The organism is Acetobacter pasteurianus subsp. pasteurianus LMG 1262 = NBRC 106471, assembly GCF_000285275.1.
Lineage (GTDB): Bacteria > Pseudomonadota > Alphaproteobacteria > Acetobacterales > Acetobacteraceae > Acetobacter > Acetobacter pasteurianus.
The window spans coordinates 1-115,343 of record NZ_CADO01000016.1 but is presented as its reverse complement, the minus strand read 5'-3'; the positions used below and the strand labels follow the sequence as shown (position 1 = coordinate 115,343).

General features: G+C 54.0%; 102 protein-coding genes, 2 tRNA genes and 1 other RNA gene (1 of these 105 running past the window's edge). 46 read left to right on the top strand and 59 right to left on the bottom strand.

Annotated features, from left to right (window positions below; all coding sequences use genetic code 11):
* From gltB to APA10_RS05150, 3 genes are all read left to right on the top strand, one after another.
* Positions 1 to 527: the final stretch of a glutamate synthase large subunit gene (gene gltB, locus APA10_RS05160; RefSeq protein ID WP_003628601.1), read on the top strand. It extends 4,030 nt beyond the left edge of the window; only the last 527 of its 4,557 coding nucleotides appear in the window; its start codon lies off the left edge, out of view; it ends in the stop codon at positions 525 to 527.
* A 61-nt stretch (positions 528 to 588) separates the two neighbouring features.
* Positions 589 to 2,526 (top strand): M3 family oligoendopeptidase, encoded by a 1,938-nt coding sequence (locus APA10_RS05155; protein WP_003628600.1) that lies wholly within the window; start codon positions 589 to 591, stop codon positions 2,524 to 2,526.
* A 2-nt stretch (positions 2,527 to 2,528) separates the two neighbouring features.
* On the top strand, positions 2,529 to 3,896 hold the full coding sequence (locus APA10_RS05150; protein ID WP_003623213.1) for an ABC1 kinase family protein: 1,368 nt from the start codon (positions 2,529 to 2,531) through the stop codon (positions 3,894 to 3,896).
* A 54-nt stretch (positions 3,897 to 3,950) separates the two neighbouring features.
* Here APA10_RS05150 and APA10_RS05145 read toward each other — a convergent pair whose 3' ends face one another.
* Entirely contained in the window at positions 3,951 to 4,556 is a 606-nt protein-coding gene (locus APA10_RS05145) for a hypothetical protein (RefSeq protein ID WP_014457176.1), read from the bottom strand.
* 221 nt (positions 4,557 to 4,777) lie between these two features.
* Between APA10_RS05145 and ispH the strand changes: the two genes are divergently transcribed.
* Genes ispH through APA10_RS05125 form a run of 4 tightly spaced genes read left to right on the top strand, consistent with a single transcriptional unit; the run spans position 4,778 to position 8,789 of the window.
* On the top strand, positions 4,778 to 5,779 hold the full coding sequence (ispH, locus tag APA10_RS05140; protein WP_026019375.1) for a 4-hydroxy-3-methylbut-2-enyl diphosphate reductase: 1,002 nt from the start codon (positions 4,778 to 4,780) through the stop codon (positions 5,777 to 5,779).
* Between the two features lie 9 nt (positions 5,780 to 5,788).
* Positions 5,789 to 6,763 carry a homoserine kinase gene (locus tag APA10_RS05135; protein ID WP_003623208.1) on the top strand — a complete coding sequence of 325 codons (975 nt, stop codon included), beginning with the start codon at positions 5,789 to 5,791 and terminating at the stop codon, positions 6,761 to 6,763.
* Positions 6,747 to 7,241, top strand: coding sequence for a ribonuclease HI (gene rnhA / locus APA10_RS05130; RefSeq protein WP_003628598.1), 495 nt, complete (start codon positions 6,747 to 6,749; stop codon positions 7,239 to 7,241). Before APA10_RS05135 ends, rnhA begins: the two co-directional genes overlap by 17 nt.
* 30 nt (positions 7,242 to 7,271) lie before the next feature.
* Positions 7,272 to 8,789 carry a hypothetical protein gene (locus APA10_RS05125; RefSeq protein ID WP_003628597.1) on the top strand — a complete coding sequence of 506 codons (1,518 nt, stop codon included), beginning with the start codon at positions 7,272 to 7,274 and terminating at the stop codon, positions 8,787 to 8,789.
* Between the two features lie 11 nt (positions 8,790 to 8,800).
* Here the strand turns inward: APA10_RS05125 and APA10_RS14255 are convergent, their stop codons facing one another.
* From APA10_RS14255 to APA10_RS05110, 3 genes are read right to left on the bottom strand one after another with little or no spacing between them, the layout of a single operon-like run.
* On the bottom strand, positions 8,801 to 9,820 hold the full coding sequence (locus APA10_RS14255; RefSeq protein WP_003628596.1) for an OmpA family protein: 1,020 nt from the start codon (positions 9,818 to 9,820) through the stop codon (positions 8,801 to 8,803).
* Positions 9,817 to 10,632: an NAD kinase gene (locus tag APA10_RS05115; protein ID WP_014457173.1), complete on the bottom strand. Its 816-nt coding sequence runs from the start codon at positions 10,630 to 10,632 to the stop codon at positions 9,817 to 9,819. Before APA10_RS05115 ends, APA10_RS14255 begins: the two co-directional genes overlap by 4 nt.
* 49 nt (positions 10,633 to 10,681) lie before the next feature.
* Entirely contained in the window at positions 10,682 to 11,911 is a 1,230-nt protein-coding gene (locus tag APA10_RS05110; RefSeq protein WP_003628595.1) for a glycosyltransferase family 4 protein, read from the bottom strand.
* An 88-nt stretch (positions 11,912 to 11,999) separates the two neighbouring features.
* Here APA10_RS05110 and APA10_RS05105 point away from each other — a divergent pair, with 88 nt between their 5' ends.
* From APA10_RS05105 to infC, 4 genes are all read left to right on the top strand, one after another.
* Positions 12,000 to 12,863 carry a tetratricopeptide repeat protein gene (locus APA10_RS05105; RefSeq protein WP_035365535.1) on the top strand — a complete coding sequence of 288 codons (864 nt, stop codon included), beginning with the start codon at positions 12,000 to 12,002 and terminating at the stop codon, positions 12,861 to 12,863.
* Positions 12,860 to 13,816, top strand: coding sequence for a glycosyltransferase family 9 protein (locus APA10_RS05100; protein ID WP_174714344.1), 957 nt, complete (start codon positions 12,860 to 12,862; stop codon positions 13,814 to 13,816). Before APA10_RS05105 ends, APA10_RS05100 begins: the two co-directional genes overlap by 4 nt.
* Before the next feature lie 45 nt (positions 13,817 to 13,861).
* Positions 13,862 to 15,793 carry a threonine--tRNA ligase gene (thrS, locus tag APA10_RS05095; protein WP_035365532.1) on the top strand — a complete coding sequence of 644 codons (1,932 nt, stop codon included), beginning with the start codon at positions 13,862 to 13,864 and terminating at the stop codon, positions 15,791 to 15,793.
* A 156-nt stretch (positions 15,794 to 15,949) separates the two neighbouring features.
* On the top strand, positions 15,950 to 16,486 hold the full coding sequence (gene infC / locus APA10_RS05090; protein WP_035351884.1) for a translation initiation factor IF-3: 537 nt from the start codon (positions 15,950 to 15,952) through the stop codon (positions 16,484 to 16,486).
* A gap of 69 nt (positions 16,487 to 16,555) precedes the next feature.
* Here infC and APA10_RS05085 read toward each other — a convergent pair whose 3' ends face one another.
* The 5 genes from APA10_RS05085 to APA10_RS05065 all read right to left on the bottom strand — a co-directional run bounded on the left by APA10_RS05085 (position 16,556) and on the right by APA10_RS05065 (position 22,383).
* The gene (locus APA10_RS05085; RefSeq protein WP_003628590.1) at positions 16,556 to 17,371 is read right to left on the bottom strand and encodes an SIMPL domain-containing protein; all 816 of its coding nucleotides are present in this window, start codon (positions 17,369 to 17,371) and stop codon (positions 16,556 to 16,558) included.
* A gap of 76 nt (positions 17,372 to 17,447) precedes the next feature.
* On the bottom strand, positions 17,448 to 18,380 hold the full coding sequence (locus tag APA10_RS05080; protein ID WP_003628578.1) for a sensor histidine kinase: 933 nt from the start codon (positions 18,378 to 18,380) through the stop codon (positions 17,448 to 17,450).
* A 55-nt stretch (positions 18,381 to 18,435) separates the two neighbouring features.
* Positions 18,436 to 19,113, bottom strand: a complete 678-nt coding sequence (locus APA10_RS05075; RefSeq protein WP_003628576.1) for a response regulator transcription factor — start codon at positions 19,111 to 19,113, stop codon at positions 18,436 to 18,438.
* 75 nt (positions 19,114 to 19,188) lie between these two features.
* Complete coding sequence (locus APA10_RS05070) at positions 19,189 to 20,310, bottom strand: AI-2E family transporter (RefSeq protein ID WP_003628574.1); 1,122 nt, start codon at positions 20,308 to 20,310, stop codon at positions 19,189 to 19,191.
* Positions 20,311 to 20,493: 183 nt separating this feature from the next.
* A complete protein-coding gene (locus tag APA10_RS05065) occupies positions 20,494 to 22,383 on the bottom strand; it encodes an ABC-F family ATP-binding cassette domain-containing protein (protein ID WP_003628572.1) in 1,890 nt (629 codons plus the stop codon).
* 135 nt (positions 22,384 to 22,518) lie between these two features.
* Here APA10_RS05065 and ndk point away from each other — a divergent pair, with 135 nt between their 5' ends.
* Positions 22,519 to 22,941 (top strand): nucleoside-diphosphate kinase, encoded by a 423-nt coding sequence (gene ndk / locus APA10_RS05060; RefSeq protein ID WP_035362113.1) that lies wholly within the window; start codon positions 22,519 to 22,521, stop codon positions 22,939 to 22,941.
* A 262-nt stretch (positions 22,942 to 23,203) separates the two neighbouring features.
* Entirely contained in the window at positions 23,204 to 24,763 is a 1,560-nt protein-coding gene (gene hpnR / locus APA10_RS05055) for a hopanoid C-3 methylase HpnR (protein ID WP_014457164.1), read from the top strand.
* Between the two features lie 21 nt (positions 24,764 to 24,784).
* Here hpnR and APA10_RS05050 read toward each other — a convergent pair whose 3' ends face one another.
* A complete protein-coding gene (locus APA10_RS05050) occupies positions 24,785 to 25,447 on the bottom strand; it encodes a hypothetical protein (RefSeq protein WP_003628571.1) in 663 nt (220 codons plus the stop codon).
* 132 nt (positions 25,448 to 25,579) lie between these two features.
* Between APA10_RS05050 and APA10_RS05045 the strand changes: the two genes are divergently transcribed.
* Positions 25,580 to 25,792, top strand: coding sequence for a heavy-metal-associated domain-containing protein (locus APA10_RS05045; protein WP_003623174.1), 213 nt, complete (start codon positions 25,580 to 25,582; stop codon positions 25,790 to 25,792).
* 173 nt (positions 25,793 to 25,965) lie between these two features.
* Complete coding sequence (locus APA10_RS05040; RefSeq protein WP_003623170.1) at positions 25,966 to 26,265, top strand: hypothetical protein; 300 nt, start codon at positions 25,966 to 25,968, stop codon at positions 26,263 to 26,265.
* A gap of 15 nt (positions 26,266 to 26,280) precedes the next feature.
* On the opposite strand, the gene APA10_RS05035 is transcribed toward APA10_RS05040, so the two are convergent.
* Positions 26,281 to 26,844 (bottom strand): HNH endonuclease, encoded by a 564-nt coding sequence (locus APA10_RS05035; RefSeq protein ID WP_035365531.1) that lies wholly within the window; start codon positions 26,842 to 26,844, stop codon positions 26,281 to 26,283.
* Positions 26,845 to 27,036: 192 nt separating this feature from the next.
* On the opposite strand from APA10_RS05035, the gene gluQRS reads away from it, so the two are divergent.
* Genes gluQRS through APA10_RS05020 form a run of 3 tightly spaced genes read left to right on the top strand, consistent with a single transcriptional unit; the run spans position 27,037 to position 30,524 of the window.
* Entirely contained in the window at positions 27,037 to 27,948 is a 912-nt protein-coding gene (gluQRS, locus tag APA10_RS05030) for a tRNA glutamyl-Q(34) synthetase GluQRS (RefSeq protein ID WP_003628567.1), read from the top strand.
* A gap of 8 nt (positions 27,949 to 27,956) precedes the next feature.
* Entirely contained in the window at positions 27,957 to 29,315 is a 1,359-nt protein-coding gene (locus APA10_RS05025) for a pyridoxal phosphate-dependent aminotransferase (RefSeq protein WP_003628566.1), read from the top strand.
* Positions 29,316 to 29,318: 3 nt separating this feature from the next.
* Complete coding sequence (locus APA10_RS05020; protein ID WP_003628565.1) at positions 29,319 to 30,524, top strand: pyridoxal phosphate-dependent aminotransferase; 1,206 nt, start codon at positions 29,319 to 29,321, stop codon at positions 30,522 to 30,524.
* A 48-nt stretch (positions 30,525 to 30,572) separates the two neighbouring features.
* Here APA10_RS05020 and APA10_RS05015 read toward each other — a convergent pair whose 3' ends face one another.
* Positions 30,573 to 31,607, bottom strand: a complete 1,035-nt coding sequence (locus APA10_RS05015) for an ABC transporter substrate-binding protein (protein ID WP_035365529.1) — start codon at positions 31,605 to 31,607, stop codon at positions 30,573 to 30,575.
* Between the two features lie 121 nt (positions 31,608 to 31,728).
* On the opposite strand from APA10_RS05015, the gene APA10_RS05010 reads away from it, so the two are divergent.
* Positions 31,729 to 31,804 (top strand) — tRNA-Asn (locus tag APA10_RS05010).
* A gap of 111 nt (positions 31,805 to 31,915) precedes the next feature.
* Here the strand turns inward: APA10_RS05010 and APA10_RS05005 are convergent.
* Both APA10_RS05005 and panC read right to left on the bottom strand, forming a co-directional pair.
* The gene (locus APA10_RS05005; RefSeq protein ID WP_003628562.1) at positions 31,916 to 32,272 is read right to left on the bottom strand and encodes a RidA family protein; all 357 of its coding nucleotides are present in this window, start codon (positions 32,270 to 32,272) and stop codon (positions 31,916 to 31,918) included.
* Between the two features lie 49 nt (positions 32,273 to 32,321).
* The gene (gene panC / locus APA10_RS05000) at positions 32,322 to 33,161 is read right to left on the bottom strand and encodes a pantoate--beta-alanine ligase (protein WP_035365527.1); all 840 of its coding nucleotides are present in this window, start codon (positions 33,159 to 33,161) and stop codon (positions 32,322 to 32,324) included.
* Positions 33,162 to 33,350: 189 nt separating this feature from the next.
* Here panC and dnaE point away from each other — a divergent pair, with 189 nt between their 5' ends.
* The 9 genes from dnaE (at position 33,351) to parC (ending at position 45,965) form a co-directional block, all read left to right on the top strand.
* On the top strand, positions 33,351 to 36,770 hold the full coding sequence (dnaE, locus tag APA10_RS04995; RefSeq protein WP_003628560.1) for a DNA polymerase III subunit alpha: 3,420 nt from the start codon (positions 33,351 to 33,353) through the stop codon (positions 36,768 to 36,770).
* A 2-nt stretch (positions 36,771 to 36,772) separates the two neighbouring features.
* A complete protein-coding gene (locus tag APA10_RS04990) occupies positions 36,773 to 38,152 on the top strand; it encodes an anthranilate synthase component I family protein (protein WP_003628559.1) in 1,380 nt (459 codons plus the stop codon).
* Positions 38,153 to 38,154: 2 nt separating this feature from the next.
* Positions 38,155 to 38,955, top strand: a complete 801-nt coding sequence (locus tag APA10_RS04985; RefSeq protein WP_003628558.1) for an aminotransferase class IV — start codon at positions 38,155 to 38,157, stop codon at positions 38,953 to 38,955.
* A 53-nt stretch (positions 38,956 to 39,008) separates the two neighbouring features.
* The gene (locus tag APA10_RS04980) at positions 39,009 to 39,425 is read left to right on the top strand and encodes a hypothetical protein (RefSeq protein WP_014457153.1); all 417 of its coding nucleotides are present in this window, start codon (positions 39,009 to 39,011) and stop codon (positions 39,423 to 39,425) included.
* 309 nt (positions 39,426 to 39,734) lie between these two features.
* The gene (locus APA10_RS04970) at positions 39,735 to 40,862 is read left to right on the top strand and encodes an aromatic ring-hydroxylating oxygenase subunit alpha (RefSeq protein WP_003628555.1); all 1,128 of its coding nucleotides are present in this window, start codon (positions 39,735 to 39,737) and stop codon (positions 40,860 to 40,862) included.
* A gap of 167 nt (positions 40,863 to 41,029) precedes the next feature.
* Positions 41,030 to 41,836 carry a 30S ribosomal protein S2 gene (rpsB, locus tag APA10_RS04965; RefSeq protein ID WP_014457152.1) on the top strand — a complete coding sequence of 269 codons (807 nt, stop codon included), beginning with the start codon at positions 41,030 to 41,032 and terminating at the stop codon, positions 41,834 to 41,836.
* 134 nt (positions 41,837 to 41,970) lie between these two features.
* Entirely contained in the window at positions 41,971 to 42,876 is a 906-nt protein-coding gene (gene tsf / locus APA10_RS04960) for a translation elongation factor Ts (protein WP_003623141.1), read from the top strand.
* Between the two features lie 15 nt (positions 42,877 to 42,891).
* A complete protein-coding gene (gene recO / locus APA10_RS04955) occupies positions 42,892 to 43,683 on the top strand; it encodes a DNA repair protein RecO (RefSeq protein ID WP_003628551.1) in 792 nt (263 codons plus the stop codon).
* A 77-nt stretch (positions 43,684 to 43,760) separates the two neighbouring features.
* Entirely contained in the window at positions 43,761 to 45,965 is a 2,205-nt protein-coding gene (parC, locus tag APA10_RS04950; RefSeq protein ID WP_035367349.1) for a DNA topoisomerase IV subunit A, read from the top strand.
* Positions 45,966 to 45,975: 10 nt separating this feature from the next.
* Here parC and APA10_RS04945 read toward each other — a convergent pair whose 3' ends face one another.
* The 3 genes from APA10_RS04945 to APA10_RS04935 form a co-directional block, all read right to left on the bottom strand.
* Positions 45,976 to 46,749, bottom strand: a complete 774-nt coding sequence (locus APA10_RS04945) for an arginyltransferase (protein ID WP_035365521.1) — start codon at positions 46,747 to 46,749, stop codon at positions 45,976 to 45,978.
* 74 nt (positions 46,750 to 46,823) lie between these two features.
* Entirely contained in the window at positions 46,824 to 47,828 is a 1,005-nt protein-coding gene (gene hemB / locus APA10_RS04940; protein ID WP_003628543.1) for a porphobilinogen synthase, read from the bottom strand.
* 117 nt (positions 47,829 to 47,945) lie between these two features.
* A complete protein-coding gene (locus APA10_RS04935) occupies positions 47,946 to 49,427 on the bottom strand; it encodes an amino acid permease (RefSeq protein WP_003628542.1) in 1,482 nt (493 codons plus the stop codon).
* 181 nt (positions 49,428 to 49,608) lie between these two features.
* Between APA10_RS04935 and glyA the strand changes: the two genes are divergently transcribed.
* A complete protein-coding gene (gene glyA / locus APA10_RS04930; protein ID WP_003623132.1) occupies positions 49,609 to 50,901 on the top strand; it encodes a serine hydroxymethyltransferase in 1,293 nt (430 codons plus the stop codon).
* A gap of 39 nt (positions 50,902 to 50,940) precedes the next feature.
* On the opposite strand, the gene APA10_RS04925 is transcribed toward glyA, so the two are convergent.
* Entirely contained in the window at positions 50,941 to 51,999 is a 1,059-nt protein-coding gene (locus tag APA10_RS04925; RefSeq protein ID WP_231111058.1) for a M14 family metallopeptidase, read from the bottom strand.
* A 164-nt stretch (positions 52,000 to 52,163) separates the two neighbouring features.
* On the opposite strand from APA10_RS04925, the gene APA10_RS04920 reads away from it, so the two are divergent.
* Together APA10_RS04920 and APA10_RS04915 are read left to right on the top strand one after the other, a co-directional pair.
* Positions 52,164 to 53,372 carry a glycosyltransferase family 4 protein gene (locus APA10_RS04920; RefSeq protein WP_035365519.1) on the top strand — a complete coding sequence of 403 codons (1,209 nt, stop codon included), beginning with the start codon at positions 52,164 to 52,166 and terminating at the stop codon, positions 53,370 to 53,372.
* A 15-nt stretch (positions 53,373 to 53,387) separates the two neighbouring features.
* On the top strand, positions 53,388 to 54,497 hold the full coding sequence (locus tag APA10_RS04915; protein ID WP_003628538.1) for a glycosyltransferase family 4 protein: 1,110 nt from the start codon (positions 53,388 to 53,390) through the stop codon (positions 54,495 to 54,497).
* Here the strand turns inward: APA10_RS04915 and APA10_RS04910 are convergent.
* Positions 54,448 to 55,650, bottom strand: a complete 1,203-nt coding sequence (locus APA10_RS04910; protein ID WP_003628537.1) for a DEAD/DEAH box helicase — start codon at positions 55,648 to 55,650, stop codon at positions 54,448 to 54,450. The genes APA10_RS04915 and APA10_RS04910 overlap by 50 nt on opposite strands.
* 129 nt (positions 55,651 to 55,779) lie before the next feature.
* On the opposite strand from APA10_RS04910, the gene APA10_RS04905 reads away from it, so the two are divergent.
* On the top strand, positions 55,780 to 56,811 hold the full coding sequence (locus APA10_RS04905; protein WP_003628536.1) for a mitochondrial fission ELM1 family protein: 1,032 nt from the start codon (positions 55,780 to 55,782) through the stop codon (positions 56,809 to 56,811).
* A gap of 23 nt (positions 56,812 to 56,834) precedes the next feature.
* Here APA10_RS04905 and APA10_RS04900 read toward each other — a convergent pair whose 3' ends face one another.
* A complete protein-coding gene (locus APA10_RS04900; RefSeq protein WP_003623125.1) occupies positions 56,835 to 57,029 on the bottom strand; it encodes a hypothetical protein in 195 nt (64 codons plus the stop codon).
* Between the two features lie 37 nt (positions 57,030 to 57,066).
* The gene (gene serB, locus APA10_RS04895; protein ID WP_035365517.1) at positions 57,067 to 57,957 is read right to left on the bottom strand and encodes a phosphoserine phosphatase SerB; all 891 of its coding nucleotides are present in this window, start codon (positions 57,955 to 57,957) and stop codon (positions 57,067 to 57,069) included.
* A 30-nt stretch (positions 57,958 to 57,987) separates the two neighbouring features.
* Here serB and miaA point away from each other — a divergent pair, with 30 nt between their 5' ends.
* The 4 genes from miaA to ilvC all read left to right on the top strand — a co-directional run bounded on the left by miaA (position 57,988) and on the right by ilvC (position 62,531).
* The gene (gene miaA / locus APA10_RS04890) at positions 57,988 to 59,001 is read left to right on the top strand and encodes a tRNA (adenosine(37)-N6)-dimethylallyltransferase MiaA (protein WP_035365516.1); all 1,014 of its coding nucleotides are present in this window, start codon (positions 57,988 to 57,990) and stop codon (positions 58,999 to 59,001) included.
* A 14-nt stretch (positions 59,002 to 59,015) separates the two neighbouring features.
* Positions 59,016 to 60,866, top strand: coding sequence for a biosynthetic-type acetolactate synthase large subunit (ilvB, locus tag APA10_RS04885; RefSeq protein WP_174714343.1), 1,851 nt, complete (start codon positions 59,016 to 59,018; stop codon positions 60,864 to 60,866).
* Between the two features lie 67 nt (positions 60,867 to 60,933).
* Positions 60,934 to 61,452, top strand: coding sequence for an acetolactate synthase small subunit (ilvN, locus tag APA10_RS04880; protein WP_003628530.1), 519 nt, complete (start codon positions 60,934 to 60,936; stop codon positions 61,450 to 61,452).
* Between the two features lie 59 nt (positions 61,453 to 61,511).
* On the top strand, positions 61,512 to 62,531 hold the full coding sequence (ilvC, locus tag APA10_RS04875; protein WP_035362122.1) for a ketol-acid reductoisomerase: 1,020 nt from the start codon (positions 61,512 to 61,514) through the stop codon (positions 62,529 to 62,531).
* 83 nt (positions 62,532 to 62,614) lie between these two features.
* Here the strand turns inward: ilvC and APA10_RS04870 are convergent, their stop codons facing one another.
* Both APA10_RS04870 and APA10_RS04865 read right to left on the bottom strand, forming a co-directional pair.
* On the bottom strand, positions 62,615 to 63,610 hold the full coding sequence (locus APA10_RS04870) for a copper resistance protein B (RefSeq protein ID WP_003628528.1): 996 nt from the start codon (positions 63,608 to 63,610) through the stop codon (positions 62,615 to 62,617).
* Positions 63,607 to 65,352, bottom strand: coding sequence for a copper resistance system multicopper oxidase (locus APA10_RS04865; protein WP_003628526.1), 1,746 nt, complete (start codon positions 65,350 to 65,352; stop codon positions 63,607 to 63,609). Before APA10_RS04865 ends, APA10_RS04870 begins: the two co-directional genes overlap by 4 nt.
* 64 nt (positions 65,353 to 65,416) lie before the next feature.
* On the opposite strand from APA10_RS04865, the gene APA10_RS04860 reads away from it, so the two are divergent.
* Both APA10_RS04860 and APA10_RS04855 read left to right on the top strand, forming a co-directional pair.
* Positions 65,417 to 65,800, top strand: a complete 384-nt coding sequence (locus APA10_RS04860; protein WP_003628524.1) for a hypothetical protein — start codon at positions 65,417 to 65,419, stop codon at positions 65,798 to 65,800.
* A gap of 145 nt (positions 65,801 to 65,945) precedes the next feature.
* Positions 65,946 to 68,318, top strand: coding sequence for a heavy metal translocating P-type ATPase (locus APA10_RS04855; RefSeq protein WP_003628522.1), 2,373 nt, complete (start codon positions 65,946 to 65,948; stop codon positions 68,316 to 68,318).
* 5 nt (positions 68,319 to 68,323) lie between these two features.
* Here the strand turns inward: APA10_RS04855 and APA10_RS04850 are convergent, their stop codons facing one another.
* From APA10_RS04850 to APA10_RS04825, 6 genes are all read right to left on the bottom strand, one after another.
* Positions 68,324 to 69,628, bottom strand: coding sequence for a hypothetical protein (locus tag APA10_RS04850; protein ID WP_003628520.1), 1,305 nt, complete (start codon positions 69,626 to 69,628; stop codon positions 68,324 to 68,326).
* Between the two features lie 34 nt (positions 69,629 to 69,662).
* Positions 69,663 to 70,292 (bottom strand): isochorismatase family protein, encoded by a 630-nt coding sequence (locus APA10_RS04845; protein WP_003628519.1) that lies wholly within the window; start codon positions 70,290 to 70,292, stop codon positions 69,663 to 69,665.
* A gap of 12 nt (positions 70,293 to 70,304) precedes the next feature.
* Positions 70,305 to 71,633 (bottom strand): glutamate--tRNA ligase, encoded by a 1,329-nt coding sequence (gltX, locus tag APA10_RS04840; RefSeq protein WP_003628518.1) that lies wholly within the window; start codon positions 71,631 to 71,633, stop codon positions 70,305 to 70,307.
* Between the two features lie 56 nt (positions 71,634 to 71,689).
* Positions 71,690 to 72,109 carry a hypothetical protein gene (locus tag APA10_RS04835; protein WP_003623102.1) on the bottom strand — a complete coding sequence of 140 codons (420 nt, stop codon included), beginning with the start codon at positions 72,107 to 72,109 and terminating at the stop codon, positions 71,690 to 71,692.
* Positions 72,106 to 73,353, bottom strand: coding sequence for a nicotinate phosphoribosyltransferase (locus tag APA10_RS04830; RefSeq protein ID WP_003628517.1), 1,248 nt, complete (start codon positions 73,351 to 73,353; stop codon positions 72,106 to 72,108). The genes APA10_RS04835 and APA10_RS04830 overlap by 4 nt, the downstream gene beginning before the upstream one ends.
* 80 nt (positions 73,354 to 73,433) lie before the next feature.
* Positions 73,434 to 74,813, bottom strand: a complete 1,380-nt coding sequence (locus APA10_RS04825; RefSeq protein WP_014457128.1) for a class II 3-deoxy-7-phosphoheptulonate synthase — start codon at positions 74,811 to 74,813, stop codon at positions 73,434 to 73,436.
* Between the two features lie 291 nt (positions 74,814 to 75,104).
* Here APA10_RS04825 and APA10_RS04815 point away from each other — a divergent pair, with 291 nt between their 5' ends.
* Positions 75,105 to 75,509, top strand: coding sequence for a hypothetical protein (locus APA10_RS04815; RefSeq protein WP_003623098.1), 405 nt, complete (start codon positions 75,105 to 75,107; stop codon positions 75,507 to 75,509).
* Here the strand turns inward: APA10_RS04815 and APA10_RS04810 are convergent.
* Entirely contained in the window at positions 75,506 to 76,105 is a 600-nt protein-coding gene (locus APA10_RS04810; RefSeq protein ID WP_003628516.1) for an IMPACT family protein, read from the bottom strand. The genes APA10_RS04815 and APA10_RS04810 overlap by 4 nt on opposite strands.
* A 172-nt stretch (positions 76,106 to 76,277) precedes the next feature.
* Between APA10_RS04810 and APA10_RS04805 the strand changes: the two genes are divergently transcribed.
* A complete protein-coding gene (locus tag APA10_RS04805; RefSeq protein ID WP_003628514.1) occupies positions 76,278 to 76,736 on the top strand; it encodes a hypothetical protein in 459 nt (152 codons plus the stop codon).
* A gap of 51 nt (positions 76,737 to 76,787) precedes the next feature.
* Here APA10_RS04805 and APA10_RS04800 read toward each other — a convergent pair whose 3' ends face one another.
* The 22 genes from APA10_RS04800 to mraZ all read right to left on the bottom strand — a co-directional run bounded on the left by APA10_RS04800 (position 76,788) and on the right by mraZ (position 106,285).
* Positions 76,788 to 77,612, bottom strand: coding sequence for a pyruvate, water dikinase regulatory protein (locus APA10_RS04800; protein ID WP_003628513.1), 825 nt, complete (start codon positions 77,610 to 77,612; stop codon positions 76,788 to 76,790).
* 50 nt (positions 77,613 to 77,662) lie between these two features.
* On the bottom strand, positions 77,663 to 80,317 hold the full coding sequence (gene ppdK, locus APA10_RS04795; protein WP_003628512.1) for a pyruvate, phosphate dikinase: 2,655 nt from the start codon (positions 80,315 to 80,317) through the stop codon (positions 77,663 to 77,665).
* 223 nt (positions 80,318 to 80,540) lie between these two features.
* A complete protein-coding gene (gene ligA, locus APA10_RS04790) occupies positions 80,541 to 82,628 on the bottom strand; it encodes an NAD-dependent DNA ligase LigA (RefSeq protein ID WP_003628510.1) in 2,088 nt (695 codons plus the stop codon).
* Positions 82,621 to 84,405: a DNA repair protein RecN gene (gene recN, locus APA10_RS04785; RefSeq protein ID WP_080587116.1), complete on the bottom strand. Its 1,785-nt coding sequence runs from the start codon at positions 84,403 to 84,405 to the stop codon at positions 82,621 to 82,623. The genes ligA and recN overlap by 8 nt, the downstream gene beginning before the upstream one ends.
* 106 nt (positions 84,406 to 84,511) lie before the next feature.
* Positions 84,512 to 85,549 carry an outer membrane protein assembly factor BamD gene (locus tag APA10_RS04780; RefSeq protein WP_003628507.1) on the bottom strand — a complete coding sequence of 346 codons (1,038 nt, stop codon included), beginning with the start codon at positions 85,547 to 85,549 and terminating at the stop codon, positions 84,512 to 84,514.
* Between the two features lie 96 nt (positions 85,550 to 85,645).
* Positions 85,646 to 86,626 (bottom strand): UDP-3-O-acyl-N-acetylglucosamine deacetylase, encoded by a 981-nt coding sequence (gene lpxC, locus APA10_RS04775; RefSeq protein WP_003628505.1) that lies wholly within the window; start codon positions 86,624 to 86,626, stop codon positions 85,646 to 85,648.
* A gap of 153 nt (positions 86,627 to 86,779) precedes the next feature.
* Complete coding sequence (gene ftsZ / locus APA10_RS04770; RefSeq protein ID WP_003628499.1) at positions 86,780 to 88,294, bottom strand: cell division protein FtsZ; 1,515 nt, start codon at positions 88,292 to 88,294, stop codon at positions 86,780 to 86,782.
* Between the two features lie 86 nt (positions 88,295 to 88,380).
* Positions 88,381 to 89,817: a cell division protein FtsA gene (ftsA, locus tag APA10_RS04765; protein WP_003623078.1), complete on the bottom strand. Its 1,437-nt coding sequence runs from the start codon at positions 89,815 to 89,817 to the stop codon at positions 88,381 to 88,383.
* Entirely contained in the window at positions 89,810 to 90,772 is a 963-nt protein-coding gene (locus APA10_RS04760) for a cell division protein FtsQ/DivIB (protein ID WP_003628498.1), read from the bottom strand. Before APA10_RS04760 ends, ftsA begins: the two co-directional genes overlap by 8 nt.
* The gene (locus APA10_RS04755) at positions 90,769 to 91,707 is read right to left on the bottom strand and encodes a D-alanine--D-alanine ligase (protein WP_003623076.1); all 939 of its coding nucleotides are present in this window, start codon (positions 91,705 to 91,707) and stop codon (positions 90,769 to 90,771) included. Before APA10_RS04755 ends, APA10_RS04760 begins: the two co-directional genes overlap by 4 nt.
* Positions 91,704 to 92,648, bottom strand: coding sequence for a UDP-N-acetylmuramate dehydrogenase (gene murB, locus APA10_RS04750; protein ID WP_003628497.1), 945 nt, complete (start codon positions 92,646 to 92,648; stop codon positions 91,704 to 91,706). Before murB ends, APA10_RS04755 begins: the two co-directional genes overlap by 4 nt.
* Positions 92,645 to 94,078, bottom strand: coding sequence for a UDP-N-acetylmuramate--L-alanine ligase (gene murC / locus APA10_RS04745; RefSeq protein WP_003628495.1), 1,434 nt, complete (start codon positions 94,076 to 94,078; stop codon positions 92,645 to 92,647). Before murC ends, murB begins: the two co-directional genes overlap by 4 nt.
* A complete protein-coding gene (murG, locus tag APA10_RS04740) occupies positions 94,075 to 95,223 on the bottom strand; it encodes an undecaprenyldiphospho-muramoylpentapeptide beta-N-acetylglucosaminyltransferase (RefSeq protein ID WP_035365510.1) in 1,149 nt (382 codons plus the stop codon). Before murG ends, murC begins: the two co-directional genes overlap by 4 nt.
* Entirely contained in the window at positions 95,220 to 96,383 is a 1,164-nt protein-coding gene (locus tag APA10_RS04735) for an FtsW/RodA/SpoVE family cell cycle protein (protein ID WP_003623071.1), read from the bottom strand. The genes murG and APA10_RS04735 overlap by 4 nt, the downstream gene beginning before the upstream one ends.
* Positions 96,384 to 96,390: 7 nt before the next feature.
* Complete coding sequence (gene murD / locus APA10_RS04730) at positions 96,391 to 97,806, bottom strand: UDP-N-acetylmuramoyl-L-alanine--D-glutamate ligase (RefSeq protein WP_003628492.1); 1,416 nt, start codon at positions 97,804 to 97,806, stop codon at positions 96,391 to 96,393.
* A complete protein-coding gene (gene mraY, locus APA10_RS04725; protein ID WP_035362099.1) occupies positions 97,803 to 98,897 on the bottom strand; it encodes a phospho-N-acetylmuramoyl-pentapeptide-transferase in 1,095 nt (364 codons plus the stop codon). The genes murD and mraY overlap by 4 nt, the downstream gene beginning before the upstream one ends.
* Positions 98,897 to 100,282: a UDP-N-acetylmuramoyl-tripeptide--D-alanyl-D-alanine ligase gene (locus tag APA10_RS04720; RefSeq protein WP_003628487.1), complete on the bottom strand. Its 1,386-nt coding sequence runs from the start codon at positions 100,280 to 100,282 to the stop codon at positions 98,897 to 98,899. Before APA10_RS04720 ends, mraY begins: the two co-directional genes overlap by 1 nt.
* A complete protein-coding gene (locus APA10_RS04715) occupies positions 100,279 to 101,748 on the bottom strand; it encodes a UDP-N-acetylmuramoyl-L-alanyl-D-glutamate--2,6-diaminopimelate ligase (RefSeq protein WP_003628486.1) in 1,470 nt (489 codons plus the stop codon). Before APA10_RS04715 ends, APA10_RS04720 begins: the two co-directional genes overlap by 4 nt.
* Complete coding sequence (locus APA10_RS04710; protein WP_003628485.1) at positions 101,745 to 103,763, bottom strand: peptidoglycan D,D-transpeptidase FtsI family protein; 2,019 nt, start codon at positions 103,761 to 103,763, stop codon at positions 101,745 to 101,747. The genes APA10_RS04715 and APA10_RS04710 overlap by 4 nt, the downstream gene beginning before the upstream one ends.
* A 32-nt stretch (positions 103,764 to 103,795) precedes the next feature.
* The gene (gene ftsL, locus APA10_RS04705; protein ID WP_003628484.1) at positions 103,796 to 104,791 is read right to left on the bottom strand and encodes a cell division protein FtsL; all 996 of its coding nucleotides are present in this window, start codon (positions 104,789 to 104,791) and stop codon (positions 103,796 to 103,798) included.
* Positions 104,792 to 104,795: 4 nt separating this feature from the next.
* Positions 104,796 to 105,803, bottom strand: coding sequence for a 16S rRNA (cytosine(1402)-N(4))-methyltransferase RsmH (rsmH, locus tag APA10_RS04700; protein WP_003628483.1), 1,008 nt, complete (start codon positions 105,801 to 105,803; stop codon positions 104,796 to 104,798).
* Positions 105,800 to 106,285 (bottom strand): division/cell wall cluster transcriptional repressor MraZ, encoded by a 486-nt coding sequence (gene mraZ, locus APA10_RS04695; protein ID WP_035365556.1) that lies wholly within the window; start codon positions 106,283 to 106,285, stop codon positions 105,800 to 105,802. Before mraZ ends, rsmH begins: the two co-directional genes overlap by 4 nt.
* Between mraZ and APA10_RS14840 the strand changes: the two genes are divergently transcribed.
* Positions 106,262 to 106,564, top strand: a complete 303-nt coding sequence (locus APA10_RS14840; RefSeq protein WP_124326531.1) for a hypothetical protein — start codon at positions 106,262 to 106,264, stop codon at positions 106,562 to 106,564. The two genes, mraZ and APA10_RS14840, sit on opposite strands and share 24 nt — an antisense overlap.
* Positions 106,565 to 106,574: 10 nt before the next feature.
* Here APA10_RS14840 and rnpB read toward each other — a convergent pair.
* An RNA gene (gene rnpB, locus APA10_RS14260) (RNase P RNA component class A) lies at positions 106,575 to 107,002 on the bottom strand.
* Positions 107,003 to 107,062: 60 nt separating this feature from the next.
* Here rnpB and APA10_RS04690 point away from each other — a divergent pair.
* Positions 107,063 to 108,121 (top strand): alpha/beta hydrolase, encoded by a 1,059-nt coding sequence (locus APA10_RS04690; protein WP_035362097.1) that lies wholly within the window; start codon positions 107,063 to 107,065, stop codon positions 108,119 to 108,121.
* A 17-nt stretch (positions 108,122 to 108,138) separates the two neighbouring features.
* On the opposite strand, the gene APA10_RS04685 is transcribed toward APA10_RS04690, so the two are convergent.
* On the bottom strand, positions 108,139 to 108,585 hold the full coding sequence (locus APA10_RS04685) for a hypothetical protein (RefSeq protein WP_003628480.1): 447 nt from the start codon (positions 108,583 to 108,585) through the stop codon (positions 108,139 to 108,141).
* A complete protein-coding gene (gene zwf, locus APA10_RS04680) occupies positions 108,582 to 110,216 on the bottom strand; it encodes a glucose-6-phosphate dehydrogenase (protein WP_003623052.1) in 1,635 nt (544 codons plus the stop codon). The genes APA10_RS04685 and zwf overlap by 4 nt, the downstream gene beginning before the upstream one ends.
* 95 nt (positions 110,217 to 110,311) lie before the next feature.
* On the opposite strand from zwf, the gene APA10_RS04675 reads away from it, so the two are divergent.
* Both APA10_RS04675 and APA10_RS04670 read left to right on the top strand, forming a co-directional pair.
* A complete protein-coding gene (locus tag APA10_RS04675) occupies positions 110,312 to 110,584 on the top strand; it encodes a DUF2312 domain-containing protein (protein ID WP_003623048.1) in 273 nt (90 codons plus the stop codon).
* 23 nt (positions 110,585 to 110,607) lie between these two features.
* Positions 110,608 to 111,261 carry a hypothetical protein gene (locus APA10_RS04670; protein WP_003628479.1) on the top strand — a complete coding sequence of 218 codons (654 nt, stop codon included), beginning with the start codon at positions 110,608 to 110,610 and terminating at the stop codon, positions 111,259 to 111,261.
* A gap of 3 nt (positions 111,262 to 111,264) precedes the next feature.
* Here APA10_RS04670 and proB read toward each other — a convergent pair whose 3' ends face one another.
* The 4 genes from proB to rplU all read right to left on the bottom strand — a co-directional run bounded on the left by proB (position 111,265) and on the right by rplU (position 114,204).
* The gene (proB, locus tag APA10_RS04665; RefSeq protein ID WP_003623044.1) at positions 111,265 to 112,392 is read right to left on the bottom strand and encodes a glutamate 5-kinase; all 1,128 of its coding nucleotides are present in this window, start codon (positions 112,390 to 112,392) and stop codon (positions 111,265 to 111,267) included.
* Positions 112,393 to 112,446: 54 nt separating this feature from the next.
* A complete protein-coding gene (obgE, locus tag APA10_RS04660) occupies positions 112,447 to 113,466 on the bottom strand; it encodes a GTPase ObgE (RefSeq protein WP_003628478.1) in 1,020 nt (339 codons plus the stop codon).
* Between the two features lie 107 nt (positions 113,467 to 113,573).
* Positions 113,574 to 113,843, bottom strand: coding sequence for a 50S ribosomal protein L27 (gene rpmA / locus APA10_RS04655; protein WP_003623041.1), 270 nt, complete (start codon positions 113,841 to 113,843; stop codon positions 113,574 to 113,576).
* Between the two features lie 46 nt (positions 113,844 to 113,889).
* The gene (gene rplU / locus APA10_RS04650; protein ID WP_003623027.1) at positions 113,890 to 114,204 is read right to left on the bottom strand and encodes a 50S ribosomal protein L21; all 315 of its coding nucleotides are present in this window, start codon (positions 114,202 to 114,204) and stop codon (positions 113,890 to 113,892) included.
* A gap of 220 nt (positions 114,205 to 114,424) precedes the next feature.
* Between rplU and APA10_RS04645 the strand changes: the two genes are divergently transcribed.
* Together APA10_RS04645 and APA10_RS04640 are read left to right on the top strand one after the other, a co-directional pair.
* Positions 114,425 to 114,514 (top strand) — tRNA-Ser (locus APA10_RS04645).
* A 543-nt stretch (positions 114,515 to 115,057) separates the two neighbouring features.
* On the top strand, positions 115,058 to 115,318 hold the full coding sequence (locus APA10_RS04640) for a hypothetical protein (protein WP_003628477.1): 261 nt from the start codon (positions 115,058 to 115,060) through the stop codon (positions 115,316 to 115,318).
* Positions 115,319 to 115,343: the final 25 nt, after the last annotated feature.

Genomic DNA, 115,343 nt, shown 5'->3' with positions numbered 1-115,343 from the left:
TTACGGTGCGTCCTTCTCCGTCCTCCACGTTGGTATCCAACAAGAACGCCATTATTGGTAACACGGTTCTGTATGGGGCTACTGCGGGTGAACTGTATGCCGCAGGGCAGGCGGGTGAGCGCTTTGCCGTGCGTAACTCTGGCGCAACCGCAGTTGTAGAAGGCTGTGGTTCCAACGGGTGTGAATACATGACTGGCGGCACCGTAGTGGTGCTGGATGATGTGGGTGATAACTTTGGCGCGGGCTTTACCGGTGGCATGGCCTTTGTGTTGGATAAGGACAATGTGTTTGACAGCCGGGTAAACCCCGAATCCTTGCTATGGGTGCGTGTCACTGAACCTAAATGGGAGCAGATGCTGCGCGGGCTTGTTGAACGGCATGTGGAAGAAACAGGTTCTGCTTATGCCAGCATGTTGCTGCATAAATGGGATGAGGTTCTGCCGCACTTCTGGCACGTTGTTCCCAAGGATTACGCCCGTATTATCGGCTTTACGGTGCCAGAACAGCAGTTGGAAAAAACAGCCTGAACCATAGGGCCGATTGTAAGCTGACATAAGCAGATGGGCAGAGGGGCAACCTTCCGCCCATTTGTTTTTCATATCTGTTGTGCATGTGAACCGCGCTTGTGTTCACGGCCTCTCGCTTCCAGCAGAAATGCACTGTAAAGTGTTCAATATGGAACACACAGCGCATTCCCTCCGTTCACATTCGTTTCCGGTTTTTGCAACACAAGCCGGTACCGTTGCCAACACACCTGCAGGGCAGGGGGCGGCCTCTCTTCCGCGTTGGGATCTTTCAGCCCTTTACGCGGGGATGGATGATCCGAAGCTGCATGCTGATCTGGCTGAAGCAGAAAAAAAGGCACAGGATTTTGCCAAACAGTATCAGGGCAAAATCGGCAGCCTTTCCGGCAAGGAACTGGCAGACGCCATTGCAACCTTTGAAGTTATTGAGGAAATGCTGGGCAAGGCAGGCTCTTACGCCTCCCTGCTGTTTGCGGCCGATTCTTCAGATGCTTCCATCAGCCAGTTCAGCCAGTCCATCAATGAACGGTTGACGGCCATTTCCACCCATCTGCTGTTTTTCACGCTGGAACTGAACCGGCTGGAAGAAACGGATCTTCAGGAAAAGCTGAAAGATCCCGCACTGGCGCATTGGCAGCCTTACCTGCGTGATATCCGCATGTATCGCCCGCATCAGCTTTCTGATGATGTGGAAAAGGTTTTGCTGGAAAAATCCGTCACCGGTGGGCAGGCATGGTGCCGCCTGTTTGATGAAACCATTGCAGCCCTGCGCGTTACGCTGGATGGGCAGGAAATTACGGTAGGGGATGCACTCAACCGTTTGTCCGATACAAATCGGGCCACGCGAGAGCAGGCAGGTAAAGCCGTAGGCGACGTGTTTGAAAAAAATGTCCGCCTGTTTGCGCTTATCACCAACACGCTGGCCAAGGATAAATCCATTTCGGATAACCTACGGCATTTCGCGCGGCCAACCTCATCGCGCAATCTTTCCAACATGGTGGAAGATGAGGTGGTGGATGCGCTTGTTTCTGCCGTGCGGGCTGATTATCCGCGTCTTTCCCACCGCTATTATGCTCTAAAAGCTAAGTGGATGGGATTGGACAAGTTGGAGCACTGGGACCGCAATGCCCCGCTGCCCGGCAATGATGACAAGCTGATTCCGTGGTCTGAAGCCAAGAACATTGTGCAAAAGGCGTATGATGGGTTTGACCCACGTATGGGCAAGGTCATCAACACTTTCCTGACGAACCCGTGGATTGATGTGCCGCCGGCACCGGGTAAATCTCCCGGCGCATTTGCGCATCCTACTGTGCCTTCAGCACATCCTTACATCCTGCTGAACTATCATGGCCGTATCCGGGATGTCATGACACTGGCGCATGAGCTGGGCCATGGTGTGCATCAGGTTCTGGCGGCAAAGCAGGGCTACTTCATGTCCGACACGCCGCTGACATTGGCTGAAACGGCCAGTGTGTTTGGCGAGATGCTGACATTCCAGTCTCTACTGGATGCAGAAAAAGATCCGCAGCGCCGCCGTCTGCTACTGGCCGCCAAGGTTGAGGATATGCTCAACACCGTGGTGCGCCAGATTGCATTTTATGAATTTGAAACCCGCGTGCACGATGCCCGTAAAAAGGGTGAGCTGCTGCCTGAACAGATTGGCGCTATCTGGCGCAGTGTGCAGACAGAAAGCCTTGGCCCGGCCTTTAACTTTACACCGGAATACGATGTGTTCTGGGCTTATATTCCGCACTTCATCCATTCTCCGTTCTATGTATATGCCTATGCATTCGGAGATTGCTTGGTGAACGCGCTATATCAGGTGTTTAGTGAAGGCGCGCCGGGTTTCCAGGATAAATATATTGCCATGCTGGAAGCAGGCGGCACCTTCCGCCACAAGGAACTGCTGGCCCCATTTGGGCTGGATGCATCTGATCCGGGTTTCTGGCGCAAGGGGCTGGATGTGATTTCCGGCTTTATTGACCAGTTGGAGCAGGGCTGATTATGGCGCGAGATATGGATAATACCGGCGTTTTTGGTGAACTGCGCCGTATGGTGCAAACAACCGGAACCGTTGGTGGCATTGCAGCCCGGCTGGCAGGCAACAAGATAGGCCTGCGCTCTGGAGGGGCTTCTCACGCAGAAGATCTTAAATCCATGCTGGGTGGGCTAAAAGGCCCGCTCATGAAGGCAGCGCAGCTTCTGGCCACTATTCCCGGCGCATTGCCCGATGAATATGCCGATGAGTTGGCGCAGCTCCAGTCCAACGCGCCACCAATGGGGTGGAGCTTCGTGCGTCGCCGCATGACGGCGGAACTTGGCGCGGGGTGGGAAAAGAATTTCCGCTCCTTCGGGCGGGAAGCCGCTGCGGCTGCCAGCCTTGGGCAGGTGCATCAGGCAGTGTTGGCCGATGGCCGACGCGTAGCCTGTAAGTTGCAGTATCCGGATATGAAGGCGGCTGTTGAGGCCGATCTGCGCCAGTTCCGTATGGCTATTGGGGTTTACCACAAGCTGGATAATGCCATCCGGCAGGATGATGTGGTGGAAGAGCTTTCTGAACGCCTGCGGGAAGAGCTGGATTACCGGCATGAGGCCGCCAATATGCGCCTCTATCACTCCGTGCTGGCAGATTGCCCCGAAGTTACGGTGCCCTTGCCAATAGATGAACTTTGCACGCAGCGGCTGCTGACGATGGAATGGGTGCAGGGGCAGAACCTCAATGCAGCCATCAAGGCCGGTCTGACAGAGGAACAGAAAAAACGCATTGCGCGCGCGCTGTTCCGCGCTTGGTATGTGCCACTGTATCAGTATGGCGTGGTGCACGGTGACCCGCACATGGGCAACTTCACCATGCGGGAAGATGCCGGCCTGAACCTGCTGGATTTTGGGGCTATTCGTATTTTCCAGCCTTCGTTCATCAAGGGGAATATAGACCTCTATTACGCGCTCCGTAACAAGGATATGGACATGGCCGCTCATGCTTATGAAGCATGGGGATTCCGTGACCTGACGCGTGAGAAAGTAGCCGTTCTGAACGAATGGGCAGGACTGTTATATGCCCCGCTGATGGTGGATGAAGAACGCTACATTCAGGATGACAATAACCCGGCCCTTGGGCGGGAGATTCTGTCCAAGGTGCATGATGGGCTGCAAAAAGCCGGTGGTGTGCGTCTGCCGCGTGAATTTGTGCTGGTTGATCGTTCAGCCCTTGGGCTGGGGTCTGTATTCATGCGGCTGAAGGTTAAGATGAACTGGTATCAGCTGTTCCATGAAATCGTGCAGGATTTTGATGAGCAGGCTTTGGCACAGCGCCAGCTGGCAGCCGTTAAGGCTGCACATTTCCCACCAGAAACGCAGCCTGCTTCCCGATAAAAGATATCTTGGCTGGGGGTGATAAAGCCCCCAGCTCAGTGCTACCGCTTAATATCAGTAAGCCTGATACGCTGCGCGTTTCAGATGGACCTGATTATATTCAAGCTGGTCCTTGGTTAGCTGGAAGCCAATTTCAAACCGATAATCTGAATCCACGTTTTTGGGTGGAATAGGCAGATCTACCGTAATCACCTTTGTATCGTCTTCAAAGGTAGAGAGGTTGGCCGGGAAGGACACGGTGTGGTGGAACACATGCTTGTTCACAATCCTGTCCCCGTGCAGCACGGCAATAAACCACGGCAGGGTGAGTGTATTGGCTGTTGCGGCCGGGCCGCGTTCAATCACAAAGCGCAGCACGATTCGGGTTTTCAGGTCCTTGGGGCCTGCGGCAAGGCAATCACCCTGTAATTGCAGGATGCTGGCGCGGGCCACCATGTTTTTAAAGCCCGTCTGCTTACCTTGGTAGAGGTAGTAATCCGCCGCTTCAGAAGGAATATGCGTAATGGGGCAGGTGGGCGCAAAATCCATGGATTTGCTTTCACCATCACCGCAGCCGCCAAGGGTGGCCAGCAGCCCAAGTGCTGCCAGACCCGGGGCGGCAATACGGGGGAACAGGCTGCGCCATTGGTTGTGATTAGGGAACATGTATGGATCCGGCATTATCGGTTAAAACGGGTTGAACACAGCAGATAGCAGCCATCACACCCACATAGGTATGTTTTTCAAGGCTTTGATGCCGTAAAACGGGTTGCATCCCATGCGTCCTTTGCGTAGGCCACAACTTCCGTCACCTTTATGGGTTTCGGGCATAGCCTGTTTTCAATATGCTTCTTCATAGCCAGTTTTCTTCTATACAGTCCGCTGCAACTTTGGGGAACACCATGCCCGATCAAACTGATACCCTTACCCCGCCCCAGAGCGCAGATGCTCAGCACGGCAGATCTCTTAAGGTTCTGCTGGCAGGCCCACGTGGTTTCTGCGCAGGGGTGGACCGCGCCATCCGTGTGGTGGAAGAAGCCATCCGCCGTTACGGTGCGCCTGTTTATGTCCGCCACGAAATTGTCCATAACCGGACAGTGGTGGAAGAGCTGGAAGCACAAGGCGCCATCTTTGTTGAGGAACTGGATGAAGTTCCCGTAGATGGCCACGTTGTTTTCTCTGCTCATGGCGTGCCCAAAACCGTGCCGGTTGAGGCAGAACGCCGCAATCTGTTGTATCTAGATGCCACATGCCCGCTGGTTTCCAAGGTGCACCGTGAGGCTGAGCGTCATTTTGCTGGTGGTGGGCCAGAAAGCCGCCATATCCTGATGATTGGCCATGCAGGCCATCCGGAAGTGGTTGGCACAATGGGCCAGCTACCCCCCGGCGCCATGACACTGATTAACGATGCAGAAGAAGCCCGCACGGTAGAGCCAGAAGACCCAACACGTCTGGCCTTTATCACCCAGACCACACTTTCTGTAGATGATACGGCAGAAATCGTAGATATTCTGCGTGCACGGTTCCCGCTGATTGAAGGGCCAAAGCGCGAAGATATCTGCTACGCCACCACAAACCGTCAGGAAGCCGTAAAAACCATCGCACCTGAGTGCGATCTGGTTATTGTTATTGGCTCTCCTAATTCTTCCAACTCCCAGCGTCTGCGTGAAGTGGCGGAACGTTCCGGCACACCGCGTGCGCTTTTGGTGCCGCGTCTGGATTCTTTGGATTGGTCCGTGCTGGAAGGTGTGAACACGCTGGGCATTACGGCTGGTGCTTCTGCGCCAGAAGCACTGGTGCAGGAAATGCTGGCAGAAATGGCCAAGCGTTACACGCTGTGCATTGAAGAGCGGATTGTGAAGGAAGAAAACGTAACGTTCCGCCTTCCCGCACCGCTAGGCTAAAGGTGCTGCATGGCCGTCTATACGGACGTTGGGAACGAGGCTCTGGAAGCGTTTTTGCAGGATTACGCCATAGGGTCTCTGGTTGCGTTTCGCGGTATTGCCGAAGGGGTGGAGAACAGTAATTTCCAACTGCGTACAACAGATGGAGATTACATTCTTACCCTGTACGAAAAACGGGTGAATGCGCAGGATCTGCCTTGGTTTTTAGGGCTTATGCAGCATCTGGCGCGTGAGGGGGTAACATGCCCCCAGCCCGTGGCTGATTCGCAAGGCCATGTGCTGAAAACACTGGCAGGCAGGCCCGCTGCCATAACCACATTTTTGCCCGGCGTTTGGCCGCGTGTGGTGAGGCTTGAGCATTGTCGCCCACTTGGGCGGGCTTTGGCGCAATTGCATGTGGCAGGGCGCTCTTACAAGCCGGAACGTCAGAACAGCTTGGGGCCAGATGCGTGGTTTGCGCTGCTGCAAAGCTGTGGCGCAGGTGCTGATAATGTGTGCGCAGGTTTGCGGGATGAACTGCAAAATGCCCTAGAGCATATTCTGCCATTTTGGCCGGGGCGGGGGAATAATCCGCTTCTGCCGCGCGGGCAGATTCATGCAGACATGTTTCCGGATAACGTTTTCTTTCTGGATCATGCCGTTTCAGGTGTGATTGATTTCTATTTCGCCTGCACGGATTTTCTAGCCTACGACATTGCCATCTGTTTGAACGCATGGTGCTTTCAGGCTGATGGGGCGTTTAACATCACTTTTGCCCGGCACATGATGCAAGGGTATGAGGAAATACGCCCGTTAGAGCCAGCAGAGCGTAAGCTTATGCCAGTTTTGGCCAGAGGTGCGGCCATGCGCTTTTTGCTCACCCGGCTGTATGACTGGATCAATACACCAGCAGATGCCTTGGTGACGCCTAAAGATCCTATGGATTACCTGAAGCGCCTGCGCTTCCACTTGGAAACGGACAGTGCTGATGCCTACGGATTCTGAAACCAGCAACGCAACAGAACAACCTGCTCTGGCGGTTGAAATCTGGACAGATGGCGGATGCCGCCCAAACCCCGGCCCGGGTGGCTGGGGTGTTTTGCTACGCTGCAAAGGTGTAGAACGGGAACTTTCTGGCGGTGAGCGTGAAACCACCAACAACCGTATGGAGCTCACAGCCGCCGCAGAAGCGCTGGAAGCCCTGACACGCCCCTGTGTGGTGAACCTGCATACAGATAGCGAATATGTGCGCAATGGCATTACCCGGTGGCATACAGGCTGGGTAAGGCGAAATTGGCGTAATGCATCGGGTGATCCGGTTGCCAATATGGATTTGTGGCGCAGGCTGCTTGATGTAGCCAAACGGCATGAGGTTTCATGGCATTGGGTAAAAGGGCACTCCGGCGTGCCAGAAAATGAACGGGTGGATCAACTGGCAACAGAAGCCCGGGAAAAAATAGAACAGTCTCTGTTAGAGAGCTAAAAACAAACCGGCTGAAAGGCCGGTTTTTTCATGGGGCATTGTGAGGGAAAAATCACTGTGGCTGTACGCAAAACATACCAAACCATAGCCGGGTATATGGTGGCATTTGTGGCGTTAACGCTGCTGTATGTCGCTTTGGGTATGACGCAGCCTTTTAATTCAGACAGTGTTTCTACCTTGCTGGCAGCGCAGGATATTCTGCATGGCAATGTTTTGCTGAAAGGGTGGGACCTTTCTACCCAATCCTTCTATTTTACTGAAATTCTACCTTACGTTGTGATGTTTGGTCTGTTTGGCTGGCATGTATCTTTTTATTACATCGTGCCCGCCATGCTGTGGGCCATTGCCATGTTGCTGGCGTTTCGTATCGCGCGTTTGGCAACGGGCAATACGGGGTGGTCGCTTCTTGTTCTGTTAGGGGCACCGAGTGCCTTTGCGGTCCATCTGGTGTTATCACCCTGTTATCATGTCGGCGCTTATGTGGGCATGTTGCTGTTCTGGCTGATGTGGTTACAGAAGCCTCAATGCCTACAATCCAAAAGTGCATTCGGCACCTGCGCGCGTTGGAGTGGGACTGTTCTGTTGGTTGCGCTGCTGCTGAGCAGTGATGATCTGGTAAAGTACACCCTAGCTTTGCCGGTTATTCTGGCCGCTATCGGGTTCAGCCTTGAACAACGCACTCCAAAATATGTCGGGCTTGCCAGCAGCATGGTGGGGGCTTTGATGCTGGAGCACGTTATTAAAACAGTGCTGGCCCATAATGGGGCCTTCCATGTGCCGGGGTTGTGGAGTTCGTCTTTTGGCTCACAAAGCCGGGCCTCGTACAATCTGAGTGTCTTGTTTTCCGGCTTTTTACAGTATTTCGGCGCCGATTTTTTTGGAAAGCCGATTACGCTTTCAGGTTCTGGGCGCGAACTGTTCCATCTGGCTTGTGCTGGTGGCACGGTATGGAGCTGCTTTTATGCGCTGCGCAAGAACCGGCAATGGAATCTGTTTGATCTCTCATCTGTATTTGCCATTGTTATTATGTTGGCAGCCTTTGTTTTTGGCGAACTGACAATGGATGAGCAGTCATTCCGCTATCTGGTTTTTCCGTGCCTGCTGTCCGTTTTGCTGGTTATTCGGCATGTGCAGGTGCCCCGTGGTTACGGTTTGCTGTTTGGCCTGTGCTGTATTTTGTACGCGGCAACAATTCTGCCGCATCCTGTTTTGGGATATGCAGCGGCAAACCAAAAATTTCCCGTAAATCGCACTCTGGAACAAATGGGGCTGAAGCAGGGTTTCGCACCATATTGGAGCGCTGCGCGCAACAGTGTGCCATTTCCGGCACGTCTTGCACCTGTTGAATTCATGCCCTCAGGCATCAAAGCATTTCATACTCTTAGCAAGCGGCAATGGTATGAAATGGGCGGCAATTTTATTGTGTGTGAAAGTGCAGATCAGGCCCGACAGGCGCAAACACAGTTTGGGCCTGCACAAAGGGAAATACGCATAGGCAGCAATACGCTGCTGGTGTGGTCACATCCCTTTAAGGTGCCGCAGAACTGAAGAGCCCGTTCTCAGGGCTCAACGTCAGACTGATAAATATCAATATAATCCTGCGGTGTGTTGGGGGCTGACTGTTTGGGTAGTCCAATAACGCGCACATAAATGCGGGTAGAGGGTGTGCCGCCATTCATAAGCACGCTGCGCGCGGCCAACCCGCGAGCCAATGCCATACGTCGTGGCAATGATGGATCATCCACAGCGCCGGAACTATAGGCATCTATCAGGGCACGTACATGCGGCTTGTCAGACAAACGCTGCCCAAATGCCAGAATGGCTTGGTGTGTTTCCGGGTTAAGCGTTGCTGCTTCTGGCGCAAAGGTAATGCGTACACCGCCTTCAATAGGCGTTACCGTGCCTTGTGCTTTCAGGTCCACAGTGGGCTGTGGTGGTACTGGAAAAGGATGAACTTCCACGTCTGATGGCGCAGGGGTCAACTGCGGCAGCGGAGGTGGTGCATTTGGTATTGTTGCTGGCGGCGGTGGTTTATGTGGCTGAACCGCAGGCGTTACGCTTTTGCTTTCTTGCACTGGGGCAGGCGGAGCCTTAGCCACGGGTGCGGGTGCGGGTGCGGGTGCGGGTGCTGGTTTGGTTTCGGCCGGAGCAGTGGTTACCGGTTTGGTGGCAGGCGTATTTTTAGGTGCAGTTGCAGCCGGTTGCGTATTCTTTACGCTGGATGTTTCTTTTTTCTGCGCTGTGGTGGTTTGCGGCTTTTCCACCACCCGGCGGCGCGTTTCAGTGCGCGCGGGCGTTGTTGTCCGGCGCGGAGCCGTTTCATGCACAGGTGCCGCAGGTGTTGGGGGCGCGGCTACAGGCGCTGCACCACCCAAGCTATCTAGAGCCTGACTGTTGGTGACAATCTGAGCATGTGAAACCGCACTGGTGGCAAGCAGGCTTGCAGCACACAGAAGGACAAGGCGGCGAGAGAAAGGAAACATGTTCTGCATTAAATGGAAGACTAATCCAGAAAAAGAGGAAGAAGAACAGAGGCAACCTGCTTTTGGTGCCTGAAAGCGGCCACACTGCGGCATCATGCAGAAAACTGTTCCGCCGCAATACGTTCAGAAAGGGTTTGCCCGGGGTCAAACAGCAAGGTTACGGCCAATTCTCGGTCTTCCCATGCCTGTACAGAAACAACATCCCGAATTTCTATCGAATCGGCAACGGCTGCAACCGGGCGCTTGTCGTGTTCCAGAACACTAAAACCAACATGAGCTGAGGAAGGTAAAAGTGCTCCGCGCCAACGGCGTGGTCGAAAGGGGCAGATAGGGGTAAGCGGTAGCAAATTGCCAGAAAGCGGCACAATAGGCCCATGCGCAGAAAGGTTGTAGGCGGTGGAACCGGCTGGTGTGGCCAACAAGGCGCCATCACAAATCAGCTCGGGAATACGCACCAGCCTGTCCACATCAATGCGTAATTTGGCTGCCTGCCGTGTCTGGCGGAACAGATAAACATCGTTCAGCGCCAGTGCTTCATGCGCTTCACCATGTGCAGTTACGGCTTTCATGCGCAGGGGGTGAATAACTGCAGCTTGCGCATGAGCCAATCTGTAGGGAAGGTCTTCTTCATCCGTAGGGTTCATCAGAAACCCAACAGACCCACAGTTCATGCCATAGACTGGGGTGGTCAGCCCTGCTTCCAGAATAACGCGCAGGGTTTCCAGCATAAAACCATCACCGCCCAAGCAGATCACAACGTCTGCCTCGCCGGGGTGGCAGTTGCCATAACGGGTTACCAGCCGGTCAAGCTCATCTCGAGCGGTTTCTGTGGGGGCCGCCATAAAAGCCAAATGTTGTGGGGGCCGCATAAAAATTGAGGGCGGGTTTGTAAGAGAAGTAGCAGTCATGCCTGTGTCCTGCTTCCTTCCAGGTCAGGAAAATTAAAGTCTTCCTTCCTTATCCCGCAAATGTTGGTTCCTGAAAGAGGGCAGGGTCATTTTTAATGTCAGCAAAGTGTTCTGCCAGCGTGGTGCCAAGCAGTTCATCATACACAGCCAGTGTGGCATGTTGCATGGCAAAAGTGCTGTAATGGCTCAGTACCATCTGGCGCGCAGCGTATCCTATCGTTTCCAGAATTTCTGGCGGTGCAGCTAACACGTCATAAATAGCCTGTGCCAGTTCACTGGCGTTTTCTGGTGTAAAGCTAAAACCCGTTTGGCCGTGAGCAACGGTTTCTACTGCCGCGCCATGATGCGCCACAATAACCGGACAACACATGGCCTGAGCCTCCACCACCACGCGCCCAAAAGGTTCTGGGCGGAGGGAGGGCACAACCACCATATTGGCCAGCATCATGGCAGCAGGCATATCATCGCAATGGCCCGCAAAACGCACACGGTCAGTCAGGCCCAGTTGTGCGGCTTTGGTGCTGAGTTCCTGTGCGTATTTATCGTCTGGTGCGCAACCACCAGCAAACACGCAGTGCCAGTTTATATCAGGTAAAAGCTCCAGCAGTTGTGCCAGCGCATCCAGCACAAGGCTCTGGCCTTTCCATGCTGTCAGCCTGCCGGGCATGAGAATAACCGGTGCGTCAGCCGGAAGCGCCCATGCTTCTACCAAACGGTGCACACGCTGGCCGGACACTACTTGAGGTGAAAACTGCTCGGTATCTGCCCCGCGCGGAATGGTGCGTAGCCGATCTGGCCCTACATGGTATTCTTCTGCAAGGCGCTGGGCGATATGGTTGCTAATGGCAATAACACGATCACCAGATGCCAAAACGGCATTGTAATGCCGCTTGCCGGGAAAGCTGTTGGCGTGCACGCCGTGCCATGTTGTTACAAAAGGTGTTTGCGTGCGCTTGCAGGCCATTTTGGCAACCCACGCAGGCGCGCGAGAACGGGCATGAACAAGCTGCACGTTGTGCTGGCGAATGATATTGCTGAGGAAATGGCTGTTTTTGGCAATTTTCAAAGGGTTGCGGCTACCGCAATCGGGAAGGGTAATATGCTCTGCGCCACTATGCCGCAACAGAGGTTCCATACGCCCACCAGCGCTGATGACAAGTGCTTTGCCCCCAGCTTGTGTAATGGCCTGCGCCATTTCTATGGTGCCTCTTTCCACCCCGCCCTGCTCCAGAGCGGGCAGGATTTGCAGAATGGAGGCAGAGGCCAGAAAACTGCTCATGAACAGGGTGTTATCATAATTTGCACATTTTGTGCCATAAGATCAGTAGGGCAGAACTGTTCTTCCTTTTCAGGTTCCCGGCCTGTGCGTGAATGAACCTGTTTGGTATGGAGGCAGGATGAAGTTTTCTTTTGTGCCTACACGGCGGCATCTTCCCTGCGTGGTTGCAGGTACAGCGTTGCTTGTTTCCGCTCCTGTTATGGCGACCACGGCACGCGGCCATGCCTCGGCTGCATCCGGGCCGCTCACTGGGCAGAAATGGTCGGTGGAAGCCTGTATGGCCATGGTGGGGGATGATCCTTTTGGCGCAAGAGATTACGCGCTGGACTGGGAGCGCCACGGCAACGGGGGGCAGGAGGCCAAGCATTGTCACGCTTTGGCATTGCTGGAAGCCGGGGATGAAGAAAGTGCCGCACAGGAACTGGATGAGCTTGCCCACCAGCCCATAGAACATGCAGAGCGTGCGCCTTCCAGCTTTCGCGCCGGATTAGAGGAAGATGCAGCAGATGCCTGGCTTTCTGCCGGGCAACCAGAAAAAGCCTTGAGCAGTGTAGATTACGGGCTGGCGTTTGAGGATGACACCCGCCTGCATCTGCTGCGTGCCCGTGCCTTGCTGGCGCAAGATCAGGCCGATGTTGTGGTGAAAGAACTTTCGGCACTGGTGGCCAAAAAGCCAGATATCGGGGCCGAAGCCTATGTTTTGCTGGCATCGGCAGAGCGCCGCGTTGGGCAGCTTGATGCCGCTGCCACGCACGTAGCGCACGCTTTGGAAATAGAGCCGGAAAACCCCGCAGCCCTGCTGGAGCGTGGCATTGTGCGTGAACGCAAAGGGGATGCCACCGGTGCACAGGCAGATTGGCAGCGGGTGCTTGATCTGGCGCCAGATAGCCATGAGGCAGATCTGGCCCGGCAGGATCTTGCCGTTATGGCTGCAGATCCGGATACACCATGAAGTCCCTCATGCATTCTGAAAAAACTCAAGACGTTATACCCCAACGCATTCTTGTCATCCGTTTAGGGGCGTTGGGAGATTTCGTGCAAAGTTTTGGCCCGTTTCAGGTCATTCGGCAGGCATTTCCTGCTGCGCATATCACCTTGCTTACAACCGCGCCGTTTGTTGAGCTGGCCAGGCTTTCGCCATGGTTTGATGAGGTGCTTACGGATACACGCCCGCGTTGGACAGATGTGCCGCAAATTCTCGCCTTGCGTAAGATGTTGCGTGGGTATGATCGGGTTTATGATTTGCAGACATCAGCCCGCACTGCGCGATATTTCCTGTTGGCCGGTCGGCCTGTTTCATGGTGTGGACATGTGGGAGAAGGGCATCTTGCCCATTTAAACCCGTGGCGGGATGAAATGCACACCCGTGCCCGCCAGCGTGATCAGCTACGTATGGCAGGCATTAAGGATGTGCCGCAGCCAGATGTTTCGTGGTTGCGTGATAAAGGGCCAAAGCTGGATGAGCCCTATGTGTTGATAGTGCCGGGGGCAGCCGTGCATCGGCCCGCCAAACGTTGGCCTGCCAGGCGGTATGGTGAACTGGCAGCAGAAATTTCCCGCCGTGGTTTGCGCCCTGTATTGGTAGGGCATGAAACCGAGCAGCCCTTGGCGCAGGATATTCTGAAATATTGCCCCGAGGCGCTAAACTTAATGGGCAAAACCACTCTGCCGGAGCTTGCGGGGCTGGCCGCACGGGCACAGTGCGCTGTGGGGAATGATACAGGCCCCATGCATCTGGCTGCCGTTATGGGCTGCCGCTGCGTTGTGCTATTTTCTGCCGATAGTAACCCTGCGCTTACAGCCCCGTTAGGGTGGCAGGCAGGGCAGGTGCGCGTGCTACGTGTGCGTGATCTTGCATTGCTTTGTGTGCAAAGGGTTGCAGCCGCGCTCTGGTGGCGTCATTAAGCATCTTCCATCAGTTTCTGATTTTCTTTTCTGGAGCCTTTGACCATGCCCGCCATTACCTTGCCTGACGGTTCTGTTCGTAGTTTTGACGGGCCGGTTACAGGCACGACGGTGGCGGAAGCTATCGGCCCCGGTCTTGCCAAAGCCGCACTGGCCATGGAAGTGGATGGAAAGCTGTGCGATATCCGCCAGACCATCAACAAAGATGCTGCCCTGCGGTTTATTACCCGCAAGGACCCGGAATCGCTGGAACTTATTCGGCACGATGCCGCCCATGTGCTGGCAGAAGCCGTGCAGGCGTTGTACCCCGGCACTCAGGTCACAATCGGTCCGTCCATTGAAAACGGCTTCTATTACGATTTCTATCGTTCTGAACCGTTCTCCCCGGAAGACTTTGCGGCCATTGAAGCCAAGATGCGCGAAATTGTCGCCAAGGCTGAGCCTTTTGTGCGCGAAGTGTGGAAGCGCGATGATGCGATCCGCTTTTTTGAAGAGCGCGGTGAAAAGTTCAAAGCCGAGCTGATTCGTGATCTGCCGGAAGATGAAGAAATTTCCATCTATCGGCAGGGAGAGTGGCTGGATCTGTGCCGTGGCCCACATCTGCGCACCACCAAGGATGTTGGCACAGCTTTCAAGCTGATGAAGGTGGCAGGCGCTTATTGGCGTGGGGATCATCGTAACCCCATGCTCACCCGTGTGTACGGCACGGCTTGGCGCGATCAGAAGGAACTGGACGCGCACCTGCACCAGTTGGAAGAAGCAGAAAAGCGCGATCATCGCCGGATCGGCAAGGAAATGGGCTTGTTCCATTTTCAGGAAGAAGCCGTGGGGCAGGTGTTCTGGCACGCTAAAGGCTGGCGGCTTTATACCGCGTTGCAGGATTACATGCGCCGCGCCCAGACACGCCACGGTTACCAGGAAGTGCGTACTCCGCAGCTTGTTGACCGTGCTCTGTGGGAGGCTTCTGGCCACTGGGATAAATACCGCCACCACATGTTCATTGCGACGGTTGAGGACGAGAATAAAACACTCGCACTCAAGCCCATGAACTGCCCATGCCATGTGCAGATTTTCCGCCACGGCCTGCGCTCTTATCGTGAACTGCCGCTGCGTATGGCGGAATTTGGTGCCTGCCATCGCTATGAACCATCAGGCGCATTGCATGGCTTGATGCGTGTGCGCGGCTTTACGCAGGACGATGCACATATTTTCTGCACCGAAGATCAGATTGCAGGTGAAACTGTGCGCTTCGTGAAAATGTTGCACGATGTGTATCAGGATCTGGGCTTTGAGCATGTGCGCGTAAAGTTTGCTGACCGCCCAGAGCAGCGTGCTGGCAGCGATGAAGTGTGGGATAAGGCTGAAAATGCTCTGAAAGAAGCCTGCACCGTTGCTGGGGTGGAATACGAACATAACCCCGGTGAAGGCGCATTCTACGGGCCCAAACTGGAGTTTGTGCTGCGTGATGCTATTGGGCGTGATTGGCAGTGCGGCACCTTGCAGGTTGATCTGGTTCTGCCAGAACGACTCGATGCCAGCTATATTGGTGAAGACTCCGGGCGGCATCGCCCCGTTATGCTGCATCGTGCCATTTTGGGTTCCTTTGAACGCTTCCTTGGTATTCTGATCGAACAGCACGCCGGGCGTTTCCCGCTTTGGCTAGCACCTGTGCAGGTGGTTGTGGCCTCCATCGTAAGTGATGCCGCACCTTATGCGGAGGAAGTGGCTGCTGCCCTGCGTGAAGCAGGGCTGGCTGTGGAAGCCGATGTGCGGAATGACAAGATCAACGCCAAGGTGCGTGAGCACAGTGTGGCCCGTGTTCCGGTTATTCTGGTGGTAGGCCGGCGTGAGGCAGAAGAACGCACTGTGGCCATGCGCCGTCTTGGCACGCAGGCGCAGGAGACTCTGAGCCTGGATGATGCTGTTGCCCGTCTGAAAAACGAAGCAACACCGCCGGATTTGCGCAAAAAAGGGTGAAGCAGAGTTTTATTGCCACAGCAGGGCAGCAATGAAGATGTTTTTGTGCTTGCCCTGCTTGATAAAGCGCGGATAATTGCGCACATACTAACGATAAGCAGGAGCGCCTGAAGGGGTGCCTTTGCAAGTTATTGAAATGTACTACAGGAGCCGACCATAGCCAGATCACCGTATCCCGCGCCGCCCAGCCGAGAAGGGCCGCGAGTGAATGAAGAAATCCGTGTGCCGCAGGTTCGCCTTATTGATGAAAATGGCGAAATGGCCGGTATCATGACCGTGCGCGATGCTTTGGCAAAAGCGTATAGTGTTGGGTTGGATCTTCTAGAAATAAGCCCGAATGCTGAGCCGCCTGTTGCCAAGATTCTTGATTACGGCAAGTTCAAATACGAACAGCAGAAAAAGCGTAACGAAGCCAAGAAGAAGCAGAAGGTCATTGAAATCAAGGAAGTCAAGGTTCGTCCGAATATCGACGAAAATGACTACCAGGTTAAAATGCGCGCTGTGAAAACCTTTATTGGTGAAGGTGACAAGGTAAAAGTTACGCTGCGTTTCCGTGGTCGTGAAATGGCGCATCAGGAACTGGGTATTAAGGTTCTGGAACGCATTCGTGGCGAAATGGATGAGGTTGCCAAGGTGGAGCAGATGCCGCGCCTTGAAAACCGCCAGATGATCATGGTTCTGGCCCCGCGCTAAACCGTGTTTTCAGTCTGATTTCCGGAAAAACCCCTGCTTTCTTATTAAGGAAGCAGGGGTTTTCTGTTTTTACGGGCCAAGCAGGATAGTTGCGTGTGCGTTTGCGCGAACGTGCTGTGTTTGTGCTGTGCTGGATGGTGCTGCCGGGGCATCTGCGCTACGCGCCATAGACATCATCATAGGCATGGGGCGTATAATCGGGTTTTCGGATATTGCTACGTTTGAAAAACGTACAACATGCAAGCCCAGAGATGCCGCTACCGTATCTGCCTGTTTTTTTAGCTCGGCAACGGCATTTTTTTCAGCATCCAGAAGCAGGCTTTCACGCTTGTCATCAGAAATAGACCAATCCAGACTTTCCAGAATAAGGCCATTCGCCTGCAACTGTCCGGCCAAAGGTAGCAGCGCGTTGCCGTTCTGAGCCTTTAGGCTCAATCTCTGGGTGGCTGTCCAGAAAGCAGGATCCTTGTCTGGGCGCGTTTCAGACACATCGTATCCCGTTACCGCCAACTGCACGGCATCGTTTTTGCCTGTCTGTTCAGTAATTTTCTGCACCAGGGCATTGACGGCCTGCTGAGCCGTTGCCGCATTTTTGTTGCGTGCTTCTGCGCGGAATATGGCGGTAAGCTGGTCTGGGGCGGCATCTGTTGTGCCGGAAGCAGAAAGTTCAAGCTTGGTGAAAGTGCTTGTGTCTTCCGCATGAGCTGTGGGCAGCATTGCCATGAATGCGCAGGAACTTGCGGAAAGCAGGAACAGCATGGAGCGAGAATAAAAACGCATCAGGGTATGTTTCCTTTTAATGTCAGATGTTTCCCTGTTGGCAAAGAGCAGCGCTTTTTTCTCAGGCTGTCCAGAACAGGTGAATGCTTGCTTGTGCGATAACAATCTATCAGTGGGGCAAGTTCAAGGCAGAAAGGCAATGTATCTGCCGCAAATGCATGATTGTCTCGAAAACGTTAGATTAACGGTGAATGTCCGTAATCTTACTGATTTTTGTGTGGGGTAAGGGCGTATCAATACGCACGCTTAAGCCCGGATTGTTGTTGGCCAGATGGAGTTGGCCGCCATGAAGATGCACAATGGCCTGCACAACAGAAAGCCCAAGGCCAGAGCCAGAAATATGGCGCGTCTGTTCTGCCCGAAAGAAACGTTTTGTGGCATTAGCCATGTCTTCTGCCATCATGCCTATGCCATGGTCAGCTATGGTGAGTTCTATAGTGCCATCATTTTCTGAATGAGGCTGAGGCGGCATAAATCGAGCAAAGCAGGTAATGGTGCCTCCTGACGGAGAAAATTTAATGGCGTTGTCCAGCACATTGGCAATAGCCTGCTGGAACATGGCGCGATCACCATGAAATGGAAGTGTTGCGGGAAGGGTGGTCTCAATCGTTATTCCGCGATCTTCCGCAACCGCAGTGTAAAGCTCCAGAATATCCTGTAGGGCAGGCACCAGATCAAACCGAGTAAAGGCAGAGCGGCGACCACCGGCTTCTATCTGCGCAATACGCAACAGTGCGTCACAAATGCTGGTAACATGGTCAAGCTGCTCTACAGCGTGATTAATGGCTGTGCGTAGCTCAGCCTCGGTATGTGCATATAGGGCTGCATCTTCCAGTTGAGAGCGTGCGCGTGCAATTGGGGCCCGCAGATCATGCGCAATGGCGTTGGAAGTCTGTCTCACAGTATCCATTTGCTGGCTGGCGCCATCCAGCATGGCATTTATGGCGATGGCAACATCATCCCTTTCATCTCCGTTTCCGATGAGCGGGATGTGTTGGGAGAAATCACCGTGTGTAATGGCAGCCGTGCTTTTGTGAATGAGATGGATAATGCGTTGGAACATTTCACGGATCATCCAGCCAAAACTGTAAAGATTAGGTTTAAGCTGAGGCACACCGCTTTAAACCTCACGAAAGGTTTTTTATCCAGACCTCTGGCGGCAATTGCGTCTATTCCTGCAGCATATATCCTGCATTACGGATGGTATGCACCAGTGGATGATGGAAAGGTCTGTCTATTTTCTGGCGCAGGCGGGAAATATGCACGTCAATGACGTTTGTCTGGGGGTCAAAATGATAATCCCATACACCTTCCAGCAGCATGGTGCGGGTAACAACCTGACCGGCGTGGCGCATCAAAAATTCCAACAGGCGGAATTCACGCGGTTGCAACTCAATCTTCTGGCCAGCGCGTTTCACATTGCGCGATAGCAGATCTATTTCCAGATCCCCAATTGTAAGGCGCGTCTGGGGCTGGGCTTCGTTTCTGTTGCGCCGGACCAGTGCTTCCAAACGTGCCTGAAGTTCGGAAAATGAGAAGGGCTTTGTAACGTAATCATCCCCACCTGCTTTCAGTCCGGCCACTTTTTCATCCACATCGGCCAAGGCGGAAAGCAGCAACACGGGGGTTGTATTGTTTTGATTTCGCAATGTTTTCAGGATATGAAGGCCCTCTACACCGCCCGGCAGCATGCGATCTAGAATGATGACGTCAAACTTTTCGCTGGTAGCAAGGGAGAGGCCATTTTTGCCGTCTTCAGCCTGTTCAACCAAATGCCCAGCTTCTGCAAGGCCTTTGGCAACAAAATTGCGAACTGTTTGATCGTCTTCAACAAGAAGAACGCGCATGATCCAGACCTTACATTATCCAGAGCGTATTACCAAAACCTTACGATAATTATACAATCATGTCACTGCCCGCGTTCAAATCTGGTCTTTTTCATCCAGCTTGGGGGTCAGGCCGTCTAGTGTTGCCATCAACACCGCCGTAAGTGGTGAGGCAAAAATCAGACCCGGAAAGCCCAGGATGGCGCCAAAGAGTGTCTGTGACAAAACTGTAATGGCAGGGGGCATTTGCACGGCGTGGCGCTGAATAACTGGGGCCAGCACATTACCTTCTAAAAACTGGATCACGCTATAAAGCACAGCCACCATAATGGTTTCCCGCGTGCCCAGAGAAAGGGCTAGCAGCAACGCAGGAACGGCCCCCATAATGGCGCCAATATACGGGATAAAGTTACACAGCCCGGCAAGCACACCCAGCGCCAGCGCCAAAGGCACGCCAATAAACCAGAGGCCAAGGCCAGAAAGCGTACCAACCACCAGCATGTCTAATGATTGCCCGGCAACCCATGCCCAGAGTGTCTGCCCAGCCCGAAGTAGGAGATCACGCACTTTGGGACGTTTGGAAACAGGTACCAGCCGCAAAAAGCCATTGGCGTAAATTGCGGGAGACATTGCAAAATACAGCCCGGCAATCAGCACAACCAGCAATGTGCCAATAGCCCCAAAAGCAGACCCCAGAATGCCCGTCATGGACCCGGCAATGCGGGAACCAAGAGAAGCAAGGCTGCTGGTATCTCCCCCTCCAGCCTGATGACCGCCCAAAGATGCCGGGAGATAATTCAGGATCATCTGGCCCGTAGGGGTGCTTTGTAGGGTGCTGCGTAGTGCGGTTTCCTGCTGGCGCAAGGCATCTTGCAGGCGTAGGGCTTCGCTTATCATCGCCGGCCCGCTGTTCCAGACCAAAAACACAGCACTGCCAATTAACCCGCAGATAACGGCACTGAGCGCCCACCCATATGGCAGCCGAAGGTGGCGCACCAGAATTTTAGACAGCCCATGCAGCACCACAGCACACAGTACTGATGCAAACACCACCATCAGCACATCGCCCATCAACCAAACCACCAGCGCAATAACAGCGCCGCTGAAGGTCATGCGCAGGATTCTGGAAATGGATTGCAGCCAATCCGCAGAATGCGGCTTGCCTTCATACGGCCCGCCAGCAAGAGAATTGGCAGGAGAAGGGGTATCTGAAGGCATGCGCAAATGTCTTTCGGAATGCAATTTGAGGCCGGATTGTTGGGAAGGGTAAGCGAAGAGGCAGTGCTACTGCGTTTAAGATGTATTCTTATCCATGTGCCTTACGATCTGAGAAGAAAATTCTGAAAAGTCAGACACAAAAAACTGGCGCATTGGCAAAAATGCCTCACGCCAGTTTGGGGGTCAGGCTTCGTTGGTGGCTTCTTCCATTTCAGCTTCGGCTGCCAGCCAGCGTTCTTCCACTTCTTCCTGTTCTTTTTTAAGGGCAGCAAGGCGTGTGTTCAGGCGCGTGAGATCCTGCGTTTTCCCTTCGCTATATAGAGCGGGGTCCGCCAGACTGGCTTCAATTTTCTGCTGCTCCTGCGCCAGTTTGGCAAGGCGTGCTTCGGCGTCTTTTATAACCTTGCGCAAAGGGGCCAAGGCTTTGCGGGCTTCTGCGCGCTCACGCCTGTCATCCTTGCGGCTTGGCTGGGCCGCAGTGTCCTGTTTGGGGCGGTTTGCTGCGCGGTTGTGTTCAATCAACCACGCGCGATATTCCGCCATATCGCCTTCAAACGGGGTGATCTTGCCATCGCCTACCAGCCACAGGCGGTCTGCCACCAGTTCCACCAGATGAGGATCATGGCTTATCAGAACCACAGCGCCTTCGTAATCTGCCAGCGCACGAATAAGCGCATCGCGGGCATCCAGATCCAGATGGTTGGTGGGCTCGTCCAATAGCAGAAGTTGTGGGGCATCACGCGTTGCCAATGCCAGCAGCAGGCGTGCTTTTTCACCGCCTGAAAGGTCTTTCACCGCTGTTTCAGCGCGTTCTGCATCCAGCCCAAAACGTGCAAGCTGGGCACGCACTACCGGAGGCGTGGCTTTGGGCAGGGCACGCGCCATGTGGTCGATAGGTGTTTCGTTCAGGTGCAGTTCTTCGGCCTGATGCTGGGCAAAATACCCAATTTTGAGCCGGGGGTTCCGCTCCACCGTGCCAGATAGTGGTTCCAGCCTGCCAGCAAGAAGCTTGGCAAAGGTGGATTTACCATTCCCATTAGCGCCAAGCAGAGCAATGCGATCATCCATATCCAACCGGAGGGAAAGATTGCTGAGCACAGGCTTGCCATCATACCCCACGCTGGCACGGCTCATGCTCAAAATGGGAGGGGGAAGCTGCTCGGGTTCGGGGAAGGAGAAGTGCGCGGGCGTTTCTTCCACCACGGATTCGATAACGGGCAGTTTTTCCAAAGCCTTCAGGCGGGCCTGTGCCTGCTTGGCTTTGGTGGCCTTGGCTCGGAATCTATCCACAAAGGACTGCATATGCGCCCGCTGGGCTGCAATTTTTTCAACCTGCCGGGCCTGCTGTAAGGCTTGCTCTGTGCGAATGCGCACAAAATTTTCGTATCCACCCGGTGTCAGGCTGAGCTTGCCATGGTCCAGATGTGCAATGGCATCCACGCAGGAATCCAGCAGCCCCCTATCATGGCTGACAATCAGCGCAGCTCCAGCGAATCGGCGTAGCCAATCTTCCAGCCAAAGGGTGGCTTCCAAGTCCAAATGGTTGGTGGGTTCATCCAGCAGCAGCAAATCTGGCTCAAGAAACAGGGCCGTTGCGAGGGAAACACGCATACGCCAGCCGCCGGAAAAATCTGAAACAGGGCGAGCTTGTGCGGCTGCATTAAACCCTAACCCAGCGAGAACAGAGGCCGCGCGTGCTGGTGCGCTATCTGCACGTATGGCGCGCAGGCGCTCATGTATTTCCGTAATACGTACGGGGTCTGTCGCTGTTTCGGCCTCTGCCAGAAGGGCGCTGCGTTCGGTATCACCGGCCAGCACTGTATCCAGAAGCGATGCGCCATCTGCTGGGGCTTCCTGCTTTACGCGTGCCATACGGGCGCGGGCGGACAGGCGAATTTCACCGCCATCTGGTGCAATATCGCCCGCAATTGCTGCCAATAGGGTGGATTTTCCGGCCCCATTGCGCCCGATAAGGCCCACCTTGCGCCCGGGCTCTATAGACAGGTTAGCCTGGTCCAGAAGGGTGCGGCCTGCCATACGCAGGGTAAGATCGGATATGACAAGAAGGCTCAACGCAACTCTCGTTTCTTTATGAATCGTGCATTACATCCGGCATGGTACCTACCAGCCCGCGCCGATATGCTCTAGATGGTGCGCTACGGCTGCCACCCTTATGGTGCTGGTATGCCAGAAAACAGGAGAAACCCAATGGCTAAAGAACGTACGCTATCCATTATCAAGCCAGACGCAACCCGTCGCAACCTGACCGGCAAGATCAATGCCGTGTTTGAAGATGCAGGTCTGCGCATTGTTGCCCAGAAGCGCATTCAGCTCTCTCCGGCTCAGGCTGGTGCATTCTACGAAGTGCACAAAGAACGCCCGTTCTATAACGATCTGGTGTCCTTCATGATCTCCGGCCCGGTTGTGGTGCAGGTTCTGGAAGGTGACAACGCAGTTGCCAAGAACCGTGAAGTGATGGGTGCAACAGACCCCAAAAAGGCAGAACCCAACACCATCCGCGCTCAGTTTGCTGAAAGCATTGAAGCAAACTCCGTGCACGGTTCTGACAGCGCAGAAAACGCAGCGAACGAAATCCGCTTCTTCTTTGCGGAAACCGAAATCCTGCCCTGATCCGTTTTTTTTCGGATTTACTCTGGCTGGTACATTTGCTGCCAGCCAGAGCTATATAAATTATGTTGCTGTGGCCTTTTATTGGGCGCAGTATGCAAGAGGTAAGCACCTTTTGCATGGGAGGTGTGGCTGCAAAGATGGGGTCACGCCTAACATTTGCTCTATAAGCATTCCTCTAATATGTAAGCATCCAAAGAATTTTCCGGCTGCGTGTTGAGGAAACCTCCGCGCGCTGTTGGCTTGGCGAGCGAAAAGGAATGACATGAAAGTTCTGGCGGTTCACCCCAGCGCCCTGATGTACACGCGGGTCTTTCTCCGTCTGGAGCCTCTTGGTATGGAGCTGGTTGCTGGCGCAGCTCGTAGTGCCGGCCACGATGTGCAGATTATAGATCTTCAGGCTGAAACGCATGAAGATTATTGGAAAATGCTGGATGAGTTTCAGCCCGATGTGGTGTGCTACTCCGGCAACTATCTGGCAAACGTGCCAGAAATTCTGGATCTGTGCCGCGAAACCCGCTACCGCAACCCCAATATCTTCCAGTTTGTAGGTGGGCATTCCGTATCCTTTATTGCAAAGGATGTGCTGGAACTTTCTGAAGGTACCATCAACTGCATTCTTAAAGGTGAAGGCGACGCCACGGTCGGGCTGCTGCTGGATGCCGTGCAGAATGGTAAAGACATTCTGGAAGTGCCCGGCGTTATTACCAAGGATGGTGAAGGCCCGCCGCCTATTTTTGTAGAATCTCTGGATGAGGTGCGCCCGGCGCGTGATCTTCTGCGCCACCGCAACAAATACTTTATTGGCACGCTGGACCCGGCAGCCTCTATCGAATTTGCGCGAGGCTGCCCGTGGGATTGTACATTCTGTTCTGCCTGGACATTCTATGGCCGTTCCTACCGCACAGCCAGCCCGCAGGTGATTGCGGATGAGCTGGAGGAAATTAAGGAACCCGGCATCTTTATCGTGGATGACGTGGCCTTCGTGCATGAAGAGCACGGCATGGCCATTGCCAACGAAATCAAGAAGCGCGGCATTAAAAAGGAATACTACCTTGAAACGCGTGCAGACGTGCTGCTGCGCAACAAGGAAGTGTTTAAAGTCTGGAGTGAAATCGGGCTTTCCTACATCTTCATCGGCATGGAAGCTGTCGATGAAGAAGGCCTGAAGCAGTTCCGTAAGCGCGTTTCTCTGGATAAAAACTTTGAAGCGCTGGAATACGCACGTTCTCTGGGGCTGATTGTTGCCATTAACATCATTGCTGATCCTTCATGGGATCGGAAGCGCTTTGAAACAGTGCGCCAGTGGTGCTTGGAAATTCCCGATATCGTGAATATTTCTGTCACCACGCCGTATCCGGGCACAGAAATCTGGCACAAGGAAGCCCGCCGTCTGACAACGCGGGATTATCGTTTGTTCGATATTCAGCACGCAGTGCTGCCGACCACGTTGCCGCTGCCAGAGTTTTACGAAGAGCTGGTGAAAACCCAGCAGGTGCTCAACACCAAGCACATGGGTTGGGAAGCGCTGAAAGACACCGCAGGTATTGCGGCGCGTCTGCTACGCAATGGCCAGACCAACTTTGTAAAGATGCTCTGGAAGTTCAATTCGGTCTTCAACCCCAAACTTCAGCTGGCGGATCATCAGCGTCCTGCACGGTATCTGATGCCTGTACAGCCTGATGCCGTGACCAAGCTGAACAAGAAAGACCTGTATGTGCATGGTCCCGGTGGGCGTAAAACACGTGCGCTGGATGATGCGACTGAAAAATTTGTAGATACAACCCGTATGGGTGAATGCGCAGAAGCTGACGCCGAAGCGTAAAAAATAAACTAAGGTTTCCGTCTATGTTGGCAAGGCTGGTGGCGGAAACCTTAGTGTTTCTGTGGTGTAGGTTTCAATCACTACACAAAAGGCTTGCCCTGCTTGCGTGCGCAACACCGCCATATGGCGGAAGAGATAGGGTGGTAGGCCAATAGGCTGGTCAGAGCCAGCAGGTATCCCATTCTGCTCCCAGTGTTCAGAAAGAGGGAACCACAAGCTTTCCCGTTTGATGAGTTGGCGAGAAAAGTTAAGTGCAGCCACAACAAGCCCAAAGGGTTTATCTGTTGTGTTGAGCTGTGTAGCCATTTCCGGGGATAATCTTGCCGGGATGTACCAGTTTTCGGCTTCTGAAAAAATCTTCCCATGTGCGGTAAGCTGCACCTTCCGGTAATGCACATCCTCTGTTTGCGCATCAGAAGCGCCTAAGAGCGTTTGCAACAGGAATGGCGGGCAGGGCGCAGAGCTTTCCGTTTGGCGGTGGGCGTGCAGGTTGCTGTCTGGTGCCAGATTGTAAGTATTTATCCACTGTTCCAGCACACGTGTGGCGCTGGGGTTGGCAAGCAGCCTGTTTTCCAGTTTTTCTATAAGTGTTGCCAGCATCAGGCGGTGGAGCGGCGTATCCCGCCACTGAGCTGAAGTGTTGTGCATCTTGCTGGGGCCAGAAGGCATGGAAAGGCTGCTCATGCACGCAACATAGCATGAGAATGCAGGATGGCAGACTGCCTATCTGCTTATTCCGTCTGGGCCAGAGCTGCGCTATAAGGCGCGCAACGTATGATGCGGCGTAAATATGTTATTTAAGGAAGGTACAGATAAATGACCCAAACCACAGCAAGTTTTATGGTGGATGGTATGTCCTGCGATGGCTGTGTGTCTGCTATTAAGCGCGCCCTTGCTGCTATTGATGGTGTGGAAGCTACAGATGTTAATCTGGCAACGCGTGAAGTGAAAGTAACGTATGATCCAACACGGGCTGGCGTTTCTTCCCTGCAGAATGCAATCCGTGGTGCTGGTTACGAAGTAAGCTAAAAGCAGCATTTTTCATTTAAGCCAGTTCTGCCATGCGGCTGGCAGACAGGGGGCGTGATGTTCCCTGTCTAGCTGAGGTGGGTAGAAACTGGCAGTATGCATGTTTCCGAATGACACATCAGCGCGGCCAGCAGCCGCTGCAAGATATGCTGAAGCAAGGTGGCTGATCCGTTATGCAGATGAAAAATACATTACGCCTTGGGTTTGTGGCGGTAGGCCTAGCCCTGCTGGGTGGCTGCTCTTCCGAGGTTGGGCGTCTGCCATTGGTTGATACGGATATTACCTGCCTGCGCAAGCAAATGGCCGGGCCGATGTATCTGAGCTTTCCACTTGCTGCCAATACATGCCAGCGGATGACCAATCATGGCTTTATGTTTGGTGAGAAAAACGCAAAGCCGATTCCGCTGAACCTGAAAGATGCTCCGGATCTTCAGAAACTGGCAGATGAATACGGTTATAGCTATACGCGCTGAAAAGCCGATGCCTGATCAGTTTTCCAGTTCAGTGTCCCAATACAGATAATCACGCCAGCTCTCATGCAGATAGTTAGGCGGGAAGGTGCGCCCGTTTTCCTGCAACTGCCAGGATGAGGGGCGTTCTGGCCGATGCCGCGGCAACATGCCAATAACATGCGGAAGGTGAGAGCCTTTGCGCAGATTGCAGCATCCGCACGCAGTTACAATATTTTCCCAGCTTGTTTTGCCACCTTTGCAACGCGGGATAACGTGATCAAACGTGAGTTCCTGCGTGGGGTGGCGTTCACCACAATACTGGCAGGAAAAGTTATCGCGCAGGAAAACATTAAAACGGGTAAAAGCAGGTTTGCGGGCTGCGGGAATATAGTCTTTTAAGGCAATAACACTGGGCAGGCGGATGGTATGGTGCGGAGAGTGCACTTCTGTTTCGTATTCACTCAGTACAGAAACCCGATCCAGCCATACAGCCTTGATAGCATCCTGCCATGCCCATAGGGAAAGAGGGTAGTAGGAGAGCGGTCGGAAATCTGCATTCAAAACCAATGCAGGAAAATTGAGGGTACTACCGTCAGGCAAGACTTGTCTCCTCGCTTTATCGTCGAGGGCGCATCTTTGTGCGATCGTAAAACTCGGAACCGATTGCCTGCAAAAGGTGCGTCGTCGAGGTAATTACTGCATGCAGTATTGCAGAGGTTCTGGAGTGAGGCAACAAAACGGCTGTCTGTTTGATGCGTCTTTTTAGAGTTTAGTAATAGTTTCACGAAAAACATGAACAATTTATTACATAATAGTCAAATAAACCCTGCGGGGTGGGTCACACGCTTTGCACCTAGCCCCACGGGCTTTCTGCATCTGGGGCATGTGGCCTCGGCTTTGTATGGGTGGCAAAAGACGCAGCCAGATGGAGAATGGTTTGTGCGGCTTGAGGATATTGATATCCAACGCTGCAAACCGGAATTTATTCCCGCCATTCTGGAAGATCTGGAATGGTTGGGGTTGCATTCTGCGCGGCCCGTTTTAAGGCAATCAGCCAATATGCCAGCGTATCAGGCTACGTTGGCAACATTGAATGCAATGGGGGTGCTTTACCCCTGTTTTTGCACGCGGTCTGATATCATGCGTGAAAGTGCTGCCATATTTTCAGCACCACATACGGCTCCAGATGGCAGTTTGTGTTACCCCGGAACGTGCCGTCACCTTTCAGATCAGGAACGGCAGGATCGTATCAGCCAAGGGGAACCCCACGTGCTGCGGCTGGATATGAGTAAAGCCTTGCAATGGGTGCATCAGCACACACATGGCGTACCGTTAACGTATCAGGATCAAGAGCACGGAACAGTTGTGTGTCATCCTGAATTGTTTGGCGATGTGGTTCTCGCGCGCAAGGATATTCCCGCATCCTACCATCTTTGCGTTACGCATGATGATGCCGCCCAAGGTGTTACGCTGGTAACGCGTGGGGAAGATTTGCGGCCCGCAACAGACCTGCACCGAGTATTGCAAACACTTATGGGGTGGAGCGTGCCAGAATACAGTTTTCACCCATTATTGTGCAATGCAGAAGGGCGCAGGTTGGCCAAGCGGGATGGCGCATTGGCTGTGCGCACTATGCGTGAAGCAGGCCTTTCGGCGGAAGATGTGCGTTGCAAAGCGGGTTTCCCTCATATTTTTGAGAGATAAACCCTGAATTGCGTACAAAAAACGCGGCGTATGAGAAATCTCCGGTTCCGCCAGAGGCCGAACGGGATTACTGTGCCGCCCCAGAACCAAATGTCTGTTTCTGGGGCATGGGTGATGTCCTGGTTATTGGCATGAAAAACATAGTGTCGGAAAGTAAGAGAACCATGAGCATTGTTGCTGACCGCATGAACAGGATCAGCCCGAGCCAGACGATTGTCATTTCGACACGGGCCCGTGCACTCAAAGCCGAAGGCCGGAACATCATCAGCCTTTCTGCCGGTGAACCAGATTTTCGCACGCCCGAAAACATCTCGCGCGCAGCGGCCAAGGCAATTGAAAATGGCCAGACCCGCTATACCGATGTTGCTGGCACGCCAGAACTGCGCAAGGCTGTGGCAGAGCGCTTTAAACTTGATAGTGGTCTGGATTACACGCCAGAGGAAGTTATTGTTTCCACTGGTGGCAAGCAGATTATCTACAATGCCATGATGTCCACCCTGAACCCGGGTGATGAGGCAATTATTCCAGCGCCTTGCTGGGTTTCTTACCCCGATATTGTCACGCTGGCAGAAGGCACACCCGTTATTGTGCCTTGCAAACGTGAAAACGGTTTTCGGATTACGGCAGAACAGCTGGAAGCCGCTATTACACCGCGCACAAAATGGTTTTTCCTGAACTCACCCTGTAACCCAACAGGTGTTGCCTATTCAGCCGAAGATCTGCGCCCGCTGTGTGATGTTCTGCTGCGCCACCCGCATGTGTGGATTTTTACAGACGATATCTACGCCAAGCTGGTTTACGATGGTTTCCGCCCTGCCACGTTTGTGGAAGTGGAACCGCTGCTACGTAGCCGCACCGTTACCATGAATGGTGTTTCCAAAGCATATGCCATGACGGGCTGGCGTATTGGTTTTTCCGGCGCTCCGGTGGAACTGACAAAAGCCATGAACAAACTGCAGGGGCAGTCCACCTCCAACACCTGCTCCATTGCGCAGGCTGCGGCTGTGGAAGCACTCACCGGCCCACAGGATTTCATTCAGGAAATGGTTGCCACCTATCAGGGGCGGCGCGACATGGTTGTTTCCATGCTGAATGAAGCCGAAGGGATGGAATGCGATATGCCGCAGGGTGCGTTCTATGTGTTCCCGTCAGTGGAAAAGTGTTTGGGCAAAACATCTCCGGGTGGCAAAAAGCTGGAAACGGATGAAGATTTCGTAACAGCCCTGCTGGAAGAAGAAGGTGTTGCTGCGGTTCATGGTTCGGCCTTCATGTTCCCCGGCCATATCCGCATTTCCTATGCAACGGATACAGATAGCCTGCGTGAAGCCTGCACGCGCATTCAGCGCTTTTGCAAAGGGCTGCTATAAAATATGGCGCGGTCTTTTGCGAATAGATTAAAAGGTTTGCCTGCACCTGCCACTATTGAAATGGCACGCCGTGCACGCGCACTTAAGGCGGAGGGCAAGCCTGTTATCTCCCTTGCTTTGGGTGAACCGGATTTTGCCACGCCGCCTGCCGTGGTGGAGGCTGCCCATCAGGCAGCCTTGGCCGGGCAGACCAAATACCCGCCCGTAGATGGCACGCCTGCACTTAAGGCGGCCATTGCCCGCAAGTTCACGCGTGAAAACGGGCTGGATTACAAGCCGGAGGAGATTATGGTCTCCAACGGTGGCAAGCAGGTTATTTTTAACGCGTTCATGGCCACGCTGAATGCGGGGGATGAAGTGGTGGTGCCCACACCTTATTGGGTGAGCTATCCGCTTATTGCCCGTATGTTTGGTGCCACACCTGTTTATGTTTCCTGTCGGGAAGAAGACGGTTTTCGCCTGAAGGCAGATGAACTGGCAAAAGTGCTTACTCCCCGCACGCGTTGGGTGGTGTTGAACTTTCCCAATAACCCAACAGGTGGTGTGTGCTCTGCGGACGATCTGCGCGCTATTGCGGAAGTGCTACGACAGTATCCAGATATCTGGATACTTTCAGATGAGATTTACGAACATCTGGTGTTTGATGGTGCAAAATCAGCATCCATTGCAGCGGTTGCGCCTGATCTGAAAGATCGCACCATTACCCTCAATGGTGTTTCCAAAGCGTATGCCATGACAGGCTGGCGCGTAGGCTTTGCGGGTGGCCCGGCAGATCTTATTGCCACCATGCGGGGCGTTCAGGGCAATGCCACGTCTGGCGTGTGTTCCATAGCACAGGCTGCTGCGGCTGCTGCGCTGGATGGTCCGGCAAATCTGGTGCAGGAAATGGTGGCCACATATGGCCGCCGCCGCCGGATGGTGGTGGAAGCCTTACGCGCTATTCCGGGCTTTACCTGCGCAATGCCAGATGGTGCGTTTTACGCGTATCCGGGTGTTGCCGGGTGTCTTGGCCGCACAACAGCGGCTGGAAAGCGGCTGGAAACAGACCATGACTTTGCATTGGCTTTGCTGGAAGAGGCTTTTGTAGCCACTGTGCCGGGAAGCGCCTTTGGGCATTCACCTTATTTGCGCCTGTCCTGCGCAACGGCAGATGAAACATTGCAAGAGGCCTGCCAGCGTATTGCTCAGTTTGTAGAAAGCTTGCAGTAAGGCTTTCTAGTTAAAGCGCAGACGTATTAGAAATGCGCCTGCGCTTTTTTATTCTTTCAAAACATTCCGTGCATAACGGCGCGCAAGTGCTGCGCTGTCTTCCGTTTCAGGCATGAGGCCAACCAGTTGCAGCTCATCGCAATACTGTGCCAGTTGCTCACGCAATGATTTGCCAATAACGGGCCGGATAGCAGGTTCGCTGTGCAGCATTGCGCGTATGCTGGCTGCAGAAAGATCCGAAATATCTGGCGCAATCAGGGTTGCAGCATCATCGCGGTGGGTGTCTGTCCAGCGTGCTGCATCACGCAGGGCCAGCACAAGGGCAATGGCGGCATCCGGGTCATCTTGTAGTACAGAGCTGGAGGCACCAAGCACCATGCTTGTGCGCTCGGCATAATGGCCAGTGTTGCTGCCTGCCAGCTCGATAAACAGATCAGGGAATGATTGGAGCAGCCACCAGGCCTGATAATCATGCGCGACAACAGCATCAATTCTTTGGCTGCGCACGGCATCATCAATTTGTGGGAGGGGGAGATCCAGCCAATTAATGCGGTTCATGGCATCCAGCCCTTTGCGGCGCATCATAATGGCAAAAAACAGCTTATCAGCTGCGTTCTGGTCCATAACAGCTACCGTGCGGCCCATAAGCTGATCTAGCCGTGTAATACGGCTGCTACGGCGTACCAACAGGCGGAAATTGCCTGGCTGCACCCCAATAAGCAATTGCGCATTTAGCCCAGAGTAAAGGTGCCTCAGCCACGTAAGGGCAGGGGCCACGGCGTAAGGAATGTCACCTCTGGCCAGTGCATTAATGGTGTCTTCGCCATTTATGGTGGCAAAGGGCAAATCTACATCCAAGCTATAATGCGCAAAAAAATCTTTTTGCGCCGCAACGGCCAATACAGGAGCCGAGCCAGAATTTGGCCAGCCTATTTTGATCTGCCGATAGGTACCATCCGGCTGCTTGTGCGGATGGTGTCTGCCGCGTGTAGTCAGAAAGGTTCCTCCACCAATGGCGGCAATACCGCCCATACCGGCTAGCAGGAGGTTACGACGTGTTTGGGAAGGACCTTGGGCGCTCATTTTTGTAGGTTTACTATGCCTTGCTCTGTCTGTCGCTTTATGAGTGATGGAGGAAATATGAAAAAAAATAAAAAAGGGGGTTTACGGCGCGATTTAGGTTAGCTATATGCTCCCTCGCTGGTCCCGAATAGCTCAGTTGGTAGAGCAAGCGACTGTTAATCGCTGGGTCGTAGGTTCGAGTCCTACTTCGGGAGCCAGCCTTATTTCCCCTTAAAATTTGTAAAATGTAAAAATGCTTTAAAGCATTTGTTTTGGCACATGCGCTTTGTAGCGAGCAGCTAGCAAAGCAGCTGCCCGCCAAAATGCAGTTATGGCTGCGGCAACGCGGCAATGCCGGTTAATTCCACCTTCCATGTGGGGTCAGCCAGTTTTGCTTCTACCGTTGCGCGAGCAGGTTTGTTGTTTGTATCCAGCCACGCATCCCACGCACGGTTCATGCCTGCCATATCATTCATGTCAGCCAAAAAGATCTGAACGGAAATAAGGCGGCTTTTGTCTGTGCCAGCTTCGGCCAATAAGGCATCTACCTGACGTAGAATATCCGCCATCTGACCTTCTGCATCCAACGAGGAATCATCGGCAATCTGGCCAGCCAGATAAACAAGGCCATTATGAATAACGGCGCCTGTTAAGCGTTCTTCGGGGGCAAGGCGTTTGATGCTCATAGTTTTGGGTTCTTTGCTGTTAAGGATAACGCTTTCTGGAAAGCAAAAGTTAGGCAAACGGCATATTATCAATAAGCCGGATGTCTCCTAAGCTGGCAGCCACAAACAAACGTGTATCTTTGCCGGCAATAGGTGCGGGTGCCAGGTTTTCCGCATGGCGGAGTTCCAGATAATGAACGTGAAAGCCCGCTTGCTGCAATGCTTCACGGCATGTGGCCAAGCTGCTTTCTACGCTTGTGCCGTTCTTCATGGCTCCAAGGCATGCTTTCAGGGCTTGGGGCAGAAGTGCGGCTTGTTGGCGTTGTTCAGGCGTAAGTCTGCGGTTGCGGGATGAAAGAGCAAGCCCGTCTGCTTCCCGCAAGGTAGGTACTGGCAAAATATCTACTGGTAAATCCAGATCCTGCACCATGCGTTTGATAAGGCAGAGTTGCTGGTAATCTTTTTCACCAAAAGCCGCGATATTGGCGCGCGTTTGTAAAAACAGCTTTGTTACGACTGTAGCAACACCATCAAAATGGCCGGGTCTGTCTCCCCCGCACAACATATTATCCAGCCCGGAAACACTTATGCGGGTTGCAAAGCTGGGTGGGTACATCTGGCTTTCATCGGGAGCGTAAAGCACGTCCACTTTGCCAGTATTGCGCAACAAGGCTGCATCATCTTCCAGCCCGCGTGGGTAATGCTGGAAATCACTGCTGTTGTTGAACTGGATGGGGTTTACAAAAATGGACACAATCCGACGAGAGGCTTTGCCGTCCAGCGCATTTATCAGTGAGAGATGGCCTGCATGAAGTGCGCCCATAGTGGGTACAAAGCCAACGGTCTGGCCTTCTTTCTGCCAACCGGAGCTTAATGCTGCCAGTTCTGCCTTGGTTTTTATAATCTGCATGGTGAAGTCCTGAACGCCAGTAATTTTGTAAGCCGGAACAGAGTGCCAAGCTTTGTTGGGCTGCAATGTATCGTTGAATCTGCCTTACTTCCAGAAGCGACGAAAAGCACCTCCGTCAAAGAGGGGGAAATAAGAGGCAGAGTGCTTTTGCGAAGAGTGAAAAGGCCCAAGTTTGTGCTATAAAGGCGCATGTCTTACGCTGATTTTATCCACCTTCGTGTTCACTCTGCCTATTCGCTTAGCCAGGGGGCCATTCGTGTGCCCGATATTGTGGGGCTGGCGAAGGAAATGCATATGCCTGCTGTGGGTATTGCAGATTCAGGCAATCTGTTCGGAGCGTTGGAATTTTCTCAGTATTGTACAAAAAGCGGTATTCAGCCCATTATTGGCAGCCAGATTGGCTTGCCTGCGCGTAATGACAAACCCGGTGCCCCGGCCGAACCTGTCGTGCTTCTGGCGCAGAATGAAGCAGGGTTGGCCAATCTTCAGTTTCTTTCTTCCGCCGGGTTTCAGAACTCAGATCCGGCAGATCCTTTTGTCTCCCTAGACCTGCTGTGTGAAAAAGCAGAGGGGTTGCTGCTGCTGACCGGTGGCTCACGTGGCCCACTTTTCCAGATGCTGGCCGAAGGGCAAACGGAAGATGCCGAAAAATGGCTGGCCCGTGTGCATGAGGCATTTGGTGACAGGCTGATTGTAGAACTGCACCGTCATGGTCTGGCTATTGAAAAAGCCGTGGAACCGGGCGTGCTGACATTGGCTGACCGGTTTGGTTTGCCTTTGGTGGCCACCAATGAATGCTTTTTTCCTACGCCAGAAATGTACGAAGCGCAGGATGCCCTGTTGTGCATTGCCCAAGGGCGCACCATGGCAGAAAAAGATCGCTTCCGCGTTACGCCGGAACATTGGTTCAAGCCGCCGGAAATGATGCGCGCACTTTTTGCGGATCTGCCAGATGCGTGTGACAACACGCTGGAAATTGCGCGCCGCTGTGCCATTAAGGTGGAAACCCGCAAACCACTTCTGCCTGTCTGCCCCAAGGTAAGAGAAGGCGCGACAGAAGATGAAACCCTGCGCGCCATGGCGTGGGAAGGGCTGGAACGCCGCATGTCCGGTATGAAGCTGGATACGGAAACTATAGAAAAATACAAGGAACGTTTGCGTTTCGAGCTGGATATCATCTCCAAGATGGGGTTCCCCGGTTACTTCATGATCGTGGCGGACTTTATCCAGTGGGCCAAGGCGCATGGTATTCCGGTTGGGCCGGGCCGTGGTTCTGGTGCGGGGTCCTTGGCCGCATGGGCGCTTACCATTACAGATATTGACCCCATTCCGTTCAATCTGCTGTTCGAACGTTTTCTAAACCCAGAACGCGTTTCCATGCCTGACTTTGATATCGATTTCTGTCAGGACCGGCGAGACGAAGTGATTGCCTATGTGCGGCGTGAATATGGGGCAGATCGCGTTGCGCAGATTATTACCTTCGGTAAGCTGCAAGCACGCGCTGCTGTGCGCGATGTTGGGCGTGTGCTGGGGTTGCCATACGGGATGGTTAACCGCGTGGCAGAGCTTATTCCCAATAACCCAGCCAAGCCGGTTACCCTGAAGGAAGCTATTGCAGGCGAGCCCAAGCTGCAGGAAATGCGTGATAATGATGAGGCCCTGCGCAGGTTGCTGGAAATTGCCCAGCAGCTGGAAGGGCTTTTCCGTCATGCCAGTACGCATGCGGCGGGTGTGGTTATTGGGGACAGACCGCTTGTACAGCTTGTGCCGCTGTACCGAGACCCCAAAAGTGACACGCTGGTTACCCAGTATAACATGAAGTTTGTTGAGCAGGCGGGCCTCGTCAAGTTCGACTTTCTTGGGTTAACAACACTTACCATCCTGAAACGCGGTGTCGATTTCATCCGCCGCATGGGCAAGGATGTAGACCTCAGCCACATTCCGCTGGATGATCCCAAAACGTATGAAATGCTGGGACGGGGTGATACCGCTGGCGTGTTTCAGTTTGAAGGCGCGGGTATGCGCGATGTTCTTAAACAGATGCGCCCAACCCGAATAGAAGATCTGATTGCAGCTGTGGCGCTGTATCGCCCCGGCCCAATGGCCAACATTCCCGATTACTGCCGTAGAAAACACGGTGAGGCATGGGAACCCCCGCACGAGGAAATTCGCGATATTCTTGAAGAGACCTATGGCATCATGGTCTATCAGGAACAGGTTATGCAGATTGCCCAGAAAATGGCTGGTTACAGCCTAGGCGGCGCAGATTTGCTGCGCCGAGCCATGGGTAAAAAGATCCGTTCGGAAATGGATCATCAGCGCGAAATCTTTACAGAAGGCGCAATCAAACGCGGGATTGACCGTGATAAGGCCGTTGAGGTGTTTGACCTCATGGCCAAGTTTGCAGACTATGGTTTTAACAAATCCCATGCTGCTGCTTATGCTTTTGTGTCTTACCAAACGGCATGGATGAAAGCCAACCACCCGGTGGCCTTTCTGGCAGCCTGTATGTCTCTGGCACGGGAGCGCACGGAAAAACTTGCCGCTTTGCGGCAGGAAGCAGAGCGCATGCACATTGCGGTGCTACCGCCGAATATTAATAAATCAGAAGCTGATTTCTCGGTCGAGGAACAGCCTGATGGCACATATGCAATCCGTTATGCGCTGGCTGCCATTAAAAAGGTTGGCTATGGCGCAATGGAATCTCTGGTAGAAGCAAGGGGAGAAAAACCCTTTAAAAATTTGGCAGATTTTGCAATCCGTATTGACCCGAAGCACATCAACCGGATGCAGTTGGAAAATCTGGCAAAAGCCGGTGCGTTTGAATGTATTGATAAAAACCGGGCACGTGTTTTCAGGTCTGCAGATGTCATCTTGCGGCGTGCGCATAGCCAAGCGCAGGAGGCTGCTTCTGGCCAGATCGGGTTGTTTGGCGGACCGGGTGAAGTTGAGCCTTTGCGGCTGGTGGAAGGACATGATTGGCCAGAATTTGAACGTCTGGCGATGGAGGCCGAAGCTATTGGCTTCCATATGACAGCCCACCCGCTGGATGCGTATGGTTCTGTGCTGCGGCGTCTGGGTGTTACACGTACATCGCAGTTGCTGACAGCGGCAGAACTGGGTGGTGGCCGTGTTAAAATTGCTGGCTGTGTGGTGGATAAAAAGGAACGTCCCACACGCACAGGCAATAAAATGGCATGGGTACGCCTGTCTGATGCTTCTGGCGGCTGCGAAGTAACTGTTTTTTCGGAAGTGCTAACACGTGTGCGCGATATTTTGGTGGCGGGCACGGCTATACTCGTAACGGCTGATTTAAAGCTGGAAGGGGAAGCACTGCGTCTTACCGCTACAGATATTGTGGATTTGGAAGCAGCCGCAGCGCAAGGGCAAAGCGAAATGCGGGTATGGCTGGAAAAGCCAGATGCCTTGCCAGATTTGCAAGCTATTCTGGAGCCGCAAAAGGGTGGGGCAGGGCGGATTGTTCTGCTGCCGGGAGTTGCTGATAGTTGTGATGTAGAGGTGCGGTTGCGTGGGCGCTATAAGGTGACACCTGTATTGGGGCAAAGGCTGCGCACACTTTCTGGTGTTTCACGGGTGGAACAGGTCTGACATTGGTTCAGATACAGGAATTACAATGGAAAGACCCTGATGCTGTTTTGTCGGTATGGGGGCAGCAGCCGTGGTGTGCTTTTCTGGATAGCGGCGGCAAGATAGATAATCGGAGCCGATGGCAGATTTTTTGCCATAAGCCATGCCATACAGTGGTGGCGTGGCCTCATGAAATAGAGGTTGATGGCATAAGTAAACCGACATTTTCGGTTTATGATATTTTTGAAATCCTTCGTATTTTTTATAATGAATTAAAAGAAGACGCTGATAGAATGCGCTTACAAGACATTCCATTCTGGGGTGGTCTTGTAGGGTTTGCCAGTTATCAAATAGGAATGATGCTGGAAGGCGTTTTATCTCGGCATAAAGATCAGCATACGCCCTTGTTGGCTGCAGGCGTGTATGATCATGCTTTTATCTGGGATCGTTTTGAAAAACGTGTGTTTCTTGCAGGAGTTTCAAAATTCTTTGCGGATGATGTGAACATAGCGCAGTTGATAAGGGCTTGGAATATGCTTCCCGAGCATGTTCCATCATATAAAATACATACAACTATGCAGTTTGTGGCAGACCAAAGCCGTAAGGCTTATTGCCAGAATGTTGCACAAACGCGGGATTATATTGCCGCGGGAGATATTTTTCAGGCGAATATCACCTGTCGGCACACAGTAGAAGTGGATGCAAGTGTGCCGAGTGCTCAGGTCTACCGGGCATTGCGGCAGCAAATACCAGCGCCTTTTGGTGCGTATCTATCGTGTGGTCCAGATTTTGCATTGCTTTCATCTTCCCCAGAAAGGTTTTTGAGCGTGGATGCCAATGGTTGTGTCTCATCACGGCCTATCAAGGGCACGGCACCACGTGGGCAAACGCCAGAAGAAGATGCTTTTTGGCATAAAACACTTTTACACGATGAAAAAGAACGTGCCGAAAACCTGATGATAGTTGATCTTATGCGGCATGATATTGGGCGCATGGCGCAAATAGGCAGCGTGTGTGTGCCAGATCTGTTGGTGGTGGAGCAGTTTCCACATGTGCATCATCTGGTTTCAGAAGTTCGCGGAAAGTTGCTGCCAAACAAAGATGTTTTTGATCTTTTAAAAGTCACGTTGCCGCCGGGGTCTGTAACAGGAGCCCCTAAATATCGGGCGATGCAGATTATAGATGAGCTGGAAGCCTCTGCCAGAGGTGCGTATTGTGGCACCGTATTCCGTATTGGGGGCGATGGCGGTATGGATAGTTCCGTCATTATCCGCAGCCTGGAGCGATCCAAAAGTCACTTGAGTATTGGTGTTGGCGGTGGAGTAACCATTCTGTCTGATCCAGAAAAGGAATATGAAGAAATGCGCCTGAAGTTTGCGCCGTTTCAGAAGTTCTGGGGGTAGGTATGAGTGTGATCTGGTTAAACGGAAAAATCTACCCAGCAGAGCAAGCCTTTATCAGCCCGCAGGATCGGGGCGTGACATTGGGAGACGGGTTATTTGAAACTCTGCGTATAAAAAACGGCACAATTCTACATTTTTCTTTGCATTATCAGCGTCTTTGTGAGGGTGGTCGAGTTCTGGGTATGCCTGTTCCAGAACAAGAAGACACTTTGCGGGCTATCCGAGAATTTGTGATGTATGCGGGGTTGGAGAATGGCTCTGCCCGCTTGACTGTAACGCGCGGGGTAGCGCCGCGCGGTTTGCTGCCACCAGAGCATTGCAAGCCAACGGTTTTTATAACAGGGGCTACAGGTGTTTTTAGAGAGCAGTCTGTACGTGTATGTGTGAGCAAGTTGGTGCGGAGGGATGAGCTTTCACCGCTTTCTTATATTAAATCGCTCAGTTATTTGCCCGGTATTATGGCAAGGCAAGAGGCAGCCCAAATGGGCTGCGATGATGCTCTTTTGTTAAATATGCAAGGGCGCGTAGCGGAAAGTACGATTAGCAATATTGTCGTGCAAACAGAGGAAGGATTGATAACGCCTCCTGTTACAGAAGGTGTTTTGCCGGGTATTGCCCGCAGGCTGCTGTTAGATGCAGGAATAATGCAGGAACGGCCTATTTCCTATGAAGATATGATAGGTGCGCAGGGTGTGTATTTAACAAACAGTCTTTCTTTACGCACGGTTACGCATGTGGATGGAAAACGGATCTCATATCACCCAGAATCTTATGGAAAAGTAAGGGAAATTCTAGAGAAATAAAAATTTGCAACCCTTCCAAATTGCTCGCGTTGGAAAATGGGATATCTTATTTTATGACAAAGGAGTGTCCCATGCAGAAAATCTTAACTTCCATGCTGCTTGGTGCGTCTTTAAGTGTAATGCCAGCATTGGCCATGGCACAGGATAATAATAACGGCGCACCACCTACGGCCGAGGGCGCGGCTTCCATGCAGGGGCAGCCTCCGTCAAAAGCAGCAGTGGGACCAAATGGCGAGCATGTTGACCCATCTAAAAAGCTATGGAGCAACCCTCGTACGGTAGATGAACAACCAGGCACACAACCACCTTCTAACGATGGCAAGCATCCGGCTCGTCCGGTTAAGGAATACCATCCTCACCATAGCCAGCACGACAAAAAAAATGGGGTTATGGAAAGCCCAAGTGAAACAATCCCCGGCAACAATCAGCCATCTTCTACGCATCTGCAGGAAAATCACGCACCACAATAATGCAATGAAGACTAGATATCCTGTTAGGCATGTGGCTTGGCAGGATAGGACCGTTGCGGCCAGTGCACGGCTTGGTTGGCCGTTTGCATCTGGGCGCAGCGTGTAAAATCGGCTAGCCTTCCCACCCATGTGATGGCGCGGCAGGGCTGAGCAAAAAGCAGCTTCAATATCTTGAAGGCGTCATCTTGGCCCATGTTTGCTCTGGTGCTTCCGTAATTCGGAGCAGTAGAGCGCGTGGGCATAGGCATGTTTTTAAGGTGATGTTGTTCCTGCTGCATCGGCCTTGTTGGATTCTGAAAGGGTGACGTCATGCTGGTGGAAGAGGCCAAGGGCAAACAGGCGGACGGTTCTAATACGCCGCATTACGATCTTCGGCAGATCGATTGTGATCCTAATTTCTGGTACCCTGTGGCGTGGTCGCATAAAGTGCGCCCCGGCAAAACATTTGCTGCGCGCTATGCAGGGCACCCTATTGCACTTATCCGCCCTGAATATGGACCTGTCTATGCGCTGGAAGACCGCTGCGCACATCGGCAGGTGCCGCTGAGCAAGGGCGTTGTGGATGATAAGGGCTGTGTAAAGTGCTGCTACCACGGTTGGGCATTTGATCGCGCCGGCAAGTGCGTGACCGTGCCTTATCTGAACAAGGAAGGGGTAGGGCGCCCGGTTAAGTCTTACCCCTGCCGTGAAAAAAGCGGCCTGATTTTTATCTTCCCCGGTGATCCGGCTTTGGCTGATAAAGTGCCGGTGCCAGATGTGGCACAGGTGGGGAACCCGGAATACAAAACCCGCATGTTCAGCCCGCGCCTGAAGTGCCACTATACATTTATGCATGAAAACCTGATGGACATGAACCATCAGTTCCTGCATCGGCGACAGATGGGTTCCATCACAGCCCGTTTCCTGGGGCAGGACAAGGGCGATGACTTCTTGGAAGCACGCTACAGTTTTGCCCGTAAAGGTGGCAATCAGCCACTTGCGGAAGCCCTGATTTTTGGCAAGCACCATGATTTCGAAGGCCGCGAACAGCCGGTTGAAGAAGTTGTGTCCATTCGCACCACCTATCCGTATCAGACTCTGCAGATCCACGATAAGGACGGTGATCTGATTATGGATCTGTGGACATCCTATGTGCCGCTGGGTGAAACACAGCAGGTTACGCAGGCGTTTGGTCTGCTTTCTGTTAAAAAGCCCAAATGGAACTTCCTTCTCAATCTGGCATGGCCTGCGCTGGGTATTTTCACGCACCGCATCTTTGAAGAAGATCGTGAAATTGTGGAAATGGAACAGAACGCATGGCGTGAACTGGGCGGAGATCACAACGTTGAAGTGTTCCCTGTTGTAAAGTCACTTCGCGCTCTGCTGGCACGTAGCGGTGTGCCCAACAAATACGCTCATCCGGTAGAAGCAGCCTCCCAGTCCGAAGACGCAGCTTAATAAAGAGCGTTTTTTTATCTTGTCCGGGCGCAAAAAAACGGCCATAAGAGCCGCGCTCGGTCAAGGCCGGGAGCATAACGCACGCGAGGAAAACACCATCTGGTGCTCTGCCTGTCTGGCAGGGTAACCCCTCGCGGAGGAATAACCAGAAAGGTAGGAATACGCTTATGGCGATGCCTGATTTTACCCTTCGTCAGCTTCTGGAAGCTGGTGTTCACTTTGGTCACCACACCCGTCGCTGGAACCCGCGCATGGCGCCATACCTGTTCGGTGTGCGCAACCAGGTTCATATCATTGATCTGCAGCAGACCGTTGGCCTGCTTGATCGCGCTCTGCAGGCTATCCGCAACACTGTTGCTGGTGGTGGCCGCGTTCTGTTTGTCGGCACCAAGCGTGCTGCACAGGACCCGATTGCAGAAGCAGCTCGTCGCTGCGGTCAGTACTACGTCAACCACCGCTGGCTCGGCGGTATGCTGACAAACTGGAAGACTATTCAGGGTTCCATCAAGCGCCTGCGTGGCATTGAAGAAACACTGGACGGCGCAACAGCTGGTCTGACCAAGAAAGAAATTCTGGACATGACCCGCCAGCGCGACAAGCTGGAACGTTCCTTGGGCGGGATCAAGGAAATGGGTGGCCTGCCGGACATCCTGTTCGTGATCGACACCAACAAGGAAAAGCTGGCCATTGAAGAAGCCAACAAGCTGGGTATTCCGGTTGTGGCTATTCTGGACAGCAACTCCGATCCGCGTGGCGTAACCTTCCCGATCCCGGGTAACGATGATGCCATCCGCGCCATCGGCCTGTATTGTGATCTGGTTTCTTCCGCTGTTCTGGATGGTATTTCCGCAGAACTGGGCGCTTCTGGTGAAGACATCGGCGCTGCTGAAGAACTGCCTGTTGAGCCTGCTCTCGAAGCCGCTCCGGCAGCTGCTGCCCCCGCAGCAGAAGCTCCAGCACCGGCTGCAAGCTAACGGAATACACAAACAGCCCGGTTATCATGCCGGGCTGTTTTTTCCTGCATGAATGCCTGCATTGGCAGGCCATGGAATATTCCGGTTCGCGCCCCTAAGAGGGCGCGTTCGGGTTTTTCAAGGAGTATTGAATTATGGCGGCAATTACAGCTGCACTGGTCAAGGATCTGCGCGAAAAAACTGGCGCAGGCATGATGGACTGCAAAAAAGCACTGAACGAAGCCAACGGTGATATCGAAGCCGCTATTGATTGGCTGCGCACCAAGGGCCTTGCTGCTGCGGCAAAAAAATCTGGCCGTGTTGCTGCTGAAGGTCTGGTAGGCGTTGCTTCTGCAGACAAAGTGGCTGCAATGGTAGAAGTAAATGCTGAAACCGACTTTGTGGCTCGTAACGAATCCTTCCAGAACTTTGTGGAATCCGTTGCCAAAGTTGCGCTGAAGGTTGGTGAAGATCTGGAAGCTATTAAGGCTGCCACGCTTGAAACCGGTCGCACAGTTGCTGATGAACTGACGCATCTGGTTGCAACCATTGGTGAAAACATGACCCTGCGCCGGGCTCGTGTGTTCACTGTGCCTTCTGGCGTTGTTGCTACCTATGTGCACGGTGCCCTGCGCCCCGGTCTGGGTAAGATTGGCGTGCTGGCTGCTGTTGAAGCTCCGACCGCTGATGAAGCTATCGAACAGCTTGGCCGTCAGGTTGGCATGCATGTTGCTGCTACACGTCCTTCCGCTCTGGATGTTTCCAGCCTTGATCCGGCAGAAGTTGAACGTGAACGCGCAGTGCTGGTTGAACAGTCCCGCGCTTCCGGTAAGCCAGAAGCTATCATCGAAAAGATGGTCGAAGGCCGTATCCGTAAGTTCTACGAAGAAGTTGTGCTTCTGGAACAGGTATGGGTGCATGATGGCGAAACCCGCGTGAAAGACGTGCTGAAGAAAGCTGGCGTTAAGCTGGTTGGCTTTGACCGCTTCCAGTTGGGTGAAGGCATCGAAAAAGAAGAAGATGACTTTGCCGCTGAAGTTGCCAAGGTTGCTGGCGTCTAAGGTCGGGTTTTCCGAATGACGGATAAGGGCGGGACTTCCTATCAAAAGGAGGCTCCCGCCCTTGTGCTTTTTGCGGGCGTGCAAGGTGAAACCAGTGCACGCGTGCATGTTCTTACAGAAGATTACGGTCCCCTAAGGGGCATTGCCTATGGCGGAGCTAGCAAAGCAGGCTGTGCCCTGTGGCAGCCGGGCAATGTTGTTAAAACAAGCCTCCATAAACGTAGTGCAGCTGCACCATTACAAATTTCGGGTGAGTTACTTTACGCCTGTGCCGCACGGCTGCTGGATGCTCCGTTAGCGTTAAGCATGGTGCAATCAGTTTGCGTATTGGCAGATGTAACCCTGCCGGAAGCTGACCCTTGCCCGTTCCTTTTTGCAGAAACAGTGCGTTTGCTTACCTTTTTGGGGTATGATCCTGTTGTTGCAGAACGTGAAGGTATGCCCCACGTTGTGCGGTGGGAAATGGCGTTGCTCGCAACATTAGGCTTTGGGCTGGATCTATCAGCTTGTGCTGTTACTGGTAGCACAGAAAATTTGCATTATGTTTCACCACGCACAGGCCGCGCAGTTAGCGAAGAAGGTGCGGGAGAATGGAAAGATCGGCTCTTGCCGCTTCCATCTTTTTTGCGGGATACAGAACAAACCGGTAATGTGGCGGATTGGCTGGAAGGTTTACGCTTAACAGGCCATTTTCTGGCGCGAGATGCCTTTGGCCAGCGCCATTTGCCATTACCTGCAGCACGCCAGCGGTTGTATGATCGGCTGGAAATGCGTGTTCTGGCAGACCAAACACCTATAACCGAGTAGCGCAAGACTGGCACAACCGAGGTGAGGGCTGTATGTCTTGTTTCTAATGGATCATGCAAGCTTTCCAGGGATGGCAGATGAGCGAAACCGCAGGACATATTGAGGAAACAAAACTGGCGGAGGCGCTGAGTGAGCGTTATCTGGCCTACGCGCTTTCCACCATCATGTCCCGCTCTTTGCCGGATGTGCGGGATGGGCTTAAGCCGGTGCATAGGCGCTTGGTTTATGCCATGCACCAGCTCCGGCTGGATCCGGCTTCCGGCTTCAAAAAATGCGCCCGTGTGGTGGGTGACGTTATTGGTAAATTCCACCCGCATGGTGATGCTTCGGTTTACGAGGCACTGGTGCGGTTGGCGCAGGATTTTGCCGCACGTTATCCGCTAGTAGAAGGGCAGGGGAACTTTGGCTCCGTTGATGGTGATAACCCGGCCGCCATGCGGTACACGGAAGCCCGTTTAACAGAAGTTGCCGTAGCCCTGTTGGATGGCATTGAAAATGATGCCGTAGATTTCCGCCCGACCTATGATGGTGAGGAGCAGGAACCCGTTGTTCTGCCATCGGCTTTCCCTAACCTTCTTGCCAATGGTGCGGCAGGTATTGCTGTGGGCATGGCAACCAGCATTCCGCCCCATAATGCCGCAGAGGTATGTGCTGCTGCTGCCCTGCTGGTGCGTAAGCCCTCGGCCACCACGCAGGAATTGCTAGAGCTTATGCCGGGGCCGGATTTCCCCACCGGTGGCCTGATTGTTGAAGATTCGGATGCCATTTTGCAGGCGTACGAAACCGGGCGCGGCAGCTTTAGAATGCGTGCGCGATGGGAGGTCGAACAGGGCCGTTTTGGCACGTGGCATATTGTGGTTACGCAAATTCCGTATCAGGTGCAAAAGTCTCGCCTGATTGAGCAGATTGCGGATTTGCTGGACCAGAAAAAACTGCCTCTGCTGGGGGATATCCGTGATGAAAGCACGGATGAAATCCGCTTGGTTCTGGAGCCCAAAACACGCGGCATAGAACCAGAAGTGCTGATGGAAACGCTGTTCCGTGCCACACCGCTGGAAAGTCGCTTTGGCCTGAACATGAATGTGCTGGGGGCGGATCGCTCCCCCGGCGTCATGGGGCTGAAACAGGTTATTCAGGCATGGCTGGACCATCGGCAGGGGGTGCGGGACCGCCGCAGCCGCCATAGACTGACTGCGGTAGAGCGGCGGCTGGAAATTCTTTCAGGTTTTCTGGCTGTCTACCTGAATCTGGATGAGGTCATCCGTATTATCCGTGAAGAGGATGATGCCAAGGCCAGCCTGATAGCTACGTTCAAGCTGACAGATTTGCAGGCAGAATCCGTGCTCAATATGCGGTTGCGGAGTTTGCGTCGGCTTGAGGAAATGGAAATCCGCAAGGAACATGATGCACTTTCCGCCGAGAAAGCAGCATTGATGGCGTTGCTGGATAGCGAAAAACAGCGCTGGAAAACGATCGAGCGCGAACTTACCGGTATGATCAAGGCCTTCGGAAAAGGCCGTTTGGGTGAGCGTAGAAGCACTATTCTTTCTGCGCCCAAGCCAGTTGATATTTCCGTGGTGGAAGAAGTGGAGCGCGAACCGCTGACCATGATCCTGTCTCAAAAAGGATGGGTGCGTGCGGTTAAGGGCCACAATGTTGATCTGGAAAATCAGAAGTTCAAGGAAGGGGATGCCCTCAAGCTGGCTATTCCTTGCCAGACAACGGATAGACTGTGCTTTTTTGCAACGGATGGACGGGCTTATACTGTAAAAGGGGCAGATCTGCCGCGAGGCCGCGGGGATGGGCAGCCTATTCGCCTGTTGATTGACCTTTCCAACGATGAAGACCTTCTGGCCGTTTTCCCCATAGAAGATGGAAAACGCCGCTTGGTGGCTTCAAGCGCCGGGCGCGGCATGTTGGTGGAAGAAGAAGCCTTGGTTGCGGAAAAACGCTCTGGCCGACAGGTACTGAACCTGAAGGAAGGCGAGTTTGCCCGCGTATGTGTGCCTGCCGAAGGGGACCACGTTGCCGTTGTGGGGGATAATCGGCGGTTCCTGATTTTCCCATTGGAACAGTTGCCCGTTATGGCACGCGGTCTTGGTGTGGCCCTGCAAAAATACTCGGATGGTGGTTTGCGCCAAGCCGTGGTGTTTACCGCAGCAGATGGGCTGCATTGGCCGGGTACTGCACGCATACGTCAGTTTGCTGATCTGCAGGATTGGGTGAGCCGTCGTGCAGCCGTTGGCAAGGTTGCGCCACCTTGGGCTGCTAAAAAAGCTTAAGCGCCGCCATTTAAAACAGAGGGCCTTCCGGAAACGGATGGGCCCTTTCTGTTTGAGGAGGCTGGTTTAGATCCAGTTTTTGCCATGTGCCATGGCGCAGAATTTCTGCGGGCTGGAAGCGTTCTTTATAAGCCATTTTAGGGCTGCCCGGCACCCAATATCCCAGATACAGATATGGCAGCTCCATTTGCATGGCTAATTCTGCCAGAGAGAGAATGGCAAAACTGCCGAGTGAACGCTGCGGGCAATCAGGTTCATAAAAGCTGTAAACAGCAGAAAGCCCATCTTCCAGAACATCAATCAGGCTAGCTGCCATTAAGGTGGTGTCTGGTGCACGAAATTCGACAAGCCGCGTATCTACCGGCGTTTCTTCCACCATAATTCGGTAATCATGCATGGACATGCCCGCCATTTCACCATCTGAATGGCGGCTATCCAGATACCTGCGAAAGAGCGTGTATTGCTCGTCTGTAGCGGTGGGGGGCAGCAGGCTGCGAACAAGATCAGCGTTCCGCCGGACAGCGCGTTTTTGTGTGCGGTTGGGTGTCAGGCGGCAGACAGGTAAGCGAATGGGAATACAGGCAGAGCAGCCATCGCAAATAGGCGCATAAGCCAAGGTATGGCTCCGCCTGAAACCTGCATGTGAAAGGCGGCTATGCAGGAAATTGGCATCTGGAGTAGCAAGGTCCACCAGTATCTTACGCTCAATACGGTTAGGCAGATACGGACAGGCACCGGGTGGAGCGGTATAGAAGAAGTGTGGCCTGTCTTGTGATGACGTCATGGGGAGAAATTATCCCGCAACAAAATTATGGGCCAGAAAACTCTGGCCCATATGCCGTGATATTGACCGGAAACCTATTGGCCGAAAGATGCCCGGATACGTTCTGCAGCTTCAATAGCAAAATACGTTAAAATGCCATTGGCGCCAGCGCGGCGGAAGGCCAGAAGGCTTTCCATAACGGCGCGTTCATGGTCCAGCCAGCCATTGCGGATGGCCGCCATCAGCATCGCATATTCACCAGATACCTGATAGGCAAAGGTGGGTACGTGGAATTCATCTTTCACACGGCGGATGATATCCAGATACGGCAGGCCGGGTTTGACCATAACCATGTCTGCGCCTTCAGCAATGTCCATTTCCACTTCGCGCAGGGCTTCATCGCTGTTAGCTGGGTCCATCTGATAGGTTTTTTTATCACCTTTCAGCATACCGCCAGAACCCAGAGCATCACGGAACGGGCCATAAAAGGCACTGGCATATTTGGCAGCGTAGGACATGATACGGGTGTTGATCAGCCCATTGCCGTCCAGATCACGCCGAATAGCTTCAATACGGCCATCCATCATGTCTGACGGGGCAATAATGTCCACACCAGCAGCAGCCTGATTAACGGCCTGCTGAGAAAGAATGGTTACAGATGGATCATTCACCACGTAGCCATTTTCAATCAGGCCATCGTGGCCGTGGCTGGTGTAGGGGTCTAGCGCCACGTCACCAATCAGCCCAACTTCCGGAAATTCCTTTTTAAGCAGGCGGGCGGCCCGGCACATCAGGTTGTCCGGGTTTGTGGCTTCCGTGCCTTTTTCATCCCGCGCTTCTGTGGGCGTGATGGGAAACAGGGCCAAAGCTGGAATACCCAGCTTTGCGGCGGGTTCAACATGTGCGGCCAGCTTGTCCAGCGTAACACGGTGTACGCCGGGCATGGAGGACACCTCGGTAACCGTATTGGTGCCTTCCATAAAAAAGATAGGCCAGATCAGATTGTTGATGCCCAACGTATTTTCAGCAACCAAACGGCGCGTGAAATCATCAATCCGGTTGCGCCGGGGGCGAGCCAGAGGAAAACGGCCAGCCATCATGGGCAGGATCTCCTTGCTGCTGCCTGCGGGCGTAGTGGGGCACTTTTAAAGAGCCCCAACCACGGCGGGCGGGACAGACGGGTGAATGCTGGCCGGAAGTATGCGCGCCTGTGCGCTTTATGCAACCCTGTCTGGCGGAATGCTGGGTCGCGCTAATGCGCTGTGGTAACGGCCATAGGTGAGATAAATCACCATTCCTATAGCCAGCCACACAATCAGCCGGATCCATGTCAGCTCATCAAGTGAGGCCATGACAGTGCCACAGGTGAGAATACCCAGAATGGGAATAATGTCTCCGCCGGGAACCCGAAAAGCACGCGGATGATCAGGAGCCTTGCGGCGTAGGATCATCACACCAGCACATACCAGAATAAATGCCAGAAGCGTGCCGATGGATGTCATGTGTCCTAGCTCAGAAATAGGCAGAAACGCGCTGAGCAGACAAATAATGACCATAAAAAAGACGTTGGACATCCAGGGTGTTTGATATTTTGGGTGCGTGGCGCTGAACATGGGGGGCAGCAGGCCATCTCGGGACATGGCAAAAAACACGCGGCTCTGGCCCAGAAGCATGCCCATAAGAACTGACGTAAACCCGCAGATAATACCAATTTTGATGGCCAGTTGCAGCCATGTATAGGGCGTGCGGTTAATGGCTGTAGCCACCGGGGCGGCATCACCCAGCATGTCTTTGTAATTGACCAGACCGGTCATGACAAAAGAGAAGCAGACATAAGCCAGAGCACAAATCAGCAGGCTCCCCAAAATGCCAATGGGCATATCACGCGCCGGGTTTTTGGTTTCTTGCGCTGTGGTGGAAACGGCATCAAAACCGATATAGGCAAAAAAGATGGTGCCCGCAGCGCGCATGATGCCAGACCAGCCATACTGCCCAAAGGTGCCCGTGTTTTGTGGAATAAAGGGATGATAATTGGCCGGGTTAATGTAGTGGATGCCAAAGCCTATAAATGCTGCAATCACCAGCAGTTTGATAACCACCACAACGGCATTCACCATAGCAGATTGCGAGATCCCGCGGATCAGGATCCATGAAACTACGCAGGTAATAAAAACTGCGGGTAGATTCATCAGCCCGGAAACCATGCTGCCATCTGGCATCTGCACGGTTTCAAAGGGTGAAGCCGTAAGCCGTGGCGGCAGCACTATGCCCCACGAATCCAATAATGACACCACATACCGAGACCAACTGACCGCAACAGTGGCCGCACCCACGGCGTATTCCAGTACCAGATCCCAGCCAATAATCCATGCCATCATTTCCCCTAGCGTGACATACGCATAGGTGTAGGCGCTGCCCGCAATAGGGATCATGCTGGCCAGTTCACTGTAGCACAGCCCGGCAAAGCCACAGGCAATGGCCGCAATAAAAAAGGAAAGAACCACAGCAGGACCGGCATTTTCAGAAGCCGCAATGCCGGTGAGAGAAAACAGGCCTGCCCCAATTGTGGCGCCAACACCCAATGCCACAAGGCTTCCCGGCCCCAGAACACGCTTAAGCCCAGGTGCTGCCTGTAGCTTGTCCAGCGGCAAACATCGCGTAAATGCCGATGTTACAGAGGGGGCAGACTTCTGCTCCATATATTTTTCTCCTGTCCGGGCCGCACGGAAAGCGGTAAGAAGCCTCCAACGGTCTTTTTTTCTATAAACAGGCCAGCAGCACATCCTGGCAAGATGTGTTTCAAACGTAACGAATGAACACCGCCAGCCGCCCGGCAAATATGCTGGTGAACATATTGTCTGATTTTGAGGGAACACCTGAATGAGCCACACGGATCTGGATCGCTTTTTCCATGCGTCTCTAGCCCAGACTGATCCGGATGTTGCAGCCGCCATTGAAGGCGAGCTGAAGCGTCAGCAGGAAGGCATTGAACTGATAGCCAGTGAGAACATGGCGTCTGAAGCCGTGCTTCAGGCTCAGGGCAGCGTGCTAACCAACAAATACGCCGAAGGTTACCCCGGCCGCCGCTATTACGGTGGCTGTGTGGAAGTGGACAAGGTTGAAAATCTTGCCATCGACCGCGTGAAAACTCTGTTTGGTGCCGCATTTGCCAACGTGCAGCCGCATTCTGGCGCCAACGCCAACCAGGCCGCGTTTATGGCTATGGGCAAGCCGGGTGATACAGTGCTGGGCATGAGCCTTGCTGCCGGTGGCCACCTTACACACGGTGCAGCCCCCAACTATTCCGGCAAATGGTTCAATTCCGTGCAGTACGGCGTGCGTCAGCAAGACGGCATGCTGGACTATGAGGAAATGGAACGGCTGGCGCGTGAGCACAAACCTTCCATCATTGTGGCTGGTGGCTCTGCTTATCCGCGTATTATTGATTTTGCCCGCTTCCGCCGCATTGCGGATGAAGTTGGTGCCTTCCTGATGGTGGATATGGCGCATTTTGCTGGTCTGGTGGCTGCTGGCCTGTATCCAAACCCGCTGGAATACGCACATATTGTAACCTCCACCACGCATAAAACCCTGCGTGGCCCACGTGGCGGCCTGATCCTGACCAATGACGAAGCATTGGCCAAAAAGATCAACTCCGCTGTGTTCCCTGGTTTGCAGGGGGGCCCTCTGATGCACGTTATTGCCGGTAAGGCCGTGGCGTTTGGTGAAGCCCTCCGTCCGGAATTTAAGGAATACCAGAAAGCTGTGCAGAAAAACGCAGCCGTTCTGGCCGAAGTTCTAGTGGAACGCGGGTTCGATATCGTAACCGGTGGTACGGATTCACATCTGCTTCTGGTTGATCTGCGCCCCAAAAAGGTGACCGGTAAAGCTGCGGAACAGGCTCTGGAACGCGCTGGTATTACAGCCAACAAAAACGCCATTCCGTTTGATCCGGAAAAGCCAGCCATCACGTCCGGCGTGCGTCTGGGTAGCCCGGCGGCAACGGCTCGCGGCTTCCGTGAGGAAGAATTCCGCCAGATTGGTGAAATGATTGACGAAGTTCTGACAGCTTTGGCCGCTTCCGGCGGTGAAGGTAACAGCGAAGTTGAAAACGCTGTGCATGAACGCGTTAAAGCTCTGTGCGCTAAGTTCCCTATCTATAGCCGCGCATAATATTTAAGCCTTTTAGGCTTTCAGAACGGGCATGCAGGCTTAGGCTTGTGTGCCCGTTTTGCTGTTAAGGCGCTTTGCAAGCCTTACGGCTGTATGGCCCCGGCGGGGGCGCAAGTTTGGCATGACCAAGATACAGTTATTGTAAGGGGTGCGAATTTCATCTTGCCCATCAAAAGCAATAACAGTGCCCGCCTTGCGGATAACACTGCCACTCGCAAATGGCTGCACAAAAACAAAGCGAGATGTCAGCGCTTGCACGCAGTCTGTCACAACAGCTTGCCTTACAGGTTCTGAAGATGTTGCTGATGTTGGGGCGGAGGGCAAGGTGCCGGTTTGTGCCAGAAATATGCGGGTGCTCAGTAAAGCTTGCTGTGCGGCATCTTTCTGCCAGTGTTGTCCTGCCTCCAGCAGGCAGGCGCGTGTATATGAATGTGGCGTATTAAAGCGCGTATAATCAATAAGCCTTAATCCATCCCCATGCCCACCATCCTGAATCACAGCAGGAGGGTGGGTTTGTGCGCCGGATACACAGTAAGCAAGATCTCGGCTGTTTTCCGTCATGCTACAGAGGAAAAGAGGTTGTGCGGGCCATAGCATGGTGTGGATATCCAAAAGAATATCTACTGTTTCCAGCACAGGCAGCACTTCACGCACACGTTGCATTTCAACCGATGTGTGCGCCGAAGCAATTAGCTCAGGCCGCCATAACCGGTTCATATCTTCTTCTACAAAGCGGGATAATGTGGGGCGGGCAGGGTTAAAGGTTTTGTAAGCCGCCAGATTAAGAAAAATCAGGCTCAATCTTCCATGTAACGGGCGCAATGGTTGCATAAGAAGCTGTTGCAGAGCGTAGGCTCCGGCATATTCGTTACCATGCATAAGGGCTGTAACGGCCACATGCGGGCCGGGGCGGCGGCTTTCAAAATGATGCACACCTTGAATACCGCAGTTTCCTGCAATCCATGGGCTGATATCTGGTGGTGGGTATTCAATACGCACAGCAGGTAAAGAGGGTGGAGATGGCGGCAGCAAGGCAGAAACAGCCCGAAACCGAAAAGCACTCTCAGGGCGTACATGCCGCTTGGATGCGCAACTCATAATCCCCTCTCCAGATACCGCGCTGGCAAGGGTATTTCGGCGTGTATGGGGGAATGAAGGAAGGAACAGCACCGCATGGGCAAAAGTATGCGGTGGGTTGTGCGGGCCTGCAATCCCTGCTTTGTCTCAACTTTCTTCTTATTTTCAGGTGACGGACAGTACGAGTGACATCTTCCCTTCATCCTCTCCATCACTTGTGGCGTTTGTTTCCTGTAGCTCAAAGGCGGCGTTTGTTGGCCAAGGCCACTGCTTTGCTTGCCCCCAAAGCAGCCAGCCCTACGCCTGTAGCTGATGCAAACGTGATTATTGGAGGAGAACTCGGCCGAGGTTCCGGCTTGGGTGAAGGGGCCAGATTACTTTTGCGTGGTCTGCTTTCTCAAGGCGTAAGTGCAAAAGGGGTAGAGGCTGGTCTTCTACAATCGCAAGGGAAAGAGGGGCTGGATTCTGTTTTTGTAGATCCAAAAGCGGCTTTGGTGCTGCATGTAAATGCACCACAAACGCCAGCAGCTCTTTTGCGCCTGGGCCGCAAGCATGTGTTGGGGCGGCTTATTGTAGGCTATTGGGTGTGGGAGCTACCGGTTATTTCGCCAGAGTGGCAGGCTGGCGTGCCATGCGTGCATGAAATCTGGACACCTTCGCACTTTAGCGCACGCGCGCTGGAACCTCTTATGCCCGGCCGGGTCAAGGTTGTGCCTTATCCGTTGGCGTGTGTGCCTCCGCAGCCTTCTAAATTGGATCGGCAGGCTTTTGGGTGGCCTGAGGATGGAGTGGTGGTGCTGGTCTCCTTTAGTCTTGCATCCAGTTTTGAGCGCAAGAATCCCTTGGCCGCTATAGCGGCGTTTCGGCAGGCGTTTGGAGATAGAAAAGACCGTCTGTTGGTAATGAAAATATCTGGTTCGGACCATTATGCGGCAGATATGCAGCGCCTGAAGGATGCGGCAGGTGGCGCACAGAACATTCGCTTTGAAAGCCGTATGCTGCCAATGCCAGATGTGTACGCCATGACGCAGCAGGCAGATATTGTGCTTTCCCTGCACCGGAGCGAAGGGTTTGGACTGGTGCCAGCAGAAGCCATGTTGCTGGAACGCCCTGTTATCGCCACAGACTGGTCTGCTACATCAGAATTTCTAACATCAGACTGTGGTTGGCCAATTTCTTACAAACTTGTAACAGCCACAGATACGCGAGGCGTGTATCAGGTGCCTCAAGCTGTGTGGGCAGAGGCAGATATAGGGTGCGCAGTAGAAGCATTGCAAACCCTTGCAGATGATGCCAACAAGCGCCGCCAGCTTGGGCAGGCTGCTGGCAAGGCAGCATTGCGGGCCTTTGGGCCAACGCCTTTACTGAACGCCGTAGCTGCGTTGCAGAAGTAGATTAGGAAAAGTGGTTTGAGTGGCATACGGGTATTTGTCTGGCAGTGGGGGCGCAAGGGGGCCGGCCCGCGCATTGCTGCGGAACTTGCCAAAGCCCTGAATACGTTACCAAACACATCCGCAGTTCTTTCCCTCTCATCTGGGGCAGAAGTGCTACAGGCTGAGCCTGATCTTCATAACGATGTGCCGGTGCGAACATATACAAGTCTTTCCAGCTTTTTTACGCGCTTGCTGCAAGCCCCGTATATGTTGCATGCATTAGGCCGTATGTTGCGCGCTGTGCATCCAGATGTTGCCATATGCGCCATGCCGGGGCCGCTTGATCTGATTATGGTTGCGGCGTTGCGTAAAGCTGGCGTGCCCGTTGTGGTGTTGGTGCATGATGCGGCAGCACATCCTGGCGATGGTTTTGTTGGGCAGATGTTTTTGCAGCGTTTGCTGGTCTGGTCTGCTGATATTCCGGTTACATTAAGCCGTCATGTAGCTGCCCAGCTTGAGAAACAATGGTGTATGCGTGGGCGGCGTGCGCTGGTGGCTTTTCATCCACCATTTGCGTTTGTTGCGCCAGAGGGGCAGCCAAGTGCACCTTTTGCGCATAAAGGTCCAGTTCGACTGCTCTTTTTTGGCAGATTACTGTCTTACAAAGGGTTGGATCTGCTGGCTCAAGCTCTTACAGCCATGGGTGAGCATACTGATTATATCTGCCGTGTTGCAGGTAAAGGGCCGCATAGTGCAGAGCTGGATCAACTGGCAGCTTTACCTAATGTGCAGATTGAAAACAGATGGGTGCCAGAAACAAAAGTCAGCCAGCTTCTAGCATGGGCAGATGCGCTGGTACTGCCTTACAGGGAGGCAACGCAAAGTGGTGTAGGGGCAGCAGCCCTTGCTGCCGGGCGTTGGGTGATTTCAACAGATGTAAGTGGTCTGGCAGAACAGTTTGCCGGGCAGCCCAATGTGGTGTTCTGCAAGCCAGAAGCCCAAAATATTGCGGCAACACTTACAGCATTTGTAAAAGATAAGCCTGCCGCCACACCGAATACACAAGGTAAGCGGGAGGCAGAGCAGGCATGGCAGATTATGGCCGAACAGATTTTGAACGGCGTGAGGCAGTTTGAGGCTGGCTAGGTGCGGGAAGGGCCTGCTCGGCACCGATGATCCGTAGTTTTACGTGTGCGCCAACTTCAATTTGCCGCAGGCTTTGGCGATCATCCATTGTGCAAAGCGTAAGAGCGGATCCTTTTTCTCCGCCACGGCCTGTGCGCCCGATGCGGTGCAAATAGGTTTCTGGCTGATCCGGCACATCGTAATTGATAACCTGCTTTACAGAAGGCACATCCAGCCCACGCGCTGCAACATCTGTAGCAACAAGAATAAAGAGCCGCCCGGATTCAAAGCTGGCAACTGTGCTGGTGCGTTTATCCTGCGCAATATCCCCATGCAAAGGGGCGGCAGCAAGTCGGGCTTTTTTAAGCAGAGCGGCAAGCTGATCTGCCTCTGCTTTTGTGCGCACAAACACAATGCTGCGCATTTTAGGCGCGCGGCTGAAAAATTCCTTAATGAAGCCCGGCTTCTGAGTGGGATCTAAAAACAACGCAGCCTGGCGGATAGGCCCGCGCTTTTGAGGGGCTTGTTCAATGCTGATTTCAACCGGCTTATGCAGCAGGTTCAAAAGCGTGCTTTTCAGGCTTTCGGGTTGGGTAGCAGAAAGCACCAGTGTTTGCCGCATGGACGGCAGATAAGAGAGCAGTGTTTCCGTATCTTCCTGAAATTCGGGAGAAAACAGACGGTCTCCTTCATCCAGAACCAGATATCCGCATTCTGAAAGATCGCAAATTCGGTTGGAAACAAAATCCAGCAGACGTCCGGGTGTTGCAATCAGAATGCGGCGGCCTGTTGCTTGTGCAAGAAAATGCTCCTGCTCTGCGCGGTCCGATCCGCCAAATAGCGGCACGAGAGTAACCGGGGTTTGCTTCTGCCCTTTTTTGCTTTCGCCCAAACAGGTGCGAAAAACTTTTTCCACCTGCAAAACCAGTTCACGCGTGGGCACAAGCACCAGCACAAAGCGTGGCTTGCGAGATTTCAGCAGCTTCTGGCTAAGCGGCAAAGCATAGGCAGCCGTTTTGCCGGTGCCCGTGGGGGCGCGCACCAATACATCTCTGCCATCCAAAATGGCAGGAATAGCAGCCTGTTGCACTGGAGTAGGGGCAGCCATGCCCGCCTGCTGCGCATATGCGCATAATGCTGGATCTAGGCCCAGATCATGGAAACTGCCGGACATTGTGTCGCCTTTCTCCTTATCTGGAATGCGCAAACACGCCTTGCACGCTTTCCGTTCCAGCGGCAAGGAGAGAAAGACACGGGGGCGCTTTTCAGCACTCTCCCTTGCGCAACAGAGGAATAACGCATCATGGCGCGTGCAGATTACGCCGGAACCCCAGAGGGTTCAAATATGTCGTCTTGCGGAACGCAGGCGGGCGTTGCTGCCTTTGTTGTGGGGGAAGATTTTGCTGGCATGCGCTCGCAAGCTTTGGGGCTTGTAGCGCGTGCAGGGTGGAATGGCACTTTTCACCCTATATGCCCCAGTAAACTGGCCCGTATTATGCTGCGTGGGCCGCGCTGGATTGGTAAGCCCTTTTTACGCGGAAGTGATGGGGCAGATCTGGAAGAAAATCCTGCTTTTGCACAATCCTCTGTTGTGGTGAGCGTTGGCGGGAAAGGTGGAGAAGTTGGCGCTGGTTTGCGCGGATCACACCGACCTGTAGTGCAAATACAAAATCCTCGGAAAAATCTGTCTCGGTTTGATCTGATTGTTGCCTGCCGGCACGATGATATTGCGGGCCCAAATGTGTTGCTGGGCCGCACAGCGTTGCACGGGCTTACGCCCGAAGCCTTGGAACAGGCACGCGCGCAATGGAAGCCGCAATTTGCGGAACTGCCACGCCCACTTATTGCTGCCTTGGTTGGAGGCTCCAACGGTCGCTTCCATTTTGGAGAGGCGGAAGCCCATCGCCTTGGGCAAGTTTTGGTGGAAACACTCAAGGCGGAGGGGGGCAGCCTGGTTGTTACGCCCTCCCGGCGGACAAGCCCGGCAGCCATGAGGGTGCTGACAGATATTGTAGAAAAAGCGGGTGGCCATGTCTGGAATGGGGAAGGGGAAAACCCTTATGAAGGACTTATTGCTTGTGCAGATAATCTGATTGTCACGATAGACAGTGTATCAATGATATCCGAGGCGGTCGCAGGGTGTGCGCCAGTTACAATTTACCCACTACCGGGCCGTTCTCGCCGGATTAGCGATTTTATAGAAGAACTGGAACTAGCCGGGCGTGTGCATGTGCTGGAAGATGCAGAAACCCGCCTTCCGGCCCCGTGGTTGGCTTTGCCGTTGGATGATACGCCCTACATTATTGCGGAACTGCACAAACGGCTTGGTTTTTAACCGCGCCATTTGTGCCACGCATTTCAAATCCAGATAGATCCAAGCAGGATAAGCGTGCCCACAATAAGTGCGGCAACATGGCGCATAACGTGTTCTGGCGTATCTGGCGGCAGGTTAAGGTAAAAGACAAAGCAGTAAGCTACCAGCCCACACCCAACAATCACGCAGATTGTACGGACGATGGGGTAAGTTGAAATATCACGCGGATCAAACTGCATAATCTTTTCCTTACGCCGTCATGCCAAATCTAATTGTTTAGTCCCTGATAAATGCAGAAGCAGGATACCCTTGCGCAAACAGAGCCGTGCGCAGGGATGTATGGTTGATCTGGGCTGCAATTTCCTTGCGCACAACCGGCTTGGCATAAAATGCCATACCTAAACCAGCCTTGCGCAGCATGGGCAGATCATTCGCCCCATCACCAATAGCCAGCGTGGCTTCTGTGGGCAGGTTGTGCGTAGCTGTCAGCTTTTCCAGCAGGCTCAGCTTTGCATCTGGGCCCAGAATAGGCTGGCCGGTTGCGCCTGTCAGGCAATCTTCTGCATCAAAAAGGAGCGTGTTGGCATGGTTTTCATCAAACCCGCACAGTGCGGCCACCTTGGAGGTAAAATAGGTAAAACCACCAGAAACCAGCGCCGTGTAAGCACCGTGGGCATGCATGGTCTGCACCAGTTCACGCCCGCCAGAGTTGAGTTTGACGTCTTTCCACGCTTTTTCAAGCAGGGAGGCCGGGAGTCCCTTTAACAGGGCCACGCGTTCACGTAGGGATGTCGCAAAATCCAGCTCACCATTCATGGAGCGTGCGGTAATGGCAGCTATTTTTTCACCAATACCGGCATGGGTTGCCACATCATCCAATGTTTCATTGGCAACAATGGTGCTGTCCATATCGGAAACCAGCAGCTTTTTGCGGCGCGCGGCTGTATGTGTCAGCACCGTATCTATGGGCAGGGTGTTCAGCGCTTCCCGCACGGCGGGCAGTTTGCTGGCTGCATTTTCCGGGCAAGGAATATCAACAGCTTCCCCTGCTGAAAGCACAGTGGCTTCTGCATTGGTGGCAAGAATGTCGCGCACCAGTGCAATGGTGGCGCTATCAAGGGTGGTTGCCTCACGCTGGGCAACAAGGGTCAGAACAAGGCTCGTCATGGCAAAGGGGTGTGTGGCAGGAATGCAGGCATGAGGCAAGCAGAACACCATATGGGCAGACTTGCGGATGCTTCCGCCAACCTGCCCGCAGCACTTATTGTGGCCGGGCCAACCTGTTCCGGTAAATCCGCTTTGGCACTGGCATTGGCCCGCAGATTGAACGGCGAGATTATCAATGCCGATTCTATGCAGGTTTATAAGGACCTCCATATTTTAACGGCCCGCCCCAGTGCGGAGGACGAACAGCTTGCGCCACACCGGCTGTATGGTGTGTTGCCAGCGGAAGAAAAAGGCAGTGTGGCATGGTGGCGAGAGCAGGCTTTGGCGTGCATGCAGCAGGCATGGGCGCAAAACCGTTTGCCCATTTTATGCGGCGGCACCGGCATGTATTTGCACGCCCTTACAAATGGCTTGGCCATTATTCCGGATACTGGGGAAGAGGCGCGGCAGGAAGCCCGTCAGAGTGTGGCGCTGTATGGCGCACCTGCTTTGCACGCCCGACTGATGGAAGTGGACCCTGAAACAGCCAGCCGCCTGAGGCCCGTGGATTCCCAACGTATTTCACGCGCGTGGGAAGTTTGGCGTGGCACAGGGCATGGGCTGACATGGTGGCACAAACAGCCCGGCTTGCCGCCTGCTGCCTGCCGGTTTGTTGCTGTTCGCCTAAATCCTGAACGTGCGGAACTACGGGCACGCATTGCCGCAAGATTTGAGAACATGCTGCGCAATGGTGCCTTGGCGGAGGTGCAGGCGTTGCTTGCCCGAAAACTGGATACCTCCCTGCCAGCCATGCGTGCGCATGGTGTGCCAGAACTTTCTGCCATGCTGCGTGGAGAGATAACGGAGCAAGAAGCCACGCAACGCGCAGTGCAGGCCACAGGGCGCTATACAAAGCGGCAGGCAACGTGGTTTGCGCACCACAGTTTGGCAAAAAAGGGCTTGGAATGCACAGTTGATGCATCTTTTTCTGATTTTGCGCAATTTTCGGAAAGAAAATACGAAGAAATTGTATCTTTCGTTCTCTCCGGGATTGACGCTGCCTGATTCGAGGCCTAAAGATGCCGCCTGTCCCATTTCCGGGAAGAGAGGATGACATGACACTTCAAGCTGCTTCGGCACCATCAGACGCACGGAACACACCAGCTCTTTCTGGTGCGGAAGTCCTTATGCGCGCGCTGGCTGAGCAGGGTGTGGAAGTTATTTTCGGATATCCGGGCGGGGCGGTCCTGCCCATTTATGATGCCCTGTTTAAGCAAAACCAGATTCGCCACGTGCTGGTAAGGCACGAGCAGGCGGCTGTTCATGCCGCAGAGGCTTATGCGCGTTCTACCGGCAAGGTAGGGGTTGTGCTGGTCACCAGCGGTCCGGGTGCCACAAACGCCGTAACCGGCTTGCTGGACGCCATGATGGATTCCATCCCGCTGGTGTGTCTGTCCGGGCAGGTGCCAACAAGCCTGATCGGCTATGATGCGTTTCAGGAAGCAGATACCACCGGCATTACGCGGCCTGTTACCAAATACAATTATCTGGTGCGCAAGCCCGAAGATCTGGCGCCAACAGTGCACGAGGCTTTTGCCATTGCACGTTCTGGCCGCCCCGGTCCGGTGCTGATTGATCTACCTAAAAACATCACCGTGGGTGATGCGCCTTACATGGATGCAAAAGAGATTGCTCCGCGTACGGAAAGAACGCAGGCCAAGCCAGATAAGGATGCTGTGGCCCGTGCCGTAAAGGCCATGAAAAATGCCAAGCGCCCACTGTTTTACACAGGTGGCGGCATTATCAATTCTGGTCCGCAGGCCAGTGAGGCCCTGCGCAAGCTGGTGAAGATGACGGGCTTTCCCATCACTTCTACGCTGATGGGCCTTGGGGCTTATCCGGGCACCGATTCCCAGTTTCTGGGCATGTTGGGGATGCACGGCACCTACGAAGCTAATCTGGCCACGCATGATTGCGATGTGCTGATTGCACTGGGCAGCCGGTTTGATGACCGTGTGACCGGGCGTGTGGATGCGTTTTCTCCAACATCCTTCAAAATCCATGCGGATATTGATCCGGCCCAGATCAACAAGATCATCCACGTAGATGAAGCCATTATTGGTGATGTGGGTGAAACCATCGCCATGATGATTGAGGAATGGGAAAAAGAACCCGCCTATACCCATCAGGCAGAACTGGCTGAATGGTGGAGCCGGATTGATGCGTGGCGTGCGCTGGATTGCTTGCGCTTTACGCAGGATCAGGCACCTGATGCAGTTATCAAGCCCCAGCAGGCTATTCGCCGTATTTACGAACTGGCGCGTGAAACCGGGCGGGATACCTATGTTTCAACCGAAGTTGGGCAGCATCAGATGTGGGCTGCGCAGTTCTTCCAGTTTGATCATCCCAATCGCTGGCTCACATCTGGTGGTCTGGGCACCATGGGCTATGGCTTGCCAGCAGCCGTTGGCGCGCAGATTGCGCATCCCGATGCATTGGTGATGGATATTGCCGGTGAAGCTTCCACCCTGATGAACATTCAGGAACTGGGCACCATTGCGCAGTATCGCTTGCCGGTAAAAATCTTCATCATCAACAACCACTACATGGGCATGGTGCGCCAGTGGCAGGAATTGCTACATGGTTCTCGGTATTCTGAAAGCTACAGCGATGCGCTGCCAGATTTTGTAAAGCTGGCAGAAAGCTTCCACGGCACGGGCATGAGGGTGACGCAGTTGAGCCAGTTGGATGATACCATCCGGCAGGCACTGGCGCATAATGGACCGGTGATTGTGGATATCTGCGTGGCGGAAGGTGAAAACTGCTTCCCCATGATTCCCTCTGGTGCTGCCCATAATGAAATGATTTTGGGGCCAGAGCAGGGAGAAAGCGGAGCCAAGATTACCAAAGAAGGGCAGATGCTGGTCTGAGGCCGGTTGGGGTTTTTCCTCAAGAGGTTTCTTTCTTCTTCCAGTCTGATTTCAGGATACACTGACAATGCAGCAGGAAATTTCCGGTTCTGCCGTTATCTCTCTTTTGGTGGATAATGAAAGCGGTGCGCTGGCCCGTATTGTGGAGCTGTTTTCTGGCCGTGGATACAACATCCAGAGCCTGACAGTGGCTCCGGTTGATGAAAACCAGACCACATCCCGCGTGAATGTGGTGACAACCGGCACACCTTCCGCCATTCGCCAGATACGTGCCCAGATTGCGCGTGTGGTACCCGTATCCCGTGTTGTGGACCTTACGGCAGAAGGCCCGTATGTGGCGCGGGAAATGGCGTTGGTGAAAGTGGTTTCCTCTGGCGAACCACGCACGGAGGCCCTGCGGATTGCACAGGCATTTCGTGCACGGGCGGTGGACACCACAGCGAGTTCTTTTGTGTTTGAACTGACTGGCTCTACAGAAAAGCTGGACAGTTTTATCGAGCTGATGCGTCCGCTTGGGCTGGCTGAGGTTTCGCGCACAGGCGTGGCCTCCATTTGCCGCGGACCGCAGACAATTCAGAGCATCTGAAGTATGAGAAAAGCCGGAAAAGCTATTCCGGCTTGCTAAAAGGAGCAAAAACCATGGCAATGCGCGTGTATTACGACCGTGACGCCGATGTGAATCTGATTAAATCCAAAAAGGTTGCCATTATTGGTTATGGTAGCCAGGGCCATGCCCACGCTAACAACCTGAAGGACAGCGGCGTGAAAGAGGTCGTAATCGGCCTGCGCGAAAGCTCCTCAGCAGTTGAAAAAGCCAAGGCTGCTGGCTTCACCGTCATGACCCCAGACCAGGCTGCTGCATGGGCAGACGTGGTTATGGTGCTGACGCCGGATGAAGGCCAGGGCGCTCTGTACAAAGAATCTCTGGAAAAGAACCTGAAGCAGGGTGCCGCTCTGGCATTTGCTCATGGTCTGTCCATCCACTTCCGCCTGATTGAAGCGCGCCCTGATCTGGACGTGTTCCTGATTGCACCAAAAGGCCCTGGCCACACCGTGCGTTCCGAATATCAGCGTGGCGGCGGCGTGCCCTGCCTGGTTGCTATTGCGCAGGATAAGTCTGGCAAGGCTCTGGACATTGCTCTGTCCTATGCTTCCGCCATTGGTGGTGGCCGCGCTGGCACGATCGAAACTTCCTTCAAGGAAGAAGTTGAAACCGATCTGTTTGGTGAACAGGCAGTTCTGTGCGGCGGTCTGGTTGAGCTGATCCGCGCTGGCTTTGAAACGCTGGTTGAAGGTGGTTATGCACCGGAAATGGCATACTTTGAATGCCTGCACGAAATGAAGCTGATCGTGGATCTGATCTACGAAGGCGGCATTGCCAACATGAACTACTCCATCTCCAACACAGCTGAGTATGGTGAATACGTGTCTGGCCCGCGCGTGATTACGCCGGAAACCAAAAAAGCCATGAAGGGTATCCTGACGGACATCCAGAACGGTACGTTCGTGCGTAACTTCGTGCTGGAAAACCAGTCTGGCAACGTGTTCTTCAAAGCCACACGTGCACGTAACGATGCGCACCAGATTGAAGCCGTTGGTGAAAAACTGCGTGGCATGATGCCGTGGATTGCAAAATCCCGTCTGGTTGACAAAACCAAGAACTAATTCAGTTCTGGCGTTAGCCGTAGCAAAAAGCCCTGCCACCAAATGTGTGGCAGGGCTTTTTCTGTTCTGGGGTTATCGTCAGGTTAAAACCATGAGCGAATACCAAAGGTAAAACGTAAATCCTCTGGCCCATTTTCTGCCATGCGTGTGTTATTTCTGGCTACGCTGGTGGTGCTGCCGTAATGCCCGGCATAGGTTACGGCAATATAAGGGGCAATCTGGCGTTTGAACTCATAACGCAGGCGTAAACCTGCATCTATGTCTGAAAAACCCCGGCTGACACCACGTTCCGGGTCTGCATGAGAATAGAAATTCAGTTCGGCTTGTGGCTGTAAAATCAGGCGGTTGGTTATCAGGAAGTCGTAAGAGCCTTCCAGTTTGCCTGCTACGCCAGTGTTGTTGAAATAAGCTGTGGCAGACACATCAAAAAAGTAAAGCGCCAATCCTTGTACGCCTACGGCACCCCATGCGCGGGTAGGGCCGCTATCTACATCAAGCCGAATGCCAGCCTGCACATCAAAATAGGTGGAAATGGCTCGGTCATAAAAGAATTCATGATCACCATCTGAAAAACGACGATGGCCATCCAGTAAGCCTTCAGACTTCACCCAGAACTTGTTGTAATCTGTGCCAAACCACGCTTGGCCAGAATACCTAAACAGGCTGTTGCCCGGCGTGTATCGGCCTTCAAACTGTTCCAAAAGAGCATGGAAATATGTGTTGTGGTCCATAACCGGATGGATGTGCTGCACGTAATGTAATTTAGGCACAGGTGGCGGCGTTGCAGGCCACTGGGCACTGGGCGTTACGGGTGGGTAGGCAGAAGTACCCGCCGTAGTGCTTTTGTTGGGTAAGATGGTGTGCCCAGAATGTTGCGCCGGTTTTGAGCTTTGCTGGGGTTTAGGTTTTGAGGCTGGCATGTCCATGTCGCCCATATCCATATCATCCATGCCTTCCATAGCTGCATGGTTCATGGAGGCCGCTTTGGCCTGCTGCGTAACCACAGATGCCATAAGCAGAGCGGACACGCCCAAAAGTAAAAAACGAGAAATATATGGGTGGTACAAACATGTTTTCATGACACCACCACCGTGCGGAACATGCCTAAATCCATGTGGTAAAGCAGGTGGCAGTGAAAAGCCCATAAACCCGGTGTATCGGCAGAAACCAGATAGCTCAGCTTTCCGCCTGGTTGCACAATAATGGTGTGTTTTATCGGGTTATACAGACCGTTCCCGTTTTCCAGCTCACTCCACAAACCATGCAGATGGATGGGGTGTTCCATCATGGTGTCATTTATCAGGGTAAAGCGTACCCGTTCATCCAAACGCAGTGGGATAGGTTCGGCTTCCGAGAACTTTTTGCCATCAAACCCCCAGATATAACGTTCCATGTTGCCGGTAAGGTGCAACGTGATCTCGCGCGATGGTGGGCGTTGATCTGTGGCTGGGTGAGTGGCGCGCAGGTCTGCATATGTCAGAACCCGTCGGCCGTTGTTTTGTAAGCCATCACCGGGGTCAGCCAGACGATTGATCGGCATGGCGGCACGGTTCTGGTTTTCTACATTCAAAGGCGGGGCATGTGCTTTGGGGGCCGAGTGCATGGGCATATCGTGCATCTTCATGCCACCCATATCGTGCCCTCCGTGCATGGCCATGCCCATATCCACCATAGTGCGTACGGGCCGTTCATCCATGGGGGGAACTGGTGCGCTCATGCCGGAATGAGGGGCAAGTGTGCCGCGGGCGTAGCCGGTTCTGTCCTCACTTTGGGCAAAAATGGTGTAAGCCTGATCGCCTTGGGGCTGCACAATGCAATCATACGTTTCAGCCACCCCAATGCGGAATTCATCTACCCGCACGGGTTCAACATTATTTCCATCTGCCTGAATGATATCCATTTGGAGGCCGGGAATGCGGATATCATAAAAGGTCATGGCGGAGGCATTGATAAACCGCAGCCTGATGCGTTCACCGGGTTTAAAAATACCAGTCCAGTTGGCAGCGGGGGCGCAGCCGTTCATCAGATACGTGTAGATAATGCCGCTTACGTCTGAAATATCCGTGGCGGACATGTTCATGCCAGCCCACTGCATGCGGTCTTTTAGTGTCGGCCATACGCCGGATTTCTTGGCATCATGAAAGAAAGAAACAGCCGTACGTTGCCGGAAATTATAGTAGTCATCCTGAAACTTCAGCTTGTTGATGATGGTATGGGGCGCCACATCAGACCAATCTGAAAGCAGGATGACGTAATCCCGGTCATAACTATTAGGGTCTGGCTCCTTGGGGTCAATCACAATGGCCCCATACAGCCCCATGGCTTCCTGCATGTTGGAGTGGCTGTGATACCAGTATGTGCCACTCTGTTTTACAGGAAAGCGATAGGTAAAGCGTGCGCCGGGTTCAATTCCGGCAAAGCTTAGCCCCGGTACGCCATCCATATGTGCTGGGCACCGGATGCCATGCCAGTGGATGGAAGTTGTTTCGTCCAATGTATTATGGATGTTCAGGCGTAAATCATCGCCTTCACGCCACCGCAGGATGGGGCCGGGCACGCCACCATTCATGGTGGGCACGCGCTGCGGTTTGTCCAGAATATTTACATTTGCCCAGCCGATTGTCAGATCAAACGTGTTGCTAGCGTTTTGGGGCACAATTCCGGATGTGTGGGTAGAAGCAAAAACCTGTTTGGGTGGCTTAAGGGCATACAGGGCCGCCAATGCGCTGCCGCCAGTTATAAACTGCCGACGAGACACATTTCTCCCTTTCAAAACAGGGGGAATATGCATGGGTATTGTCCATTCTGCATCATGCTGCACGCATATAAGAACGCGCAGACCGACTGATTAAAGCGTACGAAAAATCAGGCGTTATGCAGTTTGGGTGGTCTTAGTAGGGGATCTGCTGTGTAATCTGGCAGAAAGAGAACATTCCTGCGCAACCGGTGCGCTGGCATTTGCCACGCGGCTTCATGCGCAGGCGTGTAAGGCAGAAGCGCAGAAAGCCCGGATGCAAAGCAGTCAGGTTGGCAACAATGCTGTTGATGATGGTGTGTATGGTTTTGCAGTGCACAATGGGCAGCATGTGCGGGTGCGGCATGATGTTCCATCGGCATGTTCATGGAGCCATGAGAATGGCACTCGGCAGATTGTACGCCTGTGTGCCAGTTCGTCATGGCGTGGGCAGATGCAAATACCTTACCCGGTAAAAGCGCATGCAGGCCCACCAGCACTGCTACAAAAAGCAGGCCGCTCAGAATTTTTCTGAAAGGCAGGATGCGATCCATCATCTCGCCACCATATCTGCAATGTGTATATGAGAGCAAGAAAATGTCCTGCAAAGCAGGAAGGCGTATCATAGTGGCGTTTTGGTGCGGTGCGTAGGCGTAGCAGTTACAGGCGGAGTAGGGTGAATGAGCCAGACAATCAGTTTCCCGGTAGAAGGGATGTCCTGCGCCGCATGCGCTACCCGGCTGGAAAAAGTGCTGAACAGGCTGGAGGGGGTGCAGGCCTCCGTTAATTTTGCAACGGCCAAGGCACAGGTTGATCTGGGGGCAGGTGCAAGCAACGTAACGGATATATTGGACGCCGTTACCAAAGCCGGGTTTGGGGCACAGACATCTAGCGTGGATCTGGCTCTGACAGGGCTTTCTTGCGCAGGCTGTGCCGGACGGGTGGAAAAGGTGCTGAACGCCCTGCCATCCGTGCATGCAAACGTTAATCTGGCGACCGAACGTGCACACGTTACCTTTGTGCCCGGCATCGTCACCGCGCAGGCGTTGATAGCAGCGGTAGAAAAAGCCGGATATGGCGCGACTGTCTTCCAACAGAAAACAGCGGAAGAAGTCAAACATCAGCGGCAGAAGGAATGGCGCACGGCACTTACGGGCTTTGTGCTGGCTGCGGTTTTAAGCCTGCCATTTCTGCTGGAAATGGTGGGCATGATGGCAGGCGCACACCATGCGGTTATGTTGCCGCTATGGGTGCAGCTTGTTTTGGCTACTGTGGTGCAGTTTTGGTGTGGCCGCTCTTTTTATGCGGGGGCATGGCACGCATTACGTAGCGGTGCAGCCACCATGGATGTGCTGGTGGTTTTGGGCACCAGCATTGCCTATGGCTTCAGCGCGGTTGTGGTGCTGTTCGGGCTAGATCAGCCTGTTTATTTTGAGGCCAGCGCACTGGTCATTACGCTGGTATTGCTGGGCCGTTTGTTGGAGGCCCGTGCCAAGGCGCGCGCAGGCGCCGGTATGGAAAGCCTGCTGCGGCTTCAGCCCAGGACAGCGCATGTTGAACGCGCAGGGCAGATAACGGATGAACCCGTAGAACAACTACAAGTGGGCAACGTGTTTCTGGTACGCCCCGGTGAGAGTATTCCGGTAGATGGCGTTGTGCTTTCTGGCGCATCGGATGTGAACGAGGCCATGCTGACGGGTGAGAGTGTGCCTGTTGCCAAGCAGGCCGGTGCTAACGTGTTTGCAGGCACCTTAAACCAGACAGGTGCCCTGCGTGCCAAGGTAACCGGCATTGGTAGCCAGACAGTTCTGGCAGGCATTGTGCATATGGTAGAGCAGGCACAGGGCAGCAAAGCCACTGTGCAGCGGCTGGCAGATAAAGTGGCATCTGTTTTTGTGCCGGTTGTGCTTGCGCTGGCTGTGCTGACATTTGCTACAGGCTGGTTGCTAACAGGTGTGTGGGACCAAAGCCTCGTTAACGCCATTTCCGTGCTGGTCATTGCCTGCCCGTGCTCTCTGGGGTTGGCGACACCCACTGCCATTATGGTGGGCACGGGGCTGGGCGCACGCGCGGGTATCTTGTTCCGTAATGCAGATGCACTGGAACAGACACGCAAGCTCACAACGCTTGTGGTGGATAAAACAGGCACCTTAACCCAAGGGCAACCTGCCGTTGTGGATGTTCAGGAGGCAGAGCATGTTTCTGCGCAAGATGCACTGGCCTTGGCATATGCACTGGAAAGCCAATCCGAACATCCGTTAGCGCGTGCTGTTGTGAATTATGCATGTGTGCAGGATGTTACGGCGGCGGAGATATCTGGCTTTCAGGCTGTGCCGGGGCAGGGTGTTAGGGCGGAATATCAGGGGCACCCTATTGCGTTGGGTTCTCCTGCATATCTGGCCACTCTTGGCTGCACGATAGATCATGACCTCACCCAAAGCTGGCAGCAGCAGGGGCGTACAGTTGTGGGCGTAGCGCAGGGGCAAACGGTTCTGGCGTGGTTTGCGCTGGCCGATCAGATCCGCCCAGAAGCGCAAGAAGCAGTGGCCACCCTGCAGCAGCAGGGTTTGGATGTGGTGATGCTTACGGGGGATAACGCCCGTGTTGCGCAGGCCGTGGCCCAGAAGGTGGGCATAAAAACAGTTATTGCCGGCGTGCTGCCAGATGGCAAAGCGGCTGAAATTCGTAAACTGAAAGAGCAGGGCAAGTGCGTTGGCATGGTGGGCGATGGCATTAATGATGCCCCGGCTCTTGCCTCTGCCGATGTTGGTTTTGCCATAGGTGCCGGGGCAGATATTGCCTTGGAAACGGCAGACGTTGTGCTGATGCGCAGCAACCTGATGGCCTTGGTGGATGCGCTTTCTCTCTCACGCGCCACGGTTTCCAAAATATGGCAGAACCTGTTTTTTGCTTTTATTTACAATATTCTTGGTTTGCCTTTGGCTGCCCTTGGTAAACTGGACCCGGTTCTGGCAGGGGCCGCCATGGCAATGAGTTCGGTTTCTGTTGTCAGCAATTCCCTGTTGCTGAACCGGTGGAAGCCCAAATCCTAAGAATATCAGGTGGGGAGGGAAGGATTGGTTTCCCCCAATAGGATACTGCCTTCTTCTGGTAGCCATTCCCCTGTGTTTTCATCACGCCCTTGCAGGTAAAACTGACGGGGCGCGGTGTCTGAGGCAGATTGTGCGGCCTTTTGCAAAAACTTCTGCATGGGGGCAGATTGTTTGCGGTTTATCAGACAGTTCAGCTTGCTGTCGGGAAAAGCTTCCAGCATATGCGCCGAGCAATCTTCTCCCGCAAAAATCATGAGCGGGGGCATCTGCCGTTTTGCGACAAAGTATTTGTGAATAATGGCTGTTTTGCCAGCATCTGCAGGGAAGGGATAACGTGCGACCTCGGTAGAAAGTAGGATTTTCTTACGCTCGGCCAAACGTGCGCCAAAAACGTGCTCACGCGGCAGGTTGTATCCATATTCTGCCGATGTGGCGAAAAGTGCCGTAATATCCTCCATGCCGGAGGTGCAGATAACCGGGTCTATCCCGTGTTCTTGCAAGATCTGGAACAGGTTGGCCATTTCTGGCGTAAGGCGCAGGGCCTGTACAACTTTGGCAGATACCGGGCCCGCCTTGCCGGGGCGTTCCGCCGGGCATTCCCAAGTTTGTGTGGTTATGGAAGCCCCAAGGCACCATTCGTTAGCGGCACGGCTAAGGGCGATAACATCTGCTGCTGTCTGCCCTGCTACCAGCCGTATCATCCAGCGTTGTGCCGCTTCTGGCCCATGCAGTGCGGCAACAGCTTGTTGGCAAAAGGCCATTCTGGCCCGAAAAGCTTGCAGAGTGATATCTTTTGCCAACACATCCCGTGGGAGCGGGTACGGCATGTGCCCATAACGAGCGGCAAGAGCACGGTAATCCTCTATCAGATCATCCACCAGCACCGGGAAGGAAACAGGTTGCCCGGCCATATTAACAAATGGGGCAGGCAAGGGATGCGCAAATGCATGCACGTGGATAAGGTGCCTGAATTCATCCGCACGCATCAGAAAACTGAAGTGTTCCAACATGTAAAGGAACAGCGTTTCCTGCACATCGCCGACAATAGCTGTGTTGTTCCAGTCCACCACCACGTAGGGCCGGCGCTGCGGATTATAGGTGGAGGAATATTGCCCATTGGCGTTGATAACGTTCTGAATGGCCTTATGCACATGCGGTGCCCATTTAAGGGTTTCCAGCATGGGCGGTTCGCGTTCCATCAGTTCGGGAATAGATGTTGCACGTGCAACAACGGGTGGCCCAGCCAGAGCAGAAATGCCCATACCAGCACAGCAAAGACCAAAACGACGGCGAGAAAGACTGTTACGCATAAAAACCTCTGGCTGGTTTGCGTAGGGTATGAATTCAGCGTGTTGGAGAAGGTATGTGTAATTGTAAACCAGAATACAGCAAAATGCCTTTTGCCTGACAGACCGTCAAAGTGGGGGTAGGGTCAGCCTCTAGCCCTTGGGTGGCATCTGTAAGAAGCACGGTTGTATATTCGGCTTTTTGCGCATCTAGTGCTGTGGCCTGCACGCAGTATTCCAATGCCAAGCCACACACAAAAACATGTGTGATGCCATGCTGTTTTAAAACAGCATCAAGCGACTGGCCCGACAGTGTTTGGGCCCCGAAAGCAGAGTAGCTGTCCTGATCGGATTGTGCGCCTTTAAACAGGTGCAGGGTACGTTCAGGCAGGTGTAAATCTTGGGGAAAGTCCGCGCCGTGTGTATTGGCTACACAATGCGGAGGCCACAGACCGTTCTGATGAGTGGTTTTGAAAGAAACATGATCGGCTGGGTGCCAGTCCTGCGAGGTCACGATCAACCCAAACGGTAAATGTGCCAATCTGTTGATAACAGGCACAATGGCATGGCCTTTGGGCACAGGCAGGGCGCCATCTGGCAGAAAATCGTTCTGCACATCCACTACAATCAGCGCATCCGTTTTGCCCGGTATAAAGGCAGGAGGGAAAGGCGCGGATTGCAGTGGCATGTGTGTTACTCTTTATGCAGAAGGAAGCAGCCGGGCCAAGACGCGGGAGCGGCCAATTAACGGCAGAAGGTCACGCAGTTCCGGACCTTGTTCTTCCCCTGTCAGAGCCAAACGGAGGGGGTGAAACAGGGCTTTGCCAGAACGGCCCGTTTTTTCACGCACAGCGGTTGTCCATGCCTTCCATGTGGTTTCATCCCATGGTTCAGGCGGCAACAGGCTGGCGGCTTCTTTCAGGAAGTCATCTTCACCTTCCTGCACGGGGGGAATGATGTCTCCATCCGTTACATTATGCCACAGGCGTGCTTCTGAAAGCAGTTCGATATTCCCACGAATAGCCAGCCAGAAGGCTTCTGTTGCGCCTTTAGGCAATCTGTCAGCCACATCTGCATAGGGTGTCTGGGCCAGCAGCTTATGGTTCATGGCCAGAAGCTGGCGGGTATCAAACCGTGCTGCAGAGCGGGAGATGTGGGAGATATCGTATATCTTGGCCTGTTCATCAAACGGAAGCAGCACCGGATCATCCGAAGAACCAAGGCGCGCAAGGTAGGAGATCAGCGCCGTTGCTTCTATGCCGTCCTGCCGGAATGTGCGCAGGGAACACGCATCAAACCGTTTGGAAAGCTTGCCACCGTTTTCATCAAGCAGCAGCGGCAGATGAGCAAAACGGAAATGGTCAGGATGTGCGCCAAGGGCTTGGGCAATATCAATCTGTACGCCCGTGTTGGTCACATGGTCTTCCCCACGGATAATGTGGGTAATGCCTGTTTCCAGATCATCCACAACAGAGGCCAGTGTGTACAGCACCGTGCCATCTGTGCGCACCAGAACGGGGTCTGAAACAGAAGGAAGCTTAACCTGGCAATCGCCCATTACCATATCGCGCCAACGCACGGTGGTGTTGGAGAGCTTAAAGCGCCAGTAAGGCACTTTACCATTTGCTTCTGCCTGTGCGCGCTGCTGGGGGGTCATTTTCAGCATGGCGCGGTCATAAACCGGGGCGCGGCGCTGGCGGATCTGTGTTTCGCGCTTGGCGGCCAGTTCCTGTTCACTTTCAAAGCAGGGGTAAAGGTGTCCAGAAGCCTTCAGCTTCTCAATAGCTGCAGCGTAGCGGTCCAGCCGTTCTGTCTGCCGGAAGGTTTCATCCCACTGAATGCCCATCCAGTGCAGATCTTTCTGGATAGCTTCCACCAGCTCCTCGCGGGAGCGGCCGATGTCCGTATCATCAATACGAAGTTGGAATTGGCCACCGTGGCGGCGGGCGTAAAGGGCATTGGCAAGTGCCTGACGGGCATTGCCAACATGCAGGAGGCCGGTAGGGCTGGGAGCAAAACGGAGTTTCATGACAGAAGCTTATGGCGCGAATGAACAGGAAAGGCCAGCCACAGCGTTATGCTGTGTTAGTGCTGGTGGCCACCATTATCGGCATCGTCTGGCGTGCCGTAAAGGTCTGTCAGGTCTTCATTATCTTCCACCAGTCGGCGCGGATCCAGCGCACGCCAGTCTCGTTCCATTGGTGTTGCGCGGTGGGCAGTAAAATCATCCAGCTCGTTGGCAGAATGCCAGCCATCTTCACCTGCATCCAGCACAACGGCATCTTCACCAAAGCTGAACCACGTTGTCAGCACATCTTTGGCGCTGGCACCGGGGGTGCGGCAGCGTTCTACACTGTCGCGCACATAGGCGCGGGCAAATGCGTTGGCGTGGGCCAGATCATGAAAAACGCCAACATCTTCCACAATGTTATCTTCCGCACCGCCAGAAAGATCCAGAATGCGAACTTTCCATGTTTTGTCTTCGGTATCGGTTTTTTCGGTCATGCCTGTTCGCCTTTGGTGGTTTTGCGGAAGGAGGGAAGAAGGAATTCCCGCCCGATTTTTACCCGTTCAACGCCGTTGTAGGAGACAATATCGGCTGTGGCATAGGTTTCGTTCCACAGTTCAGGAATAAAGGAGCCTGTGCCAACAACATCAATAGGGGCGTGTGCATCTGCCATACAGGCGCATTTGGTCACGCCGAAGCCAGATGAGGCAATAATTTTAACGTGCGGAAAGCCTGCATGGTCCAGTTCTTCACGCATCTTCCAGATGGCTGCGGCAGACACACCTGTGCCAATCAGATAGCGCAGTTCTTTATCAGACCGATAACGGCGCAGTGCCTCAGGCGCATGACGGTTGACCACCGCATAGGATTCCTGCGGGTTCAGCCCCTGCATAAAGCGGCCGCCATGCGTATCCAGCCTGACAGCCAGCTTGCCTTCTGCCGCCAGTTTGGGGAAGCGATTGCAAACGGCCAGTGCGTCTGTAATTTCCTGCCCAAAGTAATCAACCAGCACCACAAGGTCGGTATGCGGGAATTCCGCATGGAACATTTCAGCCGCACGCACGGTAGAGCCTGCATAGCCAATTAAGGCATGAGGCATGGTGCCTGCGCCATGAGTGCCCCCAAAAAATGGTGCTACGGCATCATTTGCCGTACCTACAAACCCGATAGCCCCGTTTTCTTGCGCCTCACGCCCCCCAACCGAGGCCGCATACGCCATAAGCTCCTGCATTTCATACCCAGCGCAATGGCGGGCATCCATAGCCAAAAAGCGGGTATGGGGTAGGGAAAGTGCCATCTGGTAAGCGCGATGGGCCGCAACACATGGGCTACCGAGTTTTTGTAGCAGCAGTGTTTCCAGATCGGCCAAATGGGTAAAGGAGCCTGTTACGTAAACCAGCGGCTCACCAGCACCCACCCATTCACCTTCGGGGTGCACCACATCTACGGTGTAGGGTGCTTGGCGCTGGGCCATAACGTTTTTAAGCCATTCCAGCATCAGACCCGGAGCAGAGATAACCGGACGGCGGATAAAGAAGGCGTATGTAACCTCACAATCTCCAAACCGGCTTACAATCTGGCGGGTACGATTAAAGTAGGAATCTGTGCGCGCACGAATTTCCGCATCGGAAAGCGGTGCTGCTGTGCGGGCGGAACAGACGCCTGCTGAAGGTTTGGAGAAGGGATGCGTCATCCTGATCTGCTCTTTCTGCCATTGGGGCTGCAGGGATGATGGGAACAACGGGGGGCAAGGTAAACCCCACCCCCCGGTTCTGTGATCAGCCTGAATGTTCAGGCTGAGTTCATAAAAGCGTGTTTGCCTTAGCGTTCGCTTTTGAGTTCTTCCGCAATCAGGAAGGCCAGTTCCAAGGACTGTTCGGCATTCAGGCGCGGGTCACAGAAGGTTTCGTAACGGTTGCCCAGATCTTCTTCTGTCAGGCAATGCGCACCACCTACGCATTCTGTTACGTTCTGGCCCGTCATTTCCAGATGCACGCCACCAGCAGGCACGTTTTCTGCTGCACAGACAGCGAAGAACCCTTTCACTTCCTTCACGATGGAATCGAAGGAGCGGGTTTTGATTTTCTGCTGCGTGGATGTGGTGTTGCCGTGCATCGGGTCTGTCAGCCACGTTACAGTCTGCCCGGTTGCTTTTACGGCCCGCATAAGTGGGGGCAGTTTTTCTGTAATCTTATCCGCACCCATACGAGAGATAAGCGTAATACGCCCGGCTTCGTTTTTCGGGTTCAGAATTTCTGCCAGCTTTTTAATGTCTTCCACGCTGGTGGTGGGGCCAACCTTAATGCCGATAGGGTTGCGCACACCACGCAGGAACTCCACATGTGCGCCATCGGGCTGGCGGGTCCGATCCCCAATCCACACAAAGTGGGCAGAGCAGTCGTACCATTCACCAGATGTCGAGTCGATGCGTGTCAGAGCCTGCTCATAAGGCAGCAGCAGCGCTTCGTGAGAGGTGTAGAACTCTGTTTCATCAATCTGCGGGGCAGATGCGGCGTTCAGCCCACAGGCCTGCATGAATGCCAGCGTTTCCCCAATGCGTTCCGCCATTACGCGGTAACGGTTGGAAAGGGGAGAACGCTCCACAAAGCCCAGATTCCAGCGGTGAACCTGATGCAGGTTGGCATACCCACCGTGCGAGAACGCACGCAGCAGGTTCTGGATACCGGTGGACTGGAAGTAGCCGGTTTCCATCCGTGCAGGATCCGGAATGCGGGATTCAGGCGTGAAGTCTGAACCGTTGATGATGTCACCCCGGTAAGATGGCAGGGTTACGCCATTTACGGTTTCCGTATCGGAAGAGCGCGGCTTGGCGAACTGGCCAGCCATGCGGCCAATTTTAACAACCGGCACCTTGGCGCCAAATGTCAGCACCACGGCCATCTGCAACAGCACGCGGAAGGTATCACGCACGATGTTGGCCTTGAATTCACCAAAGCTTTCAGCACATGCGCCGCCCTGCAGCACAAAAGCCTGCCCGGTAGCGGCCTGAGCCAGATGGTTGCGCAGGGTGCGCACTTCCCCGGCAAACACCAGCGGCGGATAGGAACTCAGCCGGTCTTCAACCGTTTTAAGCGCGGCCTGATCCGGATAACTGGGAATCTGCTTTACGGGAAACGAACGCCAGCTATCCGGCATCCAGGTCGCAGACGTCGGGTTGGGCTGGGTGAGCGTTGCACTCATAACGCGGTTCCTGTCAGTTTAAGGGTGGTCAGGTCAAAGGTTGAATAAAGAGACATAAAGCACCTTGCACCCGCGTACGGATGCCAAGGGGAAGCCTTTATGTCTAAAACAGCGGCAATAGGCAAATTTCATCTTTATGCCAAACGCGCGCGCCTGCCGTTAATGTATGGCGGACATATGGCCGTTTGGTTTGGCATTTTGCCACGTTGGTGCAATATAGCACCAGCACAGCCCGGCTGGAACGGTTTTTCGGGCAGGGTAAATTTTCATTTTTTCGCGGGGTAACGCGCAATGGCGCAGCTGCGTAAACCGTTTGTAACGGTGCTTTCGGGCATATGTGTTGGTTTTGGCCTTATGGCTGGTATTTCTGCGGCTTATGCAGATCCGGCCCTGATGCCTGATGATAATGTTTCGTTTGCTGAAGGTTCTGGCAGCCTCGATTCCAATGGCCAGCAGAGCCAGTCTTCTGAAAAGAAGACAGTGCATGGGCATCGCAATCTGCCGCCAGGGTATCAGGATGCACCGTCCATGGATTTTCAACATGGTGCAGATCCAGATCATCTGGCCAAGGTGCACCGTGACTCGGTAACCGGCTCCGATATTTCCAAATACGGTTCTGCCTATCAAAGCAGCGGGCCGTTTGGTTCTGGGCAGGTTGGGGATTCTACCGGTAACGGATGGGTTATCCCGCGTTAATTGTCTTCCACCACGCGTATCTGGGCCTGACCATTTGTCAGGTCTGTGATGCGTTGGGTGATGTCTTCCTGCCATTCTGCGGGCAGTGTAAGAACGAACTGGGCGCCCAGAGCATCAAAGTCCGGCGTATCAGCCTCAACACCCCACTCAGGCAGGCGAGACTGTAACAGCCCGATAAGTGAAAACGGGCAATGAAAGCTTAGCTTGATACGGTCTATCAGCGGTTCTTTAGGGGCTTCGCGCAAACATTCTGCGGCAGTGCCTGCATAAGCGCGCACAAGGCCGCCAGCTCCAAGCTTGATGCCGCCAAACCAGCGCGACACCACAATGGCAACCCGATCAAGCTTTTGTGCAACAACAACCTGTAAAATTGGCCGCCCGGCAGTGCCCGATGGCTCTCCGGCATCATGGCAGCGGCAGTGTGGGCCAAATTGCCATGCCCAGCAATGATGTGTGGCATCTGGTCCCGCCGCAGCAATACGGCTGATAAAAGCTTCGGCCTCTTCTATGCTGTTTATAGGTGTGGCACTGGCGAGAAAGCGGCTTTTTTTAATATCCCGTTCCAGAGTAAAGGGGCTGAGAAGCGTTTCGGTCATGCGCTGAATGATACAGCCTGCCTAAAGCCCCGCAAACATGTATTCTGGTGGATATATACGCAGAATATCGCTGTTATGGCCTTATTAAGGATGTTTCTTTGGTAAAAGGGCATGACAGGATGGTGAAAAACGGGCTTGCTCTGTTGGGTGTAGGATCGTTTTGTTCCAATATATGGGAACAATGACCTTTCGCTGCTGCCAGACCATGTATCTGTCAGCAGTGGAGCAGAAAAAGGAAAGCAGCAGCATGATGCCTGTGTTGCGTAAGAAGTGGTTGGTTATGGCAGGTATTTGCGCGGTTGCTCTGCCTGTTCTGAATATGCCTTCTGCCATGGCAGAAGAAGGGCTGGGTGATGACGATGATGCGGAAACGCATCGCCCGGCAGACATGCACAAATTGGCAACCAAACCGCCACTGCCACGTGCTCATAAGGATTTTAGCAAATATCGCTACAAACCAGAGGGTGATAAAATACAGGAACAGCCAGATGCCAACCGGCTGTTGTTCTGGACACAGGATGGCAGGCCAGATGGTTACGCGCAGCGGCGTGGAAGCAGCATTATTTATTATAACGCACAAGGGCAGGCGATACGCATCCAGCACCTGACCCCAGCGGAAATGACTGACTAAAACGGGCTACCTTCTTCTTTCTGGGGCATATCAGAAAGAAGAAGGTGTTGTTTACCCGGCGGAAATCAGATCCAGAATAGCGGCGGATGTTTCTTCAATAGACCGGCGGGTGACATCAATAACCGGCCAGTTATGGCGGCGGCATAAGCGGCGTGCCCAGTGCAGTTCTTCCTGCACCTTTTCCAAATCAATATAGGCGTAATCTGCTACCGGATCGATCTTGGCTTTGGATGGCACCATCTGAGACAGACGGTTACGGCGAATTTCAATCAGGCGTTCCGGATCTATTGTCAGCCCAATAACGGGTTTGTCGGTTGTGAATAAATCCTGTGGCGGTTCAATGCCCATAACCAAGGGAACATTGGCAGCCTTTAGGCCTCGGTTTGCCAAATAAAAGCAGGTGGGTGTTTTGGAGACGCGCGAAACACCAATAAGAATAACATCAGCTTCATTCAGGCCTTTGGTTTCCTGCCCATCATCATGCGCCAGTACATAATGCATGGCCTCAATGCGCTGATAATAGTTTTCATCCATGATGTACTGGCCACCCGGATGAAGTGTCGCTTCCTCGCCTGTTTCTTCGGTCAGAAAGTGCAGGGCGTTATCCAGCACATCCAACAGCCGCACCTGTAGGCTTGCACAGCCTGCTTCCATATCAGCCTGCAAGGTCGGGTCTGTCAGCGAAGACATAACTGGCCCACGGTCCAGCGCGATATGCCGCAAAACCCGACGGAGCTGAAGCTGTGTGCGAATAAGGTTCCAGTGGCGCAGATGCACCTCAGTATTGGGAAACTGCGCAATACAGGCGCGGGCAACAGAATCCAGTGTCTGGCCCGTTGCTTCGGAGACAAGGTGGAGCGTGATTTTTTTTTGCATGATCTGGATTCAAAAATGGCCGCCTCGGTGAGAGGCGGCCACCTTTTTGTTCAGGCTTTTACGGCCTTGTTGTTTTTAGCAGCCAGTGCGGCCTGTGCTGCGGCCAATCTGGCAACGGGCACCCGGAAGGGGGAGCAGGAGACGTAATCCAGCCCAACTTCTTCAAAGAAGGAGATGGAAAGCGGATCGCCCCCGTGTTCACCACAGATACCCAGTTTGATATCAGGCTTGGTTGCACGGCCTTTTTCAACACCCATACGCACCAGTGCGCCAACGCCTTCACGGTCGATCGAAACAAACGGGTCCTGCGGCAGCAGCCCTTTTTCCACGTATTCTGGCAGGAAGGAGCCAGCATCATCGCGGGAAAGTCCAAGGGTGGTCTGTGTCAGATCGTTTGTGCCGAAGGAGAAGAAGTCTGCGCTCTGTGCAATCTGGTCTGCCGTAATGGCTGCGCGTGGCAGCTCAATCATGGTGCCGATTTTGTAAGACAGCTCAGCTTTGCGTTCAGAAAGAACGTCAGCAATGGCGGTTTCACAGGTTTTACGCACCAGATCCAGCTCTGCTTTTGTGCCAATCAGCGGGATCATGATTTCCGGAGCAACAGGCTTGCCTGTTTCCTTGGCGATATCAAGGGCCGCTTCTGCAATGGCACGCACCTGCATGGCGTAGATTTCCGGGTATGTAATACCCAGACGGCAACCACGATGGCCCAGCATTGGGTTGGCTTCAGATAGTGCAGAGCGACGAGCACGTAGGGTTTCAACATCCTGCCCAAGTGCTTTGGCAACTTCTTCCAGTTCTGCTTCACCATGCGGCAGGAATTCGTGCAGCGGTGGATCAAGCAGACGGATGGTAACAGGCAGCCCCGCCATAATGCGGAACAGTTCTGTAAAGTCACTCCGCTGGAAGGGCAGAAGCGCGTTAATGGCTTTGGCGCGTGTGGCTTTGTCATCCGCCATGATCATCTGGCGCACATGGCCAATCCGATCCGGGCCGAAGAACATGTGCTCTGTACGGCACAGGCCAATACCTTCTGCACCAAAGCGGCGGGCTGTTGCCGCATCTTCTGGCGTTTCAGCATTAGCGCGCACACCAAGGCGACGGATGGAATCTGCCCACCCCATAAGGGTTGCAAAGTCACCAGAGAGTGTTGGCGGAATGGTGGGAACACGGCCTTTGTAAACAGCGCCCGTGCCACCATCCAGCGTCAGCCAGTCACCCGCTTTGAGTGTGTGACCGTCCACTTTCATGGTCTGGGCTTTGTAATCCACAGCAATGCTGCCAGCACCGGCCACGCACACGCGGCCCATGCCACGGGCCACCACAGCGGCGTGGGATGTCATGCCGCCACGGGTTGTCAGCACACCGCGGGCAGCGTGCATGCCGTGCACGTCTTCTGGAGAGGTTTCAACACGCACCAGAATAACATCTTCACCCTTGGCAGCGCGGTCTTCCACGTCCTCGGCAGAGAACGCGATCACGCCCGTTGCCGCACCCGGAGAAGCGGGCAGGCCACGTGTAAGAAGCTGACGTTCTGCCTTGGGGTCCAGCACAGGATGCAGGAGCTGATCGAGAGATGCAGGCGGCACGCGGTTAACGGCTTCTTCCTGCGTGATCAGGTTTTCCTTGGCCATATCAATGGCAATGCGCAGGGCGGCTGCGGCTGTGCGTTTGCCCGAACGAGTCTGGAGCAGGTACAGCTTGTTGGCCTGCACCGTAAACTCAATGTCCTGCATATCGCGGTAGTGGCGTTCCAGCAGATCGCGCACTTTCAGCAGTTCCTGATACGCGTTAGGCAGGGCCTTTTCCATAGGCACCTGACCTTCAGCCGCACGAGATGCCGCCATGGGCTGCGGTGTGCGGATACCGGCCACAACGTCTTCACCCTGCGCGTTGATCAGGTATTCACCGTAGAAAATGTTTTCACCGGTGGAAGGATCACGCGTAAAGCAGACGCCGGTGGCGCAATCATCACCCATGTTGCCGAACACCATCGACTGCACGTTAACAGCCGTGCCCCAGCTTGCCGGAATATCGTGCAGCTTGCGGTAGGTGTTGGCGCGTGGGTTCATCCATGAACCAAACACGGCTCCAATGGCGCCCCAAAGCTGTTCTTTCGGGCTTTCAGGAAAGGCGGTGCCGGTTTCCTGCAGAACAATCTGTTTGTAGCCTTTAACGACTTCCTGCCATTCTTCAGCACTCAGAGACGTATCGTCTTCCTTGCCGATGGCACGCTTGATCTGCTCAAGCAGATCTTCAAAGCGGTGGTGGGCAACACCCAGCACAACAGAGCCGTACATCTGAATGAAGCGGCGGTAGCTATCCCATGCAAACCGGGCATCGCCTGATGATTTTACAAGTCCTTCAACGGTGCTGTCATTCAGCCCCAGGTTGAGAACTGTATCCATCATGCCGGGCATGGAAACACGTGCGCCAGAACGGACAGAAACAAGCAGGGGGGCATTGGCATCGCCAAAGCGCAGGCCCATGGCTTCTTCAAGCTGGGATTCCAGCTCAGCCGGGTATTTCCGTCCGTTTTCGTAGAACGCCGTGCAGACTTCAGTGGTAATGGTAAATCCGGGGGGGACGGGCAGGCCGATATTGGCCATTTCTGCCAGATTGGCTCCCTTACCGCCGAGGAGATTGCGCATCCCGGCGTTGCCTTCGCTCTGGCCTGCGCCGAAACTGTAGATCCACTTGGTCATGTGCCGTTCACTTCATTCCTGCATACAGTAAAGCCAAAAGCCCCGACCGAGGGGAGGAAAAGGAGATAACGGGGCGATAGGCTGGCCTGCGTGCTATTTTTATTCTTGGTTTTGGACGACTTTGGTAATCCATCCCTTCGTTGAGAGGTAGCATGGCGCAGTTTTGCTGGGCGAGCAATCTCTCTTTTGTATCAGAATACAAAAAAACGTGTGCAACGCCCTGTTATTCCTGCTCGGAGCAAAAAGCGTTCCATTCAGTCTCATCCATGGTCTGAAGTCCAAGCTCAACAGCCTTTTTGGCTTTTGAGCCAGCTTTTTCTCCCAGAACAACCAGATCTGTTTTTTTGGACACAGAATCCGAAACCTTGGCGCCCATGCGTTCTGCCGTTGCTTTGGCTTCTGGCCGTGTCATGGTGTGCAGGGTGCCGGTAAACACAATGGTTTTGCCAGCCAATGCGCCTTCGGATGCCGCAGTTTCTTCCGTTATGGTTAAGTTTGCGTGCAAATCCGCCAATGTTTGCAGGTTATGTTCTTCTGCAACAAAGGCCACCAGATCTTCCGCCGTGGTGGTGCCTATGCCGGTAATGGAGCCGAGTTCCAGCCGGGCATCAGATCCGATAATGGCGGCAGCCTGCATCTGGTTGAACCAGTTTTCATACGTGCCATAGTGGCGCGCCAGCAGGCGGGCATTGCTGGCGCCAATCCGGCGGATACCCAGCGCATAAATAAAGCGAGAAAGAGAAATGGTGCGGCGGCTCTCTATAGCTTGCAGCAGTTTTTGAACCGATTGCTCGCCCCATCCATCGCGCTTTTCTATGTCTGCGGCGTGTTCATGCAGGCGGAAAATGTCACCGGGCGTTAAAATCAGGCCGATATCATGGAATTCACGAATGCTGCGGTCTCCCAAGCCTTCAATGTCAAACGCTTGGCGGGAAACAAAGTGGATAAGCCGTTCTACAACCTGAGCTGGACAGGTGAGCCCACCCGTGCAACGGCGCACAGCTTCCCCTTCTGGCCGAACAGCAGCGGCCCCACAAACAGGGCAATGATCAGGGAAGTGGTAAGGTGCCTGCCGGGGCGTGCCATCTGGGGAAGGGGCAACACCCAAAACTTGGGGGATAACATCCCCCGCACGCTGGATGAAAACCATATCACCGGGGCGGACGTCCTTACGGGCAATTTCATCTTCATTATGCAAGGTTGCGCGCATAACCAGCACACCGCCAACATTTACGGGTTCTAAATGCGCAACTGGGGTGAGAGCACCTGTGCGGCCAACCTGAATTTCTATTTCCTTCAGGCGTGTGACGGCCTGTTCTGCCGGAAACTTCCACGCAATGGCCCAGCGGGGCGCACGTCCAGCAAAACCCAGGCGTTCCTGCAGGGCCAGATCATCAATTTTGTAAACAACGCCATCAATATCGTAGGCAAGTTCAGCCCTACTTTGGCTGACCTCAGCAAAAAAAGCCTCGGCATCTTCCACGCCTTTAATCTGGCGGGAAAGCGGATTAACCGGGAAACCCCATTCTTTGAGTTGTTCCAGATATGCCCAATGGCTGCGGCTGATTTTTTCTGAGCAAAAGCCAAGCGCGTAAGCAAACAAAGAAAGCGGGCGTTGCGCTGTAATTTTGGGGTCTAACTGCCGCAGGGAACCTGCTGCTGCGTTGCGTGGGTTGGCAAACAACCGCTTGTTTGCAGCTTCCTGCGCAGCGTTGAGTTCCAGAAAATGTTTTTTGGAAAGGAAAACCTCACCACGAATTTCGATCAGATCAGGGTAGGAGCCGGAAAGGCGTAACGGCAAATCCTTTAGCGTGCGCAAATTGGCGGTAACGTCTTCGCCTTCTGTGCCATCTCCACGGGTGGTACCACGCACAAAACGGCCTTTTTCGTAGGTCAGACTGATGGAAAGTCCATCAATCTTGGGTTCCCCTACAAAAATCAGTTGTTCGGTTGCATCCTGGTCCAGACCCAAAAAGCGGGTGGCGCGGCTGATAAAGCCTTCAAAATCTTCACGGTCAAACACGTTGTCCAGAGAGAGCATGGGCACAAGGTGGATATGCTTGCCAAAGGCTGTATCCGGTGCAGCACCTACGGCTTGGGCTGCGCTGTTTTCTGGCTCGGCCTCTGGGTGCTGGGCCACAATGGCATCATACCGCCGGCGCAGGGCATCATATTCTGCATCACTGATTTCTGGAGCATCGTTCCGATAATAGGCCGCATTGTGGTGGGCAATTTCGGCGGCAAGGCGTTCCAGTTCTTCCCGCGCTTGTTGTTGTGTCATGTCGGCGGGAAGAAAGGCAGTTTCAGGCATTATTCTCATATCCAAGCAGGCTGGCGGCAGCGGCACGGGCGGCATCGGTTACTGTATCACCTGCCAGCATACGCGCAATTTCCTCATTACGCTCTGTGTCTGTGAGTGGAGTGGCGTGCGTTACGGTCTGGCCATTGCGGGTAAGTTTGCCAATACGCAAATGCGCATCTGCGCTGGCTGCCACTTGCGGGCTATGCGTAACAGCCAGAACCTGCACATTTTGCGCAAGCCGATGCAGGCGTTCACCAATGGCGGCGGCTGTGGCACCGCCAACGCCTGCGTCAATTTCATCAAAAATCAGCGTGCCGATACCGGACTGGCCAGCCAGCACCAGTTTAAGTGCCAGCATAAGGCGGGAGAGTTCACCACCAGAAGCAACCTTCGCCAACGGCCCCGCTGGTTGGCCGGGGTTGGCCGCGATCAAAAAGATCACTTGTTCCATACCCTGTCGGCTCCACTGTTCAGCGGGAAGCTGTTTGATATCCACCAGAAAGCGCGCTTTTTCTAGCTTGATCGGCTTTAATTCCGCTGTAACAGCCTGTTCCATTTTACGGGCAGCCTTGGTGCGGGCTTCGTGCAAGGCTTCGGCTTTTTGAATATATGTTACGCGCGCTTCTTCAGTAGCGACTTTAAGGGATTCCAGCGCTACCGTACCGTTTTCCAGCGCTGTCAGGCGGCCAGAAAGGCGGGTCAGCAGATCTGCCAGATCATCTACGGCAATGGAATGTTTGCGTGCCACGGTGCGTAGGGCAAACAGACGCTCTTCTGTATCTTCCAACAGCCGAGGGTTGGCTTCTGTATCTGCTGCCAGGCGGGAGAGCAGGTTTTCGGCTTCGGCCAAAGCATTTTCGGCATTTTCCAGAGCTGTGAGGGCTTCTGTTGTGCGGGCTTCCAGAGGTTCTGTTTCTGTCGGTGATGCAGAAGCAGCAGAAGCATTTGTTGGCACAAGGCGCAGCAGGGCACGCGTTGCCCCGCGCAAGGCGGCGGCAGGGCCGGGAGAGCGTCTATCTTTGGGTGTAAGTTCAGAAAGGGCCGCGGCTACGGCTTCTCCGCGCCGTTCAGCTTGCTGTAAAGCGTGGCGCTGCTGGGCCAGTTCTTCTTCCTCACCCGGTTGAGGGGCAAGGGCTGTGAGTTCATCAACTGTATGGCGTAGCCATTCTTCTTCTCGTGCGGCTTCCTCTAATGCGCGATGCGCATTGGCCAGTTCTGAACGCAGGGTTTGCCAGCGGTCAAATGCACCCGCAACACTATTTACGAGAGAAGGTTTGACGCCATAAGCATCAAGCAGGCCACGATGAGTGCTGGAATCGGCCAGCCCCATTTGCTCATGCTGGCCTTGAATTTCAATAAGGGTGGCCGCCACGCGCCGCAAAAGCGTGATGCCAACAGGCTGATCATTGATCCATGCGCGAGAGCGGCCTTCCTTGGAGATGACACGGCGGAGGACTAAAGGTTCCTGCACTTCTGCGGGAATGTCCTGTTCTTGCAGGATGCCGAATGCTTCGTGTGAAGCTGCAACATCAAAACTGGCAGTTACGCGCGCCTCTGGTGCGCCGGCACGTACCAGTCCGGCACTGGCGCGATCACCCATGGCAAGGCCCAAACTGTCTAGCAGAATGGATTTGCCCGCCCCGGTTTCCCCCGTAAGTGCAGTGAAGCCTGCATGGAGTGAGAGATCGAGCGTTTCAATCAGAACAACGTCCCTGATGGAAAGGCTTGTTAGCATAATGGCATCCGGTTTTCCGGGCTTGCGCCCAAATGACAGGAAAGACGGCAAAACACAAAAGCCCATAGCTTCCTGCTTGCCCCGCCCGCAGGGGGCGGCAAACGCACAATACTCATTTCAGGCACAAGCTGCCAGAAAAATGTTCTTTATATGTTCTTTATTTTGCTGGTGAGCTTGCAGAATCAGCCGGAGCCGTAGGTTCAGCTTTTACGGGCGTCACAGGTGCTGCCTTGATAGGCATGGCCTGTGGCTGCGTGTTTTCATTCCGCGTATCTGTTGCCAGAGCATCTGGTTCCATAGCTGTGCCTTTTTTGGCGCCAGCCGTTCCGGGTTCTGCATCTTTTGGCATGTCAGATGCAGAAACAATTTTACCGGGAATAGGGAACTTATCTGTCAGCAAATGATAACGGTGGAGGTTATCATAAGCATAACGATACCATTTGCTGCCGGGGTAATTGTAACCCAGCACAATGGCAGATTTACGCGCCTGATCCGTTAGGCCCAGATCCAGATACACTTCCACCATGCGCTCCAAGGCTTCGGGCACGTGGTTGGTGGTCTGGAAATCCTGCACCACACGCTGGTAACGGTTGATCGCACCTTCGTAGTTTTTTTCACGCTGATAATAGCGGCCAACCAGCATTTCCTTACCGGCCAGATGATCTCGGCAAAGGTCAATCTTCAGCTGCGCATCACGTGCGTATTTGGACTGCGGAAAGCGAGTAATCACTTCTTCCAGCGCATCCATGGATTCTGCGGTGCCTTGCTGATCACGCTGTACGTCTGCAATCTGCTCATAAAAGCACAATGCGCGCAGGTAATAGGCGTAAGCTGAATCCGAACTGGTGGGGTGCAGGCTAATAAAGCGGTTAAGCTGCTGCACGGCTTGTGGGTATTTCCCTTTCAGGTAATACGCGTAGCCTTCCATAAGCTGGGCGTTCGCGATGTAACCAGAATAGGGATAATTCTGCTGAAGCGTTTCAAACTCTGAAGCCGCAAGGGCGTAGCGCCTGGTACGCAGGGCATCAATGCCGTTATTATAAAGCGTTTCAGGCGCAGCAATTTTGGGAGCCGGCGGAAGCTTCTTGTTTTCATTAAACAAGCCACAGCCTGCCAAGCTCGTCAGCAGGGCAACTGAAAGCACGCGGGGCAGAACGTGGCGAAGCAACTGTGGTTTAATGCAAATATCAGACATACCGGCTCTTCATTTAGAGACGGCATCTTATAGCATGCCCACTGCGCAAGAAAAGCAATGAAACAGCTATTGATTCGTTATTGCGCCAAAAAGGCATCAGGCAGCAGACGCTGCGGGCAGGGATGTGATGATATCGCGCCACGCATTCTGATCTGCAAAAAGAGCCCGCAGAACCTGATTGTTCAATGCATGGCCAGACCTGTGGCCACGGAACTCACCCAACAATACACCACCGGCAAGGTAGAGATCCCCCACCGCATCCATAACTTTATGGCGAATGAATTCATCCGGCTTGCGAAGGCCAGAGGGGTTTAGAATATGGTCATCATCCACCACAATGGCATTATCGAGCGAACCACCACGTGCCAGCCCGGCACGATGAAGGGCTTCAATTTCTGCTTTAAGGGTGAAGGTGCGGCTATTTGCCAGCTCATGGCGGAAAGACCACGGCGTAAGCTCGGCGCTATAGCTTTGCTGGCCAATGGCTTTTGCCGGAAAATCAATACTCAGGGAAAGATGGAGGTGGTGGCCTGCTGTAGGGTGAAGCTCGGCCCATGAATCATTATGGCAAATGCGAATGGGTTTGCAGACTTCAATAAAACGGCGTGGCGCATCCTGTGCTTTCCGCCCGGCACAATCCAGCAGAAATACAAAATCGGCGGCGGAGCCATCAAAAACCGGAGTTTCTGGGCCGTCAATCAAAACAAGCACGTTATCTACGCCGCAGCCGTTCAAGGCTGCCATAAGATGCTCAACCGTAGCCACGCGGTTTTCTGGGCGTTGGGCCTCACCCAAAACGGTGCTCAGCCGTGTTTCCACAACATTATCGTAATGCGCAGTAATAGGGGCCGCGTTGGGCAGATCTGTGCGCTGGAACACAATACCATGCCCGGCAGGAGCAGGATGCAAGCTCATCCGAATGGATTGCCCCGTATGCAGCCCCGTGCCGGTGCATGAAATGGCATGGCGAAGGGTGTGCTGCAAAGCGGACGGAGTTTTCCTTACAGAACGCATAAAAGATGCTGGGCTTTCTACAATATCGGAATACAGGAGTGGCTCCCTTAGCAGACCGTCCATTATCTGTGCATCCTATGCTTGCGTAGATAGAAAGTTATGACAACGCTAAAGCCTGTTTCTGGTTGAAGCCAGTCAACGATTATTGCCATCTATTACATAAAAAATGCGCCGCCTTGTGAAAGGCGACGCATCTATAGAGTAAAGTGTAAAAAATTAACGGCGCAGGAAGGTTGGAATTTCCAGACCGGAATCCCCTTCACCAGAACGCAGGCCAGATCCCTGATCAGCCTGGCTGATGGTGGGGCGTGACTGAGCGTTTGGTTCCTGCCGGGTTGCATCTGCTCCATTGCGACGGAACGCACCGGTTACGCGGCCAAAAAGGCTACGGTGTGCTGGGGCTTCCTGCTGCTGGGGAGCAGCTGAAGGTTGGCGTGGTGTTTCTGTAAACAGACCAGCGCGAGGGGATACAGCCGGGCGCAACTGCTGAGGCTGGCTAGGTGCGGCAGCAGGAGCGGCCTGCACCGGCACCGTATGCGCAGGTGGTGCAGAAACATTATTGGCGCCAGCAGGCTGAAAAACCTGAGCATGCTGGGGTGCAGCCGTGGCCTGCGCGGAAGGAGCAGCCTGCGTTGTTGTGGGCGGAACAGGGGCAGCAGCAGGAACGGGTGCCGCGGCACCACCAACAGCAGCCTGTGGCTGTTCGGCCTGAGCTTCACCTTCAACCGCTACCAGATGGGGGCGATCTGCCGAATCGGAAGGCATATCAATGCCCGTGGCCACCACGGAGACACGGATACGACCGCTCATCTTTTCATCAATAACGGTCCCGAAGATCATGTTCGCATCTTCAGGCACTTCGCGGCAGACGCGGTTAAACGCTTCTTCTGCTTCAAAGAAGGTCATGTCTTCGCCACCGGTTACGTTCACCAGCAGGCCCTTTGCGGTGGACATGCAGGTGTCTTCAAGCAGCGGGTTGGAAATAGCGGCTTCGGCAGCTTCTACGGCGCGGTTTTCACCTTCACCTTCACCCGTACCCATCATGGCCTTGCCCATTTCAGCCATAACGCTGCGGATATCGGCAAAATCCAGATTAACGTAACCGCGGTCCATCATCAGGTCGGTTACGCCGCGCACGCCCATGTTGAGCACTTGGTCAGCCAGTTGATAGGCTTCGCGCAGGGTGGTGCGTTCGTTGGCAATACGGAAAAGGTTCTGGTTGGGAATAACAATCAGCGTATCAACATACTGCTGAAGTTCCTTGATCCCTTCATCTGCAACGCGCCCGCGGCGTTTGCCTTCGTAAGCGAAAGGCTTACTGACAACGCCGATGGTCAGAATATTCCGCTCACGCGCCATGCGGGCGATAACAGGGGCTGCCCCTGTGCCCGTACCACCACCCATGCCGGTGGTGATAAAAACCATGTGAGCGCCATCTAGATACCGGGCAATTTCATCTGCAGCTTCTTCTGCCGCAGCGCGGCCTACTTCTGGCTTTGCGCCGGCACCCAAGCCGTGGGTGAGGTGTGGGCCAAGCTGGATTCGGCTATCTGCCAGACTTTTTTCAAGGCTCTGGGCATCTGTGTTGGCAACAACAAAGTCAACACCCTGCAGGTTGGACGCAATCATGTTGTCAACTGCGTTCGTTCCCCCACCGCCAACACCAATGACTGTGATTTTTGGGGAAAAATCAGCATGTGTTTGGGGTGGAACGGTCAGGTTGAGTGTCATGTGTGTCTCCCGAACGGCTGCAGCTTACCGGTATATGCTTAGAGAAATAAGATTACGCTCAGATTACCAAGAATTTGTTAGCTAAATCAAACCCTCTCTCGAATAAAAGCGACGAGTTTTTGTAAAAAACCGGTAGGGGCTGCTTCCCGAAACTCTACGTCACCAAAAGGACGTTCTGCGCTGGCTGCCCAGCACAGCAACCCGGCAGCAGTTGCAAAGCCTGCGGCCGCAGCAGTATTTTCAGGCAAACCAATAATATGCTTGGGCCGACCAAGGCGCACAGAGCGCGTAAAACCTGCTCCAGATGGGCGGCCGGAACTTACTGGCATGCCAAGTATGCGCTCTGCCATGGGGCGAATGCCATCCAGCAAGGATGCACCGCCAGTTAACACAATGCGCCCACTGGCTGCTGTGCCAAGGCCTGCGCCATCCAGTTTTTCACGCACCAGTTCCAGCGTTTCTTCCACACGTGGGCGGATGATATGGCCGAGCTGCGCGCGAGAAACCTGCTCAAAATGCGGTACATCGTTGCCCAAAAGTTCAACGGTGAGAATTTCGTCTTCCACATCGGATGCCAGATCGGCACTGCCGTAAAAGGTTTTCAGGCGTTCGGCATTTTCCAAAGAGGTGCTGAGGCCGCGGGCAATATCACGCGTAACATGCAGCCCGCCCACACCAATCTGCGCCGTATGCAGAATTTGTCCTTCACCAAACACAGCCAGAGATGTGGTGCCACCCCCCATATCCACTACGGTGGTGCCGAGGTCTCGCTCATCCGCATCCAGCACGGAAAGGCCAGATGCGAGAGGGGAGGAAACCAACGCTTCCATTTTTAGTTCTGCACGGCTGAGTACGGTTTCCAGATTCATCAGTGCTGTTGTGGCTGCATCTATAATGTGCAGGCGTGCCTTCAGCGTTTCGCACAGATGGCCCCGTGGGTCTGAAACACCTTCTGTGTCATCCACGGTAAAATCTATGGGCAGCGTATGAATAACTTCACGCCCCTGAACGGTGGCCTGAATACGCCCTTCCGTAACCACGCGCCGGATATCTGCTTCTGTAACCACACGTCCGCCAATGGGCCAGCGCACGTTAAACAGACGGCTGGCCGGATGCCCGCATGAAAGGTTCACCACTACCTTATCAATGGGACGCTCTGCCATGGTTTCGGCTTGCCCAACGGTAGCGCGAATGGCGGCTTCCGCTTCCTGCAGTTCTGTAATGGCGCCATTACGCACACCGGCAGAACGCCGCCAGCCGTAACCAACCACACGCAAATTGCCGTTGGGCTCACCTTTGCCAATCAGGCAGGTGATTTTGGTAGAACCAATATCCAAAACCGCCGTGTAGCCGTTGCGCCATGTGTGTGGCCGCTTGTTTTTCTCGCTGGGCGGTAAGGGGAGGGAACTTTCCCCGCCACTCATCAGCAAGGAAGAACCGGTTGCTGCTGTTGTGCGCTTTTTATGCAGCCGATCAGAAAGGCTGAATCCAGAGGAAGCGGGTGAACGCGTGGGGTCACTCATCTGGGTTTTCCTCCGGGTTATCTTTTTTTGCTTCTTTAGATGCAGGATGCACAGGATGCGAGACCGGTTTGGGCGTGTCAGCCTTGTGCGGAGCAGGGGCTGACGTATCTTGTGTGGTATTTCCTGCCTCCGATGGAGGGGGAGGTGCAGGCGGTTTTTCCTTGATGGTTAACCGGTCAGGCAAACGCATATCTATCAGTAGCACAGGCCGATCCAGCAGCCGCGTTGTGGCGTTGATTTTTGCCAGCCTATGAATGGCCGGTGCTTCCTCGCCTTCTGGCAGCAGCACAGTCGCGCCATCGCGTAATGTCAGATTCCACCGCCTGTCACTTACACGTACAGCAGCCGTAACATGGGCTTTAACATCTGGTTCTTGTGCCAGAATATCAATCAGGCTGGCTGCGGATGTATTGGCGCCATCACCGACCACCAATGGCAGTTTGGTAAAGGCCTCTGCATCCTTACCTGTCATGCCTTGGTCTGGCACGCGGTTGCCTTGCTTGTCTATCAGCTCAAAATGCCCTTGATGCTGCCAGACAGCATAGGGCAGGCGTTCTGTAATATGCACGTCAATTTCGCCAGAGAGATGGCGTTCTATGGTAACGTGGTCAACAAACGGCAGATTATCCAGCTTTTCCCGCGCATCGGAAACACTAAAGTCCAGCACAGGGTCTCCGACTTCCACACCCAACGCATCACGAATGCTTTGCTCACTGGTGAGCTGAGCACCGTCAATATGAATACTGGTGACGCGCAGGGTAGAGGTGCCCAGCAACTTATCCCGCAAAGGGGCCAGTTGTTCCTGCACCGCAGGGATTTTCAGGCTGACATATCCAGCACTACCCAGCCCGGCAAGAAACAGCAGGCCGGCGATAGGACGCAGCAGGCGTTTTTGCCGCCTGAGAAAAAGCCCGATGCGAGAGGGCCTGTCAGCAGGAGATGGGGGAACCCTCATTGCCGGCAGGTAGCCTGTTCAACCAACCACGCGCAAAGTTCGGGGTAGCTGATACCACAATAGGCGGCCTGTTCGGGCAGCAGGGATGTGGCCGTCATACCCGGCTGCGTGTTGACCTCCAGCAGAATAAGGTGTGGCTGATCCGGGTTGGTATCATCCAACCGAAAGTCAGAGCGCGATGCGCCAGAACACCCCAATGCCTGATGCGCTTTGACGGCAACTTCCAGAGCAAGTTTGGCGCTGGCGGCATCAATTTGTGCAGGCAGAACATGGGCAGAGCCGCCGACCTGATATTTGGAATCATAGTCGTAAAAATCATGCCCGGTGCCGGTAGGGGTAATATCCGTAATGGTGAGCGCCCGATCACCCATAACACCTACGGTAATTTCACGGCCGGGAATAAAGGCTTCTACAAGTGCCTGCGGACCGTAAGTCCAGTTTTTAACAATATCAGCGCGTGTGTTGGACCCCGTACGCACAATGGAAACCCCAACGGAAGAGCCTTCATTAAGCGGCTTCACCACGTAAGGTGTAGGCAGGGGGTCTGCATGAGCAAGGGTGGCAATATCTACCACCATGCCTTCTGCCACGGGCAGCCCGGCTGTTTGAAAAATGGCGCGGGCAGCGGCTTTATCCATAGCAGTGGCAGAGGCCCGAATGCCCGAATGGGTGTAGGGAATACCCATCCAGTCCAGTATGCCCTGAATACAGCCATCCTCACCAAAACGACCATGCAGGGCGTTAAACACCACATCCGGTTTTTGAGTGTTCAGCGCTTCAACCAACGTGGCCAGATCAGCTTGAGCATCCAGCGTGCAGACATCATACCCTTTGCTGCGCAGGGCTTCCGCCACGCCTTGACCGGATGAAAGGCTGACCACCCGTTCGGAGGACATGCCACCCATCAGCACGGTTACGCGTTTTGGTGCATTCATTGGGAAGATGCCTCCGTCTTACCTAGTCGCTTGATTTCCCAGTGCAGGGAAACGCCGGAGTTCTGGGCAACACGTGTGCGCACGTCTTCCCCCAAACCTTCCAGGTCTGCCGCTGTGGCATTGCCCAGATTGATGAGGAAGTTGCAGTGTTTTTCGCTCACCTGTGCATCTCCACGGCGCAGCCCACGGCACCCTGCGGCATCAATCAGTTCCCACGCTTTGCGGGAAGATGTTTCTGCATCCGGGTTACGGAAGGTGGAGCCCCCCGTGCGTGCGCGTACAGGCTGAGAAAGTTCACGCGCAGCGCGTACTTCTGCAATGCGGTTGGCAACATCTTGCGGGTTTGCAGGTGTGCCACGCAAACGTGCGCGAATAACAAATGCGCCTTCCGGCAGGCCGGAGCGACGATAGCCAAACCGCAGGGCAGCGTTATCCAGCCGGATAAGGCTGCCATCACGGGTAATAATTTCGGCCCAATCCAGAACATTGGCGATGTCTGAGCCATAAGCGCCAGCGTTCATACGCACGGCACCGCCGATGGAGCCGGGAATGCCGGCCAGAAATTCCAGCCCAGAAAGCCCAGCCTGAGCAGCATGTTCGGCCACTGTGGCATCCAGACAGGCGCAGCCAGCTATAATGCCGTCAGCTTCTACCGTAATGTCAGCAAAGCCACGGGCCATACGGACAACAACGCCTTCCAACCCACCATCACGGATGATGACATTAGAGCAAGCCCCCAAAGCCGTTATGGGCAGTTCGGGGGAGAGACGCTGCAGAACACCAGCCAGATCTTCGGCATCGGCAGGCTGAAACAGCCATTCCGCTGCTCCACCAACCCGAAACCATGTGCGTGGGCCAAGAGGTGCCTGTGGTGTCAGCCTTCCGCGCATATTGGCAAAGGCGTGCTTGACCATATCCTGCATGGAGGCCGGATTGTTCATGCCGCGTTGCCACTCTTATCTTCAGCCTGCAGGGCTGCAAGCTGTGCAGGCAAAGCCTGTGCCCAGTTGGTGATGGTACCTGCACCAAGGCACACAACGTAATCACCCGGCTTGGCAATGGCGTTGATCATTTCTGCCAGATGGTCTGGGCTGGAAAGCGGCACCACAGAGCGGTGCCCACGTTCACGCAGGCCTTCAATCAGCTTATCACGGCTCGCATCGGGCAATGGGTCTTCACCCGCAGCGTAAACATCAGACACAATCACGGTATCTGCATCATTCATGCAGGCGCAGAAATCTGAGAACAGGATTTTCAGGCGCGAATAGCGGTGCGGCTGCATAACGGCAATAACGTGGTTGGCCCCAGCTTGTCTGGCTGCTTTGAGCACGGCTGCAATTTCAACAGGGTGATGGCCGTAATCATCAATCACCGTAATGCCACCGGCTTCCCCCGTGCGGGTAAAGCGGCGTTTGACACCACGGAAGCTGGCCAAACCGGAACGGATAACATCATCGCTGATGTCCATTTCCGTTGCCACAGCAATAGCGGCCAGAGCGTTTTGCACGTTATGAGAGCCCAGCATGGGCAGGCGGAAGGGGCCAGCTTTGCGGGTGCGGCGGCTTACGCGGTCTGTTAGCGTCACTTCAAACGTGGCACCCAGTTTATCGGTAATCAGTTTTTCTGCGCGCACATCGGCCTGCGGTGAGAACCCATAGGTGACAATCCGGTGGTCAGACAGGCGCGGGATCATCTGCTGCACGGCTGGGTGATCGATACACAGCACGGCAAACCCGTAAAATGGCACGTTGGAGACAAACTGATCGTAAGCAGCTTCCATGGCTTCGGGGGAGCCCCAGTGATCCAGATGTTCCGGGTCCATGTTGGTCACCACGGAAATCACGGAAGGCAGGCGCAGGAAGGAGCCATCGCTCTCATCTGCCTCAACCACCATCCAGTCTCCCTTACCCATGCGGGTATTGGTGCCGTAGGCTTCAATAATGCCGCCGTTAATCACGGTTGGGTCCAGCTTGGCAGCTTCCAGCACCGCAGCCACAAGGCTGGTGGTGGTGGTTTTGCCGTGCGTGCCGCCCACAGCAACAGACCAGCGCAGGCGCATGAGTTCCGCCAGCATTTCTGCCCGGCGCACAACCGGAATCAGCTTGGCGCGTGCGGCCACAACTTCCGGGTTGTCGCGCTTAACAGCCGTGGAAATAACCACTACCTGTGCATCACCCAGATTTTCGGCCTTATGGCCAATGGTTACGGGAATACCCGCAGCCCGCAGGCGTTTTACATTGGCATTTTCTGCAATATCCGACCCTTGAACAGAATAGCCCAACAGGCACAGCACCTCCGCAATGCCGGACATGCCAATGCCGCCAATGCCGACAAAATGGATGGTTCCGATGGAAAGGGGGAGGGCTCTCATGCGCGTGTCTCCGTCTCGTTGGAGGTCGTCGGATGGGCGGGTGCAGGGGAAGGAGTGAAGCATTCTTCTACTATATCGGCCAGGCGGAGGGCTGCATCCGGGCGGGCAAGCGTGGCAGCGGCTTGGGCTGCCTGTGCCAGTTCATCCGGCGCGGTGAAAAGATCATTCAGGCGGCTGGCAAGGGCCGCAGAGGTGAAGTCTGGCTGGCGGATCATCCAGCCTGCTCCAGCATTGGTAATGGCGCGGGCGTTTTCTGTCTGCTCATCGCTGGCGGCAATGGGCAAAGGCACCAGAATGGATGGACGGCCTGCCGTTGTAATTTCGGCCACGGAAGATCCGCCAGCACGGCCAATAACCAGATGGGCGGAGGCTAGAAGTTCGGGCACATCCTGCAGGAAGGATTCAACGCGTGCCTGCACACCCATTTCGGTATAGGCTGCACGCACGGCATCCAGATCATCTTGCCGTGCCTGTTGCGTAATGCGAATACGCTGGCGCAAGCCCTCCGGCAGTTTGGCTATGGCCGCAGGTACAACCTGAGAGAAAATGCGCGCGCCCAGTGAGCCACCCCATACCAGCAGATTGATATGATCAGTTGGCGGCACCCATCCTTCACCCGCAAGGGCGGCAATGGCGGGGCGCACGGGCATACCTGTAAACACGGTACGCGCACCAATGGGCAGTTTGGCAACGGAGGGGAAAGACGTGGCAATAACGTCCGCAAAACGGGAAAGCACAGCATTGGCCTTACCCAATACGGCATTACCTTCATGAATAATCAGGGCAGGGTGCTCACGCCCGATAAGCCGTGCCCCCAACAAAGGCGGTACGGAAGGATAGCCCCCAAACCCCACCACAACATCAGGTTTGATTTGTTGGAGAATGGAACGCGCCTTCCATGCGCTTGCCAACAGGGTAAGGCCTGCACGAATGGCACGTATTGGCCCACGCCCAGCCACCCCAGCCCCGCTGAGAACATATTGCGGGCCACGGGCAAACACACCGCTTTCACGCTTGCCAGCACGCCCATCTGTCATGAGCACAAGGTGGTGGCCGCGTTCTGCCAATGTATCTGCCAGAGCTTCAGCCGGGAAGAAGTGTCCGCCAGTGCCGCCTGCGGCAATGACGATAGTACGTGAACTCATGCTGACCGCCATTGTCTGAGTGTGGTTACAAAACCATTGCCAGCGAGGGGCCGCCCCTGCTGTTGCCGTGTAAGAGCAAGCACCATGCCAATAGCCAATGCAACTGACATGGCAGAAGACCCACCATAGGAAATGAATGGCAGTGTCATGCCCTTGGTGGGGATAAGATGCAAGGAAGAAGCCATGTTCACAAACGCTTGCAGGCCAAAGCCTGTTACCAAGCCGGATGTAGCGATAACAACAAACGGATCATCCTCACGGATCAGCCGCAGCAGGGTGCGCACCACAATCACGCCAAATACGCAGATGATGAGCATACACACCACCATTCCGTATTCTTCTCCCGCCACAGCAAATACAAAGTCTGCATGCGCATCTGGCAGCAGATCTTTCACGCGGCCTTCACCGGGGCCACGTCCCAGTAGGCCACCATTACCAAAGGCACGCAGGGCGGTATCAATCTGGTAATGATCTCCCACGCCGGGGTGCATAAAGCGTTCAACGCGCGAACGCACATGCGGGAAGATAAAGAACGCAGCAATACCGGCGGCAATCATGCAGCCAAAGCCGAATGCAACCAGAATGAGGTTGAGGCCATCTACAAAAAGCTGCACCAGAAACACGGCGGTAATAACCGTAAGCATGCCAATGTCTGGCTGAGATTTCAGCAGCAGCACAATCAACCCGTACAGGGCAAAGGCAATCAGCATACCGGGGAAGTAACGTGAAACGCGGCGCTGTGTGAGCAACCAGCCCGTAACAACGGCAAAGCAGGGCTTTAAAAACTCGGATGGCTGGAGAGACATCATGGGCAGGGCGATCCAGCGCCGTGCCCCCTTAATTTCTATGCCATGCACAAGGGTAAGCGCTGTAGCCCCCAGCATCAGCACCCCGCCTATCATGGAAAGGCGCAGCACTGCCTTGCGGGACAGCATGGAAATGCCCACCACAATCACACCCGCAATGCCTAGAAACAGTACCTGCTTGAAAATGAACATATTGCGCGATGCGCCAATACGCACAGCCACAGCAGGGCTGGCGGCCAACATAAGGATGTAGCCAAAACCAATAAGGATAAAGGTGCAGATCAGAGTTGTCCGGTCTACATTCCGCCACCAGCGGCCAAACGGGGAATCATCGGTGCGGGAAGAACCGGCCATCAGTCTCTCACTGCTCTGTCATGCCCGCATGCCGGGCGCAAACCTCATCCGCCAGTTCCTGAAAGCGCAGGCCACGTGCCTCAAACCCAGAAAACTGATCAAAACTGGCGCAGGCGGGTGAAAGCAGCACAACAGGCGTATGCGTACGGTGTGCTTCCGTATAAGCCGCAGGCACGGCGTTTTCTAGTGTTTCTGCCATTGTAAAAGGCACGTTGTGTTCTTTTAGTGTTTGGGCAAGCAGCGGCGCATCCCGCCCAATCAGGAATGTATGTGCAATATGCGGGAAATAGGGCGTGAGAGAGGCAATGCCGCCTTCTTTTGCCGTGCCGCCTGCAATCCACACCAGTTTTTCATAGCACCCCAAGGCGCGAGAGGCTGCATCTGCATTTGTGGCTTTGCTGTCATCCACAAAATCCACCCCGTTGCAGGAGGCCACAAGCTTTTGCCGATGCGGTAGGCCGGGAAAAGAGGCTACAGCTTGCGCAATGGTTGCATCTGGCACACCCAGAAAACGCGCTATGGCAATAGCGGCGGCGGCATTTTCTGCATTGTGGGTGCCGGGAAGGCTAGGCCCGGTTTGCGCTATGCGTGTGCTGTGGTGCCATATGGCACCATCTTTGCCGTAGTAAGAGCAGGCAGGGTTGGTGCCGGAAATGGTTTCACATTTGCCAGGACCATGTTCCAGTTCTGCGGCAATGGCGCGGCACCACGTATCATCCACGCCAATAACGGCCAGATCCTTGTCTGTCTGGCCGGTAAATACCCGCTTTTTGGCTTGGGCGTAGCCATCCATACCGGCATGACGGTCCAGATGATCTGGTGTCAGGTTTAGCAAACATGCGGCATCAAAGTGCAGGGTATCCAGCCGTTCCAGCATGTAGGATGACATTTCCAGCACATATACGCCGTTATCTGGCAGCAAAGCCAGGGCCAGAGCAGCAGGCCCAAGGTTGCCCCCAGCAGCTACGGGCAGTTTGGCTTCTGCCAGAATATGGGCCAGCAGAGTGGTGGTGGTGGATTTGCCGTTGGTGCCTGTAATGCCTACAAAACGGGCCTTGCTGCCAGATTGGCGCACAGCCCGATAAAGCAGTTCCGCATCGGAAAGAATGGGAATACCCGCAGCCTTGGCCATAAGGGCGATAGGGTGCGGCTTGGGTAAAACGTGCGGAATACCGGGTGAAAGAATAAGCGCTTCAAACCCGTTCAGGCTTTCAAACGGCTTGCACGCAATGCGTGCCGCAACATCTGGCGCAAGAGTGGAAAGTGCGTCTGCTAGCCCTTTGCGTCCGGCCTCACCATCATCCCATACCTGCACGGTGGCACCTGTGCTTGCCAGCATAAGCACCGCTGGCAGGCCATTTTTGCCAAGGCCAAAAACAGCAAAGCGTTGCCCGGAAAACAGGGAGGGTGAAAAGCCGTTCATCTTAGTTTCAGCGTGGCCAGACCACACAGCCCCAGAACAATGGAGACAATCCAGAACCGGATGACAATTTTGGGTTCTGCCCACCCTTTTTTCTCAAAATGGTGGTGGAACGGGGCCATAAGGAACACACGCCGACCAGTACGTTTGTACCAGAACACCTGAATAACCACAGAAAGTGTTTCTGCCACAAATAGGCCGCCTACAATGCACAGCACCAGTTCATGCTTGATGGCAACGGCCAGAGAACCCAGCGCCCCACCAAGGGAAAGAGAGCCCGTATCCCCCATGAATACCGAGGCCGGAGGGGCATTAAACCACAAAAATCCAAGGCCAGCGCCTACAAGGGCAGCGCAGAATACGGCCAGTTCCCCCGTGCCGGGTACAGCATGAATTTGCAGGTAATCCGCAAAAACGTGGTTGCCAACCAGATAGGAGAGAATGGCAAACACCAAAGAGGCCACAATAACTGGCCCGATAGCCAAGCCATCCAGCCCATCTGTAAAGTTAACCGCATTGCCAAAGCCGGTAATCACGATCATGGCGAATACGGGGTAAAGAATACCTAGTGGCAGCAAAAGGTCTTTTACAAACGGAAAAGCCAGATGGTTTGCCAGTTCTGGTGGCATGAGATATTGCAGCCACAACCCGCAAATAAGCGAAATACCAAACTCACCACCAAGTCTGGCACGTTTGGAAAGGCCATCTGTGTTGCGGCGGGCCAGTTTGCGGTAATCATCTGCAAACCCAATGGCGCCAAAACCCAGAGTGGTGAGCATAACAGCCCACACAAACCCGTTTTCCAGATCTCCCCAAATCAGCATGGAGATCACCAGAGAAATCAAGATCAACACACCACCCATTGTTGGTGTGCCGGTTTTTTCCAGAATATGACGTTCGGGGCCAACGGCGCGAATAGGCTGACCTTCCCGCTGGATACGGCGCAGCGTTCTAATAAGCGGGCGACCCAGAAGCAGGCTGATGCCAAGGGCCGTCATGCACGCACAGCCCGCGCGGAACGTGATGTAACGCAGCAGGTTGAGGATGGTGATGTGTCCATCATGCGCAGCGTGAGAAATCAGCATATATAGCATCAGGCACACTCCTCTGCGGGAAGTGCGTTGAGTGCTGCAATAACGTCCCGCATGCGGCTTCCTAAACTGCCTTTCACCAATACGGCGTCCCCCTTGCGCAAAGCCGCGCAGACATGAGGAGCAAGTAAGGCAGCACTTTCTGCCCATGCGCCCTGTTTGGCGGGCGGAAGGGCATCAAAAAGGGTTTTCATGTAGGATCCGCAGCAAAAAACGAGGTCAGCAGCACTGGCAGCCGGGGCAGCAAGCGCCTGATGTTCGGAAATGGAAAATTCACCTAGCTCACGCATATCACCCAGAACGGCAATACGGCGCGTGGCGGGGATATGGCGCAAGACATCCAATGCAGCCCGGATGGAAGCTGCCGAGGCATTATAGCTTTCATCCAGCAGTGTAATGGCCCCACCAACAATTTGGATGAGGGCACCACGGCCCTTACCGGGGCGGAAATCTGCCAGTGCATTCGCAGCTTTGCCAACATCTGCGCCAAGCGCGGCACAGGCTGCCAGTGCCGCAACGGCATTGCGGGCCAGATGTGTGCCAGGGGCAGGAAGGTGGACGTTGAATGTTTTGCCCTGAATGGAAACATCAAAGCGAGAGCCATCAGCACCAGTATGCAAATGGATTAGATGCGCTGTGCTTTGAGGATTCACACCACAGGTCCACAAAACAGCCTGTGCTTTTTCCGCTTCAGCAGTAAAAAACTCCGTGCCGTGCGCATCATCCGGCACAATGGCAACTCCGCCCTTGGGCAGTGCGGTAATGATGGAAGCTTTTTCTTTTGCAATAGCATCCAAGCTGCCCATATGGCCCAGATGTGCTGAACCAATGGTGGTAATAACCGCCACATCTGGCTGTACCATATTGGCAAGCGGAAGAATTTCCCCCGGATGGTTCATGCCAATTTCACTAATACAGAAGGAAGCTTCTCGTGGTAGGCGCGCAAGTGTGAGTGGCACACCCCAATGGTTGTTGTAGGAGGCCTCTGCCGCATGTGTCAGGCCAGAAGGTGCCAAGCAAAGGCGCAGCATTTCCTTGGTAGTGGTTTTGCCAACGCTGCCGGTTACGGCAACAACTTTACCCTTAAAACGTGCTCGTGCGGCCTGTGCCAGTTTTTGAAGGCCCAGCATGGTATCTGCCACCAGCAGAATACGCGGGTCTGTGAACCCTTCGGCTGAATGGGCCAAAACGGCCGCAGCACCTTTTTCAAGCGCTGTGGCAATATGCGCGTGTCCGTCACTGTTATCGCCTTTTAGGGCAACAAACAGGTCTCCGGGGGTAAGGGTGCGCGTATCAATGGAAATACCGGTAACGGAAACAGAGGTATGTCCTAAAAACGTTCCATCCGTTGCGGTTTCCAGTTCTTCCCGCGTCCACAACAGGCTCATGGATGGCCCGCCAGTGTGCGTAGCACGGCGGCATCATCAAACGGTAAAATGGTATTGCCTATAATCTGTCCCTGTTCGTGGCCTTTGCCGGCCACAACCAGTACGTCGTCTGCTTTAAGCATGGAAAGAGCTTCTGCTATTGCTTGTTTTCTATCTGCAATTTCCAGCGCCTGCGGGGCACCGGCTTTTATCTCTGCACGAATGGAGGCTGGGTTTTCTGTGCGCGGGTTGTCATCTGTAATAATGGCAATATCCGCACCTTTAATGGCTTCCTGACCCATAAGAGGGCGCTTGCCACTATCACGATCACCCCCAGCACCCAGAACAACAACCAACTTGCCGCGTGCGTGGGGGCGCAAAGATGCCAAAAGCCGTGCCAGCGCATCTGGCGTGTGGGCGTAATCTACATACGCACAGGCCCCGTTGGGCAGAACGGTTGCACGTTCCAGCCGCCCCCGAACCCCTTTGAGGTGCGGCAGAAGGGGCAGAATATCTGCAATTTCAGCATCATCCTGCGCAGCAAGAGCTACAGCCAGTAATACGTTATCTGCCTGAAAGCGCCCCGGAATAGGGAGGGGAACCGTGCTGGTGTGGCCATTGTGTTCAATGGTTAGTTCCTGCCCGGCAGGAAGAGCGTTGTGTGCCACAAGGCGTAATGTTGTACCCTGTTCTCCAACCAGCCTTAGCCGCAGGTTTCGGCGGGCGGCAATTGTGCGGATGGCCTGGAGCGTTTGCGCATCCATATCGGCATTGGCTACGGCAATGGCCTGTTCTGGCAGAAGAGTATCAAACAGCTTCAGTTTGGCTGTGCGATACGCTTCGATCGTCAGATGATAATCCAGATGATCTCGCGTCAGATTGGTAAAACCCGCAGCTGCAAGGTGCAAACCGTCCAGCCGCCCTTGTTCCAATCCGTGTGATGAGGCTTCTAGTGCAACATGGTTAAACCCGGCTTGGGTGAGTGTAGCCAGCCCATTGGCAAGAGCAACCGGGTCTGGCGTTGTCAGCGCGGGGAAGGAAATGGACGTATCTTCCGCCCCGGTCAGGCCAAGTGTGCCAATGGCAGCAGCTTTAAACCCCTGTAATGCCCATATCTGGCGAATAAAATCCGCAGTGCTGGTCTTGCCATTTGTGCCGGTAATGGCCACCAGATGCTGTGGTTGAGGCCCTGCTAGAACAGCCGCCATAAGCGCCAGCGCGTGGCGCGGGTTGGGTGCCAGAATAAGCGGGCAGGTGGGCACACCTGTTGGCCACTGCGTATCTGTTGGAGCCAACACTGCAGCCGCACCATTTTGCACGGCCATTGCAATAAAGGCTCGGCCATCGGTTTTAACACCCGGCAAAGCTGCAAAAATTGTGCCCGGTTTTACCTGCCGACTATCCGCTGTAATGGCAGAAATTTCAGGGTTTTCAGGCAGGGCAGGCAGCCCTACAGCCGCAAGAAGGGTGGAGAGGGGAAGGCTCATTCGTCCATAACCTCCGCAGCTGCTTTCTTGCGTTCTGCCATAGCGCGTTTGAGGGCTTCTTTTTCTGCCTTGTGCTCTGCTTCTGCCTTACGCGGGTCTCCCGGATCATTCCCCGGCCCAAGTGGTCTTACACCACGCGGCACGGCAGGATGCAGGGGCAGAGCCATTTGTGCATCAATCTGCTCAGCATGCTCTGTATCCGGGAAAATCTGGAGCATGGGGCCAATGCGTGAAACAATTTTGGAAACAGTAGGCGCTGCGTTCCAGCCTGCAGTGGTCCAGCCGTGGGTTTGAGGTGTGGGTTTAGGGCTATCCAGCATGACATACACGGCATAATGCGGTGAGTTCATGGGGAAGATGCCCGTAAAAGCCGAGATGTTTACGTGCTTCAGGTAGCCACCATGTGGGCCAATCTTTTCTGCCGTGCCGGTTTTACCCCCCACAAAATACCCTGGAGATTCCGCCGTGCGCCCTGTGCCGTGGGTAACGTCCAACCGCAGCAGGCGACGGAGTAGGCTGGATACTTTTTCAGAAAGAATACGTGGGCCAGCAGGCGTAACAGGGGCATCCGCTGCGCTACTTGGGGTGTCATCTTCCACGCTTTGCTCAAGCGCTGCGTTTTGAATGCCGCTGGCAAATTGCGGGCTTATGCCGGGCGCGCTGGCTGTGGCATTGGCCGGATCTTCCTTATCCAGCAGGGTAGGTGTTACCAGAATGCCGCCATTAACCGTGGCAGCAGTGCCGCGCACAATGGCCAATGGAGGCTCAGCCACACCATGCCCGAACCCGACTGTCATGACCGTGGCAATCCCCCACTGATGAGGCACCAAGGGGCGTGCAGCTTCTGGCAGTTCAACCGGAACGGGGGAGAAAAACCCCATGGACCGCAGCCATTCAGACTGTTTTTTGCCGCCAACATCCAGCGCAATATGTGCGGCTGCCGGGTTGGAAGAATAAGCCATCACTTCGGGCAACGTCAGCCACGGAGAGAAATGGTCACTTTTCATATCGCGGATGGTAAAGCGCCCGATATGCAAAGGTACGGATGAAAACCGGTCCCAAATATGGATGGTACCTGTTTCCAGCCCCATAGCCGTTGTTTGCAGTTTAAAGGTGGAACCGGGTTCGTACAAACCGGTCACCGCACGGTTAAAGCGCTCATCATTGGTGGCATGGGCAAAATTATTGGCATCAAAGTCAGGCAAGCTGACCATCGCAATAATTTCGCCTGTACGCACATCCATCACAATGCCGCATGCCCCAATAGCCTGAAAGGTCTGCATGGCATTTGCTACTTCTTCACGCACTGCAGACTGAACACGAATATCCAGAGACAGGTGAAGAGGGCGACGATCAGAAAGTAGGCGTTTATCGAAATACTTTTCAATCCCGGCCACGCCGTGATCGTCAATATCAACAGTGCCCATAATCTGGGCGGCCATGCGGCCTAGCGGATAATGCCGCCGTTCACCCGGTTCAAAATAGATGCCCGGAATGCCAAGGTTATTGATGGCCAGTTCCTGCTGGGGGGAAATGTTGCGCGCAATGTAAACAAACTGTTTGGGGCGGGAAAGGCGATCAGCGGTTTCCTGCTCATCCAGATCTTTCAGAATGGATTTAAGTTTGTGTGCAACATCCTTGGGGTCAATCAGCTCTTGCGGGTTGGCGTATACCTGCGCAACAGGCAGGGAAAGTGCCAGTGTCTGCCCATTGCGGTCCACAATGGAAGCACGATGCACCTGCGGTAGCGAGAAATCGCCAGCAAGGCTGCCCTTGGGGTCAATTTTAGGGATTTCGGGAACCTGCGGCGCAATTTGCCGCTTTTCCGGCGCCATGGGGCGAATGACTGTTGCAATACTCAGCTTGATGGCGACAACGGCAAAAATCAGGCAAAAACCGCCAGCAACACCCAAAAGCCTTACATGCATTTGGTCCCGATGTGCGCGGGCGCGCAGATCGTCCCCCGTAACACCTACTGTGCGCGTTGAGTCGGGGTCATTGGGGGAGACAGACATGTCAGGTCAGAAAGGCCTTTAACCACAAAAAATCAGTTGGCAACCGGAACCGGAGCCGGCAGCGCATCACCACCACGGCTGAGCAAAGAGCCGCTGCTATAGCCGGAAGTAGCGCGTGCTTCCATATAGCTGGAAGGCGCAGGAGATGCGCGATGAGGGCGCGTGGCATGCCAGCTTGCTGCCGCAACCGGAAGCGGGTGCCGAATTGGCGCTGCATCATCATCCGAAACTTGCGCGACATGCCGGATAGCCGGAGATGCAGCGCGCGTAAGGCTGTGGCGAACTGGTGCGGCAGGCGCATCATCATCCACGTTGGTAGAGGCAACAACCTGCGGGCGTGGTGCTTCAACTGCCATATGGTGTACAGGGCGGGCAGATGTTGCAGGGTCGGCAACCTGCGCAACACGTACCGGTGCAGCTACAGGTTCAGGTGCAGCATGAGGGTGATCATGATGTGCGACTGGTGCACGCAGAACAGATGCCGCATCGGCCACAGATGTTGCGCGTGGGTGCGGGGTGGGTTCCGCGGCAATATGCGGCACGTCTGCCACAACAGTCGGTGCAGCCACAGGGCGCACTGGATGGATGGCGGCTGGTGGCGTTACATGCGCAGGGCGTGCATCGGCTACAATAGCCGGGGCCGGTGTATGCGCAGGAGGTGCCATAACGGGTGGTGGCGCAACATTGGTTGATTTATCAGCAACCAGTGCCGGGGCTTGGGGCAGGGCATCTTTCACAACGGCAGGCAGATGGTTTTCCAAATCAGCCATACGCACAAACTGCGTTGGGTTCATGGTCTGCAAACCAGATTCATGCCGCGCTACAAGCTGGGCAAGGCGTTCAGGCTGGTTTTCCAAAGCCCATTCTGTGCGCAGAATAGATGTTTGCGTGCGAACGTGCTCCGTTTCCTTCACGATCTGAGAAATCTGCTGATCGAGAAGGGTGGTCTGATGCTTCTTTGTGTAAAGGAAAAAGCCAGATGCAATCGCCAGAACCGCACAGCAGCATGTAAATGGACGGGGGATCATGGACTTAGCCCTTTTTTACGGAAGCAGGGGTTGATGCACGTTTCATGACAGCGCGCAGCCGTGCACTTCTGGCGCGAGGATTATGGCTACATTCAGTATCGCTAGGCCGCCGGGCTTTGTGCGTAAGGGCCACAAAGTCCGTCTCCGGCGCTGGTGTTCCGGCGGCACGGGGGTCATAGCGCGAAAAGCTTTTATCCTTGCCCGTGGCATGCTGGACCATACGCTTGGCGATACGGTCTTCCAGTGAATGGAAGGAAACAACAACAAGCCGCCCACCCGGTGCCAGCATATCCAGCGCCTGTTCAAGCCCGCGTTCAATTTCACCCAGCTCATCATTCACTGCGATACGTAGGCCCTGAAAGGCGCGCGTAGCGGAATCTATGCCGGAGCGATCTTTGGGGATAACGGAACGCACAAGATCAGCCAGTTGCGTTGTGGTCTGGAAAGGTGCTTCCGAACGGGCATTTACAACGGCGCGTGCAAGACGGCGTGCGTGGCGTTCTTCTCCATAAAAATGGAAAATATCTGCCAGCTCTGCTTCCGGCGCCTTGTTGACGATATCTGCTGCTGATGGCCCGGATTTTTCCATGCGCATATCCAGCGGGCCTTCCATACGGAAGGAAAAACCACGGTCGGCTTCATCCAACTGGAAGGAGGAAACGCCCAGATCCAGCACAATACCATCAAACGTGGAGATACCTGCTGCACTTGCAAGCGCCTGCATATTGCCAAAACTACCTTGCAGCAGGTGAAGGCGAGATCCGCCATCTGCTGTAGGAAATGTACGGCTTAATACCTGCCCACGCGCAATGGCGTCGGGGTCGCGGTCAATGCCCCATACGTTGCAATCAGCACTTTTCAGAATGGCGGAGCTGTAACCACCGCCACCAAAGGTGCAATCCAGAATACGCTCACCATCTGCGGGATGAAGGTATTCCAGAACTTCTGCCAACATAACCGGAATGTGGCCCTGAGCTGTTTCAGGGTGCGAGAAGGAAGAAAGAGCGTTCATGCATTACGCCCTTTTGGCTCTGCACCATTTGCAGCCGGAATACTTACACGGCGTGAACGCTGCCGCGCTTCTGCCCGGCGCTGCTGTGCGGCCTGAGGCTCCCAGATCTGAAAAATACGGCCAACACCCATAAAGGCAGCCGTTGGGCTTTCTGTCAGCCCGGCATGTTCACGCAAAAAATCAGGTAAAATAATACGGCCTTCGCGGTCGGGATCTATGGGGTAGGCATCGGCATAGAGGGCGGCGGCCAGATCATCATGTTCATCAGAAAACATGTCCAGCCGATCAAGCGGTTCGGTCAGGCGTGCAAAAGCAACGGCAGGCCATGCCTCAACACATGGCAGGGTATGGGAGGGGCGGAGAATCATCAGCGCATCACCTTCCGTCTGCTGCGTTTTGAGCACTGAACGGAACCCGGCAGGAATCGAAATGCGCCCCTTGGCGTCGAATCGATTTTCATGCGTGCCGAGAAATACGCCCACGTACGTCAGAAGCCTTTGCAGAAACAGCCTTTCCGTTCGCAATTCAGCGGGGAACAGAACCGCCTTCACCACACTTGTGGTCTGGTATGGGATAGCATGGGATGTTATGGGACGCAAATTAAAATGACAGAAAAAACAGCAGAAAACCGCCATTATTTAAGTATTCATGCAGAAAAGATTTCTGACACGAATGTATTGATTTTGTGGCGGCAAACAAAAGATTGCCGTTTTCTGTTCTTTTTATGTTCTATTTCTGGTGTAAAAAACAGAGTGGATTGAGAAGAAAGAGAGTGTCAGGTGGTCTGTAAGCCGGGTTCTGTCCACCTCCGTAAGGAGGCTGGACGGTCATTCGTCTAGGGCATGTTTTGCAACATGCCTCTCGCAACCAACCCGAACAGCAGGGCGGAAGAACCCCCGAAACCACAAGGGTTTCTGCCGTTCCTATTCGGTTTTGCTCCCGGTGGGGTTTACCGTGCCTCCTCTGTTACCAGCGGAGCGGTGCGCTCTTACCGCACCGTTTCACCCTTACCTTCAGCCTGTCCCATAAAATCCCATAAGGATTTTACAAAGTCAGACCCGGAAGGCGGTCTGTTTTCTGTGGCACTTTCCCTAAGGTTACCCTCGCCGGCCGTTAGCCGGCACCGTTCTTCCGTGGAGCCCGGACTTTCCTCTCTCCTACCCGTTAAAGAGCAGGACAGCGACCGCCCAACCACCTGACGGAGCGCACCCTGCGTCGGGCTTGCGTTCAGGTCAAGCCGCAACTGATGTTATGAAGGCATGACGATGCAGAAAATTGCCGGTAATCAGGTAGCTATGTCTGATTTTTCTGATGTGCCTCAAAACTCTATGCCCGCACGGCCCAATCTTCCATCTCGGCTTTTGCTGCGCTGTATCAGATGGCAGGAGCAGCTTAAGCGGAAGCATGCGGGCGCAGATGAGTCTGAAACAGACAGGCCTCATAACGCAGCGCAGGAAATGGCTGCGTTTCTTGTGCGGTTGCGCAAGGCGATGGATACACCATCTTTTCCGCTACGCCTTTCATCTGTGCCGATAAGAAGGGTGGTTACTTTATCCATTCCCGGTGCTGCGGGGCCTATGCGGGCACGCCTTTTTATTCCCTATGGGCGGGTAAGGGGCGCTTTACTGTATTTGCATGGGGGTGGGTTTGTACATTGCGGGCTAAATTCCCATTACGGGATATGCTGCCGTTTGGCGCGAGCTTCTGGCGCGGCGGTATTATTGCCCGATTATCGCTTGGCCCCAGAACATCCATTCCCTGCAGCTATTGATGACAGTCAGGCAGCCCTGCAATGGCTGGCTGGTGCTTCTGCCCGCTATTGGGGCGGTAAGGTTGCTGTGGCAGGAGATAGTGCTGGCGGAAATTTGGCCGCGGTTCTGGCGCAAGACGGGCGCGCGGGGCTGGGGCCTCAACCTGTTATGCAGGTGCTGTATTATCCATCTTTGTATGGAGAGAAGCTTTTCCCATCTCATCGAACGTATGAAAAAGGCTATTTCCTCTCTCGCCGCTCAATGGAGTGGTATGGAGATCAGTATATTCAAAAACCTGAACACTGGCAGCACCCACGCTTTGCGCCAGGCTTAAATCCGGATCTGCAAGGTTTGCCACCAGCCGTTATTATTACGGCGGAATGTGACCCAATGCGTGATGAAGGCACAGCTTATGCGCAGGCGTTGGAAAAGGCGGGGGTTAAGGTGATATACCGCTGTTACCCCGGTGCTCTACATGCATTTCTGAACTTTTACGCCTTTATGCCGCATGGCAAGGCGGCCTTGCGGTTTGGCGGCAAGGCACTGAAGAAAGCCTTTGCCGGGTAAAAACCCGGTGAGGCCGATTACGGAATGGGATGAAATACCCCCGGTGAGCCCTGATCCGAATACACAAGCCGGTTCAGCCTATCCACGCGCAAAGTGAACAGTTTAGGCAAATCATCTTTGGGGCCGGGGCAGGTGCCGGAATGCTTTTCCATAACATCAATGCGTGATGCTGTGGGGGCATCGTTTCCATTTACAACAAACAGCAGACAATCCGGCCGATCATGCGTCATGCCATTATGGGTGACCTTCAGGCGCAGGTGGCGCACCAAGGCTGTATCATCAAACCAGCTTGCAGGTTTGAACGTGTAGGAATCCACCAGCCGATCCAGCGTGCCGGTCTTGGCCAGCAGGATCATCATGAGGGAAAGAGGCAGAACGATTGCCAGCCGGCGCAGGATGTGTTGGCGCAGAGTGCGTTTTGCAAATGGCCCGCGACCAGTCATTTTGGGCGAGGATGTGTTCATGTCAGCATATCTTCGTGCCAAAGGGCACCATCGCGTGCCAGAAGCGCACGGGTGGTTGCAGGGCCCCAACTTCCGGCAGGGTAGGGTTCTAGCGGTGTCAGGGCATAGCGCCATGAATCCAGAATAGGTTCAACCCATTTCCATGATGCCTCCACTTCATCTCGCCGGATGAAAAGGGCAGGGTCTCCCCGCACGGCGTCTAGCAGCAAGCGCTCGTAGGAATCCTGATACTGTACGGCAAATTCGTTTTCGTAAGACATATGCAGCGTGGCGTTGCGCACTCTAAACCCACCAGCACCGGGGTCTCGCGCCGCCAGAACAAGTGAGAGTTCTTCGTGCGGAGCAATGCGGATTACCAACCGGCCGGGAGAGGGCATGTTGGTGAAAATAGGCCAGACCTGCGGGCGGAACTGAATCACAATTTCTGTGGTTTTTGTAGCTAACCGTTTGCCTGTGCGCAGATAAAAAGGTGTGTTGCCCCAGCGTGCCGTACGAATTTTTGTCCGAATGGCCACAAATGTTTCGGTATCACTTGGGCGGCCCGTTTTCAGGTCTTCTACATAACCTGGAACATCTTCTCCTTTTACGCGGCCTGCGGTGTATTGCCCGCGGATAACGTTTTTACGCACCATATCTGGTGTCATGGGGCGCAGGGCGTTGAGCACTTTCAGCTTTTCATTCCGCAAATCATCAGCGCGGAGGGACGCTGGTGCATCCATGGCGACCATGCACAACACCTGCAAAAGGTGGTTTTGCACCATATCCCGTAATGCGCCGGATTTATCGTAATAGGAGCCACGGTCCCCCACGCCTACTGTTTCTGCAGCGGTAATCTGCACATGGGCAATCGCTTCGGAAGACCACAATTGTTCGAGCGCGGGGTTGGCAAAGCGTAAGGCCAGAATGTTCTGCACACCTTCTTTGCCCAGATAGTGGTCAATCCGGTAGATGGCATCTTCAGAGAAGTAGCGGCCCACACCTTCATTGATTTCATTGGCAGATTGCAGGTCTGTGCCAATGGGTTTTTCAAGCACCACCCGCGTGTGCTGCGTGATCAGGTTATGCTGGGAAAGTCCTGCACAAATGGCGGAATACAGCGCGGGAGCCGTGGCAAAATAGAAAACTCTCGTGCGCTCTGCATCGGGGAGCGTAGCGCTGAGCTCCTGCCAGTGAGGGCCGTCTTCCGTGGCATCAAGATACACATAGGTCAGAAGGCCCAGAAACTGGTTAAGTGTTTCTGTATCTTTGGCAATGTCAGGGGCAAATTCGTGCAGGGTGGCGCTGCATAGGTTCCGAAATTGCTCGGTGGTGAGCTCAGATCTCGCCGTGCAGATAATTCGTGCTTCCTGATCAAATTCGCGGGCATGGAAGCGGCGCAAAAAAGCAGGCAGCAGTTTTCGGCGTGTCAGATCACCTGTCGCGCCAAAGATGACAAAGTCAAAAGGTTCCGTGCGGTTCACAAGAGCCATGGTGCAGGGTTCTCGCTGGTCAGCCGGAGGGGGATGCCCGCCGTAAAAAAGTCGTGGTTTGCGGGCAAAAGGCCCGGAACAGGAACAAGGTGCAGTGCTTATGGAAGGCCGTCCGCGTGTTTGCAAGGGGTTCTGATGTGCTGCATCATTGACCACATACACGTGGCGCGATAAGCCCGCGCTTCACTATCTGGCAATGTTAGCAGGTTCTGCCTGCGCAGTGTTGGGTGTTTGTATATAAATGAGGAGGCCGAACCATGGATGGCGAACGCATTTCCGGGGATGAAGATGCAGCTGTTGGCGGTATTGCCGCAGATCGGCTGAGAAGCATTATTGAGCGTGTTGAGCGCCTGGAAGAAGAGCGCAAGGCTCTGGCTGGAGATATCAAGGATATCTTTACAGAAGCAAAGTCTGCCGGGTTTGATGTAAAGGTTATCCGCCAGATCATCCGTCTGCGGAAGCAGGAACCGGCCGAAGTGGAAGAGCAGGAAACACTGCTGGATATCTACCGTCGCGCATTGGGTATGTAAAAGGCTAGTCGGGTCTATTTCCCATGATGTCTCTGTCTTTTCCTGATTGGATGCCTGTCTGGGGCCAGCTTCTGGTTCTGGCTTTTGGCGTGTTGTTCGGGCTTGCTTTTATGATGATGCCTTTTGCCGTGTTCGGGGTGAAAGGCCGGTTGGGCGAGATTTCTCTCCAGTTGGAAGAAATCCAGGCCGAACTGCGTGCGCAAGCCGTACGGGGTGCTCCTGCGTATCAGGAGCCTACCTTGTCTGTTGCAGCAGAGCGAAACGGCAGAACATCATCTGGTGTGGTGGTGGAAGAGGTGCGTCCACCGGAGGTTGAAAAACCTCCGGCGGCACCTCGTGCAGTGCCCGTTTTTCCCGAACTGCGGACGCCTAAGGTTTCTGATGCGTATGAAGCGCGAGAGGAAGCCCCACCAGCACCGCCTCTTGCGCCAGACCCGGCAAAGCCGGTGGTGCGCCGCATGCCGTGGCATGAGCCAGAAGCCCCGCCAGCAGAAACTGGCGCAGAAATATTGCGTCGGCAGCGTGCGCCAGATGCCAATCAGCCACCGTATCGGCCTGATTTTTCAAACGAGGCCCCGCGGGCTAACCCATCTGTTCAGATGCCGCGTATTGATGAGCATACTGGCCGAGCAGAACCTGTGCTGAACTGGCCCAGAAAAAATCCGGCAAACGATTAAGTTCTAGATCATGACGAGATCATCACGATGGATGATCTCGTCCCGTCCGTGCCATCCCAAAATATCCGTAAGCTCGGTGGAGCGGTGGCCTGCAATGCGCCGGGCATCATCTGCATCATAGGCGGCAAGCCCATGAGCCAGCACGATGCCATCCGTATTGATGATTTCTACCAGATCACCCTGAGAGAAATCACCTTTTACCCCTAGCACGCCTGCGGGTAAAAGAGATTTGCCCTGTTGCAATGCGGTTACGGCACCATCGTCCACCATAATTTCACCTGCTGGTGTCAGGCTGCCTGCAATCCACTGCTTACGGGCTGTATGGGCGCAATCTTGCGGCAAGAACCATGAGCAGCGCCCACCTTCCAGCAAAGAGCGGAGCGGGTGGGGCGTTTTACCCAAGGCAATAGCCATGGCACAGCCCGAGCGTGTAGCAATGCCCGCAGCCAACAGCTTGGTGCGCATACCCCCAGAAGAATAACCCGGAGGAGGCTCACCCCCCATGGCTTCAATTTCCGGGGTAAGGGTTTCAATCACGGGCAGATGCTGTGCATCCGGGTTTGTGCGTGGGTCAGCCGTGTAGAGACCATCGATATCAGACAGCAGCACAAGCTGGTCCGAGTCAGTCATTTGTGCAACGCGGGCTGCCAGCCTGTCATTATCGCCAAAACGAATTTCGGCTGTGGCAACGGTATCGTTCTCGTTAATTACGGGAACACACCCCATTTCCAGCAGGGTATTCAGCGTTGCGCGTGCATTCAGGTAGCGTTTGCGGTCTTCTGTATCTTCCGGGGTTAGCAGAAGCTGGGCGGCAATAAGGCCGTGGGCCGAAAGGGCATTGCTCCATGCCTGCGCCAGACTGATCTGCCCTACAGCAGCGGCTGCCTGTTTTTCTGCCAAACGGAGCGCGCCACCAGCCAAACCCAATGTGTGCCGGGCAAGTGCAATAGCGCCAGAAGATACAACAGTAACAGCCGTGCCCTGTTTGCGCAGATACGCAATATCTGCCGCCACACTGGCCAGCCATTCCTGACGAGGAGCCTGTTTTTCTGGGTCCACCACCAGCGCGCTACCTATTTTAACAACAAGCCGTTTGGCATTGGTAAGGGAGGGGCTGGTGTATCCGGTCATGGATCAGTTCCGTAAAAGGAAAGGGGCTTGAGGGACCTGTGGGCAGTTCAGTGTTCAGGTGGGGTCTTTATCCGCATTCTTGCGGTTTTCGGTTACCTGGTTCTGAAGCATGCGCAAAAGCTCTGGCACACCCTGATGGGTTGCTGCAGAAATCAACACCACGGGTGCACCGCTGGCTTTTTCCAGCGCAGCGCGGCGGGATGATGCTTCCCGCGGGGTCATGGCATCCATTTTATTGAGTGCAATGATTTCTGGCTTTTCTGCCAGCCCGCCATCATATGCGGCAAGTTCATGCCGGATGGTGCGCCATGCATCTACAACGCTGCCAGCAGCACCATCAATAAGGTGCAGCAATACGGCGCAGCGTTCAACATGGCCCAGAAAGCGGTCTCCAAGCCCGGTGCCTTCATGCGCGCCTTCAATAAGGCCGGGAATATCCGCCACAACAAACTCTTCCGTCATGGAAAGGCGTACAACGCCAAGCTGAGGATGCAGTGTTGTAAAAGGATAATCTGCAATTTTGGGCTTTGCCGCGGAAACAACGGAAAGAAATGTAGATTTGCCAGCATTGGGCAGGCCAACAAGGCCGACATCAGCAATCAGCTTGAGGCGCAGCCAAACCCAGCGCTCTTCACCTGGCCAGCCTTTATCAGACCGACGGGGCGCGCGGTTGGTGCTGCTTTTGAAATGTGCATTCCCGTAACCGCCATCGCCACCACGGCAAAGGGTGATGCGTTTACCGGCTTCGTCCAAATCTGCCAGCAGGGTTACGCGGTCATCATCCATAATCTGGGTGCCGATGGGCACCTTGATAATAACAGGAGAGGCAGCAGCCCCTGTGCGGTCAGACCCGGCACCGTTGCCACCTTTGCGCGCACGGAAATGCTGCGTGTAGCGAAAATCAATAAGGGTGTTCAGGTTGGGTACGGCTTCAAAAATAATATCGCCGCCACGCCCGCCATTCCCACCATCGGGGCCGCCGAATTCAATATACTTTTCCCGCCGGAAGGCTGTCACGCCATCTCCGCCATCTCCTGAGCGGACGTAGATTTTTGCCTGATCCAGAAACTTCATGACATACCTTACTCAAGTCCAGAACGCGAAAAAGGGCCGATCCTGAGGACCGGCCCCTGTTTCTGCTCCGGCCACACGGGAAACGTGCGGTGGAAAAACCGAACTGCTTATTCAGCAGCGGCAGGCAGCGCATCCACAGAAACGTGTACGCGGCCTTCTGCACGGCGTTCGAAGCGAACGTTACCGTTAATCAGTGCAAACAGGGTGTGGTCTTTGCCAACACCAACGTTTACGCCAGCTTTCACCTTCGTGCCGCGCTGGCGCACGATGATGTTGCCAGCAATAACCTGCTCGCCACCAAATTTCTTGACGCCAAGGCGGCGTCCGGCGCTATCGCGCCCGTTACGGGATGAACCGCCAGCTTTTTTTTGTGCCATGACCTAAGTCCTCCGTGGTCTTAACCAACCTGAATCCCTAATGGGTTCAGGCTGCGTTGATTTCCTGAATGCGCAGAACGGTAACCGGCTGACGGTGACCATTTTTACGGCGGCTATTCTGCCGACGGCGCTTCTTGAAGATGATGACCTTCTTGAGGCGGTCCTGAGCGATAACGGTTGCCGTTACCTTTGCGCCAGCCACGGTGGGGGCGCCAATCTGGGTGCTGCCTTCGCCGCCAACGGCCAGAACTTCATCAAATGTAACGGTTGCGCCGGCTTCAACTTCCAGCTTTTCAACCTTCAGCACCATGTTGGGCTCAACCCGGTACTGCTTGCCGCCGGTGCGGATAACTGCGTACATAAACTGTCTCTTCCGATCTCTGGATTCTCGCGGCACCATTCAGATACAGGCGAAAATTCTGGTCGCTTTTTCTTCTTTGGCTGCACAATGCGCGCAGCATGGTTCCATCTGTGTGGATTAGGGCGGCTTTTTAAGCGGTGAGGGTAGGGCTCGTCAATAGAAATATAGGGTGCATGCCCTTGCATGGGCTATAAAAGCGTGTCTATAAGCCCGCGATATAGGAGAGATGCCGGAGCGGTCGAACGGGGCGGTCTCGAAAACCGTTGTGCGCGCAAGCGTACCGAGGGTTCGAATCCCTCTCTCTCCGCCATCCTGCGCATGTCATCACTTAAATTTATATTACAGCGCATTTTTGGGTCAGAAAGTCTAAAAGCTACTGCTTTAGCGCTATGCTGCAGATTGTAATGATTGTGCGTGTAGCATAGCAATGTAGTAATGGTTTTTCCTGATCATTCGGAAGATTGTTCTTAATATTATTGCAAAAAACAAATAAATTTTTAGAGGAGGGTAAGCGTAGTATACCTGCTTTTTGGCTTTTTAATGCTTTTCTATAGGATCTACCTTGATTAGGTGGAGCTTATATTTTTTGTGTTCTGTAATTTTCAAATCATATGAAATTCAAATAAATATCAATGCATTTTATTCAATTATTTAAATTTAATTTATGTATGTTCTTTATATATCCAAATTAAGTGATCTGATATGCTTAAAATTTTCTGGTAAAAATTCGTTAAATGTGATGAACGTTTTTTTATAAATAACACACCGATCATGATCAGATTTGCAGTAAGTTTTTAAGTATAATTTAACGATCTCTGATTATGAAGAAGCAGAGGCACGGGAGTATTTCATAGTGGCAGATAGTAATGTTTCTTCAGATGTTATTGTTTCAAGTGGCGAATCACTTACAGTTGGCGGTAAAGTTGTAGGCGTGACCGTTCAAAGTGGTGGCTCATTTACAAACCTTGGCAACGTATCGAGTGTGACGGATCAGGGGGATGTGCAAAATCTCTCCACAATGCAAAGCGTCACTATTGAAGATGGTGGTACTTTAGAGAATGCCCGCGGCAGCCTGCTGGACAGCGTAAGAGCCCTTTTGGAAATTCACGGATGAGCGTTTCGGCGTAGCATGAGGCTTC

What these genes read in the sequence shown, in the direction of transcription:
- APA10_RS05150 (WP_003623213.1), top strand. Translation starts at nt 2,529, where the DNA reads ATGGCGCGAGATATGGATAATACCGGCGTTTTTGGTGAACTGCGCCGT.
- APA10_RS05145 (WP_014457176.1), bottom strand. Translation starts at nt 4,556, where the DNA reads ATGCCGGATCCATACATGTTCCCTAATCACAACCAATGGCGCAGCCTG.
- ispH (WP_026019375.1), top strand. Translation starts at nt 4,778, where the DNA reads ATGCCCGATCAAACTGATACCCTTACCCCGCCCCAGAGCGCAGATGCT.
- APA10_RS05135 (WP_003623208.1), top strand. Translation starts at nt 5,789, where the DNA reads ATGGCCGTCTATACGGACGTTGGGAACGAGGCTCTGGAAGCGTTTTTG.
- rnhA (WP_003628598.1), top strand. Translation starts at nt 6,747, where the DNA reads ATGCCTACGGATTCTGAAACCAGCAACGCAACAGAACAACCTGCTCTG.
- APA10_RS05125 (WP_003628597.1), top strand. Translation starts at nt 7,272, where the DNA reads ATGGGGCATTGTGAGGGAAAAATCACTGTGGCTGTACGCAAAACATAC.
- APA10_RS14255 (WP_003628596.1), bottom strand. Translation starts at nt 9,820, where the DNA reads ATGATGCCGCAGTGTGGCCGCTTTCAGGCACCAAAAGCAGGTTGCCTC.
- APA10_RS05115 (WP_014457173.1), bottom strand. Translation starts at nt 10,632, where the DNA reads ATGACTGCTACTTCTCTTACAAACCCGCCCTCAATTTTTATGCGGCCC.
- APA10_RS05110 (WP_003628595.1), bottom strand. Translation starts at nt 11,911, where the DNA reads ATGAGCAGTTTTCTGGCCTCTGCCTCCATTCTGCAAATCCTGCCCGCT.
- APA10_RS05100 (WP_174714344.1), top strand. Translation starts at nt 12,860, where the DNA reads ATGAAGTCCCTCATGCATTCTGAAAAAACTCAAGACGTTATACCCCAA.
- thrS (WP_035365532.1), top strand. Translation starts at nt 13,862, where the DNA reads ATGCCCGCCATTACCTTGCCTGACGGTTCTGTTCGTAGTTTTGACGGG.
- APA10_RS05075 (WP_003628576.1), bottom strand. Translation starts at nt 19,113, where the DNA reads ATGCGCGTTCTTCTTGTTGAAGACGATCAAACAGTTCGCAATTTTGTT.
- APA10_RS05070 (WP_003628574.1), bottom strand. Translation starts at nt 20,310, where the DNA reads ATGCCTTCAGATACCCCTTCTCCTGCCAATTCTCTTGCTGGCGGGCCG.
- ndk (WP_035362113.1), top strand. Translation starts at nt 22,519, where the DNA reads ATGGCTAAAGAACGTACGCTATCCATTATCAAGCCAGACGCAACCCGT.
- hpnR (WP_014457164.1), top strand. Translation starts at nt 23,204, where the DNA reads ATGAAAGTTCTGGCGGTTCACCCCAGCGCCCTGATGTACACGCGGGTC.
- APA10_RS05050 (WP_003628571.1), bottom strand. Translation starts at nt 25,447, where the DNA reads ATGAGCAGCCTTTCCATGCCTTCTGGCCCCAGCAAGATGCACAACACT.
- APA10_RS05045 (WP_003623174.1), top strand. Translation starts at nt 25,580, where the DNA reads ATGACCCAAACCACAGCAAGTTTTATGGTGGATGGTATGTCCTGCGAT.
- APA10_RS05040 (WP_003623170.1), top strand. Translation starts at nt 25,966, where the DNA reads ATGCAGATGAAAAATACATTACGCCTTGGGTTTGTGGCGGTAGGCCTA.
- gluQRS (WP_003628567.1), top strand. Translation starts at nt 27,037, where the DNA reads ATGAACAATTTATTACATAATAGTCAAATAAACCCTGCGGGGTGGGTC.
- APA10_RS05020 (WP_003628565.1), top strand. Translation starts at nt 29,319, where the DNA reads ATGGCGCGGTCTTTTGCGAATAGATTAAAAGGTTTGCCTGCACCTGCC.
- APA10_RS05015 (WP_035365529.1), bottom strand. Translation starts at nt 31,607, where the DNA reads ATGAGCGCCCAAGGTCCTTCCCAAACACGTCGTAACCTCCTGCTAGCC.
- APA10_RS05005 (WP_003628562.1), bottom strand. Translation starts at nt 32,272, where the DNA reads ATGAGCATCAAACGCCTTGCCCCCGAAGAACGCTTAACAGGCGCCGTT.
- panC (WP_035365527.1), bottom strand. Translation starts at nt 33,161, where the DNA reads ATGCAGATTATAAAAACCAAGGCAGAACTGGCAGCATTAAGCTCCGGT.
- dnaE (WP_003628560.1), top strand. Translation starts at nt 33,351, where the DNA reads ATGTCTTACGCTGATTTTATCCACCTTCGTGTTCACTCTGCCTATTCG.
- APA10_RS04985 (WP_003628558.1), top strand. Translation starts at nt 38,155, where the DNA reads ATGAGTGTGATCTGGTTAAACGGAAAAATCTACCCAGCAGAGCAAGCC.
- APA10_RS04980 (WP_014457153.1), top strand. Translation starts at nt 39,009, where the DNA reads ATGACAAAGGAGTGTCCCATGCAGAAAATCTTAACTTCCATGCTGCTT.
- APA10_RS04970 (WP_003628555.1), top strand. Translation starts at nt 39,735, where the DNA reads ATGCTGGTGGAAGAGGCCAAGGGCAAACAGGCGGACGGTTCTAATACG.
- rpsB (WP_014457152.1), top strand. Translation starts at nt 41,030, where the DNA reads ATGGCGATGCCTGATTTTACCCTTCGTCAGCTTCTGGAAGCTGGTGTT.
- tsf (WP_003623141.1), top strand. Translation starts at nt 41,971, where the DNA reads ATGGCGGCAATTACAGCTGCACTGGTCAAGGATCTGCGCGAAAAAACT.
- recO (WP_003628551.1), top strand. Translation starts at nt 42,892, where the DNA reads ATGACGGATAAGGGCGGGACTTCCTATCAAAAGGAGGCTCCCGCCCTT.
- parC (WP_035367349.1), top strand. Translation starts at nt 43,761, where the DNA reads ATGAGCGAAACCGCAGGACATATTGAGGAAACAAAACTGGCGGAGGCG.
- APA10_RS04945 (WP_035365521.1), bottom strand. Translation starts at nt 46,749, where the DNA reads ATGACGTCATCACAAGACAGGCCACACTTCTTCTATACCGCTCCACCC.
- hemB (WP_003628543.1), bottom strand. Translation starts at nt 47,828, where the DNA reads ATGATGGCTGGCCGTTTTCCTCTGGCTCGCCCCCGGCGCAACCGGATT.
- APA10_RS04935 (WP_003628542.1), bottom strand. Translation starts at nt 49,427, where the DNA reads ATGGAGCAGAAGTCTGCCCCCTCTGTAACATCGGCATTTACGCGATGT.
- glyA (WP_003623132.1), top strand. Translation starts at nt 49,609, where the DNA reads ATGAGCCACACGGATCTGGATCGCTTTTTCCATGCGTCTCTAGCCCAG.
- APA10_RS04925 (WP_231111058.1), bottom strand. Translation starts at nt 51,999, where the DNA reads ATGAGTTGCGCATCCAAGCGGCATGTACGCCCTGAGAGTGCTTTTCGG.
- APA10_RS04910 (WP_003628537.1), bottom strand. Translation starts at nt 55,650, where the DNA reads ATGTCCGGCAGTTTCCATGATCTGGGCCTAGATCCAGCATTATGCGCA.
- APA10_RS04905 (WP_003628536.1), top strand. Translation starts at nt 55,780, where the DNA reads ATGGCGCGTGCAGATTACGCCGGAACCCCAGAGGGTTCAAATATGTCG.
- APA10_RS04900 (WP_003623125.1), bottom strand. Translation starts at nt 57,029, where the DNA reads ATGCAGTTTGATCCGCGTGATATTTCAACTTACCCCATCGTCCGTACA.
- serB (WP_035365517.1), bottom strand. Translation starts at nt 57,957, where the DNA reads ATGACGAGCCTTGTTCTGACCCTTGTTGCCCAGCGTGAGGCAACCACC.
- miaA (WP_035365516.1), top strand. Translation starts at nt 57,988, where the DNA reads ATGAGGCAAGCAGAACACCATATGGGCAGACTTGCGGATGCTTCCGCC.
- ilvB (WP_174714343.1), top strand. Translation starts at nt 59,016, where the DNA reads ATGCCGCCTGTCCCATTTCCGGGAAGAGAGGATGACATGACACTTCAA.
- ilvN (WP_003628530.1), top strand. Translation starts at nt 60,934, where the DNA reads ATGCAGCAGGAAATTTCCGGTTCTGCCGTTATCTCTCTTTTGGTGGAT.
- ilvC (WP_035362122.1), top strand. Translation starts at nt 61,512, where the DNA reads ATGCGCGTGTATTACGACCGTGACGCCGATGTGAATCTGATTAAATCC.
- APA10_RS04870 (WP_003628528.1), bottom strand. Translation starts at nt 63,610, where the DNA reads ATGAAAACATGTTTGTACCACCCATATATTTCTCGTTTTTTACTTTTG.
- APA10_RS04855 (WP_003628522.1), top strand. Translation starts at nt 65,946, where the DNA reads ATGAGCCAGACAATCAGTTTCCCGGTAGAAGGGATGTCCTGCGCCGCA.
- APA10_RS04850 (WP_003628520.1), bottom strand. Translation starts at nt 69,628, where the DNA reads ATGCGTAACAGTCTTTCTCGCCGTCGTTTTGGTCTTTGCTGTGCTGGT.
- APA10_RS04845 (WP_003628519.1), bottom strand. Translation starts at nt 70,292, where the DNA reads ATGCCACTGCAATCCGCGCCTTTCCCTCCTGCCTTTATACCGGGCAAA.
- gltX (WP_003628518.1), bottom strand. Translation starts at nt 71,633, where the DNA reads ATGAAACTCCGTTTTGCTCCCAGCCCTACCGGCCTCCTGCATGTTGGC.
- APA10_RS04835 (WP_003623102.1), bottom strand. Translation starts at nt 72,109, where the DNA reads ATGACCGAAAAAACCGATACCGAAGACAAAACATGGAAAGTTCGCATT.
- APA10_RS04825 (WP_014457128.1), bottom strand. Translation starts at nt 74,813, where the DNA reads ATGAGTGCAACGCTCACCCAGCCCAACCCGACGTCTGCGACCTGGATG.
- APA10_RS04815 (WP_003623098.1), top strand. Translation starts at nt 75,105, where the DNA reads ATGGCGCAGCTGCGTAAACCGTTTGTAACGGTGCTTTCGGGCATATGT.
- APA10_RS04810 (WP_003628516.1), bottom strand. Translation starts at nt 76,105, where the DNA reads ATGACCGAAACGCTTCTCAGCCCCTTTACTCTGGAACGGGATATTAAA.
- APA10_RS04805 (WP_003628514.1), top strand. Translation starts at nt 76,278, where the DNA reads ATGGGAACAATGACCTTTCGCTGCTGCCAGACCATGTATCTGTCAGCA.
- APA10_RS04800 (WP_003628513.1), bottom strand. Translation starts at nt 77,612, where the DNA reads ATGCAAAAAAAAATCACGCTCCACCTTGTCTCCGAAGCAACGGGCCAG.
- ppdK (WP_003628512.1), bottom strand. Translation starts at nt 80,317, where the DNA reads ATGACCAAGTGGATCTACAGTTTCGGCGCAGGCCAGAGCGAAGGCAAC.
- ligA (WP_003628510.1), bottom strand. Translation starts at nt 82,628, where the DNA reads ATGCCTGAAACTGCCTTTCTTCCCGCCGACATGACACAACAACAAGCG.
- APA10_RS04780 (WP_003628507.1), bottom strand. Translation starts at nt 85,549, where the DNA reads ATGTCTGATATTTGCATTAAACCACAGTTGCTTCGCCACGTTCTGCCC.
- lpxC (WP_003628505.1), bottom strand. Translation starts at nt 86,626, where the DNA reads ATGGACGGTCTGCTAAGGGAGCCACTCCTGTATTCCGATATTGTAGAA.
- ftsZ (WP_003628499.1), bottom strand. Translation starts at nt 88,294, where the DNA reads ATGACACTCAACCTGACCGTTCCACCCCAAACACATGCTGATTTTTCC.
- ftsA (WP_003623078.1), bottom strand. Translation starts at nt 89,817, where the DNA reads ATGAGTGACCCCACGCGTTCACCCGCTTCCTCTGGATTCAGCCTTTCT.
- APA10_RS04760 (WP_003628498.1), bottom strand. Translation starts at nt 90,772, where the DNA reads ATGAGGGTTCCCCCATCTCCTGCTGACAGGCCCTCTCGCATCGGGCTT.
- APA10_RS04755 (WP_003623076.1), bottom strand. Translation starts at nt 91,707, where the DNA reads ATGAATGCACCAAAACGCGTAACCGTGCTGATGGGTGGCATGTCCTCC.
- murB (WP_003628497.1), bottom strand. Translation starts at nt 92,648, where the DNA reads ATGAACAATCCGGCCTCCATGCAGGATATGGTCAAGCACGCCTTTGCC.
- murC (WP_003628495.1), bottom strand. Translation starts at nt 94,078, where the DNA reads ATGAGAGCCCTCCCCCTTTCCATCGGAACCATCCATTTTGTCGGCATT.
- murG (WP_035365510.1), bottom strand. Translation starts at nt 95,223, where the DNA reads ATGAGTTCACGTACTATCGTCATTGCCGCAGGCGGCACTGGCGGACAC.
- APA10_RS04735 (WP_003623071.1), bottom strand. Translation starts at nt 96,383, where the DNA reads ATGGCCGGTTCTTCCCGCACCGATGATTCCCCGTTTGGCCGCTGGTGG.
- murD (WP_003628492.1), bottom strand. Translation starts at nt 97,806, where the DNA reads ATGAACGGCTTTTCACCCTCCCTGTTTTCCGGGCAACGCTTTGCTGTT.
- mraY (WP_035362099.1), bottom strand. Translation starts at nt 98,897, where the DNA reads ATGCTATATATGCTGATTTCTCACGCTGCGCATGATGGACACATCACC.
- APA10_RS04720 (WP_003628487.1), bottom strand. Translation starts at nt 100,282, where the DNA reads ATGAGCCTGTTGTGGACGCGGGAAGAACTGGAAACCGCAACGGATGGA.
- APA10_RS04715 (WP_003628486.1), bottom strand. Translation starts at nt 101,748, where the DNA reads ATGAGCCTTCCCCTCTCCACCCTTCTTGCGGCTGTAGGGCTGCCTGCC.
- APA10_RS04710 (WP_003628485.1), bottom strand. Translation starts at nt 103,763, where the DNA reads ATGTCTGTCTCCCCCAATGACCCCGACTCAACGCGCACAGTAGGTGTT.
- ftsL (WP_003628484.1), bottom strand. Translation starts at nt 104,791, where the DNA reads ATGATCCCCCGTCCATTTACATGCTGCTGTGCGGTTCTGGCGATTGCA.
- rsmH (WP_003628483.1), bottom strand. Translation starts at nt 105,803, where the DNA reads ATGAACGCTCTTTCTTCCTTCTCGCACCCTGAAACAGCTCAGGGCCAC.
- APA10_RS14840 (WP_124326531.1), top strand. Translation starts at nt 106,262, where the DNA reads ATGCGTGCCGAGAAATACGCCCACGTACGTCAGAAGCCTTTGCAGAAA.
- APA10_RS04690 (WP_035362097.1), top strand. Translation starts at nt 107,063, where the DNA reads ATGACGATGCAGAAAATTGCCGGTAATCAGGTAGCTATGTCTGATTTT.
- APA10_RS04685 (WP_003628480.1), bottom strand. Translation starts at nt 108,585, where the DNA reads ATGAACACATCCTCGCCCAAAATGACTGGTCGCGGGCCATTTGCAAAA.
- APA10_RS04675 (WP_003623048.1), top strand. Translation starts at nt 110,312, where the DNA reads ATGGATGGCGAACGCATTTCCGGGGATGAAGATGCAGCTGTTGGCGGT.
- APA10_RS04670 (WP_003628479.1), top strand. Translation starts at nt 110,608, where the DNA reads ATGATGTCTCTGTCTTTTCCTGATTGGATGCCTGTCTGGGGCCAGCTT.
- proB (WP_003623044.1), bottom strand. Translation starts at nt 112,392, where the DNA reads ATGACCGGATACACCAGCCCCTCCCTTACCAATGCCAAACGGCTTGTT.
- obgE (WP_003628478.1), bottom strand. Translation starts at nt 113,466, where the DNA reads ATGAAGTTTCTGGATCAGGCAAAAATCTACGTCCGCTCAGGAGATGGC.
- rpmA (WP_003623041.1), bottom strand. Translation starts at nt 113,843, where the DNA reads ATGGCACAAAAAAAAGCTGGCGGTTCATCCCGTAACGGGCGCGATAGC.
- rplU (WP_003623027.1), bottom strand. Translation starts at nt 114,204, where the DNA reads ATGTACGCAGTTATCCGCACCGGCGGCAAGCAGTACCGGGTTGAGCCC.